Source organism: Arthrobacter sp. B3I9, from assembly GCF_030816935.1.
In the GTDB taxonomy this organism is placed as follows: Bacteria; Actinomycetota; Actinomycetes; order Actinomycetales; family Micrococcaceae; genus Arthrobacter.
Window position 1 is genome coordinate 392,571 of the sequence record NZ_JAUSYO010000001.1, and the last position, 115,040, is coordinate 507,610.

At 65.9% G+C, this 115,040-nt stretch carries 95 protein-coding genes, 6 rRNA genes and 3 pseudogenes (2 of these 104 cut by a window edge); 65 read left to right on the forward strand and 39 right to left on the reverse strand.

Annotation, left to right across the window (positions count from 1 at the left end; all coding sequences use genetic code 11):
• The 3 genes in view from QFZ65_RS01980 to QFZ65_RS01990 are tightly spaced (at most 50 nt apart) and all read left to right on the forward strand, a layout consistent with a single transcriptional unit that may run on beyond the window.
• On the forward strand, positions 1–35 hold the final stretch of the coding sequence (locus QFZ65_RS01980) for a 3-oxoacid CoA-transferase subunit A (protein ID WP_306907868.1). It extends 643 nt beyond the left edge of the window; only the last 35 of its 678 coding nucleotides appear in the window; its start codon lies beyond the left edge, outside the window; it ends in the stop codon at positions 33–35.
• A 1-nt stretch (position 36) separates the two neighbouring features.
• Positions 37–735 carry a 3-oxoacid CoA-transferase subunit B gene (locus QFZ65_RS01985; RefSeq protein WP_306907870.1) on the forward strand — a complete coding sequence of 233 codons (699 nt, stop codon included), beginning with the start codon at positions 37–39 and terminating at the stop codon, positions 733–735.
• A gap of 50 nt (positions 736–785) precedes the next feature.
• On the forward strand, positions 786–1,601 hold the full coding sequence (locus QFZ65_RS01990; protein WP_306907872.1) for an IclR family transcriptional regulator C-terminal domain-containing protein: 816 nt from the start codon (positions 786–788) through the stop codon (positions 1,599–1,601).
• 3 nt (positions 1,602–1,604) lie between these two features.
• On the opposite strand, the gene QFZ65_RS01995 is transcribed toward QFZ65_RS01990, so the two are convergent.
• A complete protein-coding gene (locus QFZ65_RS01995; protein ID WP_306907874.1) occupies positions 1,605–1,844 on the reverse strand; it encodes a hypothetical protein in 240 nt (79 codons plus the stop codon).
• Positions 1,845–2,072: 228 nt separating this feature from the next.
• Here QFZ65_RS01995 and QFZ65_RS02000 point away from each other — a divergent pair, with 228 nt between their 5' ends.
• On the forward strand, positions 2,073–3,014 hold the full coding sequence (locus tag QFZ65_RS02000; protein ID WP_306907875.1) for a diacylglycerol kinase family protein: 942 nt from the start codon (positions 2,073–2,075) through the stop codon (positions 3,012–3,014).
• A 6-nt stretch (positions 3,015–3,020) separates the two neighbouring features.
• On the opposite strand, the gene QFZ65_RS02005 is transcribed toward QFZ65_RS02000, so the two are convergent.
• Together QFZ65_RS02005 and mscL are read right to left on the reverse strand one after the other, a co-directional pair.
• On the reverse strand, positions 3,021–3,908 hold the full coding sequence (locus QFZ65_RS02005; RefSeq protein ID WP_306907876.1) for an amino acid-binding protein: 888 nt from the start codon (positions 3,906–3,908) through the stop codon (positions 3,021–3,023).
• Positions 3,909–4,012: 104 nt separating this feature from the next.
• Complete coding sequence (gene mscL, locus QFZ65_RS02010) at positions 4,013–4,507, reverse strand: large conductance mechanosensitive channel protein MscL (RefSeq protein ID WP_306907878.1); 495 nt, start codon at positions 4,505–4,507, stop codon at positions 4,013–4,015.
• Positions 4,508–4,726: 219 nt separating this feature from the next.
• On the opposite strand from mscL, the gene QFZ65_RS02015 reads away from it, so the two are divergent.
• On the forward strand, positions 4,727–5,803 hold the full coding sequence (locus QFZ65_RS02015; protein WP_306907880.1) for an FUSC family protein: 1,077 nt from the start codon (positions 4,727–4,729) through the stop codon (positions 5,801–5,803).
• A 4-nt stretch (positions 5,804–5,807) separates the two neighbouring features.
• Here QFZ65_RS02015 and QFZ65_RS02020 read toward each other — a convergent pair whose 3' ends face one another.
• Positions 5,808–7,049, reverse strand: coding sequence for an aromatic acid/H+ symport family MFS transporter (locus tag QFZ65_RS02020; RefSeq protein WP_306907882.1), 1,242 nt, complete (start codon positions 7,047–7,049; stop codon positions 5,808–5,810).
• 203 nt (positions 7,050–7,252) lie between these two features.
• Here QFZ65_RS02020 and QFZ65_RS02025 point away from each other — a divergent pair, with 203 nt between their 5' ends.
• On the forward strand, positions 7,253–8,050 hold the full coding sequence (locus QFZ65_RS02025) for an IclR family transcriptional regulator (protein ID WP_306907884.1): 798 nt from the start codon (positions 7,253–7,255) through the stop codon (positions 8,048–8,050).
• 70 nt (positions 8,051–8,120) lie between these two features.
• Positions 8,121–9,311, forward strand: a complete 1,191-nt coding sequence (locus QFZ65_RS02030) for a 4-hydroxybenzoate 3-monooxygenase (RefSeq protein ID WP_306907886.1) — start codon at positions 8,121–8,123, stop codon at positions 9,309–9,311.
• Here QFZ65_RS02030 and QFZ65_RS02035 read toward each other — a convergent pair.
• The 3 genes from QFZ65_RS02035 to QFZ65_RS02045 form a co-directional block, all read right to left on the reverse strand.
• Entirely contained in the window at positions 9,308–11,080 is a 1,773-nt protein-coding gene (locus QFZ65_RS02035; protein WP_306907887.1) for an iron ABC transporter permease, read from the reverse strand. The two genes, QFZ65_RS02030 and QFZ65_RS02035, sit on opposite strands and share 4 nt — an antisense overlap.
• Before the next feature lie 35 nt (positions 11,081–11,115).
• On the reverse strand, positions 11,116–12,183 hold the full coding sequence (locus QFZ65_RS02040; RefSeq protein ID WP_306907888.1) for an ABC transporter ATP-binding protein: 1,068 nt from the start codon (positions 12,181–12,183) through the stop codon (positions 11,116–11,118).
• 98 nt (positions 12,184–12,281) lie between these two features.
• Entirely contained in the window at positions 12,282–13,382 is a 1,101-nt protein-coding gene (locus QFZ65_RS02045; RefSeq protein WP_306907890.1) for an extracellular solute-binding protein, read from the reverse strand.
• Between the two features lie 254 nt (positions 13,383–13,636).
• On the opposite strand from QFZ65_RS02045, the gene QFZ65_RS02050 reads away from it, so the two are divergent.
• Positions 13,637–14,659 carry an FAD-dependent monooxygenase gene (locus QFZ65_RS02050; protein ID WP_306907892.1) on the forward strand — a complete coding sequence of 341 codons (1,023 nt, stop codon included), beginning with the start codon at positions 13,637–13,639 and terminating at the stop codon, positions 14,657–14,659.
• Here the strand turns inward: QFZ65_RS02050 and QFZ65_RS02055 are convergent.
• From QFZ65_RS02055 to purB, 3 genes are all read right to left on the reverse strand, one after another.
• Complete coding sequence (locus QFZ65_RS02055) at positions 14,656–15,159, reverse strand: GNAT family N-acetyltransferase (protein WP_306907894.1); 504 nt, start codon at positions 15,157–15,159, stop codon at positions 14,656–14,658. The two genes, QFZ65_RS02050 and QFZ65_RS02055, sit on opposite strands and share 4 nt — an antisense overlap.
• Before the next feature lie 94 nt (positions 15,160–15,253).
• Positions 15,254–15,925: a histidine phosphatase family protein gene (locus tag QFZ65_RS02060; RefSeq protein ID WP_306907896.1), complete on the reverse strand. Its 672-nt coding sequence runs from the start codon at positions 15,923–15,925 to the stop codon at positions 15,254–15,256.
• On the reverse strand, positions 15,922–17,364 hold the full coding sequence (purB, locus tag QFZ65_RS02065) for an adenylosuccinate lyase (protein ID WP_306907898.1): 1,443 nt from the start codon (positions 17,362–17,364) through the stop codon (positions 15,922–15,924). Before purB ends, QFZ65_RS02060 begins: the two co-directional genes overlap by 4 nt.
• Before the next feature lie 146 nt (positions 17,365–17,510).
• Here purB and QFZ65_RS02070 point away from each other — a divergent pair, with 146 nt between their 5' ends.
• A complete protein-coding gene (locus tag QFZ65_RS02070; RefSeq protein WP_306907899.1) occupies positions 17,511–17,864 on the forward strand; it encodes a hypothetical protein in 354 nt (117 codons plus the stop codon).
• The gene (locus tag QFZ65_RS02075) at positions 17,864–19,345 is read left to right on the forward strand and encodes a hypothetical protein (protein WP_306907901.1); all 1,482 of its coding nucleotides are present in this window, start codon (positions 17,864–17,866) and stop codon (positions 19,343–19,345) included. Before QFZ65_RS02070 ends, QFZ65_RS02075 begins: the two co-directional genes overlap by 1 nt.
• A gap of 11 nt (positions 19,346–19,356) precedes the next feature.
• On the opposite strand, the gene QFZ65_RS02080 is transcribed toward QFZ65_RS02075, so the two are convergent.
• Positions 19,357–19,782: a phage holin family protein gene (locus tag QFZ65_RS02080; RefSeq protein ID WP_306907902.1), complete on the reverse strand. Its 426-nt coding sequence runs from the start codon at positions 19,780–19,782 to the stop codon at positions 19,357–19,359.
• A 60-nt stretch (positions 19,783–19,842) separates the two neighbouring features.
• Here QFZ65_RS02080 and QFZ65_RS02085 point away from each other — a divergent pair, with 60 nt between their 5' ends.
• The 4 genes from QFZ65_RS02085 (at position 19,843) to QFZ65_RS02100 (ending at position 24,919) form a co-directional block, all read left to right on the forward strand.
• Complete coding sequence (locus QFZ65_RS02085) at positions 19,843–20,961, forward strand: histidinol-phosphate transaminase (RefSeq protein ID WP_306907903.1); 1,119 nt, start codon at positions 19,843–19,845, stop codon at positions 20,959–20,961.
• Positions 20,962–21,108: 147 nt separating this feature from the next.
• The gene (locus QFZ65_RS02090; protein WP_306907906.1) at positions 21,109–22,362 is read left to right on the forward strand and encodes a thiamine pyrophosphate-dependent dehydrogenase E1 component subunit alpha; all 1,254 of its coding nucleotides are present in this window, start codon (positions 21,109–21,111) and stop codon (positions 22,360–22,362) included.
• Entirely contained in the window at positions 22,362–23,342 is a 981-nt protein-coding gene (locus QFZ65_RS02095) for an alpha-ketoacid dehydrogenase subunit beta (RefSeq protein ID WP_306907908.1), read from the forward strand. The genes QFZ65_RS02090 and QFZ65_RS02095 overlap by 1 nt, the downstream gene beginning before the upstream one ends.
• Positions 23,343–23,413: 71 nt before the next feature.
• Positions 23,414–24,919 (forward strand): dihydrolipoamide acetyltransferase family protein, encoded by a 1,506-nt coding sequence (locus QFZ65_RS02100; protein ID WP_306907909.1) that lies wholly within the window; start codon positions 23,414–23,416, stop codon positions 24,917–24,919.
• 107 nt (positions 24,920–25,026) lie between these two features.
• Here QFZ65_RS02100 and QFZ65_RS02105 read toward each other — a convergent pair whose 3' ends face one another.
• Positions 25,027–25,362 (reverse strand): hypothetical protein, encoded by a 336-nt coding sequence (locus QFZ65_RS02105; protein ID WP_306907911.1) that lies wholly within the window; start codon positions 25,360–25,362, stop codon positions 25,027–25,029.
• Positions 25,363–25,584: 222 nt separating this feature from the next.
• Between QFZ65_RS02105 and QFZ65_RS02110 the strand changes: the two genes are divergently transcribed.
• Positions 25,585–27,192, forward strand: coding sequence for an AMP-binding protein (locus QFZ65_RS02110; RefSeq protein WP_306907913.1), 1,608 nt, complete (start codon positions 25,585–25,587; stop codon positions 27,190–27,192).
• Positions 27,193–27,203: 11 nt separating this feature from the next.
• On the opposite strand, the gene QFZ65_RS02115 is transcribed toward QFZ65_RS02110, so the two are convergent.
• From QFZ65_RS02115 to QFZ65_RS02125, 3 genes are all read right to left on the reverse strand, one after another.
• Positions 27,204–27,635 (reverse strand): universal stress protein, encoded by a 432-nt coding sequence (locus tag QFZ65_RS02115; protein WP_306907915.1) that lies wholly within the window; start codon positions 27,633–27,635, stop codon positions 27,204–27,206.
• A gap of 56 nt (positions 27,636–27,691) precedes the next feature.
• Positions 27,692–28,984 (reverse strand): PLP-dependent aminotransferase family protein, encoded by a 1,293-nt coding sequence (locus QFZ65_RS02120; RefSeq protein ID WP_306907917.1) that lies wholly within the window; start codon positions 28,982–28,984, stop codon positions 27,692–27,694.
• Between the two features lie 155 nt (positions 28,985–29,139).
• Positions 29,140–29,703 carry an NAD(P)H-dependent oxidoreductase gene (locus QFZ65_RS02125; protein WP_306907919.1) on the reverse strand — a complete coding sequence of 188 codons (564 nt, stop codon included), beginning with the start codon at positions 29,701–29,703 and terminating at the stop codon, positions 29,140–29,142.
• Positions 29,704–29,826: 123 nt separating this feature from the next.
• Here QFZ65_RS02125 and QFZ65_RS02130 point away from each other — a divergent pair, with 123 nt between their 5' ends.
• The 6 genes and pseudogenes from QFZ65_RS02130 (at position 29,827) to QFZ65_RS02155 (ending at position 38,070) form a co-directional block, all read left to right on the forward strand.
• Complete coding sequence (locus QFZ65_RS02130) at positions 29,827–30,444, forward strand: TetR/AcrR family transcriptional regulator (RefSeq protein WP_306907920.1); 618 nt, start codon at positions 29,827–29,829, stop codon at positions 30,442–30,444.
• A 360-nt stretch (positions 30,445–30,804) separates the two neighbouring features.
• Positions 30,805–31,792 (forward strand): annotated as a pseudogene (locus QFZ65_RS02135) (ABC transporter permease).
• Positions 31,793–31,794: 2 nt separating this feature from the next.
• Positions 31,795–32,769 carry an ABC transporter permease gene (locus tag QFZ65_RS02140; RefSeq protein WP_306907924.1) on the forward strand — a complete coding sequence of 325 codons (975 nt, stop codon included), beginning with the start codon at positions 31,795–31,797 and terminating at the stop codon, positions 32,767–32,769.
• Positions 32,766–35,072 carry an ABC transporter ATP-binding protein gene (locus QFZ65_RS02145; RefSeq protein ID WP_306907926.1) on the forward strand — a complete coding sequence of 769 codons (2,307 nt, stop codon included), beginning with the start codon at positions 32,766–32,768 and terminating at the stop codon, positions 35,070–35,072. Before QFZ65_RS02140 ends, QFZ65_RS02145 begins: the two co-directional genes overlap by 4 nt.
• A gap of 51 nt (positions 35,073–35,123) precedes the next feature.
• On the forward strand, positions 35,124–36,851 hold the full coding sequence (locus QFZ65_RS02150; protein WP_306907928.1) for an ABC transporter family substrate-binding protein: 1,728 nt from the start codon (positions 35,124–35,126) through the stop codon (positions 36,849–36,851).
• Positions 36,852–36,996: 145 nt separating this feature from the next.
• The gene (locus QFZ65_RS02155) at positions 36,997–38,070 is read left to right on the forward strand and encodes a Gfo/Idh/MocA family oxidoreductase (RefSeq protein WP_306907930.1); all 1,074 of its coding nucleotides are present in this window, start codon (positions 36,997–36,999) and stop codon (positions 38,068–38,070) included.
• 107 nt (positions 38,071–38,177) lie between these two features.
• Here QFZ65_RS02155 and ald read toward each other — a convergent pair whose 3' ends face one another.
• Positions 38,178–39,296 (reverse strand): alanine dehydrogenase, encoded by a 1,119-nt coding sequence (gene ald, locus QFZ65_RS02160; protein WP_306907931.1) that lies wholly within the window; start codon positions 39,294–39,296, stop codon positions 38,178–38,180.
• A 216-nt stretch (positions 39,297–39,512) separates the two neighbouring features.
• On the opposite strand from ald, the gene QFZ65_RS02165 reads away from it, so the two are divergent.
• Positions 39,513–40,733 (forward strand): CdaR family transcriptional regulator, encoded by a 1,221-nt coding sequence (locus QFZ65_RS02165; protein ID WP_306907933.1) that lies wholly within the window; start codon positions 39,513–39,515, stop codon positions 40,731–40,733.
• An 11-nt stretch (positions 40,734–40,744) separates the two neighbouring features.
• On the opposite strand, the gene QFZ65_RS02170 is transcribed toward QFZ65_RS02165, so the two are convergent.
• The 3 genes from QFZ65_RS02170 to ptsP form a co-directional block, all read right to left on the reverse strand.
• Positions 40,745–41,059: a hypothetical protein gene (locus QFZ65_RS02170; RefSeq protein WP_306907934.1), complete on the reverse strand. Its 315-nt coding sequence runs from the start codon at positions 41,057–41,059 to the stop codon at positions 40,745–40,747.
• 74 nt (positions 41,060–41,133) lie between these two features.
• Entirely contained in the window at positions 41,134–41,571 is a 438-nt protein-coding gene (locus QFZ65_RS02175; protein WP_306907935.1) for a helix-turn-helix domain-containing protein, read from the reverse strand.
• Positions 41,572–41,630: 59 nt separating this feature from the next.
• Entirely contained in the window at positions 41,631–43,316 is a 1,686-nt protein-coding gene (gene ptsP, locus QFZ65_RS02180; protein WP_306907937.1) for a phosphoenolpyruvate--protein phosphotransferase, read from the reverse strand.
• A gap of 173 nt (positions 43,317–43,489) precedes the next feature.
• On the opposite strand from ptsP, the gene QFZ65_RS02185 reads away from it, so the two are divergent.
• The 3 genes from QFZ65_RS02185 to QFZ65_RS02195 are packed head-to-tail and all read left to right on the forward strand — an operon-like array spanning position 43,490 to position 47,464.
• Positions 43,490–44,218, forward strand: a complete 729-nt coding sequence (locus QFZ65_RS02185) for a TetR/AcrR family transcriptional regulator (protein WP_306907938.1) — start codon at positions 43,490–43,492, stop codon at positions 44,216–44,218.
• A gap of 58 nt (positions 44,219–44,276) precedes the next feature.
• The gene (locus tag QFZ65_RS02190; RefSeq protein ID WP_306907940.1) at positions 44,277–46,316 is read left to right on the forward strand and encodes a PTS mannitol transporter subunit IICBA; all 2,040 of its coding nucleotides are present in this window, start codon (positions 44,277–44,279) and stop codon (positions 46,314–46,316) included.
• Positions 46,316–47,464 (forward strand): mannitol-1-phosphate 5-dehydrogenase, encoded by a 1,149-nt coding sequence (locus QFZ65_RS02195; RefSeq protein ID WP_306907942.1) that lies wholly within the window; start codon positions 46,316–46,318, stop codon positions 47,462–47,464. Before QFZ65_RS02190 ends, QFZ65_RS02195 begins: the two co-directional genes overlap by 1 nt.
• A gap of 88 nt (positions 47,465–47,552) precedes the next feature.
• Here QFZ65_RS02195 and QFZ65_RS02200 read toward each other — a convergent pair whose 3' ends face one another.
• Positions 47,553–49,022 carry an amino acid permease gene (locus QFZ65_RS02200; protein ID WP_306907943.1) on the reverse strand — a complete coding sequence of 490 codons (1,470 nt, stop codon included), beginning with the start codon at positions 49,020–49,022 and terminating at the stop codon, positions 47,553–47,555.
• 174 nt (positions 49,023–49,196) lie between these two features.
• Between QFZ65_RS02200 and QFZ65_RS02205 the strand changes: the two genes are divergently transcribed.
• Together QFZ65_RS02205 and QFZ65_RS02210 are read left to right on the forward strand one after the other, a co-directional pair.
• Positions 49,197–49,646 (forward strand): MarR family winged helix-turn-helix transcriptional regulator, encoded by a 450-nt coding sequence (locus QFZ65_RS02205; RefSeq protein WP_306907945.1) that lies wholly within the window; start codon positions 49,197–49,199, stop codon positions 49,644–49,646.
• Between the two features lie 27 nt (positions 49,647–49,673).
• Positions 49,674–50,900 (forward strand): MFS transporter, encoded by a 1,227-nt coding sequence (locus tag QFZ65_RS02210; protein ID WP_306912477.1) that lies wholly within the window; start codon positions 49,674–49,676, stop codon positions 50,898–50,900.
• A 118-nt stretch (positions 50,901–51,018) separates the two neighbouring features.
• On the opposite strand, the gene QFZ65_RS02215 is transcribed toward QFZ65_RS02210, so the two are convergent.
• Positions 51,019–52,458: a sugar porter family MFS transporter gene (locus QFZ65_RS02215; protein ID WP_306907947.1), complete on the reverse strand. Its 1,440-nt coding sequence runs from the start codon at positions 52,456–52,458 to the stop codon at positions 51,019–51,021.
• 168 nt (positions 52,459–52,626) lie between these two features.
• Entirely contained in the window at positions 52,627–53,103 is a 477-nt protein-coding gene (rraA, locus tag QFZ65_RS02220) for a ribonuclease E activity regulator RraA (RefSeq protein WP_306907949.1), read from the reverse strand.
• 116 nt (positions 53,104–53,219) lie between these two features.
• On the opposite strand from rraA, the gene QFZ65_RS02225 reads away from it, so the two are divergent.
• From QFZ65_RS02225 to QFZ65_RS02245, 5 genes are all read left to right on the forward strand, one after another.
• Positions 53,220–54,530 carry an MFS transporter gene (locus QFZ65_RS02225; RefSeq protein ID WP_306907950.1) on the forward strand — a complete coding sequence of 437 codons (1,311 nt, stop codon included), beginning with the start codon at positions 53,220–53,222 and terminating at the stop codon, positions 54,528–54,530.
• Positions 54,531–54,999: 469 nt separating this feature from the next.
• On the forward strand, positions 55,000–56,211 hold the full coding sequence (locus QFZ65_RS02230) for an NADP-dependent malic enzyme (RefSeq protein WP_306907951.1): 1,212 nt from the start codon (positions 55,000–55,002) through the stop codon (positions 56,209–56,211).
• A gap of 63 nt (positions 56,212–56,274) precedes the next feature.
• Positions 56,275–56,775 (forward strand): DUF456 domain-containing protein, encoded by a 501-nt coding sequence (locus tag QFZ65_RS02235; RefSeq protein ID WP_306907952.1) that lies wholly within the window; start codon positions 56,275–56,277, stop codon positions 56,773–56,775.
• A 37-nt stretch (positions 56,776–56,812) separates the two neighbouring features.
• A complete protein-coding gene (locus QFZ65_RS02240) occupies positions 56,813–57,814 on the forward strand; it encodes a hypothetical protein (RefSeq protein ID WP_306907954.1) in 1,002 nt (333 codons plus the stop codon).
• A gap of 94 nt (positions 57,815–57,908) precedes the next feature.
• Positions 57,909–58,265: a nuclear transport factor 2 family protein gene (locus QFZ65_RS02245; RefSeq protein WP_306907955.1), complete on the forward strand. Its 357-nt coding sequence runs from the start codon at positions 57,909–57,911 to the stop codon at positions 58,263–58,265.
• A gap of 22 nt (positions 58,266–58,287) precedes the next feature.
• Here the strand turns inward: QFZ65_RS02245 and QFZ65_RS02250 are convergent, their stop codons facing one another.
• Positions 58,288–58,944: a LysE family translocator gene (locus QFZ65_RS02250; protein WP_306907956.1), complete on the reverse strand. Its 657-nt coding sequence runs from the start codon at positions 58,942–58,944 to the stop codon at positions 58,288–58,290.
• Between the two features lie 103 nt (positions 58,945–59,047).
• Here QFZ65_RS02250 and QFZ65_RS02255 point away from each other — a divergent pair, with 103 nt between their 5' ends.
• Positions 59,048–59,503, forward strand: a complete 456-nt coding sequence (locus tag QFZ65_RS02255) for an Lrp/AsnC family transcriptional regulator (protein ID WP_306907957.1) — start codon at positions 59,048–59,050, stop codon at positions 59,501–59,503.
• Between the two features lie 14 nt (positions 59,504–59,517).
• Here QFZ65_RS02255 and QFZ65_RS02260 read toward each other — a convergent pair whose 3' ends face one another.
• On the reverse strand, positions 59,518–59,976 hold the full coding sequence (locus QFZ65_RS02260) for an Lrp/AsnC family transcriptional regulator (RefSeq protein WP_306912478.1): 459 nt from the start codon (positions 59,974–59,976) through the stop codon (positions 59,518–59,520).
• A gap of 363 nt (positions 59,977–60,339) precedes the next feature.
• On the opposite strand from QFZ65_RS02260, the gene gluQRS reads away from it, so the two are divergent.
• Positions 60,340–61,236, forward strand: a complete 897-nt coding sequence (gluQRS, locus tag QFZ65_RS02265; protein ID WP_306907958.1) for a tRNA glutamyl-Q(34) synthetase GluQRS — start codon at positions 60,340–60,342, stop codon at positions 61,234–61,236.
• A gap of 29 nt (positions 61,237–61,265) precedes the next feature.
• Positions 61,266–61,859 (forward strand): HD domain-containing protein, encoded by a 594-nt coding sequence (locus QFZ65_RS02270; protein WP_306907959.1) that lies wholly within the window; start codon positions 61,266–61,268, stop codon positions 61,857–61,859.
• Here the strand turns inward: QFZ65_RS02270 and QFZ65_RS02275 are convergent.
• From QFZ65_RS02275 to QFZ65_RS02285, 3 genes and pseudogenes are all read right to left on the reverse strand, one after another.
• Positions 61,838–62,497, reverse strand: a complete 660-nt coding sequence (locus QFZ65_RS02275) for a hypothetical protein (RefSeq protein ID WP_306907960.1) — start codon at positions 62,495–62,497, stop codon at positions 61,838–61,840. The two genes, QFZ65_RS02270 and QFZ65_RS02275, sit on opposite strands and share 22 nt — an antisense overlap.
• Positions 62,498–62,554: 57 nt before the next feature.
• Positions 62,555–63,872: pseudogene (locus QFZ65_RS02280) on the reverse strand (ATP-binding protein).
• A 154-nt stretch (positions 63,873–64,026) separates the two neighbouring features.
• Complete coding sequence (locus QFZ65_RS02285) at positions 64,027–64,644, reverse strand: uracil-DNA glycosylase (protein WP_306907961.1); 618 nt, start codon at positions 64,642–64,644, stop codon at positions 64,027–64,029.
• A 303-nt stretch (positions 64,645–64,947) separates the two neighbouring features.
• On the opposite strand from QFZ65_RS02285, the gene QFZ65_RS02290 reads away from it, so the two are divergent.
• The 5 genes from QFZ65_RS02290 to QFZ65_RS02310 all read left to right on the forward strand — a co-directional run bounded on the left by QFZ65_RS02290 (position 64,948) and on the right by QFZ65_RS02310 (position 70,650).
• Positions 64,948–66,624 carry a serine hydrolase gene (locus QFZ65_RS02290; RefSeq protein WP_306907962.1) on the forward strand — a complete coding sequence of 559 codons (1,677 nt, stop codon included), beginning with the start codon at positions 64,948–64,950 and terminating at the stop codon, positions 66,622–66,624.
• A gap of 58 nt (positions 66,625–66,682) precedes the next feature.
• Positions 66,683–67,192: a hypothetical protein gene (locus tag QFZ65_RS02295; protein ID WP_306907963.1), complete on the forward strand. Its 510-nt coding sequence runs from the start codon at positions 66,683–66,685 to the stop codon at positions 67,190–67,192.
• Positions 67,193–67,565: 373 nt separating this feature from the next.
• Complete coding sequence (locus QFZ65_RS02300; protein ID WP_306907964.1) at positions 67,566–67,856, forward strand: hypothetical protein; 291 nt, start codon at positions 67,566–67,568, stop codon at positions 67,854–67,856.
• Between the two features lie 73 nt (positions 67,857–67,929).
• A complete protein-coding gene (locus tag QFZ65_RS02305) occupies positions 67,930–69,774 on the forward strand; it encodes a DUF4389 domain-containing protein (RefSeq protein WP_306907965.1) in 1,845 nt (614 codons plus the stop codon).
• 96 nt (positions 69,775–69,870) lie between these two features.
• The gene (locus tag QFZ65_RS02310) at positions 69,871–70,650 is read left to right on the forward strand and encodes an SDR family NAD(P)-dependent oxidoreductase (RefSeq protein ID WP_306907966.1); all 780 of its coding nucleotides are present in this window, start codon (positions 69,871–69,873) and stop codon (positions 70,648–70,650) included.
• 41 nt (positions 70,651–70,691) lie between these two features.
• Here QFZ65_RS02310 and QFZ65_RS02315 read toward each other — a convergent pair whose 3' ends face one another.
• From QFZ65_RS02315 to QFZ65_RS02330, 4 genes are all read right to left on the reverse strand, one after another.
• Positions 70,692–71,825: a sulfite oxidase gene (locus QFZ65_RS02315; protein ID WP_373427555.1), complete on the reverse strand. Its 1,134-nt coding sequence runs from the start codon at positions 71,823–71,825 to the stop codon at positions 70,692–70,694.
• Between the two features lie 185 nt (positions 71,826–72,010).
• Positions 72,011–72,865: an SDR family oxidoreductase gene (locus QFZ65_RS02320; protein WP_306907968.1), complete on the reverse strand. Its 855-nt coding sequence runs from the start codon at positions 72,863–72,865 to the stop codon at positions 72,011–72,013.
• Positions 72,866–72,869: 4 nt separating this feature from the next.
• On the reverse strand, positions 72,870–73,037 hold the full coding sequence (locus QFZ65_RS02325; RefSeq protein WP_306907969.1) for a hypothetical protein: 168 nt from the start codon (positions 73,035–73,037) through the stop codon (positions 72,870–72,872).
• A gap of 40 nt (positions 73,038–73,077) precedes the next feature.
• A complete protein-coding gene (locus QFZ65_RS02330; RefSeq protein ID WP_306907971.1) occupies positions 73,078–73,368 on the reverse strand; it encodes a hypothetical protein in 291 nt (96 codons plus the stop codon).
• 227 nt (positions 73,369–73,595) lie between these two features.
• Here QFZ65_RS02330 and QFZ65_RS02335 point away from each other — a divergent pair, with 227 nt between their 5' ends.
• Positions 73,596–74,036, forward strand: a complete 441-nt coding sequence (locus tag QFZ65_RS02335; RefSeq protein WP_306907973.1) for a YchJ family protein — start codon at positions 73,596–73,598, stop codon at positions 74,034–74,036.
• A gap of 15 nt (positions 74,037–74,051) precedes the next feature.
• Here QFZ65_RS02335 and QFZ65_RS02340 read toward each other — a convergent pair whose 3' ends face one another.
• The 4 genes from QFZ65_RS02340 to QFZ65_RS02355 all read right to left on the reverse strand — a co-directional run bounded on the left by QFZ65_RS02340 (position 74,052) and on the right by QFZ65_RS02355 (position 78,171).
• Positions 74,052–74,849, reverse strand: a complete 798-nt coding sequence (locus QFZ65_RS02340; protein ID WP_306907974.1) for a hypothetical protein — start codon at positions 74,847–74,849, stop codon at positions 74,052–74,054.
• A gap of 165 nt (positions 74,850–75,014) precedes the next feature.
• Complete coding sequence (locus tag QFZ65_RS02345) at positions 75,015–76,967, reverse strand: acyl-CoA dehydrogenase family protein (RefSeq protein WP_306912480.1); 1,953 nt, start codon at positions 76,965–76,967, stop codon at positions 75,015–75,017.
• 154 nt (positions 76,968–77,121) lie between these two features.
• On the reverse strand, positions 77,122–77,448 hold the full coding sequence (locus QFZ65_RS02350; protein ID WP_306907976.1) for a hypothetical protein: 327 nt from the start codon (positions 77,446–77,448) through the stop codon (positions 77,122–77,124).
• Positions 77,449–77,652: 204 nt separating this feature from the next.
• Positions 77,653–78,171 carry a PepSY domain-containing protein gene (locus QFZ65_RS02355; RefSeq protein ID WP_306907977.1) on the reverse strand — a complete coding sequence of 173 codons (519 nt, stop codon included), beginning with the start codon at positions 78,169–78,171 and terminating at the stop codon, positions 77,653–77,655.
• A 155-nt stretch (positions 78,172–78,326) separates the two neighbouring features.
• Here QFZ65_RS02355 and QFZ65_RS02360 point away from each other — a divergent pair, with 155 nt between their 5' ends.
• From QFZ65_RS02360 to QFZ65_RS02400, 9 genes and pseudogenes are all read left to right on the forward strand, one after another.
• Positions 78,327–79,799 carry a DUF3375 family protein gene (locus QFZ65_RS02360; RefSeq protein ID WP_306907978.1) on the forward strand — a complete coding sequence of 491 codons (1,473 nt, stop codon included), beginning with the start codon at positions 78,327–78,329 and terminating at the stop codon, positions 79,797–79,799.
• Positions 79,800–79,801: 2 nt separating this feature from the next.
• Positions 79,802–80,608, forward strand: a pseudogene (locus tag QFZ65_RS02365) (DUF4194 domain-containing protein); the annotation flags it as partial.
• 182 nt (positions 80,609–80,790) lie between these two features.
• Positions 80,791–84,243, forward strand: coding sequence for an ATP-binding protein (locus QFZ65_RS02370; protein WP_306907980.1), 3,453 nt, complete (start codon positions 80,791–80,793; stop codon positions 84,241–84,243).
• 169 nt (positions 84,244–84,412) lie between these two features.
• Positions 84,413–85,177, forward strand: coding sequence for a hypothetical protein (locus QFZ65_RS02375; RefSeq protein WP_306907982.1), 765 nt, complete (start codon positions 84,413–84,415; stop codon positions 85,175–85,177).
• A 190-nt stretch (positions 85,178–85,367) separates the two neighbouring features.
• Positions 85,368–86,483: an iron-siderophore ABC transporter substrate-binding protein gene (locus tag QFZ65_RS02380; protein WP_306907984.1), complete on the forward strand. Its 1,116-nt coding sequence runs from the start codon at positions 85,368–85,370 to the stop codon at positions 86,481–86,483.
• A gap of 72 nt (positions 86,484–86,555) precedes the next feature.
• Complete coding sequence (locus tag QFZ65_RS02385; protein WP_373427624.1) at positions 86,556–87,623, forward strand: FecCD family ABC transporter permease; 1,068 nt, start codon at positions 86,556–86,558, stop codon at positions 87,621–87,623.
• A gap of 83 nt (positions 87,624–87,706) precedes the next feature.
• Positions 87,707–88,798, forward strand: a complete 1,092-nt coding sequence (locus QFZ65_RS02390) for a FecCD family ABC transporter permease (protein WP_373427625.1) — start codon at positions 87,707–87,709, stop codon at positions 88,796–88,798.
• Between the two features lies 1 nt (position 88,799).
• Positions 88,800–89,630 carry an ABC transporter ATP-binding protein gene (locus tag QFZ65_RS02395; RefSeq protein ID WP_306907989.1) on the forward strand — a complete coding sequence of 277 codons (831 nt, stop codon included), beginning with the start codon at positions 88,800–88,802 and terminating at the stop codon, positions 89,628–89,630.
• On the forward strand, positions 89,627–90,694 hold the full coding sequence (locus QFZ65_RS02400) for a siderophore-interacting protein (RefSeq protein ID WP_306907990.1): 1,068 nt from the start codon (positions 89,627–89,629) through the stop codon (positions 90,692–90,694). Before QFZ65_RS02395 ends, QFZ65_RS02400 begins: the two co-directional genes overlap by 4 nt.
• A gap of 77 nt (positions 90,695–90,771) precedes the next feature.
• On the opposite strand, the gene QFZ65_RS02405 is transcribed toward QFZ65_RS02400, so the two are convergent.
• Positions 90,772–91,059, reverse strand: coding sequence for a YciI family protein (locus QFZ65_RS02405; RefSeq protein ID WP_306907991.1), 288 nt, complete (start codon positions 91,057–91,059; stop codon positions 90,772–90,774).
• 100 nt (positions 91,060–91,159) lie between these two features.
• On the opposite strand from QFZ65_RS02405, the gene QFZ65_RS02410 reads away from it, so the two are divergent.
• The 3 genes from QFZ65_RS02410 (at position 91,160) to QFZ65_RS02420 (ending at position 94,103) form a co-directional block, all read left to right on the forward strand.
• Positions 91,160–91,642 carry a MarR family winged helix-turn-helix transcriptional regulator gene (locus QFZ65_RS02410; RefSeq protein ID WP_306907992.1) on the forward strand — a complete coding sequence of 161 codons (483 nt, stop codon included), beginning with the start codon at positions 91,160–91,162 and terminating at the stop codon, positions 91,640–91,642.
• A gap of 114 nt (positions 91,643–91,756) precedes the next feature.
• Complete coding sequence (locus tag QFZ65_RS02415) at positions 91,757–92,518, forward strand: SGNH/GDSL hydrolase family protein (protein WP_306907993.1); 762 nt, start codon at positions 91,757–91,759, stop codon at positions 92,516–92,518.
• Positions 92,519–92,690: 172 nt separating this feature from the next.
• Positions 92,691–94,103: a GH1 family beta-glucosidase gene (locus QFZ65_RS02420; RefSeq protein ID WP_306907994.1), complete on the forward strand. Its 1,413-nt coding sequence runs from the start codon at positions 92,691–92,693 to the stop codon at positions 94,101–94,103.
• Here the strand turns inward: QFZ65_RS02420 and QFZ65_RS02425 are convergent.
• The 3 genes from QFZ65_RS02425 to QFZ65_RS02435 are packed head-to-tail and all read right to left on the reverse strand — an operon-like array spanning position 94,100 to position 96,874.
• The gene (locus QFZ65_RS02425; RefSeq protein WP_306907996.1) at positions 94,100–94,867 is read right to left on the reverse strand and encodes an FAD:protein FMN transferase; all 768 of its coding nucleotides are present in this window, start codon (positions 94,865–94,867) and stop codon (positions 94,100–94,102) included. The two genes, QFZ65_RS02420 and QFZ65_RS02425, sit on opposite strands and share 4 nt — an antisense overlap.
• A gap of 55 nt (positions 94,868–94,922) precedes the next feature.
• Complete coding sequence (locus QFZ65_RS02430) at positions 94,923–95,414, reverse strand: FMN-binding protein (protein ID WP_306907997.1); 492 nt, start codon at positions 95,412–95,414, stop codon at positions 94,923–94,925.
• Positions 95,411–96,874 carry a ferredoxin reductase family protein gene (locus QFZ65_RS02435; RefSeq protein WP_306907998.1) on the reverse strand — a complete coding sequence of 488 codons (1,464 nt, stop codon included), beginning with the start codon at positions 96,872–96,874 and terminating at the stop codon, positions 95,411–95,413. The genes QFZ65_RS02430 and QFZ65_RS02435 overlap by 4 nt, the downstream gene beginning before the upstream one ends.
• A gap of 477 nt (positions 96,875–97,351) precedes the next feature.
• On the opposite strand from QFZ65_RS02435, the gene rpmB reads away from it, so the two are divergent.
• The 12 genes from rpmB to QFZ65_RS02495 form a co-directional block, all read left to right on the forward strand.
• The gene (gene rpmB, locus QFZ65_RS02440) at positions 97,352–97,588 is read left to right on the forward strand and encodes a 50S ribosomal protein L28 (protein WP_050687447.1); all 237 of its coding nucleotides are present in this window, start codon (positions 97,352–97,354) and stop codon (positions 97,586–97,588) included.
• The gene (gene rpmG, locus QFZ65_RS02445; RefSeq protein ID WP_003798558.1) at positions 97,588–97,755 is read left to right on the forward strand and encodes a 50S ribosomal protein L33; all 168 of its coding nucleotides are present in this window, start codon (positions 97,588–97,590) and stop codon (positions 97,753–97,755) included. Before rpmB ends, rpmG begins: the two co-directional genes overlap by 1 nt.
• Positions 97,756–97,759: 4 nt before the next feature.
• Positions 97,760–98,065 carry a 30S ribosomal protein S14 gene (gene rpsN, locus QFZ65_RS02450; protein ID WP_306907999.1) on the forward strand — a complete coding sequence of 102 codons (306 nt, stop codon included), beginning with the start codon at positions 97,760–97,762 and terminating at the stop codon, positions 98,063–98,065.
• 618 nt (positions 98,066–98,683) lie between these two features.
• Positions 98,684–100,206 (forward strand): 16S ribosomal RNA (locus tag QFZ65_RS02455).
• A 515-nt stretch (positions 100,207–100,721) separates the two neighbouring features.
• Positions 100,722–103,848 (forward strand): 23S ribosomal RNA (locus tag QFZ65_RS02460).
• A 225-nt stretch (positions 103,849–104,073) separates the two neighbouring features.
• Positions 104,074–104,190, forward strand: a 5S ribosomal RNA gene (rrf, locus tag QFZ65_RS02465).
• Together the 16S, 23S and 5S rRNA genes form the textbook arrangement of a ribosomal RNA operon.
• Positions 104,191–104,728: 538 nt before the next feature.
• Complete coding sequence (locus QFZ65_RS02470) at positions 104,729–105,718, forward strand: patatin-like phospholipase family protein (RefSeq protein ID WP_306908000.1); 990 nt, start codon at positions 104,729–104,731, stop codon at positions 105,716–105,718.
• A 727-nt stretch (positions 105,719–106,445) separates the two neighbouring features.
• A 16S ribosomal RNA gene (locus QFZ65_RS02475) occupies positions 106,446–107,968 on the forward strand.
• Between the two features lie 515 nt (positions 107,969–108,483).
• Positions 108,484–111,620: ribosomal RNA gene (locus tag QFZ65_RS02480) — 23S ribosomal RNA — on the forward strand.
• A 225-nt stretch (positions 111,621–111,845) separates the two neighbouring features.
• Positions 111,846–111,962 (forward strand): 5S ribosomal RNA (rrf, locus tag QFZ65_RS02485).
• Positions 111,963–112,462: 500 nt separating this feature from the next.
• Complete coding sequence (locus QFZ65_RS02490; protein WP_306908001.1) at positions 112,463–112,750, forward strand: HU family DNA-binding protein; 288 nt, start codon at positions 112,463–112,465, stop codon at positions 112,748–112,750.
• A 166-nt stretch (positions 112,751–112,916) separates the two neighbouring features.
• A protein-coding gene (locus QFZ65_RS02495) for a cytochrome c oxidase assembly protein (RefSeq protein ID WP_373427556.1) crosses the window boundary here: on the forward strand, positions 112,917–115,040 show its 5' portion. The gene runs 36 nt beyond the window's last position; the window shows 2,124 of its 2,160 coding nt (coding positions 1–2,124); its start codon is at positions 112,917–112,919; the stop codon falls past the right edge of the window.

Genomic DNA, 115,040 nt, shown 5'->3' on the forward strand with positions numbered 1-115,040 from the left:
TTGTCCGCGTACATGACACAGTGAAGGTGGCCTGAAATGGGTGTGCAGTCGAATAACCAGCTCTCCGCCCCGGTCCAAGGCAGCGACAAGCCGCTGGGCCGCGACGATCTCGCCCGGCTCGTGGCCCGGGACATCAAGCCCGGCTCGTTCGTGAACCTAGGGATCGGCCAGCCCACCCTCGTCTCGAACTACCTCGGGCCGGAGCAGAACATCACGCTCCACACCGAGAACGGCATGCTCGGCATGGGCCCGGCAGCCGGAGGCGACGAGATCGACGGCGACCTCATCAACGCCGGCAAGATCCCTGTCACCGAACTGCCCGGGGCGTCCTACTTCCACCACGCCGATTCCTTCGCGATCATGCGCGGCGGACACCTGGACATCTGCGTCCTGGGCGCCTTCCAGGTTTCCGCCACCGGCGACCTGGCCAACTGGCACACCGGCGCGCCCGATGCCATCCCGGCTGTCGGCGGCGCCATGGACCTCGCCACCGGGGCCAAGGACGTCTTCGTGATGATGACCCTGCTGACCCGGGAAGGCGCCTCCAAGCTCGTAGAGACCTGCACCTACCCGCTGACCGGGATCGGTTGTGTCACCCGCGTGTACACGGACAAGGCGGTCTTCCTCACCGGGCCCGACGGCGTCGAGGTCCGCGAAACCTTCGGCTGCACCATGGATGAACTGCAGGAGATGGTGCCCGTGCCGCTCAAGGCGGCAGGCGCCGCGGAAAACTGAGCACACGGCTGTCCCGCGTATACAGTGTTGCGAGACCATGAGGGGCAGAAATGATTGAGGCAGCAAACGGCGCGCGGGCCGGCAGTCCGCCCGCAGCCAGCGACCAGTATGTGCAGTCGCTGGCGCGTGGGCTGGCAGTGATCCGCGCCTTCGACACGGACCACCCGAAGATGACGCTGTCCGAGGTGGCAGCCCGGACAAGCCTCACCCGGGCCACCGCGCGGCGATTCCTCTACACGCTCGTGGAACTAGGGTACGTCCGCACCGACGGGAAGATCTTCGCGCTGACCGCCAAGGTGTTGCAGCTGGGCTACGCCTACCTGTCCGGCTTATCCCTGCCCCAGCTCGCGCAGCCGCACCTCGAGGAACTCTCGCTGCAGCTTGGCGAGTCAACGTCCGCAGCAGTGCTGGAGGGGACGGACATCGCCTATATCGCCCGCGTTGCCACCCGCCGGATCATGACTGTCGGCATCACGGTCGGAACCCGCTTCCCGGCCTACGCAACGTCGATGGGGCGCGTCCTCCTCGCGGGGCTCCCGGCCCCCGAACTTAAGCAGTACCTCGCCGTCGCCGATATCCGCCCCCTGACCCCGAGGGCGATCGGGAGCAGGGAGGAACTGCTGGTCGAGCTGGCAGCGGTCCGCACCCAGGGCTGGTGTTTGCTGGACCAGGAACTCGAGCTGGGCCTGATGTCCGTCGCGGCTCCTGTCCACGACGGACCCAAGGTGGTGGCCGCCATCAACGTCTCATTGCAGGCCCAGTCTGTGGCAGTCCAAGCCGATCCGGACGCCTACCTGGAGGCGGTGCGGAAGGCCGTCGTGGCGACAGCGGATGTCATCTCTGCGGACCTTTCCGCCGGGCGCTGAACGTCACTCGTCCAGGTCTTCCACGGGCGCGGTGGACACGGTGATGGTGACTCCGGCGGCACCATCCCGGATTTTGAGGCGCAGGTCCTTGCCCACGAGCGAGGTGTGGATGTCCTCGCTGCCCTCGGGCGCCAGCTGCTCGGCGAGCCGTGTGACCGCTAGCGCCATTGCCCGTCCCCAGTCGTGCGGATCCGTGCTGGACGCCTCGGCATCGGCTGAGTAGTTTTCCTGTGGTTCCGTCATGTGCCCCCTCTTCCCGTGTCCGGAGTCCGCCTGTCCGGCTGGTCCGGGCACGCTGCGGCGGGTCCATCGGAAAGGCCCCGGCCCGCTCCAGTACATAAGCATGGCCAGTTTAGTGACGCGCGCGCGTGAACGTCCACGTTCAGCGGCCCCGCTGCCTAAGTTACGCGGGCATCTCCCGCTAGGCTTTCCCTGGGGATAGTTTCCGCCCCCTTGCCCGTGAAGGACACCATGACAGAGATTAACGCCGCGCCTGAGAGCGGAACACCCACCAGGCGAGCCGCCGTGATCGTCAACCCTGCCAAGTCTGTCGGACCGGCACTGCAGGGCGCCATCTTCCGCCTCTGCGAGACCCAGGGCTGGGCCGAGCCGCTATGGCTTGAGACCACGGTGGAGGACCCCGGGACCGGGCAGGCCCGCCAGGCGCTGGAACAGGGAGTCGACGTCGTCATAGCCGCAGGCGGCGACGGCACCGTGCGTTGCGTGGCTGAGGTTCTTGCAGGCACCGGAACCCCGATGGGCCTGGTGCCGCTGGGCACCGGGAACCTGCTGGCGCGGAACCTCGGCGTTGACATCAGCGACCCGGTATCGGCCTGCTTCGACGTCCTGAACGGCAGCGACAGGTCCGTGGACGTCGTCAAGGCAACCTTTGACCGGTCGGACGACGAGCAGCTCTTTTTGGTGATGGCCGGACTGGGGTATGACGCCGCCATCATGGCCGACACCGTCGACGTCCTGAAGGACCGGATGGGCTGGCTCGCCTACGTCGAAGCAGGCATCCGTAAACTTCCCGGCAAGCCGGTGCGGGCGCGGATCAGCATCGACGGCGCGGAGCCCGTCCGCCGCCGTATCCGCAGCGTCATGATCGGCAACTGCGGCCGGATCATGGGCGGCATTGAGATCTTCCCCGAGGCGAAGGTGGACGACGGCGTGCTGGACCTGCTGATCCTGTCCCCCCGCGGACGGCTCGGCTGGCTCGGTGTCATTGCCGGAATTTTCGGCAAGAACAAGAAAGAGACCGAGTCCGTGGAGTACTTCCAGGGGAAAACGGCGGAAATCACTCTGGAACACGAGCAGGAGTTCCAACTCGACGGCGACCATCTCGGCAGCGGCAGGCACCTGGCTGTAACCATGGAGCCGGACGCGCTCAAGATCAGGATGGCTGCCCTCTAGGCGGGTTCAGCCAGCCAGGGAGGGTTTTCCGGCGGAAGGCGGCGCGGCCGACTGGTGCGCGAGGATTTCTGCGAGTTCGGCCAGGCGGTGGGCCCGCGCGGACTCCGCCGGCGTGAACGGTTCCCCGGGCCGGGAGAAGGTGATCGGGCCGTGCCACGCGGTCGGGATCCGCAGGAGGGTGCCTTCCCGTGCGGGGCCGCCTTCCGCGGGACCGGTGTCCGCATCCGGCGTCGGTTCGATGCGCGCGTGCAGCAGCTCTGCCACTGCCAGCGGCAGCTCCTCGGGGTTTCCCGCAATCCGCGCTGCCAGGCTCAGCGCACCGGTCTGCCCGTCCGCCATCGCCAGTGCGGTGGTGGGCCATGCCTGTGGTTCAGCCCCTCCGCCCTCGCGGAGCGCCCGCACCACTTCACCTTCGCTGAGCGAACCGGGCGCGGAGAGCACAAACTCGTCAAGTACCCCGTCCGCAACCGGGTGGACGTGGAGACTGAGGATATTGGCGTCCAGCCGGTCGAGCGACCGCGTCACTTTCAGCAACGAACCGGGCGTGTCGGCCAATACTGTCCGGGCCCGCCACAGTGCCGGCGCCGCGGCCAGCTTCCGGCGGTGGCGCAGCGCAGGTGCGTGCAGCCAGCTGCGCAACATCCGGGCCGCGGATGGCTCCGCCACCCAGATCACCAGGATCGTGGCGGTCAGGGTCAGCACCAGCACCTTGGCCAGGTAGGGCAGATGGGTTTCCACCACCGCGGCATGCACCAGCAGCTCGATGGGCAGCATCACCGCGATGTTGGCCAGCGTCAGACGGGCCTTGGTGGGCTCGGGCATCAGGCCGCACACTTCACAGCTCAGCTCGGACGCGGCAGGGACCGCGGAACTTCCGTTGGCTTTGGGCTTCATGGCTTCCATGATGTCCCGCGGCTGTTTCCGGACGGTTGCGGTTGAGTGAAGTCGGTGCGAAGAATCATTGAGCGGGCCGGCCGCGAAGCTGCGGCCGGGAGCCCTTAGCGGACGTGCTGCGCCGCGGCTCCGGCCCTTTCCGTGGACCCGGCGGCGTCCTCGGCGGCGTGCTGCCCCTGGCGCTGCACGTCCCGGGTGGGGTCGGCGAGCTGGGCCAGGATGTCGCGGATTTCGGCGAGCAGCGCGGTGTCGGCGGGCACCGACTCCTCAGGTTCGGGCGTTGCCACCCGCTTCTTGACCATCCTGTTGATGCGGTTCATGGGGGCAACGAAAATGAAGTACACCACGGCCGCGGTGATCATAAAGGTGACGAAAGCGGTGACCACCGCACCAAAGTTCACGAAGGTCTTGTCATTGCCCGGCCAGATGTGGAACCCGAGTCCGTCCGTCTCGACGCCCCCGGCCGCTGCGATGATGGGGTTGACGATGTTGGACGTGAACGCGCTCACCAGGGCGGTGAACGCGGTGCCCATCACGACGGCGATGGACAGTTCGATCACGTTGCCGCGCAGGATGAAGTCTTTGAATCCTTTGAGCATGGGTCCTCCGTGTGCCTTTGCTGCGCCTCTGACGTCGCCGACTCCCCGGCGGGAATCAACCGCTAGACGCTACCACTTCCCGTGAAGGTTTCCTGCATAGGCACGGATTCCATCCAACGGAGCAGGATGCGGTCCCGGCGCGGGCCGGGCGTAAAATTTTCACTGGATGCCAGTGCCGCCGTCGTAACCATCCGACCGCACGAAAGACGCATACGTAACGTGAAACTGCTCGCAGAGATGTTTACTCTGGCGCCCGGCAAGAAGGACCACCAGGTCGCGATCCGCTGCGCCGTCGGTGTTTTTGTCCCGCTGATCACCCTGCTGCTGCTGGGACGCCTGGACCTTGCGATCTTCGCTTCCTTCGGCGCCTTCGCCGGGATCTACGGCAGGAATGAACCGCACGGCCGACGCTTTGAGCTTCAGCTCCGGGCGGGCCTGCTGATGCTGCTGGTGATTTTCCTCGCAGCTCTGACAGGGCGCGCAGGCGCCGCCCTCGCGCTCCCCGCCTCGGACGCCGTGTGGATGCAGGTCCTGGCCACCACCCTGGTGGCGGGGGGCTGCTCGCTGCTCGTCGCTTGGTGGCGGCTCCGCCCGGCCGGATCGCTTTTCCATATCTTTGCCTTCGCGGCCATCGCGTCCCTGCCCAGCCAGCCGCCGCTGGGGCAGGGCATGCTCGTGGCGGCGCTCACGGTCGTATTCTGCCTTCTTGTCGGCATGTCCTCACGGGTGGCCCGGAGCCGGAGAATCCCCTGGGTCCGGCCCCGGCCCGTGCGCCTTACTGCGCCGGAGCGGCGTGCAGCCCGGCTGGAAAGCCTGGGCTACCTGGTGGCGGCCGGGCTCGCCGGTACCCTCGGGACACTGGCGGGTGGAGAGCTCGGATTCGGCCACAATTACTGGGCGATGGTGGCCGCCGTCGTACCGCTGGTCGGCCACAGCACCCGGCACCGGGTGAGCCGCGGCGTGCAGAGGATCGTCGGAACCGCCCTGGGCCTGGTCCTGCTGGCCGGGATCCTCTTGCTGCAGCCCGCGCCCTGGCAGACCGTGCTGGTGATCGCCGCATGCCAGTTCGGCGCCGAGATGTTCATCGCCCGGCAGTATTTGGTGGCGCAGGTTTTCGTCACTCCGCTGGCTCTGACCTCCACCCTGCTGGTTGCACCGTCGGCCCCCGGACTGCTCCTCCGGGACCGGATACTGGAGACGGTCATCGGCGCCGCCGTCGGCATCGCCGTCGTGCTGGCCCCGGCGCTCTGGCGGCGGCTGCGGCTCCGCCGGGACTCGCTCCGCGCCGCGGCCTGACGGGCTAGATTTCGGCGGGCTTCCCTGTCGCTTCAGCGGAAGCCGGCGGCCCGGTGTGCGGGATCCGCGGCGGAACTATGGCCAGCGCCGCCACGGCAATCGCCGCTGCTGCGGCGAAAACGTAGAAGCCCCACGGGTACGCAATGCCCGCGGCCACGAGGGCGCCGGTCACGGCAGGGCCCAGGATGGCGCCCAGCCGCCCGACGCCGGCCGAGAAGCCCAGGGCAGTGGCCCGCAAACGGCTGGGGAAGAGCTGGCTGACCCAGGCGTACACGAGGACCTGGGAGCTGAAAACGAAGACGCCGGTGACGAAGACAGCCGCGTTGAGCAGCAGTTCGTTCTGCAGCTTGATACTCAGCACGGCAAGGAAAACGGCCGACAGGCCGAACCACAGCAGGACCACCTTTTTCGCGCCGTGTTTGTCGGCGAGAATACCGGCGATGACGAGGCCGACGACCGCGCCGACGTTCAGCACAAGGAGCTGGCCGATGCCTGCGGCGATGGAGTAACCGGCGGACGCCATCAGCTGCGGAAGCCAGGTGTTCAAGCCGTACACGAGCAGCAGTCCCATGAAGGAGGCGATTCCGACGCCGACGGCGACCACCGGGTAGGGCCTCCTGGTGAGGTCCCGGAAGCTGGCTGCCTGCACCGGCTCGGCGCCGTGGCGGACCGGCGGCAGGGACTCGGGCAGCTTGAACCACAGGAACGGCAGCAGGGCCAGCCCTGCCAGGCCGCCGGCAACGAACATTGCCCGCCAGTTCGGCACCAGCAGGAGTGCCAGCAGGGCGGTAATGACGGCACCGACGTGGTAGCCGGTCATGGTCCTTGTGGTGGACCGCCCGGCCGCCCCATCCTTGGTGGCGTAGTCGTTCATGTATGCCAGCGCAGCCGGCAGGCAGGCGCCGAGGCCCAGGCCGGCCAGCAGCCTGAAGATACTGAACACCAGGACGTTGGGGGCAATCACGACGGCGAGTGTGAACAGGGAGAACCATGCGACGCAGGCCATCAGCAGGCGCCGGCGGCCCAGCCGGTCCGAGAGGGGGGCGATGAACAGGGCGCCCAGGCCAACGCCGACGAGTGAGATGGTGGCGGCCAGGGTGGCACCCACGGCATCGAACCCGAGTTCATGGGTCTTGATCAGGGTCGGGATCACGGTACCGAGCACCACCAGGTCGAACCCGTCGAGCACCATGGCCAGCCAACAAAGCCAGACGGGCCAGCGGGAGGAGCGGTCAGCGGACGTCATTGGCATGGCAACCTCGAAAAATTAGGGCTCGGCGTCGAGCGGGCGTGAAGTTGGGGTGTCGGTGCGGGAAAGCGCGGTGCGTCGCCTGGCGCCTCCGGCCCTCCGACCTGAGATTTGTATCACTAATAAGTGTAAGATCGGACACCCCGGACCATTCAATGGAACGACCGGGCCCGTGCTCGGAAATCTGGAAAGAAGGCTAAGTGGCCAACTCCGCCTCTGGGGATTCCGTTGTGGACCGTGTGGTGCGTGTGATTGCCGCCTTCCCCGAGGGTGTTCTTGACCTGCCGCTCTCCGAACTCGCGGCCAGGGCGCAGCTGCCGCTGACCACGGCCCACCGCCTGGTCCGGCAGCTCGCGGCACATGGGCTCCTGGAACTCGGCGCCGGCGGCTCGGTCCGGTTCGGCCTGAGACTGTGGGAGCTGGTGAACCGCAATTCCCCGACTCTCGCGCTGCGTGAGGCGGCCGTGCCGTTCATGGAGGACATCAACCAGGTTTTGAACCAGAACGTGAACCTGGCGGTGCTGGACGGCTGGGACGCGCTCTTTGTTGAACGGCTTTCGCGGCGCGGGTCCGCCGTGAACCGGGCGCAGATCGCAGGCCGCATGCCGGTCCACGTGTCCTCGGCCGGGATCGCGTTGATGGCCGGCCAGCCGCCCGAAGTTCAGGCGGAGTACCTGCGCCAGTTCCATGATCCGGCTCTAAAGCTGGCTCCGGAGGAGCTGCGGACCCTGCTCAGGGAGTCAGCCGGGAACGGTTTCGCACAGCTCGCCGGGGTGGTGGATCCGGACACGTGGGGGATTGCCGTGCCCGTCCGGGACCCCAGGAACCGAACGGTGGCGGCGCTCGGCGTGGTCGTGCCGCTTATGGATGTGCGCCTCCAGGCGCTGGTTCCTGCCCTGCAGACCGCCGCCCGGGGCATCGGCCGCCAGCTGAACACTGGAAGGGAACCAAACGCGGGAACAAGTGGTACGTCCTTCCGTTCAGCGGAATTCGTGTAACGCCCGCCACGTTCCGGCCCGCACACTTGAGCCGAGATCCCCACCCACCCGCAATGAAGCGAGGAACCCCTTGTCACACCGCAGACTGGTCACCACGCAGGTGGCCATCATGGGAGCCGGCCCGGCCGGGCTCATGCTGTCACACCTGCTGGCCAAGGCCGGCATTGACTCGACTGTCCTGGAACTCCGCAGCCACCAGGAGATCGGAGAAACTGTTCGGGCCGGGATCCTTGAACACGGCTCCGTGAAACTCCTGGTGGACAGCGGCGTCTCGGACCGGGTGTTGCGCGACGGGGACCGGCACGACGGGATCGAGCTGCGCTTCAACGGGGAAAGCCACCGCATCGACTTCCAGGACCTCGTAGGGGAATCCGTCTGGCTCTACCCGCAGACCGACGTCTTCCTCGACCTCGCCGCCCGCCGCAACACCGACGGCGGCGACGTCCGGTACAGCGTTACGGACACATCCATCCGGGACATCGAGGGCAGGCCCAGAGTCTGGTTCACGGATGCCGAGGGCGTCGATTACGAGCTCCAGGCCGACTTCATCGCCGGTGCGGACGGTTCGCGCAGCCAGTCCCGCACCGCGATCCCGGAGGCCAGGCGCACGCGCTACCAGCACGAATACCCCTTCGCCTGGTTCGGCATCCTTACCGAGGCGCCGCGCAGTTCCGATGAGTTGATCTACGCCAACTCCGCGAACGGCTTCGCCCTGATCAGCCAGCGCACCGAGACCGTCCAGCGGATGTACTTCCAGTGCGATCCAAACGAAGACGTCCGGAACTGGAGCGATGACCGGATCTGGGAGACCTTCCGCAGCCGGGTGAACGGCAACGGCTTCGAGCTTCAGGAAGGGCCGGTCATCGACAAGACGGTCCTGAAGTTCCGCAGTTCCGTCCTTGCCCCGATGCGGCACGGAAATCTCTTCCTCGCTGGCGACGCCGCACACACCGTTCCGCCCACGGGCGCGAAAGGGCTAAACCTGGCACTGCACGATGTCAAGGTGCTGTTCGAAGGATTCGACAGCTTCTACCGCACCGGCAACACCATGCTTCTGGACGCCTACAGCGACACCGCCCTGGACCGCGTCTGGAAGGCGCAACAGTTCTCGTACTGGATGACATCCATGATGCATACCTCTGCCGAGGCGGACGACTTTTCGCGGGCACGCCAGCTCGGCGAGCTGAACTCGGTCGTGGCATCCCGCCACGGCCGCGCCTTCCTGGCCGAGGCCTACACCGGCTGGCCGGGTTCCCGCTAGGGGACCCGGACCGGCGCTTCAGGCAGGGGGTCCGGCAGGGCCGCCGTCGTGCTGTCCTTGCTGCCCTTCGAGGTCTTGGCGCGTCCCTTTGTGTTCCGTGCGGACCGGCCGTAGACGAGGTACATGGTCACGCCGGTGATGATCATGAGCAGCACGGTGTACACGAAGGTGTTGGACACTCCGTCCACGCCTTCGGCACCGTCCGTGTTGGCCTTGATGACCAGGCCGAGCGGCTGGAACAGGGGGTGGGCCAGAAAGATCGCGGTGTCATAGTCATCCAGCATGCTGTTGAAATTCAGTGCCGCCACAGCCGCGGCGGACGGCAGCACGATCGGCAGCAGGATGCGGCGGAACACGTACAGGGTCCGCGCCCCCATGATTCCGGCCGCCTCCTCCAGGGAGGAGTTGATCGAGGCGAACGACGCCTTCAGCATGCGCAACGTGAACGGGATTTTCACCGTGACGAACGCGATCAGCAGGATGACGGTGGTGCCTGTCAGCACTGCTCCGCCCACCAGCGGATTGGGGTGGTCGTAGCTGAGGATGAGGCCCAGGGCCAGGAGTGCCGAGGGAAGGATCCAGGGGATGTGGAGCAGATACTCCACCACGCTCGAGACCCAGTTCCGGTACTTCTGCAGCAGGCGGGCCACGAACAGGAGCCCGCCGACGGCAATGGCAGCGGCAAGGGCGCTGTAGGCGATGCTGATGAGGAAAGGCCGCAGCCCCGCCGGTTCGGTGAGCACCCGGATGTAGTTCCCGAGAGTCAGGCTGCCCGGGGAAAGCTGTCCGGTCTGGATCGCTGCCCCGTCAGCGAACGAGTACAGCACGATCAGGACCACGGGCAGCGTGTAGATGGCAAACAAAAGGTACGCCACGGCGTGGACCACGGCGTTCGCTACGGGGTTGCTGATCTGCTGCTTCTGCAGGCCGGCGGACACTTTCGACACCGAAAAGTAGGTGCCGCCCTTCTCCAGCCGGGTCATGACCGCCAGCATCAGCATGGTGGCCAGGCCCAGGATGACCGCCAGGAGCGCCGCCAGGTCGCGGGAGGTCGGGCTGTTCGTGAAGGTGAGGATCATCGGGGTGATGGTCTGGAAGTCCCGGCCACCAAGCACCTGCGGCGCGGACAGGGCGCCCAGGCCCGTCAGGAAGGAAAGGACGGTCACGGCAAACAGCGTCGGCTTCAGCATGGGCAGGACGATCCGCCGCAGGATGGTCCAGTCCGAGGCGCCCATGTTTTTGGCCGCCTCGATGGTCTGGAAGTCCACGCCTTTGAGGGCATTGGTGACAAACAGCATGTGGTTCGTGGTGGTCGCGAACGTCATGACCGCCAGGACGGCAAAGAACCCCGAGAACCAGCCCGGGTCCATTCCGGGAAACAGGGTCAGCAGAAACCCCGTGACGATGCCCTTGTCGCCGTAAATGAACTTGTAGCCGGCCGCCAGCACGATGCCGCCGTAGATGAACGTGGTGGCATAGCCGAGGAACAGGATCATTGCTCCGCGGATCTTGAAGTACTGGGTGACCAGCACAATGAAGATCCCCACCACATTGACCGTGATGGACAGGGCAACGGCCAGCAAAAAGCTGTTGCCCAGTGACTTCATGGCCCGTTGGGAAGAGAAGAGCCGTTCCGCGGCCCGGCCGGAAAAGCTGCCGTCCGGAAAGAACGTCTGGATCAGCACGTTGGCGTTGGGCCAGACCAGGAAGGCCGCGATGAACCAGGTGAGGACCACCCCGCAGACCAGGATGGCGGGGGAGCGGAGCATGCCCCGGACGCTGCTGTTTGGGCGGCCCGGGCTGCTCACGGGCGTGCTGCTTCCTGAAGCCTGCTGCGGAGCGACGCTCCGGTTGCGGGGTCGTACTGGAGGACGTGCGCCGGCTGGACGTAGACCGTCGCCTGGCTGCCCGTGTCGGGGTGGATGCCGCCGTCTTCCTTGACCAGCAGCCGGACGTCGGCGCCGTGGGAGCGCACGACATAGCGGCTGTGCAGCCCGTGGTACGTCTTCGAGACCACGGTGCCCTCCACCGGAACGGCCGTGCCGTTCCTGCCGGAAGGTTCCAGGGACGCTTTTTCCACCCGCAGGTATGAGTTCGCCGCCGTGTCCAGGGCGGAACCCGACAGCCGGTTCAGTTCGGCGATGAACGACGGGGTGAGCCGGGAGCTGTCCCCGATGAAGTTGCAGACGAATTCCGTAGCGGAATGGTCATAGATGCTCTGCGGCGTCCCGACCTGCTCCACCACACCCTTGTTGAAGACCGCGACCCGGTCGCTCATAGCCAGCGCCTCGTCCTGGTCGTGGGTGACGTACACCGTGGTGATGCCGAACTCGGCCTGGAGATCCTTGAGCTGCTGCCGCAGCTGGTGCCTGAGCTTCGCGTCCAGGTTGGACAGGGGTTCGTCGAGCAGCAGGATCTTGGGCTGGAGCACCAGCGCCCGGGCGACGGCGACGCGCTGCTGCTGCCCGCCGGAGAGCTCCGCGACGTTCTTGCGCAACTGGTCCTCGGAGAGGTCCACCCGCTCGGCGATGTCACGGACCAGCCGGTCGGTTTCCGCGGATTTTTCCTTGCGTACCCGCAGGCCGAAGGCAATGTTCTCCGCCACGCTCATGCTGGGGAACAGGGCATAGTTCTGGAACACCATGCCCACCTGCCTCTTGTCGCTTGGAAGCCGGGTGACGGCCTTGCCGTCGACATAAACCTCACCGCTGGTCGGCTCGATGAAGCCGGCCAGGGTGCGCAGCGCCGTCGTCTTCCCGCAGCCGGAGGGGCCCAGGAGCGTGAAGAACTCCCCGGGTTCCACCTCCAGGTTGAGCTCGGGGATGGCGGTGAAATCACCGAAGGTGACCTCGATATTCTCGAAACGGATCATGGCAATGTGTCCTTCTGGCAGCGGTACCGGCGTTGGCAGCGGCGGCGGAAACGGTCGGTTGCAGCCGGCATCGCTGCCGGCTGCAACCAGGGCCGTGCTCAGCTCATGTACTCCAGTTCGATCTTTTCAACCCACTTGCCCATGTTCGCCTGGACGAAGTTCCAGTCGATGTCCTGCTGCTTGAGCGAGTTGAAGAACCCGACAACCTCGGGCTTCGCCTTGGCGGCCGCGGCCTTGTTGACCGGCATGGAGTTGAACTGTTGCGCCCACTCGCCCTGGGTCTGCGCGCTGCCGAACCAGTCGATGAACTTAAGGGCCTCGTCCTTCTTGTCCGTTCCCTTGACCAGGGCCACCTGCTCAATGGCCATGGGGACGCCCACGGAAGGCATCACGGTGTCGACGTCGACCTTGAAGGATTTCTCGCGTTCGGTGATGATCGAGGACGGCATCTGGCCCATGTCGGTGTCGCCGGCGGCGATGCGGGCGAAGAGGTCGGTCTTGGCCACGGCGGGGGTGCCGTTCTTGAAGTACCCCTCGATCTGCTTCCAGCCTTCATCGGAGATGCCAAGATCACCGGCGTCGTCCTTGTAGCGGGTCAGGATGCCGGCGAAGACCAGCTGCGCCGTGGCGGTGCCCAGCCCGGTGACGCGCTCGTAGCGGGACTTGAATTTGTCCTGGGTCCAAAGGTCGGTCCAGTCCTTCGGTGCCTCGTCCTTGGAGAACTTAGCGGTGTTGTAGCCCAGGAGGATCGCCTGCTGCACCAGCGGCCAGTAAGCCTTGCTGTCGCCCTTGTCCCCCTTGGCGGTGTCCACGTCCGCGGACCAGGAGGGGGTGAACGGCTCGATCGCTCCGGCTGCCTTGATCTGCTCGAAGTACATGTTGTTCAAGCCGAACGCGACGTCCGCAATGGGGTTGTTCTTCTCGGCGATCAGCTTGTTGGTGGCGTCGGCGCCGCCGGCGCCGACGATCTCGATCTTGAAACCGGCCTCGGCGGCTTTCTGCGTCAGCCACTCGCCGCGGCCTTCACCGTTGGAGTTCGTGTAGATGATCAGGGTCTCGCCCGAAGGCGGGCCGGAGGGGGCGACGGCGGCGGGGCCTGCCGCCGCGCTGGTGGCGGCGGGAGCGGCGTTGCCCCCTCCACAACCGGCGAGAAGGGTGACGGCGACGACGGCGGCAGCCAGGGTTTTCAGTGTTCGCACAGGTGAGGCTCATTTCTGCAGAGGACCGGCGGGCATTGTCCGCACAGCCTATAGGCGTCGGCGTCGGAACGGGCCGTTTATTGCTATCGATTTGATGAAATTGCCGGCCCACGGCACTTCAGTGTGGTGGAGGCCCGGGAACGGAGGGCGCCCCGGGCTTTAACGCCGGGTGAACATTGCGGTCACGGGTACGGCCGCGACAGGGTCCGCAGGTCCCAGCGTGCGGGCGTGGCCACGGGCCCTAGAATCTGTAGATGGACGCTGTGGCAGTCATAGGCGGCGGGCTCGCGGGGCTGGCACTTGCCGCGGGTCTTGATCCCCGGCGTTTCCGGGTGACGGTCCATGAGCGCCGCGAGGAACTGCCTCCGGTGGAGACGTCGCTTGCCATGTGGCCGGAAGCCCAGCAGGCACTGGACGCGCTGGGCATCCTCCCGGCCGTCCGTGCGGCCGGCTCGCGCTTCGGGGGCATGGCACTCATGGACGGCGCGGGGACGCCCTTCTTTCGCACCCAGGCGCCGGGCGTGATCGGCGTTTCCCGGGCGGACCTCCTCAGCCTCCTGGCCGCCGCGGTGCCCGACTCCGTTGCCAGGGCGTACGGGCAGGTGCGCACACTGCCGGATGCGGGCCTGGTTGTCGGCGCCGACGGCGTGCACAGCAGAGTGCGCCGCGCAGTCTGGGGCAACCGATGCCGCGCGCGCCTGAGCCCCTATGTTGCCTTGCGCGGCGTCATCGCCGAACCGGTGACCCCGGGTACTGGCGGCGAATACTGGGGCAGGGGGCAGCTGTTCGGTATCACACCCGCATCCCAGGGCCGGACCTATTGGTATGCCTCCTACCGTTCGGACCAGGGGCCGGACGGCATCGCGGTGGACGAGGCCCTGGCCATCACGCGGGCCCGGTTCGCCGGTTCCTCCGCCGTTATCGGAAGTGTGCTGGCCGCGGCGACATCCGCGCAGACGCTTGCCCAGCGGATCTGGACCGCGCCGCCACTGCGGCGCTACGCACGGGAGGGTGCAGTGCTGGTGGGGGATGCGGCGCACGCCATGATGCCCAATCTGGGGCGGGGCGCCTGCGAGGCGCTCATCGATGCTGTCACGCTCGCGGAGTTGCTGAACTCCCGGCCGCTCCCTGACGCCCTGCAGGCGTACAGCAGGCGGAGGTGGCTGCGCAGCCAAGGGTTGCGCGTGGCCTCGTCCGCCATGGCCCGGCTGGCGCTCGCGGAGCGGGCCCAACCGCTGCGCGATGGGTTGCTCAGGCTGGCCGGATGGGGCCGTTAGGCCATCGCGGTGTGTGCAGCGCTGTGCGAATCAATGGCCTTGGCGTAACAGAACGAGTGCTCCGCTCCGACGTAGGGTCCGAAGTTGGGCACCGGCTGGAAACCGGAATTCTCGTAAAAATGGCGGCCGTCGAGCTGGGCCGAGCCGGCCTCCGCGGTGATCGACGTGATCCCGAGGGCATGCGCGTGCGCTTCAAGCGCCGCCAGGATGGAACTGGCCACCCCGGAACCGCGCGTGTAAGGGAGCACGTACAGCCGCTTGATCTCCGCGGTCTGCTTGTCGAGGATCCGAAGGCCGCCGCAGCCGACCGGCTGGCCGGATGCTTTGTCGTGCGCGACGAGGAAGACTGCCGTATCGGCTTCCGACGGCGGTGGCCCGGGCTCGTGGTCACTTGTCCCGAACCTGGCGTCCAGCTCCGCCTGCTGGGCCGCGCGCAGGTCCGCGCCCACGGGGTTGGCCCAGGTGACCTGCCTGATGTTGAGCCGCGGGTTGGTCTGCATCGTTGCCTCGATTCGCCGAAGTATTATGCAGACCAAGCCTAGGCAGCACCCGTTTCGGCTGTGTTTCCTGCGCGTAAGGCTTCGGAGAACTCGGCTAGAGGGTGCGGCCCGTGGGGTCCTCCGCAGTCGGGTCCGCAAGGGCAAGGCCGCCCACCGGGCTGCCGTCCCAGTGGACAAGCTGCCAGCCGGCGTCCGGATCCCCTTCGACAGCCACGATTCCGGTGTTGGCCAACACGTGCCGGGCCGCGAAGTCGGCCTCCACATTGGCGGCGCGCAGCCCGGTCCAGACCCGGATGGCTGCGCCGTGGCTGACCACGGCCGCCGTCGCGGAATTCCCCGATCCCTCCGCGTCAGCGGCGATCCGGGCGATTGAGGCGTCGAAGCGCTCGAAGAAGTCGTGGCCGCTGGGTCCCGCTGGCATCCGCCGGTCCAGTTCGCCGGCCGACCACGAAAACACCGTGGTGAGGTAGCGCAGGTGCGATTCCCGGTCGGTGAGCTTTTCCAGCGACCCCGCCTCAATCTCCCGCAGCCCTTCGAGCACCTCGACGTCGAGACCCCGAGCGGCCGCCAGCGGCGCGGCGGTGACCTGTGTGCGGGTCAGGGTGGAGGCATAGAGAAGGTCGATTTCCTCATTCGCCAGGGACCGCGCCAGGGCGGCGGCCTGCCGCTCTCCGAGTTCAGTCAGTCCGGGACCGGGATGAGCGGTATCCAGCTGGCCCAGGACGTTACCCGGGGTCTCTCCGTGGCGGATGAACAGCAGCCTCATTTGAGGTGGTCCACCAGCTTGTCCGCGATGCCGGTGTACTTTCCGGGTGTGAGCGCCAGCAGCCGCGCTTCGGCGTCGGGGGAGAGGCCGAGGCTCTGGACGAACTCCTGCATCCGGGCGGCGTCGACGCGCTGGCCGCGGGTGAGGTCCTTGAGCCGCTCGTAGGGGTTCTCCATGCCTTCGACTCCGGCGATCGCCTCGGCGCGCATCACCATCTGGATTGCCTCGCCAAGGACTTCCCAGTTGGTGTCCAGGTCTCCGGCCAGCACGTCCTCGGCGACATCGAGGCGGTCCAGGCCCTTTGCAACGTTGGAAATGGCCAGCAGCGAGTGCCCGAAGGCCACGCCGATGTTGCGCTGCGAGGAGGAGTCGGTGAGGTCCCGCTGCCAGCGGGAGGTGACCAGGGTGGAGCCCAGGACATCGAGCAGCCCGGAGGAGATCTCCAGGTTCGCTTCTGCGTTCTCAAAACGGATCGGGTTGACCTTGTGCGGCATGGTCGAGGATCCGGTGGCGCCCGCCACCGGGATCTGCGCGAAATAACCGATCGAGATGTAGCTCCAGATGTCGGTGCAGATGTTGTGCAGGATCCGGTTGAAGCGTGCAACGTCGGCGTACAGTTCCGCCTGCCAGTCGTGGCTTTCGATCTGCGTGGTCAGCGGATTCCACGTCAGGCCCAGCCCTTCGACAAAGGACTTGGACACTTGCTGCCAGTCGGCGCCGGGGGCGGACGCGACATGGGCCGCGTACGTACCCGTGGCACCGTTGATCTTACCGAGGTACTCGGTCCTGGCGATGCGGTCCAGTTGGCGCGTCAGCCGGTGCGCGAACACGGCCAGTTCCTTGCCGAGGGTGGTGGGGGTGGCGGGCTGGCCGTGGGTGCGCGAAAGCATCGGCACCGCCCGGTTGTCCTCGGCCATGGCGCTGATCTGCGCGACGAGGTTCCGGGCGGCGGGCAGCCAGGCGTCCTCGACGGCGCCCTTGACGCCGAGGGCGTAGGAGAGGTTGTTGATGTCCTCGGAGGTGCAGCCGAAGTGCACCAAGGCGGTCAGGTGTTCGATCCCGATGCCGGCGAGGCGGCGGCCGATGTAGTACTCGACGGCCTTCACGTCGTGCACCGTGACGGCTTCGATGTCGGCAAGTTCGCGGACGGAGTCGGCGTCGAACTCTGTGACGATGGCGCGCAGCTGCCCCTGCTGCTCGGCGGTCAGCGGTCCGGCGCCGGGCAGGACATTGTTGCTGGTCAGGTGGATAAGCCATTCCACTTCCACGGCCACCCGGTCACGGTTGAGGGCCGCCTCAGACAGGTAATCGACCAGCGGCCCGACGGCCGACTGGTACCGGCCGTCCAGCGGGCCGAGCGCGATCTGGGGTGAAGACGCGGCGAGGGCCAGGCGTCCGGACGGCGTGCGGATATCAGCTGTGGCGGCAGTTTCAGGCATGAGCCGATTCTTTCATGAAGTGGCACCATGCCTTAAGTGCGGAGATCCGTATGACTTAGCCGGGTCGGTCAACGGTCAGGCCGGGGTTGTCCACATAGGCGCTGAGGCAGCTTCAGCGCTTCGTCCGAAACCCATAACGTCGGGTCATGACCATGGGAATGGCTGGTGCGGTTACGGGCAAAATTGCGGGCACACCTACCGGTACAGGAGCCGGCACTCTGACGGCTGCCGATGCGGAGGCGTGTGCCTCGCGCAGCTACGAGGTCCAGCTGCTCGCCGGCCGGCTGACTGCCTGCGCCGACCAGGCGGATGCCCTGTTGTCCCAGCTGGCCCGGCTGGAGCTGCAGGGCTGGCAGTCGCCCGCCGGGCGCGCCTACCGGACGGCGCTGTCGCTGCAGGCGGCTTCGCTGCGCCGCAGCCGGGATGCCCTGCAGGACGCTGCCGCGACTGTGCTCGGGCACGCCCGGAACGTGGCGCTTTCCGGTCCCTGGGGCCCCTGATGGCCGAGGCAGCCCCGGCCGGTTCCGGCGGCGTGCCGCGGCCCTCCCCTCCCGCGGACGACGGAATGCTCCGGATCCGCGGCGGCCTGGGCGGACTCAGCTTCCAGTTCGAGGAGCTGCTGGCCGGAGCCGCGGCACTTGACGGGCTTGCGCGGGAGCTCGCCTCCCTTGAGATCGAGGCCGACGCCGTGCGGCGGGCCTTGTTCCCCTACCAGGCCGACTGCTACTCCAGCGGCACGAACGCCATCATCGCTGCCGGCGAGGGTTCCCGCGCCGTGGGGCGGGTCCGGGGCGAGCTTGAGGGGCTCTGCCGGAATGTCAGGGCAAGCCACCGGGAATACGAGTTCACCGAGGCCCGGAACAGCCTCCTCCTGCAGATTGGCCGGTGGGGCCCAACTTACGGGCCGCTGTGGGGCCTGTTCGGCATGCCATCGCTCGCAGCCCGCGACGTTGTGGAGGATGAGGTCTCCCGGCTGTCGGGCAATCTGGCGCTCTTGCTCGGTGTGCCGGCAGCCGCCGCTGCGGGGCCGGGGGAACCCGGCGGTCCTCCGGGCGTCCGGGAGGTCATTCGGGGGCTGGGTGTGGCGACGGGACACGAGGTGCTGCGGCCGAGGCCGGTCCGGATCGTCAGCTCGGAAACGAGGGAGGAACACGTGGACACCTCCCCAGCGGGGCTGCTTTCCCGGGCCGGCGCCACAGGCACCACAGCAGGACAGATTGAGGTCCTGCGGCTCGACGGAGGCAGCCGGCCGGCCTGGGTGGTGGTCATTCCCGGGACTCAACTGGACGGCGCGGCCGCCGGCACCAACCCCTTTGACGCCGGCGGCATCGCGGAGGGGCTGGGGTACGGCTCGGAGGAGACGACGGCGGCCATCCGGCAGGCCCTGCACAGGGCCGGAGCGGAAGCGGGGCAGCCCCTCGCTGCCGTCGGCTACAGCCAGGGCGGGATCCACGCCATGAACCTGAGCCAGGACAAGGCCTTTCTGGCGGAATTCGATCTGCAGTTCGTCTTGACGGCAGGTTCACCCGTGGGCGGCATCACGCCGGAGCCGGGGATCAGCAGCCTGCACCTGGAGCACGAGCAGGACTGGGTGCCAGGGGCCGACGGCGTGGCCAGCCCGGACACGAGGGACCGGGTGACGGTGACGCTGACCAACGCGCTGGAGGTCCCGCCGTTGGCTGACTTCGGTCTGGGTCCCGGGCACCGGCTCGGCAACTACACCGCGGGAGCGGAAGCCGTCGCCGGCAGCCAGGATCTGTCCCTGCGGACCTCCACCGCGGCCCTTGCAGCGCTCGTGGGCGCCGGCGGCGCCGCTACGGTTACCCGCTTTACGCTCCGCCGTGACGTGCCGGCCCCGCACTCCGCCAACCGCAGGCCGGACGCTCCGGGTTCCCCGTCGGACCGGAACCCGGACACAAAGCCAAGCGGGAAACGAAGCGGGAAGCCGGCCGGGAATCAGCCCCGCAGGGCCGAGGTCTGACCGTGGCCCGTTCAGCGCCTGCTGGCGCCGGTCAGCCGGCCTGCCACGAGGGAGATCACCGTGATGATGATGGCCGCCAGCACGGCTGTCCAGAAGGAATCGATGGTGAAGTGCACGGGCGTGTGGCCGCTTAGCCACGACGTCAGGTAGAGCATCGCCGCATTGATGACAACAGTGAACAGGCCCAGCGTCACAATGGTCAGCGGCAGCGACAGAAGGCTGACGACAGGCTTGACGAGCGCGTTGACCACGCCGAAGATCAAACCGATGAACAGATACGCCAGGACAACGCCGATGACGTCTGTCCCCTGCGTGACCCCGCTGTTCCCCACCGCGGCAGTGGTGGCCGCCGTGGAAACATCCAGGCCGGGGAGGAGCCAGCTCGCGATTCCCAGGGCCAGCCCGTTGATGATGACCCGAACAAGAAATGAGCGCATGGGCCCATGCTGTCATAAGTATCACCGGCGGCAGCAGGGGCGCGAAGTAGGCTAGTGGCCATGAGTTCATCAGAAAATCCGGCCGGGGGCGTCCGGCCCCGCCCGGCAGTAGACCTTCTGCCCCGCTATGCGGCCGGAAAACCGCCGGTCCCCGTCGAGGGCCTGGTCAGCTACAAGCTTTCCTCCAACGAAAACCCCCTGCCTCCGATTCCTGCGGTGCAGCAGGCCATCGCGGCCCAGACCGACTTCAACCGCTACCCGGACCCGCTGAGCAGCAAGCTGCGCGGCGCGCTCGCCGGGTTCCTCGACGTGCCGGCCGAGGACATCGTCACCGGCGCCGGAAGCCTCGGTGCGCTGAACCAGCTGCTGGCCACCTTCGCCGGACAGAACGACGACGGCAAGCCGGATGAGGTCATCTACGCCTGGCGCTCCTTCGAGGCATACCCGATCTGCGTCGGGCTCGCCGGAGCGGAAAGCGTCCAGATCCCGCTCACCCCGGACGGGCGCCACGATCTGGAGGCCATGGCGGCCGCGGTGACGGCCCGGACCAGGATGATCCTGCTCTGCACGCCCAATAACCCCACAGGGCCCGTCCTGACGTCGGCGGAAACAGAGCGCTTCATCCAGACCGTACCCTCGGACATCGTCGTGGTTATCGATGAGGCCTACCAGGAATTCGTCCGGGCGGAAGACGCCGTGGATGGTATCGACATGTACCGCAAGTACCCGAACGTCGTCGTGCTCCGGACTTTTTCCAAGGCCCACGGCCTGGCCGGGCTGCGGGTCGGGTACAGCGTTTCCAATCCCGACCTCACCCAGCACCTGCGGGTCACCGCCACGCCCTTTGCGGTTTCGCAGATAGCCGAAGTCGCCGCCGTCACCTCGCTGCAGCATCTCGACGAGGTTGTAGAAAGGGTACAAAGCCTGGTGGATGAACGCGACCGCGTCACCGCCGGACTCCGGGAGCTGGGCTGGTTCGTCCCGGAAGCGCAGGGCAACTTTGTGTGGCTCAACCTCGGCGCTGACAGTGCGGAGTTCGCCGCTCTTGCGGGGGAGCGGGCACTCTCGGTACGAGCCTTCGGGAACGAGGGCGTCCGGGTCAGTATCGGAGAGGCCGAGGCCAATACCCGTTTTCTGGAACTCTGTGCGATCTATACAAAGCCGCCACAGCGTTCCTAGCGCTTAACATGACGGCCGCAGGCACGTGCCTACGGATAAAGTAAGGACGAGTAAGCCATATATATGCCGAGCCCAGAATGTATTCCGGATGATGCATATATCCCAGCGATTGCGGCGCCTTGCGAGGCGGCAAGCAAAGGAGACGGTATGGGCGCCACACATCTGCCTGCTACCGAGTTCGACGGAACCGGCGTGGATGACCAGCGCGAGGCGGAGGCCGAAGCCCTGCTGGGCGGCCCGGCCGAACCCATGGTGCAGCTGTTGGCGCCCGACGGGACCCTTGGCACGGACCCGGTGTTTTCGGAGTACGCGCAGCGCCTGGACGCGGAAAAGCTGCGCGGTTTCTATGCGGACATGGCAAAGATCCGGCGCTTTGATGTGGAAGCCACCGCTCTTCAGCGCCAGGGCCAGCTTGCGTTATGGGTTCCTCTGACCGGCCAGGAAGCGGCTCAGATCGGGTCCGGGCGGGCAAGCCAGCCGCAGGATTACATCTTCCCCACCTACCGGGAGCATGGCGTCGCCCTGACGCGCAACGTCGACCTGGCGGAGCTCCTGCGCCAGTTCCGCGGCGTCTCCAACGGCGGCTGGAACCCGAAGGACACGAACTTCCACCTCTACACGCTGGTCCTTGCCGCGCAGACCCCGCATGCCGTCGGCTACGCGATGGGCATCCAGCGGGACCAGAAGCTTGCGGCGCGGGCCGCGGAGGCTGACGGAGCCGCGGGCGTGCCCGCCGAGCCGAAGGCCGCCGTCGTGGTCTATTTCGGTGACGGCGCCAGTTCTGAGGGCGATGTCCACGAGTCCATGGTGTTCGCCTCGTCCTACAACGCGCCGGTGGTGTTCTTCTGCCAGAACAACCACTGGGCCATCTCGGTGCCGAGCTCGGTGCAGACGCGTATTCCGCTGTCCAACCGCGCCAAGGGTTACGGTTTCCCGGGAATCCGGGTCGACGGCAATGACGTGATTGCCGTGCATGCCGTGACGGAGTGGGCGCTTGAACGGGCCCGCGAGGGCAAGGGCCCGGTGCTGATCGAAGCGTTCACCTACCGCGTAGGGGCGCACACCACTGCGGATGACCCCACCAAGTACCGGGAGTCCGCCGAGGAAGGCCTGTGGCGGGCCAAGGACCCGCTCGAGCGCCTGGAGAAGTACCTCCGGACCGAAGGGCTGGCGGATGACGCCTTCTTCGACCGGGTCAGGGCCGACGGTGATGAACTGGCCGCCTACGTCCGCAAGACCACCCATGACCTCGAGACCCCGGACATCCGGACCGCCTTCGCCAATACGTATGTGGAGGCGCACCCGCTGGTGGCTGAGGAGCTGGCCTGGTTCGAGGAGTACAGTGCCGGATTCGCTGAGGAAGCGGGCCCCGCCGACGCGGAGACAGGGGATGCACGCTGATGACCACCATGACCATAGCCAAGGCCATCAACGAGGGCCTGCGCGCCACCTTGGGCGGCAATCCGCGGTCGCTGCTCATGGGCGAGGACATCGGCGCCCTCGGCGGTGTCTACCGGGTCAGCGACGGCCTCCTTGCCGAGTTCGGCGCCGACCGTGTGGTGGACACGCCGCTCGCCGAGTCCGGCATCATCGGAACGGCGATCGGGCTGTCCCTGCGCGGCTACCTTCCCGTCTGCGAGATCCAGTTCGACGGTTTCGTCTTTCCCGGCTTCAACCAGATCACCACGCAGCTGGCCAAGATGCATTCGCGCAGCAATGGCAACCTGACCGTGCCGGTCGTCATCCGGATCCCCTACGGCGGCGGCATCGGGTCCATCGAGCACCACTCCGAGTCACCGGAGGCGCTGTTCGCCCACACCGCCGGCCTGCGCATCATCACGCCGTCCAACCCGCACGACGCATACTGGATGATCCAGCAGGCCGTCGACTGCCAGGACCCCGTGATCGTCTTCGAACCGAAGCGCCGCTACTGGCTCAAGGGTGAGGTGGACATGGAATCCCCCGGGGCGTCCGCCGACCCGTTCAAGGCGCACGTGCTGCGGGAGGGAACGGATGCCACCGTTGTGGTCTACGGGCCGCTGGTTCCCGTGGCCCTCGCCGCCGCCAACGCCGCCGCCGAGGACGGTCACAGCGTCGAGGTCATTGACCTGCGCTCCATTTCTCCGATCGACTTCGATACCGTCACGGCGTCGGTGCAGAAGACGGGCCGGCTGATCGTCGCCCACGAAGCACCGACCTTCGGCGGCATCGGCGGGGAAATCGCGGCCCGGATCAGCGAGCGGGCCTTCCACTCGCTGGAGGCGCCGGTCATCAGGGTGGGCGGCTTTCACATGCCCTACCCCGTGGCCAAGGTTGAGGAAGACTACCTGCCGGATATCGACCGCATCCTCGAGGCTCTCGAGCGCGCCCTTTCCTACTGAAAACGTATTCCTGATCCGCGTCCCGTGCTGATCCGCACATGTACGGGACGCCATCTCCAACCAAGGACACCATGACTGTTCACAAGTTCAACCTCCCCGACGTGGGCGAAGGGCTGACCGAGGCCGAAATCGTCTCCTGGAAGGTCCGGGCCGGAGACACGGTGGCTGTCAACGACGTCATCTGCGAGATTGAGACCGCCAAGTCGCTGGTGGAGCTTCCCTCCCCGTTTGCCGGGACGGTCACCGAACTGTTGGTCCCCGAGGGCGTGACTGTCGACGTCGGAACGCCGATCATCAGCGTCAACGACGCGTCGTCCGCCGACGCAGCTGCCCCGGCGGCTGCCCCTGTCCCTGCCGCCGCCCCTGCGGGGGCGCCGGTTCTGGAACAGCCCCTGTACGGAAAGTTGGAGGCCGACAGCACCGACGCCGGCGAGCCGGCCGGCCGGCCAGCCGGCGGACCGCTGGTAGGGTCCGGGCCGAAGGCCGACGCCGCGAAGCGCCGCCGCCGGCTGTCCGCCGCCGCTCCGGCGGCCAAGCCGGCACCTCCGACACCCCCGGCACCCCCGGCAGCCATGCAGGGCCCCGTGGTCGCGTCCGCCACCCCGGCGGAGTGCGACGTTCCGGCCGAAGGGGCCGACCTGCGGCCCACCCTGGGCGGCGCCATCACGGGACTCGTCAACCGGGTCCTCGCCAAGCCGCCCGTCCGCAAGATAGCGCGCGATCTGGGCATCGACCTGGCCGACGTCGTGCCGACCGGGGCCCGCGGCGAAGTGACCCGCGAGGACCTGGTGAGTTACCAGGCCCAGCGGGACGCCGAGCTGGACCAGGCCGACAGCTTCTGGGGCAAGACCGGCCGCCCGCAGGACCAGCGCATCGAACGGATCCCGGTCAAGGGCGTCCGCAAGGCCACCGCCAAGGCCATGGTCGAGTCGGCCTTCGCGGCCCCGCACGTGAGCATCTTCGTCGACGTCGACGCGAGCCGCACCATGGAATTCGTGAAGCGGCTCAAGGCCTCCCGCGACTTCGAAGGCATCAAGGTCTCGCCGCTGCTGATTCTCGCCAAAGCCGTCATCTGGGCGGCTGCCCGCAACCCGAGCGTCAACGCCACCTGGGTGGACAATCCGGACGGCAGCGATTCGGCTGAAATCCACGTCAAGCACTTCCTGAACCTCGGCATCGCGGCCGCGACGCCCCGCGGCCTCATGGTGCCCAACATCAAGAACGCCCAGGACCTCTCGCTCAAGCAGCTGGCTCTGGCCCTGAACGAGCTCGCCACCACAGCACGGGCCGGCAAGACCCAGCCGGCCCAGATGCAAGGAGGCACCCTCACCATCACCAACATCGGAGCCCTGGGCATCGATACCGGCACGCCGATCATCAACCCGGGCGAGGTCGCCATCGTGGCCTTCGGCACCATCAAGCAGAAGCCCTGGGTCCTGGACGGTGAAGTGATCCCGCGCTGGATCACCACCCTGGGCGGCTCGTTCGACCACCGGGTAGTGGACGGGGACCTCTCGGCCCGCTTCATGGCCGACGTCGCTTCCATTCTGGAAGAACCGGCGCTGCTGCTGGACTGACGCGATACACAAAACCCCGCCGCGGAGCAATTCAATGCTCCGCGACGGGGTTTTCGGGACCTGGTGTTTGGGACCGGGATTTTCGGATCGGGTTTATGGGCGCGGGCTCAACTGGCGGCGTAGGTCAGCATCTGGATCATGGCCGGGTCGCCGGCGAGCTCCGCGAGGCCGATGGCGGCAGCGAACAGAACGCCCGCGAACGCTGTCGTGCAGGCGGTGGCCACGGTAAGGAACTTCCAGTCCTCCCGCAGGACGCTGCGCAAGGTATCGGGCATTGAGCGCCCCGGCGCGATCAGGTTGGGGGCGCTGTCGGTGGAACCGTCATCCAGGAGCGCGACGACGCGGCCCGCGCTGCGGTCGACGCGCATGGTGCAGATGTGGTTGCCGTGCCGGGCCAGGAGGATGTCGTGGCCGACGAGCTGGCGTCGCTGAAGGGTGCGCAAGGGGTTCTCCCGGATTGGTGCTGTTCGGATGTCCGCACCATTGGGGGCTTCCTCAATTTTACCGGCCGCTGCCCGGCGGACCCGGCGTTTTTCCCGTGAGGCTGGGCACCACGGGGGGTGATGCCGGTCAAAAAGGTGCCTTGCTGTCCCGACCGTGCCGGTGGCATTAGAGTGGCACCAGCCGCCGCCCGCCGGGCGGACGCGGATCAAAGGAGATGTTGCGTGTTCTCGAGCCCGTTCCCCGATGTGGACATTCCGAACGTCAGCATCTACGAGTACCTCTTCGGTGGCCTCCAGGACGACGACCTGGACCGGATCGCCGTCGTCGACGGTTCCAGCGGCGCGGAAACCACCTACCGGGCCCTTCTCGGGCAGATCGATGCCCTGGCCGGTGGCGTCGCGGCCCAGGGACTCGGAGTGGGCACGGTGGCGGCCATCCTCTGCCCCAACATCCCGGTCTTCGCCGTCGCCTTCCATGGCCTGCTGCGCGCCGGCGCCACGGTGACCACCGTGAACTCGCTCTACACGGCGGACGAGATTGCGTTGCAGCTGGACGACGCCGGCGCCGAGTGGCTGTTTACCGTGTCGGCCCTGCTGCCCTGCGCCCGGGAGGCGGCGTTGAGGGCAGGAATCCCGGCCGCACGGCTGGTGGTGCTCGACGGCGCCGAGGGCCACCCCTCGCTGCAGGACCTGCTTGCAGCGGCGGCCCCGGCCCCGGCGATCACTTTTAATCCCGCGGAGCACGTGGCCGTGCTGCCCTATTCCTCCGGCACCACCGGCCGCCCGAAAGGCGTCCGCCTCAGCCACCGGAACCTCGTCGCGAACGTTGAGCAGTCCCGCGGCCTGCTGAACGTGGCCGCGGACGACCGGCTCCTGGCCCTGCTGCCTTTCTTCCACATCTACGGGCTGACGGTGCTGCTCAACCTGGCGCTGCGGCAGCGCGCCCGGCTGGTCACCATGCCCAGGTTCGAGCTGTCGGAGTTCCTCCGGATGATCCAGCAGCACCGGTGCAGCTACCTCTTCATCGCCCCACCCGTCGCCGTCGCGCTGTCAAAGCATCCGCTCGTGGCTGACTACGACCTCAGTTCCGTGCACACCACCCTCTCCGGCGCCGCGCCGCTCGACGGTGAACTCGGTGCCAGCCTCGCCAGGCGCCTCGGCTGCCGGGTGCTGCAGGGTTACGGCATGACGGAGATGAGCCCTGTCTCGCACCTGATCCCGGTGGACGCCACGGACGTTCCGGTCAGCTCGGTGGGCTTCACCGTGCCCAACATGGAGTGCCGGCTCGTGGACCCGGCAACGGGGGAGGAAATCGAGCTTCCCGCCGCGGGCACCAGCGAGCCGGGACACCTGCTCTGCCGCGGGCCGAACGTCATGCTCGGCTACCTGAACCGGCCCGACGAAACGGCGGCCACGCTCGACTCCGACGGCTTCCTGCGGACCGGGGACATCGCGACGGTGCGGGCCGACGGCGTCGTCACCATTGTGGACCGGCTCAAGGAGCTCATCAAGTACAAGGGTTACCAGATAGCACCTGCGGAACTGGAGGCGCTGCTGCTCACGCACCCCGGCATCGCCGACGCCGCCGTGATCGGAACCCTCGACGCCGACGGCCAGGAGGTGCCCATGGCGTTTGTGGTCCGACAGCCCGGAGAGGCCGGCGAGGGACTCGACGAGGGCGCCGTGATCGACTTTGTGGCAGCCAGGGTGGCGCCGTTCAAGAAGGTCCGCCGCGTCGAGTTCATCGCCGCCGTGCCGAAGTCCTCCTCGGGCAAGATCCTGCGACGGATGCTGAAGACGGCCGAACCGGCCGGCAGCGGGAAGGCCTGAGGCCCGGTCCCCTAGTCCTCGACGTCGGTCTTCGCGATGTAGACGTCGCAGGGGGCGTTGTGCGCCACGCTGTTCGCAACGCTCCCCAGCACCCTTCCGAGGCCGCGCATCCGCCGGTTGCCGACCACGATCATGCGGGCACCGGAACGCTCGGCCTCGTTGATCAGGGCTTCGGCAGGCTTGCCGCGGGCCGCCGTGTGGGTGATCTTGAGGTCCGGTGTGCGGAGGGCATCCGCGACATTCCTGGCCACCTGCTCCGCCGCTCCGGCGTCGGAGATGATCCACTGGTCACTGCCGCTGCCGAAGACCTCGGTCCTGTCGCTGTCAAAGGCGCTGACCACGTGGAGGGTCGCGCCGAGTGTCGCAGCAAGGTCCTTCGCGGTGCGCGCAGCCCGGAGGGCCGTTTCGCTGCCATCCACGCCGACAACAATAATTCCGCTCATAAAACTACTCCTTGGGTCAACGATCGTCTTCGGTCTTGGACCAGTGATGCTTCAGGCTACAACGCCCCGACCGCTTCCTGCAGGATTGGTGCCAGCCGGCGCACGCCCTCACGGATGGCTTCCGGCGGTACCGCACTGAACGCCAGGCGGATCTTGTTGGACGGTTCGTCGGAGTGGGAAAAGGCCGCTCCGGGAATGAAGACCACGCCGGCGTCGATCGCCTTCTGCAGCAACGGGTAAGTGTCAACACCCTCGGGCAGCGTGACCCAGACGAAGAAGCCGCCCTCCGGGTGAGTCCAGCCCAGGCCCTCCGGCATGAACTCCTCGAGGGCCGCGAGCATCGCATCCCTTCGTTCCTTGTAGAGCCCGCGGTAAATGTCGATCTGGCCCCGCCAGTCGTAGTCGCGCAGGTAGGCGGAGACGAGCATCTGGTTCAGCGTCGGAGGGCAGAGAGTCACGGCCTCGGAGGCCAGGTAGTAGCGGCGCTGCAGATGGGCCGGGACCAGGGCCCAGCCGATCCGGAGGCCCGGGGCGAAGATCTTGGAGAAGGATCCCATGTAAATCACGTCGTCGGGGTTGGCGGCCCGCAGCGGCGCCAACGGCTTGCCGTCGAAGCGGAGCAGGCCGTACGGGTTGTCCTCCAGGACCAGGATGTTGGCTTTGCGGCAGAGATCAACAACCTCTTGCCGGCGGTGTTGCGCCAGGGTGATTCCCGAGGGGTTGTTGAAGTTGGGAATCGTATAGAGGAACTTGATGTTCTTGCCCGCCGTCTGCAGCGCGGCGATCTTCGCCTCGAGCAGATCCGGGATGATGCCGTCCTCGTCCATCGGGACGGTGGCGACCTCCACCTGGTACGCCTCGAAAGTGTTCAGGGCGCCGACGTAGGTGGGATCCTCGACCAGAACCACATCCCCCGGGTTGCAGAACACCTTGGTCGCGACGTCCTGGGCGGACTGGGAACCGGCCGTGATGACGACGTTTTCCGGCCTGGCGTCCAGGATCCCCTCGGCCTCCATGACCTCGCAGATCTGGGCCCGGAGTTCCGGGGTGCCCTGCCCTCCGCCGTACTGCAGGGCGGTCATTCCCTCCTCGGCGATGATCTTGGCGGCGGTCTGCCCCAGCCGTTCCAGCGGGAGGGACTGCAGGTACGGACTTCCGCCCGCCAGGGACACGAGTCCGGGCCGCAGGGAGAGGTCAAAGACATCCCGGACTGCGGACTGCTTGATGTTTGCTGCGCGCTCCGAGAAAAGCTCCTCGTGGCGGTGGGCGGACGTCGCCGCTCGTTCGATTGCGTCAATAGCCTCGGCCGGAAGTACTGCTGCGGCGGCATCAAGTGTTTCGTTGGTCACGCTGCCCAGAATACAACCGCTGTTGCTGGTAAGTAAACGTTTGTTCACTGCGCAAATGGTCGGCGGAGCAGGACGCCGGGGACAGTTGAGTGGATGCGCAAACGCCCCCGGCAGCCTGTAGCTGCGCGGGGGCGCTTGGGTGCTTTGGGGCCGGGTTAGGCTGCGGAAGCCGTGCTCGAGACTTCCAGCGCCTCGAAGACGCCCTTGATCTGCTCCACGATTTCGGCGTCCTCCTTCGGATGGACCTCGGCGAAGCGCACCATGGAGCCCGGAACGGCGAGCTTTACGTCCTCCAGGACGTGGGCGCCGGCAATGCCGGCGGCCTTGCGGGCCTCGTCCTGTGCCCACACGCCGCCGAACTGTCCGAAGGCGGTGCCGACGACGGCGGTCGGCTTGCCGCTGAGGGCACCGGCGCCGAACGGGCGGGACAGCCAGTCGATCGCGTTCTTCAGTGTGGCGGGCATGGTGCCGTTGTACTCCGGGGTGACGAGCAGCAGGGTGTCGGCGTCGTTCGCGGCAGCACGCAGTGCGGCTGCAGCGGCCGGGACCTGGCCCTCGACGTCAATGTCCTCGTTGTAGAAGGGGATGTTGCCGAGGCCTTCGTGGATGACAACCTCCACCTGCTCCGGGGCGTTCAGCTGGATGGCCTCGGCAAGCTTCTGGTTCGTGGAATCGGCGCGGAGGCTGCCGACCAGGGTGAGGACGGTGTTCTTGGACATGTGAACTCCTGGGATTCGCGCCGCAGTCTTCCTGCGGCTGACTGGTCATGGAGGCTGTTCGGCCTTCAAGGTTATAAACGGACTGGGGTCCGCTTATTATTCCCCGGGGCTACACTGGGCGCTGTGAGCTTAATCCCAATGCGTGGTGCCCAGCACGGCGGGCTCCCTGTCGCGGCATCCGAACGAAGGGATGCCGCCCGGAACCGCGGGCTGCTGCTGCAGGCGGCACGGGAACTGATTGACGAACACGGCGTTGACGCGCTCACCATGGCTGTGCTCGCCGAGCGTGCCGGGGTCGGTAAGGGCACCGTGTTCCGGCGCTTCGGAAGCCGTGCAGGTCTCATGGTCGCTCTGCTGAGCGACGCTGAGGCGGACTTTCAAGGGCAGTTCATGTTCGGGCCGCCGCCCCTGGGCCCCGGGGCCCCGCCGCTGGAGCGGCTGGTGGCCTTCGGCGTCGAACGGATCTCCTGGGTGCTGGAGTACGGGGACCTGGCGCGGGCCGCCGGGGTCTCGGCCTACAACCGCTTTGACGTTCCGGCCGCCGTCCTTTGCCACCGGCACGTCGATATGCTGCTGCGCCAAGCCGGGGTCACGGCCGATCCGTGGCTCATGGCCGGCTCGCTGGGCGCCACCCTTGAACCCGAACGCCTGCTGTACGCCGTGCGGGTACACGGGATCGCCGCGGAGCGCCTTGCCCTGTCCTGGAGCGAGCTTGTTTCGCGCGTGGTCCGGGCGGCGTAGAATAGCTCAAATTTCCCGGCATGGCCAGCTGACCGAGCAGGGCGCATTCTCCATAACAATCTGGTGGTGGACCTGCGGTTCTGCCCCAAATGGGCCCGAGGCGGCGCTTTGCATGTGGTAGTTTGCTCTGGAATGTGACCCGCAGCATAGTCCCACCAGGACGTGCCGAAAGGTGTGCAGACAGGCCAAACACCATGGCCTTGATCCGGATCAGCAGCAGAAACCCGCTGCTGGAAGGGGACTACGGAAGGATCAACGTTGTGAACCTCGCTACGACTCCGGCGCTCAGGCCGGCCGTCGCCCGCCGCCTTGCATCGTCCGGTCCTGCACAGACAACGGCGACTCGGAACTAGCGGCACAATGCTCCGGTACTTGGCAAAACGTGCCGTCATCTACGTTTTCATGATTTTCCTGACCACATCGGCAGGGTACTTCCTGGCGGTCAGCACCCTGCAGCCGGCACTGCTGGAACAGGGAGCGCATCCCCCGCCCGACGCCCGAGCAGGTGGTCAATTCCTTCCGGCTTAAGGGCCTTGATCCGACCCTGAGCCCGTGGGAGCGGTACGTGGACTGGCTGACCGGGATTGTCACCCGTTGGGACTGGGGACGGAGCCCCAATGGCGCCTTCATCAATGCCGAGTTCGGTGACCGGGTCTGGATCTCAACCCGGCTTTTCCTGGCCTCCATCATCCTGACGCTCATTATCGGCGTCGCCCTCGGGGTGTACACAGCGGCGAGGCAGTACAAGGCCTCGGACCGCGTCATCACCTCCTACAGCTACCTCGTGTACATCGTGCCGGCGCCGATCGCGTACTTCTTGGTCCAATTGGGCGCCATCAACATCAACGAGACCGTGGGCGAGCGGATATTCTTTGTCACCGGCATCTCCACCCCGGGCCTGGCCGGAGACGGTTGGGTCCAGTTCGTCGACATGCTCGCCCACTATGCTGTGCCCACGTTCGCGATCACGATCGTGGGCTGGGGGACTTACCAGATCGCCCAGCGCCAGTACCTGCTGGACAATGTCAACGCCGACTTTGTCCGCACGGCCCGGGCGAAGGGACTGACCCGCAACCAGGCCATCACGCGCCACGCCCTGCGGGTTTCCTTCATTCCGGTGGCACAGAGCATCGCGTTCACCGTTCCGGCCATTTTCGCCGGCGGCTTCTTCGCGGAGAAAATCTTCGCCTGGCACGGCGTCGGCTCGTGGTCCATCGATTCCATTGCATTGCAGGACGTCAACGCCGCCACGGCGACCCTGGCCTACGGCTCGGTGATCTTCGCGATCGGCGCCATCCTCGCGGACTTCGCCACCACGCTTGTCGACCCCAGAGTGCGGGTGCAGTAACCATGACGAACCTGAACGCCATCGATCCCGCCGCCGTCGCCACCGAAGCGAAAATCGAGAACAGCGACGTGGTGATCGGCAAGTCCACCATCATCCTGCGCCGCTTCCTGCGCAACAAGACGGCCGTCGCGGGCCTCGGGATCTTCCTTGGCCTGACGCTCTTCTCCTTCATCGGCGGTGCGTTCTCCAGCTGGACCAAGGAGACCATCGACCCGTTCAATATCGGCATGCCGCCGTCGGCAGAGCATCTGCTGGGCACCTCCCAGGCCGGAATCGACCTCTATGCCCTGACGGTGGAAGGGACTCGGATCTCGATCCTGATCGGCCTCGTCGTCGGGCTCGTCTCCGTTCTGATCGCGGCCGTCTACGGCTGCACCATGGCCTACTTCGGCGGAAAAATCGACAAGGTCATGCTGTTCATCCTCGAAGCGCTCATCATGATGCCCGCCCTGCTGGTGGTCGCCGTGGCGACGAGCGGCGGCGGCAAGGGACTGCAGCAGAACCTTCCCAGCTGGCTGCTGCTGATCATCGTCCTGCTGGTCTTCAGCTGGATGGGCACGGCCCGCCTGATCCGCTCCCTCTCGATGTCCCTCATGCAGCGCGACTTCATCAGGGCTGCCCAGTACATGGGCATCCCGGCGCGGCGCATCGTCTGGCGCCACCTCGTCCCCAACATCGGCTCGCTGCTGGTCCTGGACATCACCCGCGGCGTAACCGGCGCCATTCTGGCGGAGGTGGCGTTCTCCTTCATCGGCATCGGCATCAAGGTTCCGGACGTAAGCCTGGGCGTCCTGATCGGCCAGGCCACCTCGCAGGTCTCCACCTTCCCGTGGATGTTCTGGGTGCCCCTGGTTGTGATGTTCCTGCTGACCGGGTCACTGGCCATGATGAATGACGGCCTCCGGGACGCATTCGACCCCACCTCCAGTTCCGTTGGCCGCGCCAACAGGGGCAGTGCGAAGAAGAAGAACAAATGAGCTTCGAAGTCACCGCGAATACCGCGTCCACCGGCACGAACGCTGCCGAGCGGCTGCATGTGGCCGGGCTGCATTCGCCTGGTGATGCCCCGGCGGATGCCGTCCTGTCCGTCCGGGACCTGAACGTCCGCTTCAACACGGAGAACGGCGTGGTGCACGCGGTCCGCGGCGTTGATTTCGACCTGCTCCCCGGAAAGACGCTCGGGATCGTGGGCGAATCCGGCTCCGGTAAATCGGTCGCGTCCTTGGCCATCATGGGCCTGCTGCCCCCGACGGCGCAGGTAACCGGCTCGGTCCGGCTCAAGGGGAAGGAACTGCTGGGCCTCAGCGACAAGGCGATGTGCGCCTTCCGCGGCAATGACATCGCCATGGTCTTCCAGGACCCCCTGTCGTCCCTGACCCCGGTCTATACGGTCGGAACGCAGATCGTCGAGGCGCTCACGGTGCACAATCCCGCCATGAGCAAGCAGGCCAAAGAAGCCCGCGCCGTCGAGCTGCTTGCCATGGTCGGCATTCCCAGCCCGAAGGACCGGCTGAGGGCCTTCCCGCACGAGTTTTCCGGCGGCATGCGCCAGCGCGTCATGATCGCCATCGCGATCGCCAACAATCCGCGGGTGCTCATCGCCGATGAACCCACGACGGCGCTCGACGTCACCATCCAGGCGCAGGTGCTGGAGGTGCTGCACACCGCGCAGGAGGAAACCGGCGCCGCCGTCGTGATGATCACCCACGACCTTGGTGTGGTCGCCGGCATGGCGGACGACATCATGGTCATGTATGCGGGCAAGCCGGTGGAGACCGGCACTGTGGATGAGATCTACTACAACCCGCGGATGCCATACACCATGGGTCTGCTGGGCGCCGTGCCGCGCGTGGATAAGGCGGAAAAATCCTCACTGGTGCCGATCGAGGGCATTCCACCGAACCTGATCCACACCCCTACCGGGTGCTCGTTCGCCCCGCGGTGCCCGCTTGCCAGCGACGCCTGCCTGAAAGGCGAGCCGGAGCTTTTGCCCGTCGGCGGCACGGGCGGCGGCACCGGCGACGGCACGCGCGGCAGCATGGGCGGGAGCGGCGGCATGGATCACAGGGCCGCGTGCATCAAGTCCGGATTGCTCGGCGGCGAGGCGGACGTCCACGAAATCTTCCGGGCCCCTGCCGTTCCGGTCTCACCCTTTGACGCGATTCCCCGTACCGAGCGCAAGGCGGTCCTCGAGCTGAGGGACGTGAAGAAGCATTTCCCGCTGATGAAGGGCGCCCTGATCAAACGGCGGATCGGCACGGTGAAGGCCGTGGACGGCGTGAGCTTCGATATCCGCGAGGGGGAGTGCTTCTCGATCGTCGGCGAATCCGGCTGCGGAAAGACCACCACGCTGCTCGAAATCATGGAATTCCGCAAGGACCAGGACGGCGAGGTGAGGATCGGCGGGCTCAGCAACAAGGAAGCCTCCGATGCCCGTGCCCGCAGCGCCATGCGCAAGCAGCTCCAGATGGTGTTCCAGGACCCCACCGGAGCCCTCGACCCGCGGTTCACCGTGTACGAGGTGCTGGCCGAACCGCTGGAGAACGCCGGGATGGCCAAGGCTGACATCCGGAACCGGATCCTGGAGCTGATGGCGCTCGTGGGGCTGCAGCCGGACCACGTGAACCGTTTCCCCAACCAGTTCTCCGGCGGGCAGCGCCAGCGCATCGGCATTGCCCGGGCCCTGGCCGTAAACCCCCGGCTGGTGGTGCTGGACGAGCCGGTGTCCGCCCTTGATGTGTCCGTGCAGGCCGGCGTCATCAACCTCCTGGACCAGCTCCGCGCCGAGCTCGGGCTGAGCTACCTGATGGTGGCGCACGACCTGTCCGTGGTGCGGCACATCTCCAACCGCGTCGCGGTGATGTATCTGGGCAAGATCGTGGAGATCGGGGACGTGGACAGGGTCTTCGACAACCCGCGCCACCCCTACACGCGCGCACTGCTCTCCGCAATCCCTGTCCCGGATCCGCACCTGGAGCGCACCCGGCAGCGCATCATCCTGCAGGGGGACCTGCCGTCGCCGCTCGACGCGCCCAAGGGCTGCAACTTCGCCTCCCGGTGCCCCGTCTTCGCCGCGCTGCCGCCGGCGAAGCAGGAAAAGTGCCTGACGGTCGAGCCGCCACTGGAACCGGCTGCCCCGAAGGGGGACGGGACGGCGGGCGTGCCGGCGGCACCCGGCTCCCCGGAACCCGGGCCCGGATCCCCGGACCAGCAATTCGCCTGCTTCTATCCCGACGGCGAGCTGGACGAAGACATGCTTGTCGTCCATGAATCCGCCTGACTCACCGGTCCACAGACACATCACACCTCGCAGAAAAATGAAGGGAACACCATGAAGAATCTGACCAAGATCGGCGGAGTTGCCGCCGTCGCGGCGGCGCTCGCGCTGACCGCTTGCGGCGGTGGTGGCGGCGGAGCCAAAGGGCCCGAGGCCGGCAAAGGCCAGAACGCCGGCAGCGATCTGACCAAGCTCGTCAGCATCAATGCCAAGGACGTCAAGGACCTCCAGCCGGGCGGCACCGTCACTCTGCCGCTGGGCAACATCGGGCCGGACTTCAACGGGTTCTCCAACAACGGCAACAGCGCGGACAACACCGCGATGATGGTTCCGATCAATCCGGTTGGCGTGAGCGGCGGCGGCACCGGCGGCTGCTGGAAGTACGACTTCGTGGGCAAGGCCACCCCGAACAAAGACTTCTGCGAGTCGGTGGACAGCAAGATCACGGACGGCAAGCAGACCATCACCATCAAGATCAACGACAAAGCCACCTACAATGACGGCACCCCGATCGACGTGAAGACCTTCCAGAACACCTGGAACATCCTCAAGGGTGACAACAAGGACTACGACATCGTGAGCTCCGGAGCCTACGAGTTCGTTGAGTCCGTCGAGGCCGGCAGCAGCGACAAGGAAGTCATAGTCAAGACCACCAAGCCGGTCTACCCGCTGGAATCGCTGTTCTTCGGTCTCATCAACCCGGCCGTGAACACTCCCGAGATCTTCAACACCGGCTTCACGGGCGAGATGCACCCGGAGTGGATGGCCGGTCCTTTCAAGGTGGACCAGTATGACAGCGCCGCCAAGACCGTGACCCTGGTCAAGAACGACAAGTGGTGGGGCACCAAGCCCGTTTTGGACAAAGTTGTGTTCCGCCAGCTGGAGAGCAGCGCCGCGATCGCCGCGTTCAAGAACGGCGAGATCGACGGCGTTTCCGCCAACACCATCACACCGTACAAGCAGCTCGACGGAACCAAGGATTCGGAAGTCCGCCGCGGCCAGCGCCTCTTTGCCGGCGGCCTGAACATCAATGCGCAGAAGGCGCCGATGAACGACGTCGCGATCCGCAAGGCCATCTTCACGGCAGTGGACCGGGAGGCCCTGCGCAAGGTCCGCTTCAACGGCCTGAACTGGGAGGAGCCCAGCTCCGGATCGATGATGCTGCTGCCGTTCTCGGAGTACTACCAGGACAACTACCCCGTGACCGAGACCGGTCCCGACGCCGCCAAGAAGGTGCTGACCGACGCCGGCTACACGCCCAACGCCGCAGGTGTCATGGAGAAGGGCGGCGTTCCGGCCGCGTTCAAGATCAGCAACTTCGGTGACGACCCCACCACGCTGGCCTTTGCCCAGACGCTGCAGAACCAGCTCAAGGCCGGCGGCATGGACGTGGGGATCGATCAGCGCGCCTCTGCCGACTTCGGCAAGGTCCTGGGCAGCCGCGACTTCGACCTGAGCATCTCCGGCTATACGGTCGGCTCGGACGCGACGGATGCGGTGAAGCAGTTCTACGATTCCAAGACCAACGAAAACCAGCTGGGCGACGCCGAACTGGACGCAGAAATCGCCCGGCTTGCCTCGATCGAGGACAACGCCGAGCGGAACAAGGCGGCCATGGAGGTTGAGAAGAAGCACATGGCGAAGTACTTCTCCATGGGCGTGGTGATGAACGGCCCGCAGATCTCCTTTGCCCGCACCGGTCTGGCCAACTTCGGCCCCTCCCTGTTCCAGAGCCTGTCCCAGGTTCCGGACTGGACCACCCTCGGCTGGGTCAAGAAGTAACCTCCCCTTCCGACGCTCCCTCACCTGTAGCAGCTCTCCGGGCGACGCTCCCTCACCTTGTGGGGGAGCGTCGCCTGTTTTGGTGCCGGATCTGAGGGAGCATCTGGTGGTCCGGGGTAGCGTGGTCCGGGGTAGCGTAAGACCCATGACAACAGGTTCGTCCCGGCCCATCCGCGTCGCTATCGCCGGCTTCGGTCTCTCCGGCAGCGTTTTCCACGCGCCGCTCATCGCGGCCAACCCGGCCTTTTTCGTTGACGTCATCTCCACGTCCGACGCCGGCCGGAAGGCAGCAGCGTCCGCGACCTATCCCGGAGCCAGGATTGTGGACAGCCCGTCCGACATCATCGACCTCGCGGGGGAACTGGACCTGCTGGTGCTCGGCACGCCGCCGGCCACCCACTACCCGCTCGCGAAGGCCGCGCTGGAAGCCGGGCTCGACGTCGTCGTCGACAAACCTTTCACGGTGCGCAGCGCGGAGGGCGAGGAGCTGATTGCCCTGGCAGCGCGGCTGGGCAGGGTCCTGACCGTTTTCCAGAACCGGCGCTGGGACGGAGACTTCCTCACCGTCCACTCCCTCGTGGGTGGCGGCAGCCTCGGCTCCGTGTCGCGGTTCGAGTCACGCTTCGAGCGCTGGTCGCCCGCGGTCACCAAGGCGTGGAAGGCCTCCGCCACGGCGGACGACGGCGGCGGCGTGCTGTTCGACCTCGGCACCCACCTGCTGGACCAGGCCCTGGAACTCTTCGGGCCCGCCACGGTGGTCCACGCCGAACTCGAGGTGCGGCGCCCTGGGGAGAAGGCCGATGACGACGTGTTCCTTGCCCTGCGGCACGATTCCGGGGTCACCAGCCACCTGTGGATGAACATGCTCTGCGCCCAGCAGGGCCCGCGCTTCCGGCTGCTGGGCAGCGAGGGCGCATATACCAAGCACGGCATAGACCCGCAGGAGCCCTTCATCGTTGCCGGCGGCAGTCCGCTCGACCCCGACTATGGGGTGGAGGACCGCGACTGGGCCGGAATGCTGGGCCGGGACGGGCACCTGGACCGGCTGCCCACCGAGCGCGGTGCCTATCCCGAGTTCTACCGGATCCTGGCCGAGAAGATCAACGACGGCGGCGCGGACTCGGCGCTGCCGCTCCCGGTCGATCCCGCCGGCCCGGTTGCAGTGCTGAAGCTGATCGAACAGGCCCGCGCGCTTAAACAACAATCGACTGCTCCGTAACTGCCGTTCTGGAGGTCCAAAAGGGCGGTTGGGCCCACGCCGGCAGGGTTCCCTGGCCGAGCTTGCGAGGCGAGGGGGCCGGTGGGGAGCAGCCGATGAGGTGTTGGTTACGCGGAGACGAGCTCGTGCCAGTCGGCCACGAGCGGCAGGTTGTGCGCCTCCGACACGGAGCGGTGCGCGACCTTGCCGCCTGCGATGTTCAGGCCGGCGGCCAGGGCGGCGTCGCGCTCGAACGCGGCCTTGACGCCCAGGTTGGCCAGCGCGACGGCGTAGCGCAGGGTGACGTTGGTGAGCGCGTACGTGGACGTGTTCGGCACGGCCCCGGGCATGTTGGCAACGCAGTAGAAGATCGTGTTGTGGACCTTGTACGTCGGTTCCTGGTGCGTGGTGGGGTGCGTGTCCTCGAAGCAGCCGCCCTGGTCCACGGCGATGTCCACCAGCACGGAGCCGGGCTTCATCCGGGAGACGAGCTCGTTGGTGACGAGCTTCGGGGCCTTGGCGCCGGGGATCAGCACGGAGCCGATGACGAGGTCGGCGTCGACCACGGACTTCTCGATCTCGTAGGAGTTGGAAGCGACGGTCTTCAGGCGGCCCTGGTACTGGGCATCCAGTTCGCGCAGGCGGTTGATGTTGATGTCCAGGATGGTCACGTCGGCGCCGAGGCCCAGTGCCATCGCGGCGGCGTTGGTTCCGGCAACCCCGGCGCCCAGGACAACGACCTTCGCCGGCCGGACACCGGGTACGCCGCCGAGGAGCACGCCCTTGCCGCCGGCGGGTGCCATCAGGGAGGTCGCACCGACCTGGACGGACAGGCGGCCGGCAACCTCGGACATCGGGGCGAGCAGCGGCAGCGTGCGGCCCTCCTGGACGGTCTCGTAGGCGATGGCGGTCACGCCGGTGTTGATGAGCTCCTGCGTGAGTTCCGGCTCGGCGGCCAGGTGCAGGTAGGTGAAGAGGATCAGGCCCTTGCGGAAGCGGTGGTACTCGGCCTTGACCGGCTCCTTGACCTTCATGACCATGTCGGCGCGGGCCCAGACGTCATCGGCGTCGGCGACCATTTCGGCGCCCGCGATGGCGTATTCCTCGTCCGTGATGCCCGAGCCCAGGCCCGCGCCGCGCTCCACCAGGACGGCGTGGCCTTGGGTGCGGAACTCGTGGACGCCGGCCGCCGTGATGGCGACGCGGAATTCGTTGTTCTTGATCTCTTTGGGGACACCGATGATCATGTGTTGGCTCCAGTGCTGTGGCCGCGCGGGCCGGGATGTGCGGAAATTCGTACTTCCAGACTAAATCCCGCTGTGAGGCAGGTGACAGCAACGGACGGCCACGGAAGGCGCTGGCCCGCGGATTTCCGCGGTTTTCGGAAACGCTGGTTAGACATCTGTCGAAGTCGGGGGCGTCAGGTGTCGCCTACTGTCCGTCGGGCAAAGTAGGGTGGCAGGATGCAGCAGCAGGACGTGGAGCAGCTCGTGGAGCAGGTGGCGCTGAAGCTGGGCCGGGGCCTCTCACTCGAAGACCTGGACGGGCTCCTACTGGCCTACAGCTCCAACCAGTCGCACGCGGACCGGGTCCGCGTGAACTTCCTGCTCAGCAAGCGCGTGCCGGTGGACGTCGGCGCGTGGCAGCTCTCGCACGGGATCGCGACGGCGGTGCGCCCCGTCGTCGTACCGGCAAACGAGGAGCTGGGGATGCTCGGCCGGGTCTGCGTGCCCCTGCTGGTGCGGGGCTTCCGGGTTGGATACCTGTGGGTACAGCTCGATGCTGAAGACCCCAGTGCCACCTCAGTGCTGGCCCGCCTGCCCGAAGTGGCCGCCGACGTCGAGCAGCTGTCCGCCTTGCTGCTCGATTCCAATACCGCCGAATCGGAGTTCCGCCGCCGCCGCGAACAGGAGTTCCTTGCCGCCTGCCGGGGCGAGTCCAACGCCGTCGCGGCCGTGGGCGGGTGGAAGGAAGTGCAGGGCCGCGGGCCCTGGCAGCTGGTGACGGTGCTCGACGCGGACGGCTGGGCCGAGGGGTCGGACCCCATCGCCTCTACGTTGATCCACCGCTCTGCCGCGTTGCAGGCCACCATCGGCGTGGACGCGGCCCTGTTCAGCGCCGGCACCGAAACCCACGCTGTGGTGCTCTTCAAGGAATCCACGGGCCGGGCGAACCACGCCCAGGTCCTGGTCCACTACCAGCTGGAGCTGGCCAAACGCTCCGGCCGTCCCGTCCGCCGGATCATCCTCGGCATTTCCGAGGGCTTTGCCAGGCCGCGGGAACTGGCCGAGGCGTACCGGCAGTCCCGGCAGGCGGCGCAGGCGGCGGCCGTGGACGCCCGGCTGGGCGAACTTGTTGATTGCCGCTCCACCGGGCTCTACCAGCTGCTCGCCTCGGCCGGCGGCGGTGCCGGGGCCTGGGCCGACGCGGGGTCGGTCTATTTCCGTCTTCTGGAGGACCAGGACCGGAACGCTGAACTCCTGCCAGTCCTTGAGTTGTTCTATGACAACGACGGCTCGGTCCAGCAGGTGGCGGACAAGCTGCATCTGCACCGGAGCAGCATCTACAACCGGTTGGGCAGGATCCGGCAGCTCCTGGGCGTTGACCCGCTCAAGGGGATGGTGCGGCTGGAGCTCCACGCGGCGATCAAGGCCCGTCGCTGGGCCGACCGGCCCAGGATCTAGCGGGGCAGGACCTAGCCGTGCCCGTCAGGTTTGGGGCGGTCCGCGTCCAGGGAAAGGTCCGCACCGGACCGCCGGGCGGTCCCGCCCGCTTCCTCACTGCCAGGTTTCCGCGCTGTCTCTCCCGCTGCCGTCGGCGCCGTTTCCCGAGCCGCCTCCCGCCTGCGGCGTGAGATCTGGCTGTCCGCCCACATGGCGACCGCCACGAAGGCGACGCAGCTGGACATGAAAGTGCCCGTATTGTTCAGGCCCATCGCGGTTCCGAGGATGCCCGTGAGCACCATGGCGGCTATGCCGGCCACGATGTGCCACCCTCTGAATTTACCCACGATTCAAGCGTAACCCCGGCCTTCTCCGCGTTCCCGCGCCGGACCGGGATCGTTGCTTGATCCTTATCACCGCTTCACGAAGCTTCCCCGGCGGCGTCATGACCGGGGCCGCCGTGGCCTGCGCCCGTCACGCCCTCGCCGGGACTGTTCTTCTTCTGCCTTTCGAGCCACGCCATGATGTCCGCGAGCCGGATGCGGCGGTGCGTGCCACGGTATTCCACCGGGATCTCGCCGCGGTCGGTCATGTTTCGCAGATAGGTGTGCGAGATGCCGGCGAGCTCCGCGGCCTTCGAGGTGGTGAGCATTTCCTCGACGCTGCTGACCGTGACCGCCTCGCCCCGGCTGAACCGGCTGAGCAGATCGACGACGGCGTCCCGCGCCTTAGGCGGCAGCCGGTGCACGGTGCCGTCGACGAACACGGTGATGTCGTGGCTGCCGTTCAGGGCGTACTTGAGTTTCTGCGCGTCCTCAGCCGGAAGGCCGGCCGTCACCCGGGGAGCTATGAGTGCCATGGACTGCATCCTAGCGCCCCGGGCGGGGCTCACACGGCGCACCTGGCCGCGGATCCCCGTTAGAGCCCCAGCTCCTCAAGCACCGGAAGCTTCGCCCGTACCCAGGCGCGGGCCTCCGCTGCGCTCGGCGCCGAGAGGGCCAGCTTGGCAAGCTCCTGCGCCTCGGCGAGGGTGACGGTCTTGAGGACCGCAGCTACGGCAGCGATCGACCGCGCCGTCATGGACAGCGTGGTGACACCCAGCCCGGTGAGGACGACGGCGAGGGCAGGGTCCGCCGCTGCCTCGCCGCAGACGCCCACCGGTTTGTTGTGGCCCTCCGCGGTGGAGCCTTCGACGGTCAGGCCGACCAGCCGGAGCACGGCGGGCTGCCACGGGGTGTTCAGTCCTGCCAGCGGCCCGAGCTGCCGGTCCGCCGCCATGGCGTACTGCGTGAGGTCGTTGGTGCCCAGGCTGGCGAAACCGACCTCGCGGAGGATGGCCTCGGCGGTCAGGGCTGCCGAGGGGACCTCCACCATGACGCCGGGTGTCTTGATTCCGGCCTCGCCGCACATACCGGCGAACCGGGCCGCTTCCTCGGCCGTGGAGATCATCGGCGCCATGACCCACACGTCCGCCTCGGATTCCTGCTCCGCCCGGGCGATTGCCTGCAGCTGGCGTTCCAGCACGCCCGGCGTGGTGAAGTCGGTCCGGTAGCCGCGGACGCCGAGAGCCGGGTTCGGTTCCGTGGCGTCGGTCAGGAAGGGCAGCGGCTTGTCCGCGCCGGCGTCCAGGGTCCGGAGGACCACCTTCTTCCCGGGGAAGGCATCGAAGACGCCCTTGTAGGCCGCAGCCTGCTCGTCCACGGTGGGCTCGGTGTCGCGTTCCAGGAAGCAGAACTCGGTCCGGAAGAGTCCCACGCCCTGCGCGTTGAGGGCTGCGGCGGCCACGGCGTCCTTGGCTCCGCCGACGTTGGCCAGCAGCGGCACCAGGTGACCGTCCGCCGTCGAGCCCGTACCGTCAAAGTCGGCCAGCAGCGAGGCGGTGGCCGCCCAGTGGGCCGCGGCGGCACGCTCGGCTTCGCCCGGGTCCACGGTGATGATCCCGGCGGCACCGTCCACGTACACCTCGGTGCCGTCAGGCAGTTCGTCGACGCCCGCGGCGGCCACGACGGCGGGCAGGCCCAGGGAGCGGGCGATGATGGCGGTGTGCGACTGCGGTCCGCCGCCGGCCGTAAGCAGGGCCAGGACCTTCTCGGGGTCCAGGGTCGCGGTGTCGGCGGGGGCGAGGTCCTCGGCGATCAGGATGAAGGGAGTGGGGGAGGTAGGGATGCCGGGGGCGGGCACGCCCCGCAGTTCCGCCACGATCCGGGCGCGGACATCGAGGACGTCCGTGGCGCGTTCAGCCATATAGCCGCCCAGGTTGTGCAGCATCTCCGAGACGGACGCGCCGGCTTCCCAGATGGCCCGCTGGTTGGAGGCGCCGCGGCCGATCAGCTTGGCGGCACTCTTCAGGAGCATGGTGTCCGTCGCCATGAGGGCCGTGGCCTCCAAAACCGCTTTTCCGTCACCGCTGACGGTCTCGGACCGGGCCTTGAGCTCGTCGTGGACCGCCTTGGCGGCCGCTTTCAGTGCCGCCGTGGCTTCCTCCGCGGTGCTGCCTGCCGGGAGTTGCTCACCAGCGGGGGGTTCGCTGATGGGTTTGGGCATCTGGCGGATGCTGCCGATGATGCGGCCGGGGCTGACGCCTACGCCTGGGAAGTTCTGCACTGAAGGTCCTCATTCTCTGCCGTGGCCGGGGGGCCGGTTCGGGCGCCGCCGCTGATCCCGTGACTCCTGCGTACCAAGCGGCTGACTGCTACGTCAACCGGGATCGCGGCACCTGAAAAAATTGTATGTGATGCACTTCATATAGCGTTGCTATAGGTGCTAGGGTAGCGGTTATGAGTTTCGATGGCCAGCTCCCGCCCAAAACGCGGCTGCTCCGTGCGGCCGCCGAGCTGCTGGCCAATTCAGCCGGAGCGGCGGTCTCCACCCGCCAGATCACCAAGCTGGCGGGAGTGACAGCCCCCACCCTTTACCACCACTTCGGCGACAAGGAGGGCCTGTTCGACGCCGTCGTCGCGGCCGGTTTTGAGGACTTCGTGGCGGACGAACGCGACTTCGCGCCATCCGGCCAGCCGCTGCAGGACATCCGGCGGATGTGGGACAAGCACGTGCAGTTCGGCCTCAAGCAGCCGGAACTGTATCTGGTCATGTTCGGCAACATCCGGCCGGAGAGCCGTCCCGTCATCGTCGCCGATGCCGAGGCGCTGATGGAGGAGCTGCTGAACAAGGCCGCCGTCGCGGGCCAACTCAATGTCCCGCCGCGGGAAGCGGCCAGGAGCATCCTGGCCGCCAACGTGGGCGTGACGCTCATGCTGATCGCGGAAAAGGCGCCAGAGCGGAACCTCGAACTGTCCGCCATGACCCGCGACGCCATGATCTTCGCCGTTTCCACCGAGCAGGCCCGGAGCAGCGGCGCGGAAGATTCCGGCAGATCCTCGGTGGTTGTGGCGGCCATCGCATTGAATGCGGCTCTTCAGGCGTCGCACTCGGACCAACTCTCCAGCTCAGAACTCAAGCTGTTCCTTGAATGGCTGCACCGAATCTCCACCAGCTCAACCAGCTAGCTCGTCGAAATCATCGGATCATCCTGCGGAGCAGCAGGCATCACGGTTAGGAAATCACATGGCAACAGAGACAGTTGCGAAACCCCGCACCAGTGCGCGGGTGCACGTCCAGAAGTTCGGGACGTTCCTGTCCGGCATGATCATGCCCAACATCGGAGCGTTCATCGCCTGGGGCCTGATCACCGCCCTCTTCATCGAGAAGGGGTGGATACCCGTTCCGGCCCTTGGCGGCTTCGGCACCAATGCCGCGGGCGCACCGAATGTGGGCCTCGTCGGTCCCATGATCACCTACCTGCTGCCGCTCCTGATCGGTTACACCGGCGGCAAGATGGTCTATGACGTCAGGGGCGGCGTGGTCGGCGCCATAGGCACCATGGGCGTCATCGTGGGCGCCGGCATCCCGATGTTCATCGGAGCCATGATCATGGGCCCCCTCGGCGGCTGGACCATCAAGAAGATCGACTCGATCTGGGACGGCAAGATCCGGCCCGGTTTCGAGATGCTCGTGAACAACTTCTCCGCCGGCATCTGGGGTGCCCTGCTGGCCATGCTTGGCTTCTTCGGGATTGCCCCGCTGGTGCAGGGTTTCAGTGCGGGAGCAGGGAACGTCGTCCAGTTCCTGGTAAACAACGGCCTGCTGCCGCTGACCAGCATCTTCATTGAACCCGCCAAGGTCCTGTTCCTGAACAACGCCATCAACCACGGCGTGCTGACCCCGCTGGGCATCCAGCAGTCCCTCGACCAGGGCAAGTCCATCCTGTTCCTCCTGGAAGCCAACCCTGGTCCCGGTCTGGGAATCCTGCTCGCCTACATGTTCTTCGGCCGCGGTGCGGCGAAGGCCTCCGCCCCCGGCGCGGCCCTCATCCACTTCTTCGGTGGCATCCACGAGATCTACTTCCCCTACGTCCTCATGCGGCCGCTGCTGATCCTGGCTGCGATTGCTGGCGGCATGACGGGCATCGCCACGCTGGCCGTCACCAACTCCGGCCTCGTGGCACCGGCGGCCCCTGGTTCCATATTCGCGGTGATCGCGCAGACCTCCCGTGACAGCTATGTCGGTGTCATCCTCGCGGTCCTGCTGGCGGCAACCGCGTCCTTCCTCGTGGCCTCCGTCATCCTGCGCACAACGCGTCACAGTGACGAGGGTGACCTCAGTGACGCCACCTCCAGGATGGAAGCCATGAAGGGCAAGAAGAGCTCCGTCTCCTCAACCCTCACGGGCGCCGGTGCCGGTACTGCCGGTGCCGCGGGAAGTGTTGCGGTCCTGGCCGGTCCGGTCAAGAACATCGTCTTCGCCTGCGACGCCGGCATGGGTTCCAGCGCGATGGGCGCCTCGGTGCTCCGGAACAAGATCAAGGCGGCCGGCTACCCGGACGTCAAGGTCACCAACGCAGCCATCGCCAACCTCAACGACAGCTACGACGTCGTGGTCACGCACCAGGACCTGACGGAGCGGGCCAAGCCCGTGACCGCCAGCGCCGTCCATGTGTCCGTGGACAACTTCATGAACAGTCCCCGCTATGACGAGATTGTGGAGCTGGTCCGGAGCAGCAACACCGATTCACAGGCAGCAGGCGGCGGTGCGCACGTTGCCGAAACGCACGGTGCCGACACCCGCGGGGCGGGCACCACAACGGTCACGGAGGAGGAAGCAGGGGCAGGCCCCGCCGGCATCCTTGTTGCCGACAGCGTTGTCCTGAACGGCGCGGCCACCACCCGTGACGCCGCCATCGACGAGGCGGGCCGCCTGCTGCTGGACCGCGGCGCGGTCGACTCCGGCTACATCGACGCCATGCACGAGCGGGAGGAATCGGTGTCCACCTACATGGGCAGCTTCCTCGCCATTCCGCACGGCACCAACGCGGCCAAGGACCACATCAGGAAGTCCGCGGTTTCAGTGGTCCGCTACCCGGACGGCATCGACTGGAACGGCAAGCAAGTGAAGTTCGTCGTCGGCGTCGCCGGCATCAACAATGAACACCTGCACATTCTCTCCTCGATCGCCAAGGTCTTCACCAACAAGGCACAGGTGGCGCAGCTTGAGGCTGCCACCACGGTCGACGAAGTGCTGGATCTGTTCGGAAAGGTCAACTCATAGTGAAGGCTGTTCATTTCGGCGCCGGAAACATCGGGCGCGGGTTCGTGGGTCTGCTGCTGCACGAGGCGGGGTACGAGGTGGTGTTCGCGGACGTCGCGGATGCCCTGATCACCCAGCTGGCCGCCGCGGACAGCTACCAGGTCCACGAGGTGGGGGAGGCCCCCACCGTCCGCACCGTGACGAACTTCCGGGCGCTGAACTCCAGCAGCCAGGAGGCGGACGTCATCGCGGAGATTGCGACGGCGGATGCGGTCACCACCGCCGTGGGCCCGCACATCCTGAAGTTCGTGGCCCCCGTGATTGCTCGGGGAATCGCCGCACGGGCGCCGGGACTCGGACCGCTGCAGGTGATGGCGTGTGAGAACGCCATCAACGCCACGGACATCCTCAGGGACGAGGTGGCGGCCCAGTGGGACCCGGCTGCCGGCTCCCTGGCGGACGCCGCAGTGTTCGCGAACACTGCCGTGGACCGGATCGTACCCAACCAGGAGGCCGGACAGGGCCTGGATGTCACGGTGGAGACGTTCTACGAATGGGTCATCGACCGCACCCCGTTTGCGGGCAAGGAGCCGGTGATCCCTGGCGCTACGTTCGTGGACAACCTCGCGCCGTACATCGAGCGGAAGCTGTTCACGGTGAACACCGGACACGCAGCGGCCGCCTACTTCGGCTTCGAGGCCGGCCTGGAGAAGATCTCTGATGCCATGGCCGACCAGGACGTCGCGGCGGACGTGGGGGCGGTCCTCGAGGAGACCAAGGAACTGCTGGTGGCCAAGCACGGCTTCAACCGTGACGAACAGGAGGCCTATGTGCAGAAGATCCTGGGCCGCTTCTCCAACCCGCACCTGCCGGACACGGTGAACCGGGTCGGCAGGGCGCCGCTGCGCAAGCTCAGCCGGCACGAACGCTTCATCGGCCCGGCGGCGGAACTGGCCGAACGCGGGATCGTCCCGGAAGCTCTGCTTGGGGCCATCGCCGCGGCGCTGCGCTTCAACGATCCGGCCGACACCGAGGCGGTGGAGCTCGCAAAGATCCTGGCCGCGTCCACGCCGGAGGACGCAACGGAGAAGATCACAGGCCTGGAGCGGAGCCATCCGCTGTTCCCGGCCGTGTCCGCCCTCGTTGAAGAGGCCAAGGCGGTGGTCTAGCCGTACCTGCCGCACCGCAAACGACTGGCCCTCCCTCACATCACGTGAGGGAGGGCCCGTCATTTAAGCTGCGGGAGCTGCGGGAGCGTCAGGCGCGGGTGGCCGCATCCCTGGTTTCGGCGTCGGACATGGCCTTCCATTCCGCGACCCGTGCCTGGTGCAGCGGGGAGCGGCGGACGACGGCGTACGCGACACCGAGGACCGCAAACCAGGCCGGCGTGACCAGCAGGGCCGTGAACGTGTCCGGTTGCGTGGTCAGCGCCCAGACCAGGAACGCGAAGAACGCGAAAACAACCCACACCATCGGGATGCCGCCGGGCATCTTGAACGGCGATGCCGCGTGCAGCTCGGGGCGGCGCTTGCGGAACACCAGGTAGCTGGCGAGGATGATGCTCCAGACGAACATGAAGCAGACAGCCGAGACGGTGGTGACCATGTCGAACGCGACGCCCACGTCCTTGCCGGCGTAAAGCAGGGCGACGCCGGCAAGCAGCAGCACGCAGGAAAGAAAGAGCGCGTTCTGCGGAACCTTGCGGCGGGAGAGGCGGCCGAACATCCGGGGCGCGTCGCCGTCGTTCGCCAGGCCGAACACCATCCGCGAGGTGGAGTAGATGCCCGAGTTCGCGGAGGACATCGCCGAGGTCAGCACGACGAGGTTCACGACCGTGGCCGCGATCCCCAGCCCGGCAAGTGAGAACATCGCGATGAACGGGCTCTGGCCGGCCTTGAACTCCGTCCAGGGCGTCACTGACATCAGGATGATCAGGGCGCCGACGTAGAACAGCATGACCCGCACGGGGATGGCGTTGATGGCGCGCGGCAGGTTGTGTTCCGGGTTCTTGGTTTCGGCGGCGGCCGTTCCCACAAGCTCAATGCCCACGAACGCGAAGACGGCGATCTGGAAGCCGGCCACGAAGCCCATGAATTCCTTGGGGAAGAAGCCGCCGTGGTTCCACAGGTTCGTGAACCCGGCCGTGCCCGCGTTGGAGCGGAAGCCGGTGAAGATCATTACCAGGCCCACCACGATCAGCGCCACGATGGCCACGATCTTGATGAGAGCGAACCAGAACTCGGTCTCACCGAAGGCCTTGACGGTGGGGAGGTTCAGGAGGAGCAGGATGACGATGGTCGCGAGGCCCGGTATCCACAGCTGGATGCCCGGCCAGAGCTGCTCCGCGTAGCCCGCGATCGCAATGACGTCCGCCACGCCGGTAACCACCCAGCAGAACCAGTACGTCCAGCCGGTGAAGAAGCCAGCCCACGGGCCCAGGAGATCGCCCGCGAAGTCACTGAAGGACTTGTATGCCAGGTTGGAGAGCAGCAGCTGGCCCATCGCGCGCATGACGAAGAACAGCATGAAGCCGATGATCATGTACACGAAGATGACGGAGGGGCCGGCGACCGAAATGGTTTTGCCCGATCCCATGAAAAGTCCGGTGCCAATCGCGCCGCCGATGGCCAGGAGCTGGATGTGCCGGTTGCTCAGCGAGCGTGCAAGGTGGGGCTCGGTGTCCCGGCCCGGGGCAGTTCTCTGCCCCGAAATTGTCTGTTCGGGCATATCGTTAATCCTTCGTCTGGTCCGCCGAGGGTGACGGCGGATACAAAATCAGCCCTTCCAAAGTACAGGCCCGGAAATCGATCCGCGGTGTCGGCCGCCCTGGTGCCCCGTTCATGACAAAAACCGGCACCCGATCTTGACCGTTAGGCAGCCTAACTGTTAGGCTACCTAACTATGAACAGCAGTGAAAAACCCAGTCCCGCGCTCCATGCCTTGGCCCAGGACTTTCGTAATGCGCTGCGCCACAGCGTGTATCTCGTCCGCCGCCTCGACGCCGACGGCGACCTCAGTGCCGCCCAGCTCAGCACCCTCAAGATGCTCCTCGACGACGGCATCCGCGTCGGGGAAATCGCCCGGAACCTCGGGGTCAAGGTGCCCAGCGCCACCGAACAAATCATCAAGCTCGAAAAGGCGGGCCTGGCCCGCCGCGAAGCCGACCCGGATGACTCCCGGGCCGTCCGGGTGGTGCTGACGGCGGAGGGCCGTAGCGCCGTCGAGTCCGCGGACGAACGGCGCAACGCCGTCATGGCCGGAATCCTTGCGGCCCTCAGCGAGCCGGAGCGCCGGGCCCTCGCCGCCGCCATTCCGGTGGTCGAGAAGATCAACACCACCCTTCAGCACTGAACCACCAACACTTTAGGAGTGCCCTTCATGCAAGGCCAGCTCGCCGACACCGCGCCGGCAGTGGAAGAAACCCTCGAGGCTGAAAAGGCCTCGCTACTCAAACAGCCGAAGGCGGTGTGGGCCACGGCCCTGGCCGCGGTGTTCGCGTTTATGGGCATCGGCCTGGTGGATCCCATCCTCCCGGCTATCGCCAAGAACCTGGAGGCCAGCCCCAGCCAGGTTTCCCTGCTGTTCACGAGCTACTTCGTGGTGACCGCCGTGGCGATGCTGGTTACCGGGTACGTCTCCTCGCGGATCGGTGGCAAAAAGACCCTGCTGATCGGCCTCGCCGTCATTGTCGTTTTCGCCTCCCTGTCCGGCATGTCCGGAAGCGTCGGTGAGCTGGTTGGATTCCGTGCCGGATGGGGTCTGGGCAATGCGCTGTTCGTAGCCACCGCCCTTGCCGTCATTGTGGGTGTGGCCAGCGGCGGTGCCGGCACCGCGATCATCCTCTACGAGGCGGCCCTGGGGCTGGGCATCTCCCTCGGCCCGCTGCTCGGGGCGCTCCTGGGCGGCTGGCAGTGGCGCGCGCCGTTCTTCGGCACCGCCGTGCTGATGGCCGCTGCCTTCTTCGCCCTCGTCGCACTCCTGCCCAGGACCCCGCTGCCCGAGCGAAAGGTCCGGCTCCGCGACCCGTTGCTGGCACTGGGCCATAAGGGACTGCGCACGACGGCGGCCAGCGGACTGTTCTACAACTACGGCTTTTTCACCATCCTGGCCTTCACGCCCTTCATCCTGGGCATGGACGCCTACGGCATCGGCGGCGTGTTCTTCGGCTGGGGCGTGGCCGTTGCCGTGTTCTCAGTGTTCGTGGCGCCCGTGCTGCAGAACCGCTTCGGCGCCACCAAAGTGCTCACCGGCACCCTGGCCCTCCTGATGCTGGACCTCGCCGGACTCGGACTGGCAGCAGGTCACTCGGTGCCCGCCGTCGTCGTCCTCGTAGTGGCGTCCGGAGCGCTGCTGGGCATCAACAACACCATCTACACCGAGCTGGCCATGGGAGTCTCGGACTCTCCGCGGCCCGTGGCGTCGGCCGGTTACAACTTTGTGCGCTGGATGGGCGGGGCACTGGCACCGTTTGCCGCGGCGCAGCTGGCCGAGCACTTCGGCCCGCAGGTACCGTTCTTCGCCGGCGCCGTGGCCGCCATCATCGCCATGGCGATTGCCGTCGGCGGGCGCCACTACCTCGCTGCCCACGAACCGCACGTCGTCTAGGCTTCCCGCCCGCCGGTTCCCCCTCGTATAAGCGACGAGATGACAGAAAACGCCAATGTTCCACGTGAACATTGGCGTTTTCTGTCATCTCGGCGGAGTGCGGGCAGGGTGCAGGGGGTCAGGACTTGGCTGAGCCCTTCGGGACGAAGAGGGTATCCGCCTGTTCCAGGGACATGCCGTTGGTCTCGGGCACCTTGAACATCACGAAGAAGAACGACGCGGCCGCGAACAGCGCGTACATGGCGTAGGTCAGCGGCAGGGAGGCGCCGGCCATCACCGGGAAGCTCAGGGTGATGCCGAAATTGGCGATCCACTGGGCGGCTGCGGCCAGGCCCAGTGCCCGTGCCCGGATGCGCGACGGGAAGATTTCACCCAGCAGAACCCAGACCAGCGGGCCCCAGGAAGCACCGAAGCTGATGACGAAGACGTTCGCGGCAACGAGGGCTGCGGGGCCCCAGGCGCCGGGCAGGGAAATTGAGTCACCGGTGCCTGTGGCCGAACTGAAGGCGAGGGCCATGGTGCCGAGGGAGAGGGCCATGCCGATGGAGCCCGCCAGCAGAATGGGACGGCGGCCGACCCGGTCCACCAGCGCGATTGCCACCAGGGTTACCAGGATGTTCGTGATGGAGGTGGCCACGGAGATGGTGAGCGAGTCCTTCTCCTGGAAACCCACGGCCTTCCACAGCGTGGTGGAGTAGTAGAAGATCACGTTGATGCCGACGAACTGCTGCAGCACGGACAGGATGATCCCGATCCAGACCACCGGCTGCAGTCCCAGGGTCTTGCCGCCCAGGGAGCCCTTCTGGCCCGCAAGCTTGTCCTCGTCGATGGCGGTCTTGATGTCCCGCAGGTGGCGGTCCGGGTCCTCGGTCGGGGCGATTGACGTGAAAACCTCCAGCGCCTCCGCATCCTTGCCCTGGAACACCAGGAAACGCGGCGACTCGGGCAGGGTATAGGCGATCCAGCCGTATACAACCGCCGGGACGGCCGCGGCCAGGAACATCCAGCGCCATGCCTCCAGGCCGAACCACAGGTCCTGGTCCGCTCCGCCCGCCGAGGTGGCCACCAGGGCGTCGGAGAGGAGGGCCGCGAAAATGCCCGAGGTGATTGCCAGCTGCTGGAGCGAGGCCAGACGTCCCCGGACGTGGCGGGGTGAGATCTCGGAAATGTACGCCGGTGCGATCACCGAGGCCAAGCCGATGCCGAGCCCGCCTACCAGGCGCCAGAGGATCAGGTCCCAGACGCCGAAAGCGAAGCAGGTGCCCACGGCGCTGACGAGGAACAGCAGGGACCCGATCTTCATCGCGGGGATGCGCCCGTAGCGGTCGGCAACCTTGCCGGCCAGGTACGCACCCGCAGCGCAGCCGAGCAGGGCCACGGCGACGGCGAAGCCGGTCACGGCCTCGCTCAGCGCGAACTCGTCCTTGATCGCGTCGACAGCACCGTTAACCACCGAGGAGTCGAAGCCGAAGAGGAAGCCGCCGACGGCGCCTGCCACGGCCAGCCATATGACCCGCTTGGGAATCTTGGCGGCGGTCTGGTCCTGGGTTGTGGTCATGCGGCTCCTCGGCAAGTCGGTCCGCGGCTTCCGCCGCGACTACCAAGTCTTACACCGCACCCGGCGTGCCCCCTGTCACACGGGCCAAATAGTGAGAGGAAACATACACTTCCTGCCGCGCGGACGACGGCGCCGCCCCTTTGCCGCTCCGCCGCGTTCCGGCTTCCCTCAGCGCTCGATGAGGATCCCGTCCGGGTCACACCAGATCATCGCGTTGGGCCGCACGGTCACGCCGTCGATCACCAGTTCCACGTCGACCTCGCCGGTGCCTGCCTTCGCGCTCTTGCGCGGGTTGCTGCCGAGGGCCTTGACCCCCAGCGGGAGCTCCGCGATGGCGGCCCGGTCGCGGACGGCGCCGTGGATTACGACGCCGGCCCACCCGTTGCTGACGGCACTCGCCGCGATCAGGTCCCCCATCAGCGCCGTGCGGAGCGAACCGCCGCCGTCGACCACCAGGACGGCACCGCGGCCGGGGGTCGCCAAGGTTGCCTTGACGAGGGCGTTGTCCTCGAAGCAGCGGACGGTCCGGACCGGCCCGCTGAAGTGCGTACGGCCCCCGACCGATTGGAACTGTAGGGCCACGGAGTCGAGCTCCTCGCCCCGTTCGTCGTAGAGGTCAGCGGTGTTCACGTTCAATGCGGTCATTGGTGCTCCTTAAGGTAGAGACAGGACGAGAAACAGAAGGGCGGATCCCGAGACCCACGATAGTCTGGCCACGGATCGGGTATCGGCCTGTGTCACGAGTCCTGGGGGAGCAAAGCATGAGTCTGTCCGAAACGCCCGGAGCAGCTCCGGATCCTGCCGTGGCGGGCCCCGGCAGGGTGCCAGCGGCCGCGCTCGCGGAACCGGAGCGGCGGGTCCGCCCGGTCTGGACCGCGGGCGTGGTGCTGGTGAACGTCGGGATCAATGCGGCGTTTTTCGGCCCGCTCCAGGTTTTGCTGGGCCAGCAGGCGGCGGCGTTCAGTGAAGAGGACAAGGAAGCCATCCTTGCCCTCGTGACCGGTGCCGGCGCTGCTGTATCGCTCGTGGCCAATCCACTGTTCGGAGCTTTCAGTGACCGGACCACGTCGCGGTATGGCCGCCGCGTGCCGTGGGTGGTTTTCGGGGCGGTCCTCGGCGCGGCCGCGCTGATTGCGCTGGCAGGGGCCCCGGACGTCGCTGCCATGACGCTCCTGTGGTGCCTCGTCCAGACAGGGTGCAACGGCGCCTATGCCGCGATCACGGCCGCCATCCCGGACCGGGTGCCGGTCCCTCAGCGCGCCACCGTGGGCGGCATGGCCGCCATGGGCCAGACTGTGGGGATCCTGATCGGCGCGGTGATTGCTGCCGCCGTGGCGGGAAACTTTGCCGCCGGTTACTTCGTCTGCGCAGCGGCGCTGCTGGCCGGCGTCGTGCTCTATTTCTTCAAGAACGACGACGTTCAGCTGCCCGCGCAGGCCCGGCCGCCATTCAGCGTGGCCGGTTTCGCCAGGGGCTTCTGGGTATCGCCGCGCCGCTACCCGGACTTCGCCTGGGCGTGGCTGACCCGGTTGCTGGTCAACGTCGGCAACCACATGGTCACGCTGTATCTGCTGTTCTTCCTCAAGGACGCCGTTCATGTGAAGGAAGCGCAGGGGATCGAACCGGAATTCGGTGTGCTGGTCCTCACCGGACTGTATGCGGTGATGGTCATCATCACGAGTGTGGTGGGCGGGCGGTTGAGCGACCGGATGGGCAAGCGGAAGCCGCTCGTCATCATCTCCTCGGGGGTCATTGCCGCAGCCTCACTGATCCTGGCGATCGCGCCGACCTGGCCGGGCGCGCTGATCGGCGCCTCCGTGCTCGGCATCGGCTTCGGCTGTTACCTGGCCGTGGACTTTGCGCTGATTACCCAGGTGCTGCCCGCGGCGCTGAGCCGCGGCAAGGACCTGGGCGTGCTGAACATCGCCAACTCGCTGCCCCAGGTGCTCGCGCCGCTCATCGCCTTTCCCTTCGTGGTGCTGTGGGGCGGGTATGTTTCGCTCTACGTGGCGGCGGCGGTGATCGGCCTCCTCGGGGCTGTTTTTGTCGTCAAGATCAAGGGCGTGGACTGACCCGGGAGTCCTTGCGGGCGGTGTGCCGGGGACTGGCCGCTGGTTCGTATGTGCCGTGCGGCTGCGCCGTATAGGGGTTGGGAGTTGCCGCGGCAACGGTGCGGAGGAACCCTTCGTTCCTGCCGAGAAGGATCTGAAGAAAGCTTGCGCGCTGCTGGCCAGCAAGGCCGAAGCCGCGTAACCGGTCTAGGCCAGTGACGTTAAAAAGCGCCACATTGCTGTGAGGTGGAGCACGCGATCTGGCGAAAAACGCGGTGCCGCCGGTACCGTGCCTGCCGGCCCGGCCTGAACGCGTACGCACCTTGGTTACCATTGCAGAACCGGAGCGGCACCGCCGCCAGCACTGCCCGGAGCTTCACTGCCGGCCCGCCATCCTTGGGCCGCCGACGTTCCCCAGCCCATCTCGAGCACCCTGTGCTCATCTTTTCTCGTCCCGTGCGTCCACGGTGAGCCCCCAGGAGACAACGACGTGTCCATTGAAACCATCCTTCCCGCCGATGCCGCTTCCCCGGAAGAGCCGGCAGCCCCACTGACCGACGCGGAGATTTTCGCAGCCCACCAGGGCGGCAAGCTGGCCATTTCCAGCACTGCCCCGCTGGCAACCAAGCGGGACCTCTCCATTGCCTACACGCCCGGCGTGGCACAGGTCAGCCGCGCCATTGCCGCCGATCCGGACCTGGCCAAGACCCTGACCTGGGCCCAGCGCCTCGTCGTGGTGGTCAGTGACGGCACCGCCGTCCTGGGCCTGGGCAACATCGGTGCCAGCGCCTCACTTCCCGTGATGGAAGGCAAGTCCGCCCTGTTCAAGACCTTCGGCGAGCTCGATTCCATCCCGCTGGTGCTGAACACCACCGACGTGGACGAGATCGTCGAGACGCTCGTCCGGCTGCGCCCGAGCTTCGGCGCCGTGAACCTTGAGGACGTCTCGGCGCCCCGGTGCTTCGAGCTCGAGGAAAAGCTCATCGAGGCCCTCGACTGCCCCGTCATGCACGATGACCAGCACGGTACCGCCGTCGTCGTTCTTGCAGCCCTGACCGGCGCCGCCAAGGTGACGGGACGCGAACTGGCGGGCCTGCGTGTGGTCATCTCCGGCGCCGGCGCTGCCGGAATCGCTGTCGCCGAAATCCTGCTGGCCGCCGGCATCGGCGACGTCGTCCTGCTGGACTCACGCGGCGTGATCCACCGGAATCGCGCCGACATCGCCGCCGACCCCGGCAGCAAGAAGGCCAGGCTCGCGGCGCGCAGCAACCCCCGCGGTGTCGACGGCGGACCCGGCGAGGCGCTGCTCGGGGCGGACGTCTTCATCGGAGTCTCCTCCTCCAAGCTGGATGAGGAGCACCTGAAGCTCATGAACCACAGCTCCATCGTCTTCGCCCTGTCCAACCCGGACCCCGAAGTCCTGCCGGAGGTCGCACGGCAGTACGCCGCTGTGGTTGCCACCGGACGCAGCGACTTCCCCAACCAGATCAACAACGTCCTGGCGTTCCCCGGCATCTTCCGCGGCGCCCTCGACGCCGGCGCCCGCCGGATCACCCCGGCGATGAAGCTGGCCGCCGCCCGCGCCATCGCCGCGCTTGCCGAGGACGGACTCTCCGCGGACTACATCGTGCCGAGCCCGCTGGACCCGCGCGTGGCACCGGCGGTTTCGGCAGCGGTCGCCGCGGCGGCCGAGGCGGAGTAACCGCGGCAGGTCCTCCTCTGGCCGGGACCGAGGCGGCAGCCGCGGGGACCATAGACTGGGGCGATGAACCCCGAGACAGTCGTGACCATCCTCTGCGGCCTGGCCATCCTGGTGGGAGTGGCGGGCACCATCATTCCCGTGCTCCCCGGCAGCTTCCTGATCGGCCTCAGCCTGCTGGCCTGGGCGCTGTGGGGTGGCGCCGGAACTACCGGCTGGGTGGTATTCGCCATTGGCATGGTGTTCGTCGTTGCGGGCATGGCTGCCAGCGCGGTCCTGACCGGCCGGAAGCTCAAGCAGCACAGCATTCCCGGCCGGTCGGTTGTGGCGGGCCTGGTCCTGGGCGTCGTCGGCATGTTCATCATTCCGGTGGTGGGCCTGTTCGTGGGCTTCGCCGCCGGGCTCCTGCTCAGCGAACTGCACCGCACCCGGGTGTTCCGTACCGCCGTCGCCTCCAGTTGGGCAGCGCTGAAGGCCACCGGCCTCGGCATGATTGCCGAATTCGGCCTGGCCTGCCTGGCCGCGAGCACGTGGGTGATCGGCCTCTGGGTGGCCGCGGCAGCCTAGGATGCCTGCTGCTGCGGCCTGCCACTAGCATGGGTGCATGAGCGCCGGACCCGGAGAATCCGTTCCCCAGCAGCCGCCCCTGTTCCGCGATACCCGGGACCTGACGCCCTTCCGGAAGGCGCTGATCCGTACCCCGGTGCGCGGCCTCGCCGGGGGTGTGGCCGGGCTGGTCTCCGCAGTCCTGGCCGGTACGACCCGGGGCACTCTGAGTGCCGAGGGCGGTTTTCCACGGCTCGGGAAAGTCGCCGGCCGGAGCCCCGGGAAGGCGGCGAAAGCCGTGCATCCCGCTGTTTTCGGCAGCACGGACCCGGACCGGCTGATCGACCTGGCCCGGCAGTTCCCGGACTGGGCCGGACTCTGCTACCTCATGGCCGGGTTGCTGGCGTACACGCACGGCGGGTACCTGCGTGCCTCCGAGCTGCTCCAGCGTGGCCTTTCGGTCCGGAACGGCGACGCCGCGAACGGCTACGCCTCCCAATACCTCGCCGGAGTGCTGACCCGGGTGGAGGTTGCCGAGCGGATCGAAGTACCGGTCCTGTTCAGCGAAGAAGCGGTCTTCCTCGCGCTGTCCCACGCGCTCCGCGAGACCGGCCAGACCGAGGCAGCGCTGGCCGCCCTTGCCGGACTGCCGCCCTCGCTCCCGCTGGCGCTTGCCCGCCGCTCGCTCGCGGCTGGCCTGGGCCGGGACGCGGACGTGGCGGCGGACACCGAGGGCCTGCTCAACGGCGATGACCTGTCGGCGGCGCTGCTGCTGGTGCGGGCCCGCTCGCTGCGGAAACTCGGCGACTATGGTGCCGCCCGCGAGGCGCTCCAGGAAGTCCTGCGCCGGCGGAAGACGGACTTCACGCTGCGCAGCGACGCCCTGACCGACCGTGCCCTGCTGCTCTTGGACAACGGCCGGAAATCGCTCAGCCCGCGGGAATGGCAACGCCGGAAGCCTGCTGAGCTGGAGGCCGTGAGGGCGATCCGTAAGGATGCGGAGATGCACGAGCTCTGGGACCGGGAATACGGCCGGGCAGGCGAGGGCGACGGCGGCTGATCCGGGAGCACCCGGCTTCCGCCCCAGCTCAGGGGCGTATGTCCACGTAGCTGCTACGCTTGCGGGCCCCCGCGGCAGGTAGTACAAACGAGGCATGAGAGACGCCGCCGCCCGCTGGATGCAGCACTACATCACGGCCTGGGGCTCAAATGATCCCGACGACATCCGGGCCCTGTTCACGGAGGACGCCGTCTACTACACGAGCCCGCACGAGGCGGAGCCGTGGGAGGGGCGGGAGCAGATCGTTGAGGGCTGGCTTGCGGCCCGGGATGATCCCGGGGACTGGTCTTTCGAGTGGAATCTGTTGGGGGTCGACGGCGGACGGGCCTTCGTCCAGGGCCTCACGACCTACCAGACGGACCACCGCAGCTACGACAACCTGTGGGTCATCCAGCTCACCGCCGACGGCCGGGCCTCATCCTTCACCGAGTGGTACATGCCCCGCAAGTAATGGTTCACCCGGCAGGGGCAGCTCAGCCGTGCAGCACCGCGGGGGCCAGGACCGGCACGAGCCGCTCAGCGAGCAGCGCGACGCCCAGCCCCACCATGATGATTCCGCTGGCCAGGGTCACGCGCCGCGCCGCCGCGGGACGCGCATGCAGGATTTTCCGCGCGAGCAGCGCCACGCAGCTGTAGACAACCGCCACCAAGAGGACGAAGGTCAAACCCAAGAGCCCTGACTGCACCGGAACCGGCAGGGACGCCTCGGGGTTGACGAACTGCGGCACGAGGGCCACGTAGAACAGCAGCCCCTTTGGATTGATGCCGCTGGTGCCCATGCCCTGGACGAACGTCCGGAACTGGTTCGCCGGGGCAGACAGGTCGGCGGCGCCGCCCCCGAAGCTCGCCCCCCGCCAGGACCGGATGGTGGTGGCGCCAAGCCAGAGCAGATACGCGGCGCCGGCTACGGTCAGCCAGCCAAGCACGCCGGGGATGCCGGCGAGCAGGGCGGCCAGGCCGGCCACGAGGAGGGCGGTGTGCAGCACGTAGCCGCCGCAGAGCCCGGCCACTGCCGGCACGAAGCTGCGCTGCCTCAGCCCCGCGGTGATGGAGTAGGCCCAGTCCGCCCCGGGGGTGCAGGCCAGGGCGCCTGCGACGACCAGAAAGGAAAGAAACAGCTGCGAATTCATGGGAGCTCCTGGGGCGTGGTTACAGGAAAAACTCTAGGGAAGTTTCCGCCGGAAGTGCTCGCTGTTTTCGCCCCGAATTGCCGCTGGCCGGTAAGATTATTGCGTGCTGGACCATATCGATAGAAATATTTTGCGCCACCTCAAAGAGGACGGCCGCATGACCGCCACAGCGCTCGCCGGAGAGGTGGGTCTGACGGTGGCGCCGTGCCACCGGAGGCTCCGCGATCTCGAGGCGTCCGGAGTGATCCGCGGCTATCGGGCGGACATCGACCCTGCCGCCGTCGGGCTGGGTTTCGAGGCAATCGTTTTCGTGACGCTGCGGCAGGTGGACAGAGCCACCATGGAGATCTTCGAAAACCGTGTGGCGGCCAACCCCAACATCGTGGAGGCCCAGCGGCTGTTCGGCTCGCCCGACTACCTGCTCAAGGTGATCGCTGAGGACCTCCCGGCCTACCAGCGTTTCTACGACGCCGAACTGACGTCGTTGCCCGGCGTCGAACGCCTGACGTCCACGCTGGTGATGAAGAACCTCAAGACGAACATCGGGCCCCCCGTCTGACCCGACCTGTCCGATCAGGCGCCGAGGAGGCCCGTGGTCCGGTACGGGATGACCTCGCGCAGGAACATGCTGGTGGATGTCCTCACGATCCCCGGGCAGAGCCGGATTTCCTCAGAAACGCGGTACAGATCGTCCGGGCTGCGCGCCACCACCCGGATCAAGAGGTCCGTATCGCCGGCCGGGGCGTGGCATTCCAGCACCTCGGGGATGTTCCGCAGAGCTGCGATCGCCTCGTTCAAGTGGCTCTGGTCCAGCTCCGCGCTCACCGCCGCCGCGACACCCCTGCCCAGGGCGGCCGGCAGCACGCGGCTGCTGTTCGGACGGAGGGACCCCGACGCCGTCATCCGTTCCAGGCGCGACTGTACTGTTCCGCGAGCCAAACCGAGGTTCTGGGCCAGCACCATGATCGGCACCCGTGGGTCCGCGTCGAGCGCCGCAAGAATCCGCTTGTCGGTGGCGTCAAGTTCCTGCAATGTGACCACTTTCTGCTCGGCTTCAACGTCCTGATTGATCACATTGACCACTCCGCCTGAAGTCCGTTGCACCAACTGTAGGGCTTCTGCTGAAATGGTGGCAACAAAGGGACGAGGCCATCGCCGGATCCCGAAGGCTACGGGTACCCCGGCACACCACCCGGACCCCCGATGAGGCTTCCCGCAAGGAACCCGCCGCTGATTGACTCTTGTTCACGCATCGTCTTTCCGCACCCGCAGTGCCATGGCCCGGAGCAACGCCCCGGGCCGGGCCCGGCAAGAGCCCCTGAGTTACCGACGTCGGATTTTTCGGAGTCTTCGGTAGCTGAGGGGCTCTTGTGTTGCGCCGCATAGGCTTGTCCCATGACGTCAGCCGGCCGTTTTGCCCCCAGCCCCTCCGGTGAACTGCACGTAGGCAACCTCCGGACCGCCATTCTGGCCTGGCTGTTCGCCCGGTCCACCGGCCGGCCGTTCCTGATGCGCGTGGAGGATCTGGATCGGGCACGCGCCGGCGCCGAGGCCGAACAGCTCCGTGACCTGGCCGCCATCGGCGTCGACTGGGACGGCGACATCGTCCGCCAGACCGGCCGCGGCCCCCTTTATGCTGCGGCCATCGACCGGCTCAGCGCGTCCGGCATGACGTATGAGTGCTTCTGCACCCGGCGGGAAATCCAAGAGGCGCCGTCCGCACCGCACGCCCCGCAGGGGGCCTACCCGGGGACGTGCCGGAACTTGACCGAGGCGGAACGCGAACAGAAGCGGGCGGCCCGGCCTGCCGCGCTCCGGCTCCGGTCCAACGTCAGGGAAGCGACAGTCCAGGACGTGCTGCATGGCAGCTACACGGGAGTGGTGGACGACTTCGTACTCCGCCGCAACGACGGCGTCACCGCCTACAACCTTGCAGTCGTGGTGGACGACGCGGAGCAGGGCGTCGGTCAGGTGGTCCGCGGCGACGACCTCCTGCCCTCCACGCCCCGGCAGGCTTATCTGGCCTCACTGCTGAATATGCCTGCTCCGGAATACGCGCACGTGCCGCTTGTGGTCAATGCCACCGGCGCCCGGCTGGCGAAGCGTGACGGCGCCGTTACGCTGGCGGACCTGGCCCGCGCCGGAGTAGGTGTCGATGAGGTCCGGGATGCGCTGTTGGCCTCCCTCGGTCTTCCGGCCGGGCCCTTATACGGCGTGCTGGCCCATTTCGATCCCCTGACGCTGCCCCGCGAGCCCTGGGTGTGGCCGGGACCAGGGCCGCGCGGCGCGTAGGCCCTCCGTCCGGCGCGTAGGCTGAAACCATGCCAGAACCTGTTGCTCCCCGATTCACTGTTGAGACGGCGAAAGTGCTTGCCGAAGTCGCGCACAACCGCCAGAAGGACAAGCTCAAGCGTCCCTACCGCGAGCATGTGCTGGCCGTTGGCGACGCACTGGCGGACTTCGACGATGACATCCGGATTGCCGGTTACCTGCACGACATCGCTGAAGATACTCCGATGACCCGGCAGGCACTGCTGGAGATGGGCGTCTCGGAACGTGCCGCGGACATCATCGAGCGCGTCACAAAGCGCCTGCAGGAGAACCCCGACGACTACCAGGCCGGCATCCGGTACATCGCCCAGGACCACGACGCCACCTTGGTGAAGATCGCGGACAACGCCCACAACTCCCTGCCGGAGCGGGTCAGGGCGCTGGCCGAAAAGTGGCCGGACAAGCCGCCGGTCACGCGCTACGACGAGGCCCGCCCGGTGCTCTACGCCGCCGTCCCGGTCGAGGAAACCCGGAAGATCCTGGCCCGCATCAACCCGTGGCTGCTGGCGGAACTCGACGACATGCTGGACGAGGCGGACGACACCGACTACGAGAACCTTTCCTACGACGTCCCCGAGACGTAGCCGGTAGGGAGCCCGGCGGCCGGTGCATGCCGACGAGGCCGGGACCGCCACAGCAAACCGAGGTAAGCCAGGTCGAAGACGCTGCAGAGCAAGCCGACGCCCAGGATGAGGGGCGAGTTGCCGTACCAGCCGAAGACGAAGGTAGGCGCCAGGGTGCCGATCCACTTGGCCGCGGCGATCAGCAGCGTCTGCCCTCGGGATCCGCCGCGCGCCACGAACATGGCGATGAAGAGCCCTGACATCAGCAGGTTCTGCAGGAAAGCGGTGTAACGGGAGGCGGCGTCCCAGCCGAACTGGGCAACAAACAGCAGCTGCACGGCGAAGGACGCCGTGGCCAGCAGGATCGCCCAGCCGATGAAGAGCCGCCGCGTCACCCAGGCCGGCAGTTCGGCGCGGCCGAACTTAAGGAACGTGTAGACGATCGCGACGTCGGCGAGTCCCCAGGCAACGTTGAAAAAACCCTGCACGGTGATGCCGGTGGCGAGGGACCGGACGCCGTAGATGGCTTCCCAGGCGAAATTGAGGCCCAGCGCGGCGGCCGGGATGGCGTAGCTCCGGTCCCTGAACCCGACGCGGATGGCGTCGATGTAGACCACGGTCCAGGCCACGCCGCTCACGATTGTCAGAAACAGGATCATCGGTTCCTTCTACACCTTGCTGCCGCCCGGCCGCTTCGACGGTTCCCTTTCCAGGCGCTACACGCGGCCGAGGGCGCTGATGTCCTCCAGGAACTGCTGGTGGACTTCTTCGCTGACCGTGGTCCGGGTGTCGGCGATCGCGTCGAGGTAATCCTGGGTGGCCGGGCCCTTCCGGACCGCCTCGCGGACCGCCACGTTGCCCCCGGAGGCCGCGCCGCCGTCGTCGTACACGGCCTTCTCCAGCGCCCGCTGGGAGGCGCTCCGCGCGGCGTATTCAATATCGGCGGGGGAGAAGCCTTCGGTCCGGTCCACCAGCAGCTCCACGTCCACGTCGTCCACCACCGTCGCGGGAATGAAGCGCTGCCACATGGCCTCGCGGGCCTGGCGGTCCGGCAGGCCGATCGGAATGACATAGTCGAAGCGGCCGTGGCGCAGGAACGCTGAGTCCAGGGCCCGGATGAAGTTGGTCGCGCACACCAGCAGGCGGCCCGGCTGTTCGCGGAACGCCGGAATGATCTTGAGCAGCTCGTTGGTGACGCCCTGCAACGGCGACGGCGGCTCGCCGGACCGCTGGGCCGCGATCTCCTCCACCTCGTCAATGAACACGACGGCGTGCTCCAGTTCGGCGATCTCCAGGAACGTCTCGCGCAGCGCGCCGGCCAGCCCCTGCGGATCGGAGGCCAGCCGCGAGGGGAACACCTCCACGAACGGCCATTCCAGCCTGGAGGCGATCGCCTTCGCGAAGGTGGTCTTTCCGGTGCCGGGCGGACCGAAGAGGACGACGGCGCGCGGCGGCACCACGCCGTACTCGTCGGCGAGGTCGGCCTCGGCCAGCGGCAGGACCAGGCGGCGTTCCAGCAGTTCCTTCTCGTTCCGCATGCCGGCCACGTTTTCCCAGAGATCGCGGGCCAGGATCCGGCCGGCCCAGCAGGCTGAGGGGCTCAAGCTCCTGGCGCTGGACGGGGATTTTCCGTTCGAAGTAGCGCAGGTTCTGCTTCAGCGCGAACCCCCGGCCCAGGAACGCCTCCACCCGGGTCTCGGCCTCCGGCATGAGCGCGGAAAGCTTGTTCAGCCCGTGCGGGGCCATCCGGTTCTCGACGGCGGCGAGCAGCGAAGTGCCGATCCCGCGGCCACGGTACTCCGGCAGCGTGGCCAGGAACACGATCCAGCCCTGGTCGTGCGCGGCGCGCCCGACGGCCGCACCCACCACCTGCTCGCCCTGCACCGCGACGACGGCATGGTCCTTTTCGCACGAGGCCAGGACCTCGGAGAGCGCGTAGACCGGCTCGACATCGGTGGCCTTGAGGGATTCCCAGAGGTGCAGGATGCCGTCCAGGTCGGCCGAATGAAAATCCCTGATCCGCCAGTTGGTCATGAGGTGTCTCCCGGGTGGTTCGTCGCTGAGCCAAGTTGAGCCTGTCCGCTGAGCATATGCGAAGCAGGCCTGAGCAGTGCGACGACGGCGTTTGGTTACGCCGGTGCGTGGAGCCCCGGACAGGAGAGGCGGCGGCCGTGGCCGCGGCGAGAGCCTAGAGGTGCTGGATGCCTGCCCGCTGCATGGCGTCCTTGTAGACCGCGACGTTCTTGCTCAGGAGCTCCTCCTGCTTCGCTGCAGAGACGGCGAAGGCGCGGCCCCCGAGGGCAGTGGCCTTGTAGATCTTGACGCCCCGGTTCTTCAGCGAGGAGTGGTAGGTCTTCTCAAAGAGGGTGAGGAAGGCATGGGCGTCGGCACCGTGGGCGATGACGGCCGAGACGCGCTTGTTGATCTTCAGGAACTGGCGGAAGGGCCGGAGGCCGTCCGTTTTCTCCTGGACGTTCAGCGCCGAGGGAAGCTCGGGGTCACGGACCCACGGGTAGACGTTCCACGGCATCACGTATCGGGGATCGAGTTCGGCCGCCTCGTAGATTGACGTGGCGCGCCGCGCCGCTTCGTCATCGTTGAAGTGCGAGACGAATCCGGACTCGGTGCCCTTGCCGGGGGCAATGTGGAGGCTGACGATGCGGCATTCGTCCTCATCATGGACAGGATCGATATAGGGGACAACCGACCCCGGCTTCTTTTCCATCAGTTCGTCGCAAAGCTGCGTTACCGCCGCGATGTTCGGTTCCTGCAGCAGGGTCTTCTTTTCGTCCCAGTCAATCGTCACGATTTCTCCCTCAGCGCTCGGCGTCCAGAAACAGGCCTCTTCTCCCACTCTACGCTTTCAGTGGAGACGGCGGTTGGAGGCGAATCCGGGACCTCCGGCCCCTAGTGCCCTTCCGGTGCCGGGCGTACTCTTAAATCGCCTGCAGGTAGCCATCACATTCAGCCGGGTCGTTCGGGACATTCAAGTGTCCGGGCCATCTCATAGCGAGATCGCGAAGGTACCTGCGGGCCTTTCGTTTAACGTACGCGGCAACTGGTTTGCAGTTCTTGCGCGCTGGCGCAGGCCCGTCCCGAGGAGATTGCCGTGACCAGGACCGTGACGAAAATCAGTTCCGCTGCCCCGGACCGCCGATCCCTTTTGCAGGCGATGGGGCTGGGTGCAGCTGGAATCGCCGCCGCACCGTTGCTCGCCGGCTGCACTTCCCAGGCCGGGGCCGGGGGCGACGCCGGAAAGTCCAGCCCGGCGGCGTTGCTCCCGGCTCCGGAACCCCAAATCAAGCCGTTGCTCGACCAGCAAAAAGTCGACGCCGCCCTGGCCAAGCTGGACGGGATGATCCAGGGCGCCATGGAGAGCACCGGAGTTCCCGGCATTGCGGCGGCGGTGGTCTACCAGGACCGGGCGGTGTACACGAAAGGCTTCGGCGTGCGGGAGTCCGGCAAACCGGAGACCATCGACGCCGACACGGTCTTCCAGCTGGCGTCCGTGTCGAAACCCCTTGCCTCCACGGTGGCGGCGGGGGCGGTCGGCCGGAAAACCGTCGAATGGAAGGATCCGGTGATCCGCCACAGCCCGGACTTCGCCCTGAGCGACCCGTTTGTTACACGGAACGCGACCATTGCGGACCTTCTGTCGCACCAGGGCGGCCTGCGGACCGGCTCGGGAGATCTGCTCGAGGACCTTGGTTTCGACGAGGCGTACATCCTCAGCCACCTCAACCAGCAGCCACTGGATTCCTTCCGGGCCAGCTACAACTACAGCAACTTCGGCTACACCGCGGGCGCCAAGGCGGTGGCGGATGCGATGAAGATGCCCTGGGCGGACCTGGCGGACGAGATCCTGTTCAGGCCGCTGGAAATGACCGACACCAGCTACCGCCACGCGGACTACCAAAAGGCAGCGAACAAGGCACTGATCCATGTGCCCGTCGGGAACAGGACCTGGGTCGCCAAATTCAGCCGCGACGCCGATGCGGAGGCCCCTGCCGGCGGCGCCAGTTCCTCGGTCCGGGACCTTGCCCGCTGGCTCCGTCTGCAGCTCGCCAACGGCAGCTACGACGGCCGGCAGATCATCGACGCGGAGGCTCTCGGAGTCACGCATGTCCCCCACGTTGTTTCGGTGCCGCCGGCCACCGCGGGAGCGCGCACCCGGTTCTACGGGCTGGGATGGAATGTTTCCTATGACGACCAGGCCCGGCTGATGCTCGGGCACTCGGGAGCCTTCAACCTCGGTGCCGCGACAGCCGTCTCCATGCTCCCGGGAGAGCAGCTCGGCATTGTGGTCCTGACGAACGGGCGGCCCCAGGGCATCCCGGAGGCCATCTGTGCAGGGTTCCTGGACGTTGCCCAGAACGGGGCACCCACCGTCGACTGGTTAAGCTTCACCGCCGGGGCCTTCCGGAAGATCGATGAGTCGGAGAAACCCAAGGTGGATTACAGCAAGGCGCCCGAGCGGACACAACCCGCGAGGGCCAATTCCTTCTATACCGGCAACTACACGAATTCCTACTATGGGCCGCTGACGGTCGCCCAGGAGGGTGGTGCACTGGTCCTCGCGGTGGGTCCGGCGGGCAAGACCACGACGTTCAGTTTGGCCCACTACGACGGCGACACCTTCAGCTTCAGCTCGATCGGGGAAAATGCCAACGGCCTGGCCGGGGCCATCTTTGCGGCAGGTGATGGAGCAGGCGCAGCCGGAACGGCTTCCAGCGTTAGACTCGACTTCTACGATGAGACCGGGCTGGGCACCTTCACCCGCAGTTGAGGCCCTGGGTCTTCCGTATGCTTCAAAGGGACCGCTACTGCCCGACCCGAGGAACCCATTGCCGATCAACCGACGCACCCTCAAAGCCGATGGATTCACCGGGTTCAGGACACTTGCGGGCCTGGAAATCAACCGTATCCCGCAGAAACCGGGGATCTTCGCAGTACTGCAGCCCGAAGGGTTCCGTCCGCAGTACCTGGCCAGGAGTACGGCCGGCGTCTTTAAGAAAAAGGACCCCACGCTGCAGGCAGCTGCGCTCTCCGCCGAATGGGTCGACGGTGCTGACGTCCTCTACTTCGGAAAAGCAGGCCCCGGCAGCAAAGGCAACCGCGGGCTTCGGCGGCAGATCCAGGAGTTTGTTGACTTCGGCAGGGGAAGGCCACCGGGCCACTGGGACGGCCGCCTGGTCTGGCAGCTTGCCGGTACGGAATCCCTTGTGGTCGCCTGGAAGGAGCTGCCCGCCGAGCAGCTGGCCGCCGCGGAAGCCGGATACCACGCCGTGTTCCGCGAGGAGTACGGCCGGCTGCCCTTCGCCAACCTCGTGCAGGCCAGGGTCAGGGGCAGCTAGTCCCGACCAGCGTCCGGGTATGCCCGGCGTTACATGGTACGGGACCTTTGCCCCTTACTGGGAAGCCGGGTCCCAAGAATGCTGGGATGTGGGGCGGTTCCTGCAGAAATCCGGGGGGATGAACCACTTCGCACCACCGGTCTCGCTTGAACCTTGGGGAAATGGCAATTTTGCACTTTCCGGTTGCACAGGAAAGGCAGGAGACCATGTCCAAAATGACCGTTTGGTCCGGATCCGGGGAGACTCACGGGATTCTCATGCGGCGGGGGAGCTCTGAGGCTCTGTGAGTTCTGTTCATCGTCATTCCAGTTCGTATCACGCCCACCCCTCCCACGGTGATCCGCGCATAAGGGTGCTCGTCCGCATTGACGCCGTGGAAGAGTCGGCAAAGGTGGAAGTCCGGGGCCTCGTCACGAACGCCAACATCCGGGCCCTCTATGTAGTTTGCCGCCGTGTCGTCTCGAAATTGCCCGGGCACGAACTTGTTGTTGACCTCGCCCATGCCAGGGTGACAGCCGCCGCTTTCGATGAACTGCAAGAGCTCGCCCGTCAGTCCATTGTTTCCTCCGGCATCGACTCCTCAGTGACCCCTTGCCGGCTGCGGATCGTGGAGCCCCCGGTCATTCTCCGGGCAGAGGCGCCCGCAAGAGGTTCCCGTTCCTGAGGATCCGCGGAACTGAAAGCCGAACCGGGTATGACTACCTCCCGAAAAGGAATGTTGTGAAAGGACGGCGGTTATGAGACCAGGCAGGATTGTCATGCTCGTGCTGGGCACGCTCAGCGCGCTCCTCGGACTGGGACTGCTGGTCGGCGCCGCCGCAGCGGGATGGGCCAACTACCAGCAGCGGGACAACGGGTACTTCACCACGCCGTCGGGGCGCTTCTCCGCGGATGCCTATGCCCTTACTTCCCCGCGCCTCGGCATCATGACCCAGGGCCGTTCCGATATGGGTCCGGTGACCGTGCCGGGCAGCATCGTCATCCGGGGCTCCGCAGCGGATCCGGCCAGGCAGGTCTTCATCGGGATCGCCCCGCAGGCCTCGGTGGCGGCCTATCTGGCCGGCGTCCAGTACTCCGAGATCACCGAGGTCCGCTTCTCCCCCTTCCGGGCACAGTACCTGCCCGTCCCCGGTTCCAGAGTTCCTCCCCGGCCGGCCGAGCAAAGTTTCTGGACGGCCACCGCCACAGGCCCCGGGGCCCAGGAACTCAAGTGGGACCTGAGGTCCGGTGATTGGGCGGTGGTGATCATGAATGCCGACGCCAGCACGCCCGTGGGAGTTGATCTCCAGGCAGGGGCCCGCTCGGACCTGCTGTGGCCGATCTTTGTTGGCCTGCTCATCGGCGGTCTGCTGCTGCTGGCTGCCGGTGTGCCCCTGATCATCATTGGTGCTGCGGGGCTAGGGAGGGGTCTGCCGCGCCGACCCGGGCCGCCGCCGATGTCCGGCCCGCAGCCGCCCGGGCCAGCTTACGGAACGCAGGGCTTCGGGGGCGCCGGATACGGGGACGCGGACCGCCCGCAACCCTATGCAGGGCAGGGTTTCGGGGTCCAGCAACCCGCCGGCCCGCGCCACGCGGGGCCGCCACTCGCCGGACCGCCAGTTGCGGATGCTTCGGCCCCGCCATACCCGGCCCCGTCATACCCGGCGTCGTCATATCCGGCGTCGATGTATCCTGCCGCGCCGTACGCTGCCCCGCCGTACACTTTCCCGCCGGGCGGGGGCGAGGCGGTGTACCCCGCGAAGCTCACCGGCTATCCGGATCCCAACTTGTCCCGCTGGCTGTGGCTGGTGAAGTGGCTGCTGGCGATCCCGCACTTCATCATTTTGTTCTTCCTCTGGTTCGCCCTCATCGTGGTCACGATCGTCGCCTGGTTCGCGATCCTGTTCACGGGCCGCTACCCGCGCTCGCTGTTCAATTTCAGCGTCGGCGTCATCCGCTGGAACTGGCGGGTGTCCTTCTACGCCTACGGGGCGCTGGGCACGGACAGGTACCCGCCATTCACTCTCGCCCGCACCGATTACCCGGCGGACTTCGACGTCGACTATCCGGCGCAGCTCTCCCGGGGGCTGGTGCTGGTCAAGTCCTGGCTGCTGGCTATTCCGCACCTGCTCATCGTCGCGGTTCTCACCGGCACTGTGCGGACGTGGGTAATGCGCGACGGCGTTTGGGTGCAGGACAGCGTCGGCATCTCCCTTCTGGGACTGCTGGTGTTGATCGCCGGGATCATCCTCCTCTTCACGGGGCAATACTGGCGCGGCCTGTTTGACCTGGTGCTGGGGCTGAACCGCTGGATCTACCGGGTGATCACCTACGTGACGCTCATGCGGGACGAGTACCCGCCCTTCCGCCTGGACATGGGAGCGGCTGATCCGGGCGACGCCCCAAGGCTTACCGCTGCCGGACCTTCCGGCGCACCCGGTTCTGCCCTGGACGCGGCAGCTCAGGACGATAACCCCGCAGCTCAGAACACCGCAGCTCAGAACACCGCGGCCCAGAAACCCGCAGACAGTGCAGTGACGCGCGGTCAGGGTGAACCGGGCGCTTCCTCCCAACCTGAGCCCGACGCGCCGTCCCGCCCCTAACGGGTTCCGCGCTCTTGCCACCGTGCTCTTGCTTCCCCCCAAGGGCGGGAACATAGTGGAGGAAATTCACCACTCAGCGGCAGGGGGCAGGCGACGATGCTGAGCAACGGTGCGCAAGGCAAGGGTTTGCTTCAGGGCAAGATCGCCGTCATCTACGGCGCCGGCGGCGCCATCGGCGGGTCGGTGGCCCGCGCCTTCGCCGCGGAGGGCGCCTTCGTCCACCTCGCCGGGCGGACCGAGTCACGCCTGGAAAAAGTAGCCCAGCGGATCCTCGAAGATGGCGGCCAGGCCGAAACCGCCGTCGTCGATGCCCTCGACGAGGAGCAGGTGGAGGAGTTCGTAGCCCGGGTGGCCAAGATAAGCAGACGGATCGACATCTCGTTCAACGTCATCTCCTTCGGCGATATCCAGCAGCCGCTGCTGGAGATCGACGTCGATGACTTCACCCGGCCGGTGACCCTTGCCACGCGGACCCACTTCCTCACCACCCGAGCCGCAGCGACGCACATGATCAAGCAGCGCTCCGGCGTCGTGCTGATGTTCGGCGGGTCCGGTCCGCAGACCCTTCCCGGACTGGGCGGCTTCAAAATCGCCCTCGACGCGATGGAGGGCCTGCGCCGGCAGTGGGCGGTCGAACTGGGACCCTACGGAGTCCGGGTGGTGACCATGGTGACCGGCGGCATCATCGAGACGATCCCGTGGCAGACCGAAGGGCGCGAGGAAATACTTGCAGGTATCGAGAAGTCCGCCCACCTGAACCGGACCGCTACCCTCGCCGATGTCGGGAACGTGGCCTGTTTCATTGCCTCCGACAAGGCCGGGGCCATTACCGATGCCACGGTCAATATCTCTGCCGGTGCAATCGTCGACTACTAGGCCCCGCAGGAAGGCCCCGGCGGGGCTGGACAGCGAAGCCGCTACTCCACCGTGACCTTGATCCGCTGCACAGCGTTGTTGCCCATCCCCTGGTAGTTCCACACCTGCTCCAGCGGCTGCGACGCCCCGCTGGCGTCGGTGGCGCGGCAGGACAGCTCATGTTCGCCCTGGTCGGCCACCCAGGGCATCGACCACGCGCACCAGGCAAACGGTGCCGCCGGGCGCTCCAGCTGCGCGGGTGCCCACTTGCCGTCGATGCCGACTTCAACCCGCTGCACGGGGCCGTGCCCGGACCACGCCCTGCCTCTCAACATGACGGGTCCGGCCGGGAGGACCCTTCCCCGGGTGAAGAAGTCCGGTATGCCGGGCGGGACCATCAGCGACCGGACCCTGATCCATGAGACCGGAGTGCCGGCGTCGTCCGCGTCCTGCTGATAGCGGTAGGCAACCTGCTGCTGGAACCCGTCGAACGGCTTGGTGAGCACCTTGATCGAGGACAGCCACTTGACGCTGGCCATCCCGTACCAGCCGGGGACCACCAGCCGGAGCGGATAGCCGTGCTGCGGGGGCAGCTCCATGCCGTTCATCCGGTAGGCCAGGACGACGTCGGGCCGGAGCGCCTCGCTGATCGGCAGGCTCCGCGCGTACTGCTGGCGTACGCCCCCCTGGATCCCGGTATCCGCGCCGGTAAACAAGACCTCCACGGCGTCATCCTGCACACCGGCCTCGGTCAGCAGATAAGCCAGCGGAACGCCGGCCCAGAGGGCCGTGCCGACACCCTCCAGCCGCCAGGGCTGGCTCAGCGGGCGGGGCCGTAGGAGGGAACGCCCGTTCCCCGCACATTCCAGCGTCACATGGACGGCGATGCTCGGCGCGCGGTGGAGCGCTCGCAGGCTTAACTCGACAGCCCGTTCCACAGCACCGCCGATCCGCAGGTGCCAGTGGTCCGGGTCGATGAACGGGATGTCGAAGTGGTTCAACAGATAGTGGAGGCCGGCCGGTGTGGTGTCGCTCTGCAGCGCCTCCAGAGGCATCGAGTGATTCCGGACCGCGAGCTGGAGCTCCTCGGCCGTCAGTGGTCCGTGGCTCGGTTCACCGGGATGCGGCGTGAGCCTCTCAGCCGGCCGGCGTGGAGTCTTCGAGATCGAGGAGTGTCTGGACATCTGCTTTGGCATGGCGTGCTGCGATTCTGCTCCGGACCGGCCCGGGTTTGGCCGGTGCCACCTGCAGTCAGGTCTACGCCGCGGCCCGGAGGGCGTCAATACTGGGCTGGCCCGTCACGCTCCGCCGACCCGTCCCGGCTGGTCCCCCGCGCCGGCCCGCCCGCCGGCCCGGCTGGCGGAGCCCGTGGTTGGCGAACCTAAAGCGTGTGCGAAGCGGCCAGGAACTGTGCCAGGTTCAAGGGTTCACGACCGGTGAGTTCGTGCACCGCAGACGTCGGGCCGGCCAGTTCCCCGGCGGCAATGGCGGTGTAAGTGCTCACCCAGGCGTCCACCTGCCACGGAGGCGCGCCGTACGGCACCCGCGACGCGTAGGCCTCCTCAAGTGTTTCGTTATGAAAGGTAACGGTCCGGCCGGTTCCTGCTGACAGGAGCTTCGCTGCTTGCTCCAAGGAAATGTCCTCCGGTCCGGTCAGCCCGTAGGTGCGGCCGATGTGCAGGGCCGGGTCCCGGAGCACCGTGACGGCGCAGCGGGCCACGTCGGCACGCGCGACGGCGGCCATGACACCGTTCCCGGCGGGTCCCCGGATCACGCCATTCTGGTCGGCCAGCAGCGGCAGGAAATCCAGGTAAAAGTTATCCCGCAGAAACGTGTACTCCATGCCCGAGGCCTTGATGCGTTCTTCCGTGGCGTAGTGGTCACGGCCAAGGGTGAAGATCGAATCGGGCGCCGCGCCGAAGAAGGAGGTGTACACAATGTGCTGCACTCCGGCCTCGGCGGCCGCGTCGACGAACATATAGTGCTGTTGCAGCCGGTCTTCCGCCTCGGCGGCCGAGACCATGAAGAGGGTCTTGGCCCCCTGCAGGGCGGCTCGTGCCCGCACCGGATCGGCATAGCTGAAGGCCAGCGGCACCGCTCCCTCCAGCTCCGGTGCCCGGCCGAGGTCACGCACCAGCAGCCGCTGCCGGTTGCCGGCGGCGGCCAGTTCGCGGGCCACCATCCCGCCGAGGTACCCGGTGGATCCAGTGACGGCGAGTTCAGGGCCGGACGCCATGGTTCTAGGCCTCCTTGGCGGCGGGCGGCTTGTTCTGCGCCCGGTCCTGCGCGGACAGCGGACCGATGACGGTGGCGGGGCCGTTCCCTGCCTGTAAAGGGTGCCTGAGCCGGTTCCCGAAGGTGGTTTCCAGGTTGTCGACGCCACTGTTCCCGAGGTATCTGCACTTCATGGACCTCACCGTAGCGGACTTGCCCCGCCGCGGGTAAGGCTCAGCCTGCCTTGCGGCCCGGGGCGGCTTCGGTTTTTGCGGGGGCGGTGGCGGGGGCGGCGGCGCGCGCCGCTGGGGCCGGGGGAGTGGGGCGGACGACGGCCGCAGCAGCCCCGGCGGCGCGGCTCAGGCCCTGGGCGACGGCGAAGGCGATGGTTGCCACCAGCCGGCCGACGCCGGCAATGACCAATGTCAGGACGAAAACGGCGAAGAGGCCAATGAACATGGCAAACGCCACGCCAAGGGTGCCGAAGAAGGTCAGGTTCAACGCAATGGTCGTCGGATCTTGCACTTAACCTCTCCAATCGGTCCTGCAGCGTCGTGCACCCAGGCAAAGGTCGCGGGGAGCAACAGCACCTCTAACCATACGGAATTTTTACGACGTACACGGGAGGAACAGGGGGTGTCCGGCAAGACGTGTCATAGCTGTTATGGACCCCGCCAAAAGCGGCTCCACGGCTTGCGTCTATAGTCGGAATAAACCCCGCCGGCGTCGTCCGGCCTGCCTTAAGGACACTCTTGACGAACCCCGTTCCGCCCCCACCCGGGCCGGACCTCCCTCCTGACCGCGCCCCCTTCGAAGGCAACTGCCCGTGCCTCTCCGGGGAGCGGTACGGCGATTGCTGCGGCCGGTTCCACCGAGGGGAAGCCGACGCGCCGACGGCGGTACAGCTCATGCGTTCCCGGTACAGCGCCTTCGTCGTCCTGGATGCCGCCTACCTGCTGCGGACCTGGCACCCGGACAGCCGCCCCGCCGAGCTCACACTCGACGAGGGGATGCAGTGGCGCCGGCTCGACATCCTCTCCACCACCCGCGGAGGGCCGTTGGACCGGGAGGGAACCGTGGAGTTCAAAGCCCACTTCCGTCACGGCAGCGAACGCGGTGTCCACCACGAGGCCAGCCGTTTTCTGCGGATGGACCGCCGCTGGTACTACGTGGACGCGCTCTGGATGGCCTGACTGGGCCGGCGTGGCTCAGCGGTCTTCGGCCGTCTCGGCCGGAGTGAAGCCTGCGCGGTCCACCTTGCGGTGGAAGTGCATGCCGGCAAGCCCGCCCAGCACGGCCCCGATCAGGGCCACAAGCGCAATGACGACGGCGGCGATGATGCTCATGGTGTTCAGCTGTCCCTCGTTGACCGGGATCCTCGGGAAGCTGTTCAAATTGGCCAGGATGTTGAATTGCTGGCCCGCGATCAGGCCGAGAATCGCTACCACAACGGCAGCGATGATGGCCCAGATCCAGACCATGAAGCCCTGCTTCGCGCCGTTGAAGCGGGCCATGCGGCCGGCAACGTAGCCGCCGCAGTAGTAGGCCACGAACAGGATGACCAGCAGGGCGATGACGCCGACAAGCCCAACGGTCTGGTTGGCGCCGCTGACGGCTTCGTTGACATCGGTGTTGGTGGCGAGTCCCACGGCGGTCCCGGCGGCGGCGACGAATGCTGTCAGCAGCACGGCCATGCCGGTGGCGGCCAGCCATCCGAAGAACGCGGAGCCGATCTTGATGCCGCCGAACTGCTCCTTTTCGCGGGCCACCACGGTCTCCCGGGTGACGGTGTCCGGCACTGCGGCGTCGCGGCGGACGGCGTCGTGCCGGACTGTGTCCTCACGCGCTGTGTCGTGACGGACGGTGTCCTCACGCGCTGTGTCGTGACGGACGGTGTCTTGACGGGTGGTGTCCTGACGTGCGTCGTGGATCCGGGCGTCGCGCGAACCCGTGCCGTCCTCGCCGTGACGGGGGGTTCCTTCTTCGGGGCCTACTGCACTGCTCATGACGACTGCTCGCTTTCACTGACTGACCCGGGCTCGTGGTCTGAACCGGCACCGCTCGGCGGAGACCGGTCGGGGTCTCACCTCCACCTAACCACGCCGTAAAGCCAATTAGCAAGGGTGCTTACCATTTTGTCGGCCGGGAGCGCAGCGCCTGCCGGTCCAGCGTCAGCGGTAGTTCCGGTGTAGGTTCTCCTTCTCCGAGGGGCGCGGCCGGGCGTCGGCAATCCAGGGACCGGTCCCCTCGGACTGGTCCAGAACGCCAGCCTCAAGCCAGAGGTACCCGCCGTCGAGAACCTTGCGGGAGAGAACGCGGTCGGTGTCGTCCGTGTTCCGCCACAGCTGGTCAAAGTATTCCTCCACGCGTACCTTTGCCTGTTCGCAATATGCTTCCGCGAGCTCGAAGGCTGAAGCGGCCCGTTCCGGCGCGGTACGCAACAGCATCTCCGCACGCGAGCAGCAGGCGGCCATCGCAAACAGCTCCGCCCCGATGTCCACGATCCGGCCCAGGAATGCCTGCTTGTGCTCGAGCCCGGCCTGCCAGCGGCCCATCCCGTAGAACGTCTGCCGTGCCAGCCGCCGGGAGGACCGCTCCACAAAGCGCAGTTGTTTCGCCAGCCGGCCGAAGTCCCCGTAGGAGCGCGGGTCCATGCCGGCCCCGGCCACCAGCTTGGGCAACCACCGCGCGTAGAACCCGGAGGCACCGACGGCAGCCTTGGCCTTGTCCGAGAGAGTGGCGTCGGCCGACGCAAGGTCGCCGGCGGCCGTCAGGTGCGCGTCGACGGCTTCGCGGGCAATCAGCAACCTCATGATTTCCGAGGAACCCTCAAAGATCCGGTTGATCCGCAGGTCCCGGACCTGCTGTTCTGCCGGTACAGCGCGCTCGCCACGGGCCTGGAGTGAATCGGCTGTCTCGAAGCCGCGGCCGCCCCGGATTTGCACCAGCTCGTCCGCGATCCGGCAGCTGATTTCGGTGCACCACAGCTTGGCGAGGGCGGCCTCGATCCGGACATCCTTCTGGCCGGCGTCGGCCATCTCGGCGCACAGCTCGAACACGGCATCCAGGGCGAAGGCGCTGGCGGCGATGAAGGCGATTTTCTTGCCCACCGCCTCGTGCTGGCCCACCGGCCGGCCCCACTGGGTGCGGGCGTTGGACCATTCGCGGGCGATCTTCAGGCTCCACCGTCCGGAACCAACGCACAGGCCGGGAATGGAGAGCCGGCCGGTATTCAAGGTGGTGAGGGCGATCTTCAGCCCCTGTCCCTCACGCCCCAGCCGGTTGGCCGCTGGTACCCGGACCTGGTGGAAGCGGGTCACGCCGTTTTCGATGCCACGCAGCCCCATGAACGCGTTGCGGTTTTCCACGGTGATGCCCGGTGAATCCATCTCCACCACAAAGGCGCTGATGCCGCCCTTGTGGGCCGTTCCGTCCGGACCGGTGTGGGCGGGGACGAGCGCCATGACGACGACCAGTTCTGCGATCACCCCGTTGGTGGTCCACAGTTTGACACCGTCCAGCAGGTACGACTCGCCGTCTTCCGAGGGGACGGCGGTGCTGCCCATCCGTGCCGGGTCGCTGCCGACGTCGGGTTCGGTCAGGAGAAACGCCGTGATGGCCCCGGCGGCGCAGCGCGGCAGGTATTTCTGCTTCTGCTCGGGCGTGCCGAACACTTTCACCGGCTCCGGGACACCGATGGACTGGTGCGCGGAGAGGAGGGCGCCGAGACTGGGGTGCACCGAGCCCAGCAGCGCCAGCGCACGCCCGTAATAGACAAGGGAGAGGCCGAGGCCGCCGTAGTCGCGCGGGATTTTCATGCCGAAGACGCCCAGCTCCGCGAGGCCCTTGAGGTAACCGTCGGGAATCTGGGCGTCCCGCTCAATGGTGCGGCCGGACATCGTCCGGCAGTAGGCGGCCAGGCGGGCCAGGAACTCTTCGCCGCGTTCGACGTCGTCCGCCGGGGCTTCAGGCCAGGGGTGGATCAGACTTAAATCGAAGTGGCCGAGGTACAGGCCCTTGGCGAAACTGGGCCTGTCCCACGTGGCCTCGCGGGCGGCTTCCGTGATGGCCCGCGCATCGGCCGCGGTGGCCTCCGGCCCGATCGCTTCCGCGGGGACCGGCATGTCGGTATCGCCGCCGCCGTTCGCCGGCCAATCGCGGGGGACTTCAGTTGGGGTATTCTCAGCGGCTGGATTTTCGACGGCGGAGCTCATCGGGCATCTCCTCTAACCGGGGTGGCCGGCTCGAGCCCTGGATCCGCCGTGGGTGGAGGACCCTTCAGCTGTCCCGCAATACTACCCGCGGGTAAGTCCCCGTACTAGGGGCTGCCTGCCCCATAAAGTCCGCCGTGAAGTCGCCGGCCAACTCTCCCGGCAGCTCGACCGTGGACGCGTGGTGGACCAGCCGGTCCCACAGGTGGTTGAGGCCGCGGACGAGTCCCAGCAGGAGGGTTGCCGAGATAGCCCAGGCGAGCCGTCCGGCGCCGGTAAGAACCAGGGCGGCGAAGGCCGCTGTCATCATGAAAAGTGCGATTACCAAGGCAAACACGAGTGTTCCGACGAACACCATGGTTGCCGTTTCCACTGCACTTAAATCGAACTGCATTCTTCCTCCTGCACCGTTGCTGCGGCTGAATCAGTAGCCTGAGCGTAGGGTGCAGAAGCCCGGGTCAGCCAGACCGCCAGGGGGATGTCGCGGTTCTCGATATGGGATTGGAATGCTACTCACGCGTAGGTCACGGAGCGGTCGCGAAAGTCACGGAGCGGTTGCGAAGGCTCGCCGCTCTGTGGTGGTGCCGGGCGGGGCCGGTCAGTCGTCGTCGAACTCGGGGCCGTCCTGGCCAAGGACCTGGAAGTCCGCGCCTACCTGTACCTCGACCTGGGAACCGTCCGCGAGCCGGACCTCCACTTCATAGGCGGCGCCGCCGTCGTTCTCCCGTTCCACTTCGCTCACGGTGCCCTGCCCAACCCTGGCGAGGGCGGCGCTCGCGGCCCGGTCCCGGTCAGCTCCGCTCAGGGCGGCCTGGTTGAAGTCGTCGTCGTCCGGAGCATCCACCGTTGCCTGGAACGAACGGTCAACTTCGACTTCCACTTTGGCACCACCCGGAGCCAGGACGTCAACCTCGTAGGCGCCGTCATCGGCCTCTGCCTTGAGCACGGTCCCGCCGCCGGTCTTCCCGAGGGCCGCCTCGCTGGCCTGCTGCAGTTCGGTCCCGCTTAAGGGCCGGTCGTCCGCGCCCAGCGTGTTGGCGGCCACTGCCACCGTCGCGCCGCCTAGAACCACGGCCGCCGCGGCCACCCCGGTGATGAGCATCGCTTTCTTACGCATGACATCTCTCCCCTCACGTGGTGTACATAGTGTGCTCCTGTACGGAAGAGCAGACAATGATCAATCCAAAGTCCGGGCCTGCGTTAACCTTGTAGCTGGCAGTTTTTCGAATCCCCTGCCGCTCCCAAACCCCCGAGGCAGCCGAAGGAGAGTGCGTGTCCCGCTCCGCATTGTCGTCGGCTGACGCCATCGGCGCCCGTCTGCGTGACCTCGAACTCCTCACCAAGGGGCCGGCCTGGGCGCTGACGCGCTCCGCACCGTGGGTGATTGCCGTCCTTCAGGCCTCCTTCTCGCGCGCCCGCCCCCAACTCCCGCTGGAGCAGTTCCACGCGGACGTCGATGCCTTCCTCGAACAGCTCCGGCGCCAGACGCCCGGCGGCGGAGAGCAGCATGGCGGAACCGCCCCGGGACCGCTCTCCGGAAAGAAATATGCGGACGAATGGACCCGAAAGAACTTCCTGACCCGGCGCAACCAGTCCGGGCAGATCGTCTATGAAGTCACGGAGCCCGCGGCCCGCGTCCTCGCTTTCCTGGACAGCCTCTCGAGTGAACGCTCCACCCTCAACGGGTCCCGGCTCGGGACGTTGCTGGGAGACGTGGAGAAGCTTGCCAATGAGACGAACCCGGACCAGAGCGCCCGGCTGGAGTCCCTGGAGGAGGAGATCGGCGAACGGCGCCAGCTCATCGAGGACATCAGCTCCGGGGACTTCGACGGCCTGCTCGACGACGACGAGGCCGTGGAAGCCGCCGGCAACATCCTGGACCTGGCGGCCAGCCTGCCGGCGGACTACAAGAAGATGCGCGACCGGATCGAGGAGCTCGTTGGTGAGCTCCGCAACCAGATCATCGAGGAGTCGCTGAGCAAGGGTGCCACCATGGCTCAGGTCCTGGAGGCCGACAAGCGGCTCCGGCAAAGTCCCGAGGGGCGGACGTTCCGCTCCTTCACCGCATTCCTGGAGGACCCCCAGCAGCAGCTCCGTTTCCGCTCCGCGATCGGCGAGGTGCTCAGCCGGCAGTTCGCAGACGAGCTGAGCCAGGACGAACGCGAAACCCTGAAAAACCTCGTCGCGGAGCTCCGCACGCAGCACAGCCAGATCCAGCGCATCTACGGCAAGCTAAGCGAAAGCCTCAACACCTACGTCCAGAGCGACGACTTCCGCCAGTCGGTCCGGCTCCGGAAGGTCCTGCGCGAAGCGGAGCAGGCCATCCGTACCCTCCCCTACGAACGCGAACGTCCCGGGCTGGTCCGCGGCCCGGTGCTGTTCAACGCTGGATTCGAGTCCCTCTCGATGGTCAAGCTCTTCGACCCGGACGAATTTGCGGCCCCGCCGAAGCTTGCGGATCCCATCGCGTTCAGCGACTCGGACCGGGTGCGGTCACCCCGCACCGTAAAGGCCAGCCCGGCGGCCATCCGCGCCGCTTACGCGGGCGCCTCCTCCCTGCCCGAGGCCTGGGCACAGCTGCCCGACGAGGAACGGCACATCAACTCCATCCGTGCGCTGCTCGCGCACGCGCTGCACGAGGGCGCGGGCTTCGACCGCGAAATCTGGGACACCCTCGACTTTGAACAGATCGACGGCTCCACGCGTACCGCGTACCTGCCCGCGGTCACCCCCAAGAAAGACTGAAGATGACTGACGACATCACGCCGGCGCCCGTAGCGTTCGGTGCCGCCCCTGGCGACCACGGACCCGCCGACCACGGCCACGGCGACCCCTTTTCCATTGCTCCGCGGGACACCTTCGTGGACGGCGCCGCGTTGTTTCCCGGTGACACCGGCGTCCTGCCGATGAAGGTCCGCCAGGCCCTCGTGAAACTCCTCAAGGGCCCGTATGTCGACGGCGGCCGCGACGAGAAGCTCTGGACTACTCTGCTCGATAACCAGCTGATCCTCCGCAGCCGCTTGTCGGAACTGTTCCTCACCTTGCAGCTGGACCACGAACGCAAGGTGGCCGTGCTGCGCCCGGTAGACCCCGAAGCGATCGGCGGCAGCACCCGCTCCAGCATCCTGCGCCAGCAGCGCGCCCTGAGCCGGGTCGAAACCATCGTGCTGCTCCGCCTCCGCCTGCTCCTGGACCGCCACGTCACCGCGCAGACGGACCCCACCATCACCCGGGAAGAAATTGCCGAACTCGTCGCGCACTACCAGCCAGCCGGCCAGCAGGACGCCCTGCGCGATGCCGACGTCGTCAGCCGCGCCATCACCAAGCTCCTGGCCCGCCAGCTCCTCCTCCCCACGGGCCTGGACGACGTCTACACAATCTCCAACGCCCTCCCCCTGGCCCTGCCGTTCGAAAACATCGGCGACATCCCGGCCCAGATCGAAGCCCTCGTAGCAGCAAGCACCGACCCCTCCGGCACAGAACCCCTGCTCGAGCTGGACGGCGACACCGCAGGTCTGGCTGATGACACCGAGGCTGACGACGACGCCGATGCCGTTGGCACAGACGCCCGAGGCGAGTTGACGAGCGAAGACGACGACGGCGATGCCGCTCCGGGGGTGGCATCGGGCCTGTCGGAGCCGGACGGCCTGCTGCTTGCAGCAGAGCCGTCCGGCGAAGGGGCGGGGGCGGCATCGCCGTCGGCGTCCCCGAACGCAACCGAAGCGGAGGAAGCCAAATGAGCATCGCAACCATGCTGCCCATGGGCGAGCTGACGAACCCCGGCCAGATGCGGCTCGCCCTCGTGCAGGTGGTCAACTGGGGAACATTCCATGGCGCGCATACGATGCATGTGGACCGCAACGGCACCCTGCTGACCGGCAATTCCGGCGTCGGAAAGTCCACGCTGTTCGACGCGATGCTGCGGGTCTTTGATGCCCGGCCGCGTTCCAACGAGGCCGCGGCCCAGCGTGCCGGCGGCGCCGTGGAGGACAAGCGCACCACCTTCACCTACATGCGCGGCAAGGTCGGGGACAAGGCCGTGGGCGAGGGCTCGGCCAGTGCCTTCCAGCGGCCGGGGGCTACCTGGTCCGCCGTCGCGCTGACCTTCGACAACGCCGTGGGCACGCGCGTGACCATTTCCGCGCTGTTCGACCTGCCGAAGAACGGCACCGAGTCCAGCGTCGGGCGGTATTACCTGATCGACCACAAGCCGCTGGACCTGGCAGCGCTGGAAGGCATCGCGGAGAAACGGTTCACCAAGGGGGCGCTGGACGCCATCTTCCCGGAGGCCCAGGTCTTCGACGTCCACAAGGCCTTCGCGGAGCGTTTCCGGCGGCTGCTGGGGATCAATTCGGACCAGGCCCTCCCGCTGTTGCGCGTCATCCAGGCCGGCAAGGGCCTCGGCGGCAGCGTCAACACGTTCTTCCGCGACCAGGTCCTGGATGCGCCTGCCACGTTGGCCGCCGCGGACGACGTCGTCGAGGAATTCAGCAACCTGATGTCCATCCGGCAGCGGCTCGAGGATGTCCGGCAGCAACGTGACCAGCTCGCACCGGTCCCCGGGCTCAACAAGGAGTACGCCCAGTCCCTGCTCGACGCGAACCGGCTGCGGGACCTCGCCGGGGAGGAGTTCGAGGCCTACAAGCAGCAGCTGGCCGTCTCCGTGCATGAGAAGACGCTGGCCAGGCTCAGGGGCCTGGCGCAGGCCAAGGCCAAGGAGCTGGGTGCCGAGCGGGGCGTCCGGGACGGACTGGCCAAGGAACTGCGCCAGCTCGAGGCGGACTATAACAACCAGGGCGGCAACGCGATCTCCGCGATTGAGCAGTCCCTGGAGAACGCCCGGGTGGGGCTCAGGCTCCGCCAGCAGGTGGAGGAATCGGCGCGGAAGGCCTTGTCCGATGCGGGCCTTAAACTGGAATGGACGGCGGCCGGCTGGGAGCAGGCGCACGCGCACGCGGCCGCCCGTTCGGCTGAGCTGGCCGACGACTCGGAAGCGCTCAAGGAACTGCGCTTCGAGGCCTTCGACGGTCACGCCACCAAGAAGCGCGAGCTTGCGGCCGCCGAGCAGGAATTCGTCTCGCTGAAGACGCGCAAGTCGCTGCTGCCGCCGTCGAGCATTGAGAACCGGAGTGCCATCGCTGCCGCCACGGGTATTCCGGAAGAGAACATGCCCTTCGGCGGCGAGCTGGTCGATCTCGCTGAGGGCCAGGAGCAGTGGCGGCCCGCGGCCGAGCGTGCGCTGCGCAGCCTCGCCACCACGCTGCTGGTCCCGGGGGAACACTTCGCCGCAGTCACCCGGTACCTCAACGATCACTCCGTCCGCGGTGCGGTGCGCGCGGTGGACGTCTCCAAGCCCCTCGCCGGGGGCGCGCTGACCGTGGAGGATGCGGGGGACACCGACCTGCTGCGGAAGCTGGACATTCTCACCGACGGCCCTGGGGCGGGTGCCGGCGAGTGGATCCGCGAACGGATCGCCCTGGATTTTGCGTACCCGTGCGTCGAGGACCCGGATGAGCTCGCGCGGCTGGATAAGGGCCTCAGCCTGGGCGGCGTGGTCAAGCGCAACCGACACACCGTGGAAAAGGACGACCGGTTCACGTCCCGGCAGGACTATGTCCTCGGCTTCGACAACGCGTCCAAGCTTGAACTGGTCGCGGCGCAGGTCGAGGACCTGCGGCAGGAGCTTGCCAAGGCTGCCGAACTGGCACAGAGCCGGGAAGAATCGCACCAGGGGATGACCCGGCAGCTTGAGGCCCTGCGGCGTGTCGCCGAGGACGACCGCGCGTGGGAGCAGGTTTCGGCCACCGTGGCCGCGGAGGAGCTCGGCCGGATCGAGCAACGGTTGAAGGATGCCCTCGCGGCGCAGGCCGACCTGGAGCCCTTGCGCGGCAAGATCGAAGTTGCCCGGCAGAAGCACCAGTCCAGCACCGAGGCCGCTGCCGTGTTGCAGAGCGAGTACAAGGCCCTCGATTCGCGGTTGACGGCTGCCGATTCGCTGCTGGACGCCGCGCGCAACCGGCTGGCGCAGTCGCCGCCGTCGGAGGCCACCGTGACCGCGCTGGAACCGTACTTCGCCGGTTTCGGCGACGTCCTGGAAATGCACGAACTCGACAACCTCGCCAACCAGGTGCGGACCCGGCTCCTGGCGGAGCTGCACGCCGCTGAGTCCCGCGGTCAGGCGACGTCGGAGCGGCTCACCCGGATCTTCGAGGGCTTCGTCCGCGAATGGGGCACGGCGATCTCCGCGGACCACGGCACCTCGATCGGGGCGGCGGGGGAGTTCGAGTCCCGCTACCACGCCATTGTCAGCGACGGTCTGCCCGCCCAGGAGGCCGAATTCAGGCAGTTTTTCAACCAGCGCACGCACGAGTCCTTCAGCACGCTGCTGCATCTGCTGGACGAGGAACGCCGGTCCATCACCAGCCGCATCCTCCCGCTCAACGGAATCCTGTCAGAGGTGAACTTCCACGAGGGCAGCTTCCTGGAGCTGGACATCAAGCAGACGCTTCCCGCTACCGCGAAGCAGTTCAAGGACGCCATCCAGAACGCGCTGAAGGTCCGGCACGCGCGGCCGGGTAAGGCCGGCGCAGCGGAGACTGACGACGACGCCGAGCTCACCGGCCGCTACAAGTCCCTCGAAACGCTGGTCAAGCGGCTCGGCTCGCAGTCGCCGGAGGACCGCAGGTGGCGTGCCGAGGTGCTGGATGTCCGCGGGCACCTGTTCATCCAGTGCAAGGAGCACCGCGAGGTCCCGGGCGCTGGTGCAAAGGGCGGGGCCAAGCAGACCGAGGTCTTCATGCACGCGGACACCGGATCCATGTCCGGCGGCGAGCGGCAGCGCTTCACCGCGTTCATCATGGCCGCGGCGCTGAGCTACCAGCTGGGCATTGCCGAGCAGGGCTTCACCACCTACGGCACCGTGATGATGGATGAGGCCTTTGTCCTCGCGTCGGAAGAATTCGCGGGTGCCGGCATCAAGGCGCTGCACGAGTTCGGCTTCCAGCTGCTGCTGGCCGCCCCGGAGAACGTCATCGACCTGTCGCGGCACCTCGGCTCCGTCACGGAAATCCTGCGGGACAAACGCACCAACCGGTCCGGGGTGCTGACCGCACCAGTGATCGGTCCGCGGCCCGGAGCTGCAGGAGCCTGGCGCTCGGAGGCAAACCCGGTGGACATCGTCCTCCGCTGACGCGGGCGCGAGCAGAACCTGAGAAGTCTGCTTTAAAGGCGAGCTATATAACAAATCGATGGAATTATTGCACGGGTTCTGGTGCTGCCCCTTCGGCGGTGCCACCCTTTGGGGCATCACCTCTTCGCCCGCGCTCCACCGGGGTCATCGCGGAAGTCTCCGGTCCGGGATGTACACATGCTCCAGCCCCGCCGAGCTTGAGGGCGTCCTCGAGAAAGGCACCACCATGCGCTCCTCGCATCGCGCACCCCTCGCGGCAACCATCGCCGCAAGCATCGCCGCTGCCGCCACCCTCGCCATGACCGGCTGCGGCCCTGCAGTTCCGGGTGGAGGTGGGTCACCCGCCTCCTCCTCCGTCGTCGCAGCAAGCCCTGCTTCGGCGAGTCCGACGCCGCCGGCGAGCGCTGCGCCGCCGTCGTCCGCTCCCGCTGCGGCCGGCCCGGTGACGTACACCTTCCCCGACGGCCACGTGTCCTTTCAGCATCCCGCCGATTGGCGGGTGGAGCTCTTTGATGCGGGAGGCTCGCCGTTCGTGGGAACGGCCACGGTATACGACGCTCCCGGCACCAAGCAGGCGACCGTCTATTCCGGGCAAATCGCCGACGGGGTGACGAGCCCTGTGACCAAGACGGTCTTCGAAGCCGCTCCCGTGCCAGGACTGAAGGGCCAGCCCGCACCTGCGGCCCAGTATTCGTTCTATGTCGATCGGGTCAATGAGCTCGCCACCTACCGCATGCACCTGACTGCCGGAGCTCCCATTGCCGGTGCGGAGATGGCACTAGATGGGATCATCCGCACCGCCCAGGGCGTCCTGCTGGCCGACGTCAACTTCATCGACAAGCCGTTTGCAAGCGACGATGCTGCCAAGTCCTGGTTGTCGGGCGCTGAAGGGCAGGCACTCAAGGCGCTGCTGCTGAGCGTGTCCTACCGCTGACCGCAGCTGGCCGGACCCGCCGCGGGCTCCGCGGCAGCCCGGGCCCGCGCTCGGGGGCATGACAGCGGGAGCGTGCCATTGAAGAGGGCCACTTCAGCGGTCGAAACAATTACGTTACGCAAACCTTCCTTAATTCACTGAAGGATAGGCTAGCCTTACTTAGGTTCGCTCCGTTGACCTAAGGATTTTCATGACCGCCCCCGTTTCCACAGACCTGCCGCCCTCTTCCTCCCGCGCCGGGCGGCTCCGCAAGGCCCGGAAGAGTGCCGCCGCCAAGTCCGCGGCGGTGCTGGCCGCCACCGTTTTGTCGCTGACCGCCTGCACCACCGGTGCCGCATCCTCCGCGCCGGCCGATTCTGCCGCCCCGAGTGCCAGTTCGGCCTTCCCGGTCACCATCAAGCACGTCTTCGGCGAAACCACCATTCCGGAACAGCCGAAGCGAGTCGTAACCGTCTCGTGGGTCAACGACGACGTCTCGATCGCCCTCGGAGTAGTCCCGGTGGGGGTGCCCAAGAACGAGTGGGGCGGCAATGACCTCGGATCCACGCCGTGGAAGGATGCCGCCCTCGAAAAGCTCGGCGCGGGCTTCGGCTCCGAGAAGGCCCCGGCCCAGTTCTCCGAGGCGGACGGGGTCAACTTCACCGAAATCGCCAAGCTCAACCCCGACGTGATCCTCGGCGCGTACTCCGGCCTGAAAGAAGAGGATTACAAAAAGCTCAGCGAAATCGCGCCGGTGGTCGCGTATCCGGACATCGCCTACGGCACGCCGTGGCAGGAAACCACCACCATGATCGGCACCGCGCTGGGCAAGAAAGCGGAGGCCACGAAGCTGGTCGCGGACACCGAAGCCACCATCACGGACAAAGTTTCGAAGTACCCGCAGCTGGCGGGCAAGACCTACATCTACGGCAACCTCGAGCCCGCCAAGAGCAACGGCGTCAATGTCTACACGGCCAACGACAACCGGCCCCGTTTCCTTGACTCCCTCGGCATGAAGCTGGCACCGGTGGTCGAAGAGAAGTCGAAGGGCTCCTCCGACTTCTTCATCCCGTGGTCCGCGGAGAAGGCCAACGAACTTGAGTCCGACATCTTTGTCACCTGGGTTCCGGACTCCGCCACCACCGCCTCCATCAAGGCCGACCCGCTGCTGGGCCAGATCCCCGCTATCAAGACCGGCGCCCTGGTGGCCGACTCGGACAACACACTGACCCTGTCCATCTCGGCCTCCTCTCCGCTGAGCCTGCCGTGGTCCCTCGACACTTTCCTGCCGCAGCTTGCTGCTGCCGCAGACAAAGCAGCGAAGTAGCCACCCTCAGCCATGAATCCACGAACGACGGCGGTCCGGCCCGCCATTGGCGCGCCCCCGGTGCCAGCCGCGATGGCGCCGGCAGCGCGCACCACCGAGGCGACCGCAAAGCCTGGCGCCGACGGTCCGGGCCATCCGGACAGCGGCGGCAACGGCCGCAGCACCTGGTTACTGGCCGCCGTCGTCGTCCTGGCGCTGGTGACTGCGGCATCCCTGGCGGTCGGAGCGCGCGGCCTGGCACCGGAGACCGTCTGGCAGGCGCTGACGCAATTCGATCCGGCCAACGGCGACCATGCCGTGGTGCACGCCCGGATCCCGCGCACCGTCCTCGGCCTGCTTGCCGGGGCCGCCCTCGGGCTCGCCGGAGCCGCCATGCAGGGGCTCGCGCGGAACCCGCTGGCGGATCCGGGCATTCTGGGCGTCAACGCCGGCGCCGCGTTGGCCGTGGTCACCGGGATCTACGTCTTCGGGATTTCGTCGCTGGGCGGCTACATCTGGTTCGCCTTCATCGGCGCCGCCGCGGCGGCCGCCGTCGTCTACGTCATTGCCTCGCTGGGCAGGGACGGTGCGACGCCGGTAAAGCTCGCCCTTGCCGGCGCCGCCCTGAGCGCGGGACTGTTCTCGCTGATGAACGTCATCCTGGTGTCCAGCCAGGACACGCTGGACCGCTTCCGGTTCTGGCAGGTGGGGGGTATCGCCGGCCGTGACTGGTCCGCGGTGCTCCCCGGTGTGCCGTTCCTGGTACTGGGTGCCGCGATCGTGCTCGGCGCCGGACGGACCCTGAATAGCCTGGCCCTGGGGGACGATATAGCCCGCGGGCTGGGCCAGCGGGTCGGCCTGGTCCGCGGAATCACCGCGGCGGGCATCGTCCTCCTGTGCGGCTCGGCTACCGCGCTGGCGGGTCCCATCGGCTTCGTGGGCCTTGTCATTCCCCACGCGGTGCGCTTCCTGAGCGGCCCGGATTACCGCTGGATCCTGCCCATCTCCACGATCCTGGCCCCGGCTCTGCTGCTGGCCGCCGATGTGGCCGGCCGCGTGGTCTTGCTGCCGGGCGAAGTCCCCGCCGGGATCATGACGGCCCTCGTGGGCGCGCCCGTGTTCGTGTGGCTGGTCCGGCGCGGAAAGGGGGCCTCGTTGTGAGGACCGCACCCATCGCCGAGCCCGTCAAGCCCGGCGAGCCCGTCGACCCCGCCGAGCCCGTCGACCCCGCCGAGCCCGTCGAGATGACAGTTCGCAGCAGTGTTGGGCGCGGACATTGGTGTTATCTGCCGACTCGAGGGGCCTTCCGCAGCCGCACCGCGGTGTTGGCGTCCGCCGTCGTGGTTCTCTTCGCAGCGGGCGTCCTGCTGGGGAGTTACACCGTCACCATCCCGGACTTCTTCCGGATCCTGGCAGCCCACTTCACTGGTGGTCCGAAGATCCCCGGGGCAAGCTTCATCGTGATGGAGAACAAGCTGCCGCGGGCCGTGACCGGGGCGCTGATCGGTGCTGCATTCGGGCTCTCCGGCGGGCTGTTCCAGACGATGCTGCGCAATCCGCTGGCCAGCCCCGACGTGATCGGCATCAGCTACGGGGCAAGCGCCGCCGCGGTCACAGCCATCGTGGTCTTCGGGGCCTCCGGCACGGTCGTCTCCGGCGCTGCCCTGGCCGGAGCGCTCGGCGTTGCCGCACTTATATATGCCGTTTCCCGGAGCCGCGGCCTGGGCTCCGGTCCGGCATCGGGAGGGCGTAGCGATGCTGCCGGCAACCGGCTGATTCTGGCTGGAGTCGGGATCGCCGCCGCGCTTCAGGCCGTGGTCAGCTTCCTGATGACCCGGGCGGATATCCGCACTGCCGCTGACGCCCTCGTCTGGCTCAACGGCTCGTTGAACGCCGCAAGCTGGGACCGGGCCGGGATCCTCGGCCTGGCCTTGCTCGTCCTGATTCCGGCCGTCCTGTTCCTGGCCGGACGGCTGCGCATCCTCGAACTCGGTGACGATGCCGCCGCCGGCCTCGGCGTCAGGGTCGGAAGCACACGCCTGGCGGTAGTCGTCACCGCCGTCGCCCTCGCTGCTGCCGGCACGGCGGCGGCCGGTCCGGTTGCCTTCGTTGCGTTCCTCGCAGGCCCCATCGCCCGGCGCTTTGTGCGCAAAGCCAGCCTCCCGGCCTCGGCCCTCACCGGCGCGCTGATCGTCCTCTCGGCGGACTACGTGGCCGCGAACATCGCCCCGCTGCTTCTGCACGGCACCGTCCTGCCGGTGGGAGTGGTGACCGGCGCGCTGGGTGCCCCCTTCCTGCTTTGGCTGCTGGTCAGCTCCAACCGAAAGGATGCCTGAAATGGCAGCTTTGCACACCTCCGGCCTGACCCTCACGTACGGTCAGCGCGCCGTCGTCGAGGGCCTGACCGCCGACATCCCGCCGGGGAAAATCACCATGATCGTCGGCGCCAACGCCTGCGGGAAGTCCACGCTGCTGCGGGGCCTGTCCCGGCTGCTCAAGCCCGCCGCCGGCACGGTGACGCTGGACGGCATAGACATCCGTGCCCGCCCCGCCCGCCAGCTCGCGCGCAGCCTGGGGCTCCTCCCGCAGCAACCCGTTGCCCCGGACGGCATCACGGTCCGCGACCTCGTGGGCCGGGGCCGCTACCCGCACCAGGGCTTTTTCCGGTCCTGGTCCCCGGAGGACGAACGCGCTGTGCAACGCGCCCTGTCCGCGACAGACACCCTGGTGCTCGCCGAACGCAGCGTGGACGAACTCTCCGGCGGGCAGCGCCAGCGTGCCTGGATCGCCATGGCGCTTGCCCAGGAAACGGACGTGCTGCTTTTGGACGAGCCGACCATCTACCTCGATCTCGCCCACCAGGTGGAAGTCCTCGACCTCATCACCGATCTGAACCGGGAGCGCGGCACCACCGTGGTGATCGTGCTGCACGATCTCAACCTTGCCGCCCGGTACGCGGACCACGTCATCGCCATGAAGAGCGGACGGATCGTCGCCGAAGGCGCGTCCCGCGACGTGGTCACCGAAAACCTGGTGGAAGAGGTGTTCGGCCTGGCCTGCCGCGTGGCTCCGGACCCGGTTTCCGGAGCACCGCTGATCATTCCGCTGGGCCGACACCACGCCGAGCCCGTCCACGCCGCAACAACCAGCCTGGAGTTGATCCCATGACCGCAACCAACAGCCCCCTCCGCACGATCCACGCGCGGGCGTCGGCGGCCGAACCGATGACGATGGCATTTGAAGTCCAGGTCACGGCGGTTCAGCAGCTCACACCGACCTTCCGCCGGATCACCTTCGGTGGCTACTCGCTCCGGGACTTCGGCGTGCATGGCAACACCCTGGACCTGCGGATCAAACTCATGATCCCGTCTCTGGCCAAAGATGGCCACCCCCTCCCGCTGCCCGAATTCCGGACGGAACAGGCGGGCTGGTACCAGGACTGGCTGGGCCAGGACCCGTCCGTCCGGGGTTCCATGCGCACCTATACGGTCCGCCGGGAGCGCCTTGACGCCGTCTACCCGGAAATAGACGTCGATTTCGCACTGCACGGTGACCATACCGGCCACGGCGGCCCGGCGGCGGACTGGGCCCTGCGGGCCAGCCCGGGGGATACCCTCAAGCTGATCGGGCCCAACAACAGGGCGGCGCACTGTGTGACCGCGGAACAGTACTCAGGCATCGAATGGCGGCCCGGCCTGGCCCAGCGCGTACTGCTGGCCGGCGATGAGACGGCCGTCCCGGCCATCAGCGCAATCCTGGAAAGCCTTCCGCCCTACATGAGCGGGCAGGCCATCCTCGAGGTCCCGGAAAGCGGTGACTTCCAGGACGTGATGACAGCGGCCGACGTCGAGATCAGCTGGCTTGCACGTTCCACCGCGGCCGGTGGCCCGGTTCCCCACGGCCGGCTGCTGCAGGAAGCGGTCCGCGCCGCGGTGCCGCTCCCCGGCTGGGTAGGCAGGAAGACGACGGAGCGGGTGGCCGGACCGGAGCCCGAGGACGTCGACGTGGACCAGCACGTCCTCTGGGAGACGCCGGCCCGGATGGACACCGCGGCCATCGCGGCCGGCAGAAACCCGGACACACCTGCCGGCGTTGCGCCGTTCTATGCCTGGATAGCGGGCGAAGCAGGCGTCATCAAGGAGATGCGCCGCTACCTGGTCCGGGATGTGGGAATCGACCGGAAACAGGTGGCGTTCATGGGGTACTGGCGCCAGGGCAAGGCCGAGCTGTGACGCCGCAGCTCCCGTATATATGGTCGCGGGAAGCTGGTGCGGGCGGGCTGGAGAGCCGGCAACGGCCCGCGGGCAGGCTAGCTGTCCAGCAGGTTCTCGAAGCCCGGCGCCACCCTGTTGGCGTGGAACTCCATGACCTCGAAGTCGGCCACTCCGTTGACGTAGAAGGGGTCCTTGGCAAGCGAGGCGTCCAGGACCGCCCGGTCCGCATTGGAAAGCAGCAGCCCTCCGGTGCGCGGGATCTTCCGCCCCGCCACCATAAAGACGCCCTCATCGAAGGCCGCCTGCAACCACGTGACGTGGGCGGGAAGATGGAATTCAACGATCTCTTCGGGGACTTTATAGCTCAGGGAGACGACGTACATACGGCCAGCCTACCGCCTGGTCCGCGGCACGCTTCGGGCCGTCTACGTCGTCGGGGAACGGGTTGAACGGTCAAGCAACAGTGCCTTCTAGAATGGACTCATGACCGAACCGCGCTGGCTGAACGCCGACGAACGCCGTGCCTGGCTGGCCCAGCTCAGCATCAATACGCTGCTGCCCGCAGCCCTGGACACGCAGCTGCACGGTGCAGGCAAGCTTTCCCTGTTTGATTACAACGTGCTGGCGATGCTGTCCGAGGCCGACGACCGGTTCCTGCCGATGAGTGAGCTGGCAGCGCGCACCAGTGCCTCCCTGTCTCGGCTCTCGCATGTGGTGACGAAGCTGCAAAACCGCGGCTGGGTGGAACGGCGCCCGCACCCCGGGGACGCCCGGGTCACTACGGCACATCTCACGGAGACCGGCATGGCCACCATCGAGCACCTCGCGCCCGGGCATGTGGAGGCGGTCCGTTCGCTGTTCCTTGATGCGCTCAGCGAGGACGACGTCGCGGATCTGGCCCGGATCGGTGAGAAAATCGTGGCCCGCCTCGACGACGACCATTGGATCCTGCGCGAAAGCATTTAGCAGGACGCTGCACAGAGCTACCGGACACGGCGCTACCGGACACGGCGGCGCCGCGGCCCGCGGCCTTCCGGCCCTTCTTTGTTTGCTTGGGGCAACTGCTGGCAGACTAGCTCCATGGATTTCACGTCCCGCTACGTAGCCCTCGGAGACTCCTTTACGGAAGGCGTCGGCGACGACGACTCTATGCGGCCCAACGGCGTCCGGGGATGGGCGGACCGGGTGGCAGAGCAGCTCGGCGCCGCAGACCCCGGTTTCGGCTACGCAAACCTCGCTATCCGGGGCCGCAAGCTCCGCCAGATCATGGCTGAACAGGTGGACGCCGCCGTCGCTCTCAAACCCACCCTGGTGAGCATCTATGCCGGCGCGAACGACATACTCCGGCCCAAGGTGGACATCGATGACCTTCTGGCGGACTACGACGCCGGCATCGGCAAGCTCACGGCCACCGGTGCCACGGTTGTCATGTTCACCGGCTTCGACGCGCGCGGCTCCAAGGTATTCGGCACAATGCGCGGCCGCACTGCCATCTACAACGAGTTGGTCCGCGGCATTGCCGGCGACCACGGTGCCCTGCTGGTGGACTACTGGCGCTTCAACGAGTACTACGACTGGGGCATGTGGGCTACCGACCGGATGCACATGTCGCCGGCGGGCCACGCGAACATGGCCAAACGTGTCCTGACCGTCCTGGAACACGACCACTCGATCGACGTCCCGCCGATGACGCCGGTGCCGGAATTGAGCCGGGCCGAAGCGATCCGCGCCAACGCCCGCTGGGTCCGGGAATTCGCCGCGCCGTGGGTGGTCCGCCGCGTCACGGGCAAATCCTCCGGCGACGGACTGGCGCCGCGCTACGCCAAGCTCTCCCGCCTGTAGCACCGCGCAGTCCGGCACCGCGCAGTCCGGCACTGCGCAGTCCGGCACTGCGCAGCCCGGTCGCGGCGCAGCCCGGTCGCGGCACAGCGCGTTCCGGGTGGCAGCCCCGGATGGCAGACTGTATGGATCACTACTCGCTGGTTTCCGGAATTTCCCAAGGAGCAGTTCGACGATGAGCGCTACGTCACTCGAATTTCCCGAAAACTTTCTGTGGGGCGCGGCGACGGCCGCGTATCAAATCGAGGGCGCCGCCCGGGAAGATGGCCGCCAGGACTCCATCTGGGATGTCTTCGCACGCAAGCCCGGCGCCGTGGCCGATGCCCACAACGGTGACGTGGCCTGTGACCATTACCACCGCTATAAGCAGGACGTTGCCCTGATGCGGGAACTGAACCTCAAGGCCTACCGCTTCTCCACGTCCTGGGCGCGGTGCATGCCCGACGGCGTCACGCCCAACCCGGACGGCATCCGGTTCTACTCCAGCCTGGTCGACGAGCTGCTCGCCGCCGGCATCACTCCGTGGCTGACCCTGTACCACTGGGACCTCCCGCAGGCCCTGGAGGACCAGGGCGGCTGGGCCAACCGCGAAACAGCGGAACGTTTCGCTGACTTTGCGGAGGTGATGCACGAGGCGCTGGGCAGCAGGGTCCGGATCTGGACCACGCTGAACGAGCCCTGGTGCTCCGCGTTCCTGGGGTACGCAGCCGGGGTCCATGCACCAGGACGTACGGAACCGGCCGCCGCGCTCGCCGCCGCCCACCACCTGTTGCTCGGTCACGGCCTCGCGGCGCAGCGGTTGCGCGCCAGGGACCCGGAAGCGGACATCGGCATCACCCTCAACCTCAACGTGGTCGACCCCGTTGATCCCGCCAATGCCGGGGACCTCGACGCCGCGCGCCGGCTGGACGGCCAGTTCAACCGGATCTTCCTCGACCCGCTGTTCCGGGGCGGGTACCCCGCCGACGTGCTGGCGGACGTGGCGCACCTCGGTTTTGCCGGCATCATCCGCGAGGGCGACCTGGACGTCATCGCGGAGCCGATCGACCTGCTGGGAGTGAACTACTACCATGGCGAGGCCGTCACCAAGACGCCGCCCGCGCCGGAGGCCGCGCCGCCGTCGCCTTTCGTCGCCGCCGACGGCGCACATGCCGTGCCACGGGGGCTGCCGGTCACCGGAATGGGCTGGGAAGTCCAGCCCGACGGACTCCGCCGGCTGCTGAACCGGGTGCAGCAGGAGTACACCGGACCGGCCGGAATTCCGATCTACATCACGGAGAACGGGGCTTCCTACGAGGACGTCCCCGATGCCGCCGGCTTCGTCGACGACCAGAACCGGCTCGCCTTCTTAGACGCCCACCTTCGAGCCCTCCACGCGGCACTGGCCGATGGCGTGGATGTGCGCGGCTACCTGGCGTGGTCCCTGATGGACAACTTCGAATGGGCCTACGGCTACTACCAGCGGTTCGGCTTGGTGCGGGTGGACTACGGATCCCAGCAGCGCATCCCCAAGGCCAGCGGACTCTGGTACGCCGGGGTCGTCCGCCAGAACGCGTTGACGGCCGCGCCGGGACTGCAGCCCGCTTAGCTCGTCGCCCGGAATCCCGGCGTGGCAAGCAGGCCGCCGTCGGCCGAGATGGCAAGGACTTCGACGTCCCAGTTGTCCGTGGCTCGATCGAGCATCGGGCGTCCGCCAGCCATAATTGCTGTCGCCAGCACGTCGGCGGTGACGATGTCCGCGGCGGCCACCGACACCTGGACGAAATCGGCCCGGCCGGTTCCGGCAGTCCAGATATGGTCCCCCCGCTCCGCCGAGCCGGAGGTTGCCAGCGAGCAGAAGCGGCTGGTGCCGCCCAATGGAAAGGCCGCGGCAAGTCCCATGCGGTCGGCCGGGTCCACGATCCCGGTGTGCCATGATGCCCCCGAGCCCGGGGCGGGGGAGCCGCTGACCAGTACGTCACCGCCGGCGTTCAGGCACCAGGCCTCCAGGCCCAGGGCACGAAGGGCGGCGCCCGCGCGCAGGATGGCGTAACCCTTGATGATTCCGGACAGGTCCAGGACACCGTCGGGCCGCTCCGGGGTGAAGGCGCCCCCGGTCAGCAGCCGCCAGCCGGCGGCGTCCGCGTACCGGTCCAGCAGCTCGGCCGAGGCTTTCCGGAGTGTGATTTCCCCGCGCGCCAGTTTGCTGGCCTCCGAGTCGGGCCGGTACAGGCTGAACCGTGCGTCCAGCCCGGCAAAGACGCGTTCGACGGCGGCCGCTGCCGTGCCGCGCGCACCGGCGGTCTCGTTCCTCCCGGTGGCCGATTCCGCTGAGACAGCCGCTGGCGTCGCGACGCTGACGACGGTCCCCATGCAGGTGAACGTGCTGGCTTTCAGGGCAGGCGGCGTTCCTCCCTGCCCCCCGGGCTCAGAGGTTCGCTGCATCGAGGGCTGCCTGGAGCGAACTCAGATAGGCATCACTTGTGACCGTGGCGCCGCTGATCGTCTGCACGTCAGCAGACTGGGCAGCAAGGACCTCGGTCCGGAGCAGGGGTGCCGCCCGGTTGCTGATCTGGATGGACTTCCGCTCTGCGTCCGTCAACTGGAGCGCAGTGACATCGGTGATCTTGCCGGACTGCACTGTGATCTGCACCTGGACGGCGCCGAAGCGGGTCTGGACGACGGCGCCGGGAAACGTTCCGGCCGCCTTGGCCGCCGCGCCGGTGCTGCCGGACGCTGCGCTGCCGGTCCCGGCGCTACCGGACGAGGTGCCGGTACTGCCGGCTGCGCCGGTGGAGGTGCTGGCGGACGTGCCCGTCGCTGAGCTTGCCGTCTCGGCAGGCTGGCCGCCCGACTGCCAGCCCACCAGAAGAATTCCGGCCGATGCCAGTGCTGCTGAAACCGCTCCCCGTATTCTCACCAGTCAAACCTTTCGTAGTGGAGTTGTTCTTCCTTGGCGCCGGCGGCGCGGGCATCGTCGAGGACGACGCGGGCCCAGTTCGCGGGTCCGCAAATGTAGATGTCGGAATCGGCCAGGTCCTGAACGTAGCTCTCCAGCCGGTGCCCCGCACACGCAGCTTCCTCCGGAAGCCAGGCGGGGCCGCCCGCGGCGCGCGGGCCCACAAGGTGGAACAGCGTGGCGCCGCGTCCCTGGCAGAGTTCCAGGATCTCGTCGCCGAGGTAAAGCTCCGACCCGCTGTGGCCGCGGAGCAGGACGGTAGCGTCGCCAGGTTCAAACGGGGTGTGCTCCAGCAGGGCGCGGAGCGGGGTGATCCCGATGCCGGCTCCGATCATGACGACACGCTTCCGGCTGCGGGCTGCGGTGCTGAAGAGCCCGTAGGGTCCCTCCACGGCCACTTTGGTGCCTGGCTTCACTGCTGCCAGCTGCTTGGAGCCACGGCCCAGGTTCCGGACGGTGATCCGCAACATGCCATTGCCTGCCGGGTCGAACCGGATGGGCTCGGCCGAGAGGCTGAACGGGTGCGGGTGCCACCACAGCCCGGGAGCGAGAAACCTCCAGATGAAGAACCGTCCGCCGCTGCCCGCGAGATCGGCCAGGTGCAGCCCCGTCATCTCGATGCTGACGACCCCCGGCGCCACCGGCACCACCCGGCTGACCGTCAGCTGGTGCCGGAACGTGGCCACGACTGGCTCCAGGACCCGGTAGTGCACGAGGGCGGTGCCCGTGGCGATGCAGATGGCGAGCCAGTACCAGCGCTGCCAGGTGCCCTCGGCAAAGAGTCCGCCCACGCTGAACTGGTGCGGGATCGACGTCAGGACGGCAGCGTAGGTAAGCAGATGGACCGCGTACCAGAACTCGTAGGGGAACCGACGGCGGACGGCCACCAGGGACGTGACCACGACGGCGATGAACAGTGCGATTGATACGAAGGCCAGCCACATGTCGGGGACGAGCGCCCACAAGGCAACCGCCTCGCTGACCGGGTCCAGGCCCTCGGCCATCCCGTAGCCCACCGCGATGAGAACCCCGTGGGCCAGCAGGAGGTACAGCGCCGGCTTCCCGAGCTTCCGGTGGAACTCGAGAGCCCGGTCGTGGCCGACGGCGGCGTCGATGAGCGGGATACGGGCCGCCAGGAGCAGCATCAACAGGACGAGGTCCATGCCCGCGAGGCCGGCTACGATTCCAACGGCCGTGAATGATCCGGCGAGCGTGGAGAACCCTGACGCGCCGCCGTCGGCGAGCCACAACGCCACGGCGCCGGCCACCGATGACCACGCGAGGACGGTCAACAGGTCGGTCCGCAACAGCCGCCGACGCGACTGCGCCCGGAACGGGTCCTGGCCGTAGCGAGGACTGTCCGGGCGCCCAGGTGGGCGGCGGGTTCCTGCTGGAACAGCGGACTGGAGTAGTGGTGTCATGAGACAAGCGTCCACTCAGTCCCTATCATTCAGCTGTGAAACCGCTACGGTGCGCTTATGTCCCGGGCGGCTCGTATGGCGCGGCCATATACACCACCTCCCCCGTGGATTGGTCTTTAATTCGTCAAGCTCGTAGACTTGGTAGGCGCTAGGTGGCGCGGAGCGTGTGCAATTGCTCCGGTTGGCGGGATTTGTCTGCAGAAACGACAGTCCCGATGGCCGGTAGTTAGGGGCTCAAGTTGCGTGCACTCCTGTATTCGCCCAGTATCCCGGCAGTTCGCAGCGGCTTTCCGAAAGGTTCCGCCGCCGTAGGCCGTGGCCCACATTCTTCGCCGCAGTGAGGACAGCAGCCGGTTTGCGCCGTCTGCCTGAACACCGCGGGGACGAAGCACGTGGGATCTGGAAGCGGACGCTGCCTGTCGCACGGTCGCGCGGGAACTCCGCCTACCGTTTCAATTATTTTTGAGGAGAGTCGTCATGGCAGCACACTGCCAGGTGACCGGAGCCGAGCCGGGCTTTGGACACAGCATTTCGCACTCGCACCGTCGCAACAAGCGCCGGTTCGATCCGAACATCCAGAAGAAGCGCTACTGGGTTCCGTCCCTGCGCCGTAATGTCACTTTGCAGGTCTCTGCAAAGGGCATCAAGACCATCGACGTACGTGGCATCGACGTAGTCGTAGCCGCCATCCTGGCACGAGGAGTGAAGCTCTAGTGGCAAAGGACAAGGACGTACGTCCGATCATCAAGCTCAAGTCGACCGCGGGCACGGGTTACACCTACGTGACGCGCAAGAACCGTCGTAACGATCCGGACCGCCTGGTTCTGAAGAAGTACGACCCCAAAATCCGCCAGCACGTCGAATTCCGAGAGGAGCGCTAAACACATGGCTAAGAAGTCAATGATCGCTAAGAACGAACAGCGTAAAGTCATCGTCGAGCGTTACGCTGCCAAGCGCCTCGAACTGAAGAAGGCCCTGGTTGACCCCAACTCAACCGACGAAGCTCGCGAAGCTGCACGCCTCGGCCTGCAGAAGCTCCCGCGCAACGCCTCCCCGGTGCGCGTTCGTAACCGCGACATCATCGATGGCCGTCCCCGCGGCACCTTCCAGAAGTTCGGTATCTCCCGTGTCCGCTTGCGCGACATGGCCCACCGCGGTGAGCTCCCGGGCATCACGAAGTCTTCCTGGTAATTCAGCACCCCTGAAGCCAGTGGCTTGAGAAGGGCCGGCGACCGAAAGGTTGCCGGCCCTTTTTGCGTTGGAGACGAGCGGCCGCCGGGGTCCTCCGGGAAGTTCGGGCTCAACGTGAGCCCCAGAGCGGCGAAGAAGGGCAGTGACCGTGCCCACGCGCAGTGGAGTTGCGGTGGGGGTGGGGTGGGTGTATTGTTTTCTAAGTCGCCGAGAGGGAGACCAGCGGGAATGCTGGGAACCGGAGGCGGCCAATCCCCTAAAATTTTCAAGGCCAGGATCTGGTTGGCGTTTTGTGCGCTGCGGGTTCGGGTGGGGCTGGTTGGGTTGCTGGTGTGGGTCCTGGAAGCGGGATTTGCATTGGGGGCCGGGACCGGGTAAGTTTGAAAAGTTGCTCCGGAGCGATCCGCGACTGTGATGGTTGTGGTGGTGCCGGGTGTGTCTGTTGTTTGAGAACTCAATAGTGTGCCAAGTTTGTTGATACCAATTTATTGTAATGGATTGGTTGTTTTGCCGGATTATGCCACCCCGTGGTGTGGTCTGGTTTTTACAGCTGGTTTCAAATTTTGTGCAGTCGATGCTCCCGTTTTCCCGGGGGTTGTTGGTTGTGTCTGTTTTTCTTCAACGGAGAGTTTGATCCTGGCTCAGGATGAACGCTGGCGGCGTGCTTAACACATGCAAGTCGAACGATGATCCCAGCTTGCTGGGGGATTAGTGGCGAACGGGTGAGTAACACGTGAGTAACCTGCCCTTAACTCTGGGATAAGCCTGGGAAACTGGGTCTAATACCGGATATGACTCCTCATCGCATGGTGGGGGGTGGAAAGCTTTTTGTGGTTTTGGATGGACTCGCGGCCTATCAGCTTGTTGGTGAGGTAATGGCTCACCAAGGCGACGACGGGTAGCCGGCCTGAGAGGGTGACCGGCCACACTGGGACTGAGACACGGCCCAGACTCCTACGGGAGGCAGCAGTGGGGAATATTGCACAATGGGCGCAAGCCTGATGCAGCGACGCCGCGTGAGGGATGACGGCCTTCGGGTTGTAAACCTCTTTCAGTAGGGAAGAAGCGAAAGTGACGGTACCTGCAGAAGAAGCGCCGGCTAACTACGTGCCAGCAGCCGCGGTAATACGTAGGGCGCAAGCGTTATCCGGAATTATTGGGCGTAAAGAGCTCGTAGGCGGTTTGTCGCGTCTGCCGTGAAAGTCCGGGGCTCAACTCCGGATCTGCGGTGGGTACGGGCAGACTAGAGTGATGTAGGGGAGACTGGAATTCCTGGTGTAGCGGTGAAATGCGCAGATATCAGGAGGAACACCGATGGCGAAGGCAGGTCTCTGGGCATTAACTGACGCTGAGGAGCGAAAGCATGGGGAGCGAACAGGATTAGATACCCTGGTAGTCCATGCCGTAAACGTTGGGCACTAGGTGTGGGGGACATTCCACGTTTTCCGCGCCGTAGCTAACGCATTAAGTGCCCCGCCTGGGGAGTACGGCCGCAAGGCTAAAACTCAAAGGAATTGACGGGGGCCCGCACAAGCGGCGGAGCATGCGGATTAATTCGATGCAACGCGAAGAACCTTACCAAGGCTTGACATGAACCGGAAACGCCTGGAAACAGGTGCCCCGCTTGCGGTCGGTTTACAGGTGGTGCATGGTTGTCGTCAGCTCGTGTCGTGAGATGTTGGGTTAAGTCCCGCAACGAGCGCAACCCTCGTTCTATGTTGCCAGCGCGTGATGGCGGGGACTCATAGGAGACTGCCGGGGTCAACTCGGAGGAAGGTGGGGACGACGTCAAATCATCATGCCCCTTATGTCTTGGGCTTCACGCATGCTACAATGGCCGGTACAAAGGGTTGCGATACTGTGAGGTGGAGCTAATCCCAAAAAGCCGGTCTCAGTTCGGATTGGGGTCTGCAACTCGACCCCATGAAGTCGGAGTCGCTAGTAATCGCAGATCAGCAACGCTGCGGTGAATACGTTCCCGGGCCTTGTACACACCGCCCGTCAAGTCACGAAAGTTGGTAACACCCGAAGCCGGTGGCCTAACCCCTTGTGGGAGGGAGCTGTCGAAGGTGGGACTGGCGATTGGGACTAAGTCGTAACAAGGTAGCCGTACCGGAAGGTGCGGCTGGATCACCTCCTTTCTAAGGAGCACCTACAAATTATCCGGCCCGTGTATGCGGGTGTGGGGGTTTGTCAGGAGTACGCCCGTTGCGCAGACGTTTGTTCTGCGGCGGGTGCTCACGGGTGGAATATCAGCAAATAGCGGCCGCTTGTTTTCCTGTCCTGACCCAGTACGGATCCTCTCTTTTGGAGGGTGGTCCTGGAACGGTCCCGGGGTGGGGGGAGGCGGTTTAGTGTTTGGCACACTGTTGGGTCCTGAGACAACAGGACCGGGGGGTAACTTCCGGTACTTGTGTGTTTCTGGTTTCCTGGCTGCACCGATCACACGGTTTGCCCTTTTGGGGGTTGTGTGTGGGGTGTGTGGTACGGGGTTGTTGTTTGAGAACTACATAGTGGACGCGAGCATCTTTTATAAGAAGCAATTTCCAAGAATATGAACCTGGATCTGTTCCGTGATGTGGCTGCTGCTTTTGGGTGGTGGCTGGTTGCGGTCTGGTTCCATGGTTCTCTCGTGAATTACTCCTTGATCTTTTGTGGTCAAGTTTTTAAGAGCACACGGTGGATGCCTTGGCATTAGGAGCCGAAGAAGGACGTAGGAATCTGCGATAAGCCTGGGGGAGTCGATAACCGGACTGTGATCCCAGGGTGTCCGAATGGGGAAACCCCGCCAGACGCTTCGTGTGATCTGGTGACCCGTATCTGAACACATAGGGTGCGTGGAGGGAACGCGGGGAAGTGAAACATCTCAGTACCCGCAGGAAGAGAAAACAATAGTGATTCCGTCAGTAGTGGCGAGCGAACGCGGATCAGGCTAAACCGTTCCATGTGTGATAGCCGGCGGGCGTTGCATGGTCGGGGTTGTGGGACTTTCCATACCATCTCTGCCGGGGTGGTGGGGTGTGATGTGCAGGCATAGGTGAACGGTCTTGAAAGGCCGGCCAGAGAGGGTGTGAGCCCCGTAACCGAAATGTTGTGTACCGCCCGGATGAGTATCCCAAGTAGCACGGGGCCCGAGAAATCCCGTGTGAATCTGTCAGGACCACCTGATAAGCCTAAATACTCCCTAATGACCGATAGCGGACCAGTACCGTGAGGGAAAGGTGAAAAGTACCCCGGGAGGGGAGTGAAACAGTACCTGAAACCGTGTGCTTACAATCCGTCGGAGCAGCCTTGTAGCTGTGACGGCGTGCCTTTTGAAGAATGAGCCTGCGAGTTAGTGTTACGTCGCGAGGTTAACCCGTGTGGGGAAGCCGTAGCGAAAGCGAGTCTGAACAGGGCGTTGCAGTGGCGTGATCTAGACCCGAAGCGAAGTGATCTACCCATGGCCAGGTTGAAGCGACGGTAAGACGTCGTGGAGGACCGAACCCACTTCAGTTGAAAATGGAGGGGATGAGCTGTGGGTAGGGGTGAAAGGCCAATCAAACTTCGTGATAGCTGGTTCTCCCCGAAATGCATTTAGGTGCAGCGTTGCGTGTTTCTTACCGGAGGTAGAGCTACTGGATGGCTAATGGGCCCTACAAGGTTACTGACGTCAGCCAAACTCCGAATGCCGGTAAGTGAGAGCGCAGCAGTGAGACTGTGGGGGATAAGCTTCATAGTCGAGAGGGAAACAGCCCAGACCACCAACTAAGGCCCCTAAGCGTGTGCTAAGTGGGAAAGGATGTGGAGTTGCGAAGACAACCAGGAGGTTGGCTTAGAAGCAGCCATCCTTAAAAGAGTGCGTAATAGCTCACTGGTCAAGTGATTCCGCGCCGACAATGTAGCGGGGCTCAAGTACACCGCCGAAGTTGTGGATTTCAGATATTAGCCAAGCCCTCGTGGTTCAGGCGTCTGGAGTGGTAGGGGAGCGTCGTGTGGGCGGTGAAGTCGCGGTGGAAACCAGCGGTGGAGCCTACACGAGTGAGAATGCAGGCATGAGTAGCGAAAGACGGGTGAGAAACCCGTCCGCCGAATGATCAAGGGTTCCAGGGTCAAGCTAATCTGCCCTGGGTAAGTCGGGACCTAAGGCGAGGCCGACAGGCGTAGTCGATGGACAACGGGTTGATATTCCCGTACCGGCGAAAAACCGCCCATGCTGAACAGGGGATACTAACCGCCCGAGACCTGCCCGATCACCCTTGTGGTGTGAGGGTTTTGGTGGAGCGCGGGACCTGATCCTGGGAGGCAAGCGTATTAACAGGTGTGACGCAGGAAGGTAGCCGAGCCGGGCGATGGTTGTCCCGGTCTAAGGATGTAGGGCGAACGGTAGGCAAATCCGCCGTTCATGATGCCTGAGACCCGATGGGACCCCCGTATGGGGGGATTCGGTGATCCTATGCTGCCGAGAAAAGCATCGACGCGAGGTTTTAGCCGCCCGTACCCCAAACCGACACAGGTGATCAGGTAGAGAATACTAAGGCGATCGAGAGAATTATGGTTAAGGAACTCGGCAAAATGCCCCCGTAACTTCGGGAGAAGGGGGGCCCCCATCGTGATCCGCACTTGCTGCGGGGAGCGTGCAGGGGCCGCAGAGACCAGGGGGAAGCGACTGTTTACTAAAAACACAGGTCCGTGCGAAGTCGCAAGACGATGTATACGGACTGACTCCTGCCCGGTGCTGGAAGGTTAAGAGGACCGGTTAGCCGCAAGGCGAAGCTGAGAATTTAAGCCCCAGTAAACGGCGGTGGTAACTATAACCATCCTAAGGTAGCGAAATTCCTTGTCGGGTAAGTTCCGACCTGCACGAATGGAGTAACGACTTCCCCGCTGTCTCAACCATAAACTCGGCGAAATTGCAGTACGAGTAAAGATGCTCGTTACGCGCAGCAGGACGGAAAGACCCCGAGACCTTTACTATAGTTTGGTATTGGTGTTCGGAGTGGCTTGTGTAGGATAGGTGGGAGACGTTGAAGCCCTCACGCCAGTGGGGGTGGAGTCATCGTTGAAATACCACTCTGGTCACTTTGGACATCTAACTTCGGCCCGTAATCCGGGTCAGGGACAGTGCCTGATGGGTAGTTTAACTGGGGCGGTTGCCTCCTAAAAAGTAACGGAGGCGCCCAAAGGTTCCCTCAGCCTGGTTGGCAATCAGGTGTCGAGTGTAAGTGCACAAGGGAGCTTGACTGTGAGAGAGACATCTCGAGCAGGGACGAAAGTCGGGACTAGTGATCCGGCGGTACATTGTGGAATGGCCGTCGCTCAACGGATAAAAGGTACCTCGGGGATAACAGGCTGATCTTGCCCAAGAGTCCATATCGACGGCATGGTTTGGCACCTCGATGTCGGCTCGTCGCATCCTGGGGCTGGAGTAGGTCCCAAGGGTTGGGCTGTTCGCCCATTAAAGCGGTACGCGAGCTGGGTTTAGAACGTCGTGAGACAGTTCGGTCCCTATCCGCTGCGCGCGCAGGAAATTTGAGAAGGGCTGTCCTTAGTACGAGAGGACCGGGACGGACGAACCTCTGGTGTGTCAGTTGTACTGCCAAGTGCACCGCTGATTAGCTACGTTCGGATGGGATAACCGCTGAAAGCATCTAAGCGGGAAGCTCGCTTCGAGATGAGATTTCCATACACCTTGTGTGTGAGAGGCCCCCAGCCAGACCACTGGGTTGATAGGCCGGATGTGGAAGCGAGGACTAACGACTCGTGAAGCTGACCGGTACTAATAGGCCGATAACTTACACCACACACCACCCCCGCAAACGGCACTTCAAAAGACGTTTGCACCACGGGGTGGTAAAAAGAAACAAGACTGCTTGCGTCCACTATGTGGTTCCCAACCAACAAACCCGTTGCTTGAGAACCGAACAACTGAATAACAACACCACCCCTGCCCTCACCGGCAGGAGCACAAGTTGTAACCACACAGACTTCCCACCCTCGGCCCAGGCCTGGGGGGCGGGTAACAGGGTTACGGCGGTCATAGCGTGGGGGAAACGCCCGGTCCCATCCCGAACCCGGAAGCTAAGACCCACAGCGCCGATGGTACTGCACCCGGGAGGGTGTGGGAGAGTAGGTCACCGCCGGACATAAATTAACACGGTCGAGAGCCTCCAACCACCAGGTCGGAGGCTCTCCCGCATTTAACGCCCCGCCGCGTCGTCCCGTCTGCCCGGCGTCCCTGGGTGCACCTGCGCGCTGCCGGCGCCGTCCGGCAGCTGCGTCCCGCAGCTACCGGCACCCGCCTTGCCGGGGGGCCACCGGGCACCCGCCGACACCGACGGACTCCCCTGACGCCAGCCGGCAGCGGCGGTTGTCGGTCGACGCCTGGCCCCAATATGGGCCGCGGCCGCTTTTCGCATGCGTAGACGGGTTCTACTTTCTGTCCTATCCAGATGAGGGTGTTGCGGTCGGCGGCGCGCACGACAGTGGCATGGCAATCGGCATGACCCTCTAGCGCAATTTCGCTACGTCGTGCTAGTTTTTTGGACATCGTGACCCGTCGGCAGGAGGTGAGACCCATGTACGCAGTATCCGCACCGGGCGCTCCCCTGCAGTCCACGATCGCGCGATTGAGCTAATCGCTACCGGGAGCGCCTAACAGGCAATTCGCGAAAGGCGACTCCCATGAACACAACACCTTCTTGGACTCTGCATCTCCCCTCAACGACGGCCTCGGACCAGCCGAGGTCAGACCAGGATCAGCCGCAGCTCGACGCCACAAAGCGGATACGCGCAGCGGGTGAGCGCGCGTTGATCCTCGGCGGCGGCGGATCGACAGGCAATGCGTGGCTGATCGGCGTCGTCGCCGGGCTGTTTGAGGCCGGGTTGGACGTGACCCAGGCCGATCTGGTCATCGGGACGTCCGCCGGATCGACCGCCGCGGCTCAGATGGCTGGCGCGACCCCTGCCGGACTGCTGGCCGACATCCTCGCTCCTGCATCCCTGCCACCGAACGGGCTGGCTGGATCCGGCCGTGGACCTGTCCCGATCGCGCCGGCGTCGAATCACATGGAGAGGACGAGCGCAATCATCGCCGCCGCCGGGGATGCGGCTGACATGCGCCGCAGGATGGGTGCGGCGGCTCTCGAGATGGACGGGGTGTCGGACGGCGCTAGGCAAAGACGGTGGCGCTCTACCGTCGCCGCTCGGCTGCCCAATCAACTCTGGCCCCAACGGCAAATGCTCATCACGGCTGTTAATGCGCAGACAGGTGAACCGGTTGTGTTCGACCGCCACAGCGGGGTCGACTTGGTGGACGCCATCGCCGCCAGCTGCGCCAGTGGCTTCCCCTACCGTATCGGCGGCAGCCGATACATCGACGGCGGCTACCGATCCAACGCTGAGAATGCCGATCTGGCGGCCGGATACGCCAGGGTGCTGGTGCTGTCACCGTTCGGCGGAAGATCAAGGACGCCGGTCGACTGGGGCATGCACCTTGCAACCCAGGTCGAAGAACTACGCGCAAGCGGCAGCAGAGTGGAAACCGTCTTTCCGGATAGCGAGCACATGTTCGGCCCGAATGCCATGGATCTGTCGTTGCGTCCGGCTGCTGCTCGAGCTGGTTATAACCAAGGCAGAGCAGTCGCCGGGCAGCTCACCGCATTCTGGCGCTGACGCCCACGACACCAGTCGATGCGCTATGCGCAACGGCGCCTGGTCACGCTCGACGGCCCGCAGGCATGAACCCGCCGGGGTGGCCGGCGTCCGACCCCTGACCGCGATGCCACAGCGACTCTGCAGACGCTATCGGGCGCTACCGTTGCGTGCCGCTCGGTGACCCAAAGCACAGTGCACCTCTGTTGCGGAACGGGACGTTTTTAAGGCCTGAATAGCCGTACAAGCCTTTGGTGGCGCGGGTTAGTGGCACTGGCGCGGGCGGCCCGACTGGAGTTGCGGTGGGGGTGGGGTGGGTGTATTGTTTTCTAAGTCGCCGAGAGGGAGACCAGCGGGAATGCTGGGAACCGGAGGCGGCCAATCCCCTAAAATTTTCAAGGCCAGGATCTGGTTGGCGTTTTGTGCGCTGCGGGTTCGGGTGGGGCTGGTTGGGTTGCTGGTGTGGGTCCTGGAAGCGGGATTTGCATTGGGGGCCGGGACCGGGTAAGTTTGAAAAGTTGCTCCGGAGCGATCCGCGACTGTGATGGTTGTGGTGGTGCCGGGTGTGTCTGTTGTTTGAGAACTCAATAGTGTGCCAAGTTTGTTGATACCAATTTATTGTAATGGATTGGTTGTTTTGCCGGATTATGCCACCCCGTGGTGTGGTCTGGTTTTTACAGCTGGTTTCAAATTTTGTGCAGTCAATGCTCCCGTTTTCCCGGGGGTTGTTGGTTGTGTCTGTTTTTCTTCAACGGAGAGTTTGATCCTGGCTCAGGATGAACGCTGGCGGCGTGCTTAACACATGCAAGTCGAACGATGATCCCAGCTTGCTGGGGGATTAGTGGCGAACGGGTGAGTAACACGTGAGTAACCTGCCCTTAACTCTGGGATAAGCCTGGGAAACTGGGTCTAATACCGGATATGACTCCTCATCGCATGGTGGGGGGTGGAAAGCTTTTTGTGGTTTTGGATGGACTCGCGGCCTATCAGCTTGTTGGTGAGGTAATGGCTCACCAAGGCGACGACGGGTAGCCGGCCTGAGAGGGTGACCGGCCACACTGGGACTGAGACACGGCCCAGACTCCTACGGGAGGCAGCAGTGGGGAATATTGCACAATGGGCGCAAGCCTGATGCAGCGACGCCGCGTGAGGGATGACGGCCTTCGGGTTGTAAACCTCTTTCAGTAGGGAAGAAGCGAAAGTGACGGTACCTGCAGAAGAAGCGCCGGCTAACTACGTGCCAGCAGCCGCGGTAATACGTAGGGCGCAAGCGTTATCCGGAATTATTGGGCGTAAAGAGCTCGTAGGCGGTTTGTCGCGTCTGCCGTGAAAGTCCGGGGCTCAACTCCGGATCTGCGGTGGGTACGGGCAGACTAGAGTGATGTAGGGGAGACTGGAATTCCTGGTGTAGCGGTGAAATGCGCAGATATCAGGAGGAACACCGATGGCGAAGGCAGGTCTCTGGGCATTAACTGACGCTGAGGAGCGAAAGCATGGGGAGCGAACAGGATTAGATACCCTGGTAGTCCATGCCGTAAACGTTGGGCACTAGGTGTGGGGGACATTCCACGTTTTCCGCGCCGTAGCTAACGCATTAAGTGCCCCGCCTGGGGAGTACGGCCGCAAGGCTAAAACTCAAAGGAATTGACGGGGGCCCGCACAAGCGGCGGAGCATGCGGATTAATTCGATGCAACGCGAAGAACCTTACCAAGGCTTGACATGAACCGGAAACGCCTGGAAACAGGTGCCCCGCTTGCGGTCGGTTTACAGGTGGTGCATGGTTGTCGTCAGCTCGTGTCGTGAGATGTTGGGTTAAGTCCCGCAACGAGCGCAACCCTCGTTCTATGTTGCCAGCGCGTGATGGCGGGGACTCATAGGAGACTGCCGGGGTCAACTCGGAGGAAGGTGGGGACGACGTCAAATCATCATGCCCCTTATGTCTTGGGCTTCACGCATGCTACAATGGCCGGTACAAAGGGTTGCGATACTGTGAGGTGGAGCTAATCCCAAAAAGCCGGTCTCAGTTCGGATTGGGGTCTGCAACTCGACCCCATGAAGTCGGAGTCGCTAGTAATCGCAGATCAGCAACGCTGCGGTGAATACGTTCCCGGGCCTTGTACACACCGCCCGTCAAGTCACGAAAGTTGGTAACACCCGAAGCCGGTGGCCTAACCCCTTGTGGGAGGGAGCTGTCGAAGGTGGGACTGGCGATTGGGACTAAGTCGTAACAAGGTAGCCGTACCGGAAGGTGCGGCTGGATCACCTCCTTTCTAAGGAGCACCTACAAATTATCCGGCCCGTGTATGCGGGTGTGGGGGTTTGTCAGGAGTACGCCCGTTGCGCAGACGTTTGTTCTGCGGCGGGTGCTCACGGGTGGAATATCAGCAAATAGCGGCCGCTTGTTTTCCTGTCCTGACCCAGTACGGATCCTCTCTTTTGGAGGGTGGTCCTGGAACGGTCCCGGGGTGGGGGGAGGCGGTTTAGTGTTTGGCACACTGTTGGGTCCTGAGACAACAGGACCGGGGGGTAACTTCCGGTACTTGTGTGTTTCTGGTTTCCTGGCTGCACCGATCACACGGTTTGCCCTTTTGGGGGTTGTGTGTGGGGTGTGTGGTACGGGGTTGTTGTTTGAGAACTACATAGTGGACGCGAGCATCTTTTATAAGAAGCAATTTCCAAGAATATGAACCTGGATCTGTTCCGTGATGTGGCTGCTGCTTTTGGGTGGTGGCTGGTTGCGGTCTGGTTCCATGGTTCTCTCGTGAATTACTCCTTGATCTTTTGTGGTCAAGTTTTTAAGAGCACACGGTGGATGCCTTGGCATTAGGAGCCGAAGAAGGACGTAGGAATCTGCGATAAGCCTGGGGGAGTCGATAACCGGACTGTGATCCCAGGGTGTCCGAATGGGGAAACCCCGCCAGACGCTTCGTGTGATCTGGTGACCCGCATCTGAACACATAGGGTGCGTGGAGGGAACGCGGGGAAGTGAAACATCTCAGTACCCGCAGGAAGAGAAAACAATAGTGATTCCGTCAGTAGTGGCGAGCGAACGCGGATCAGGCTAAACCGTTCCATGTGTGATAGCCGGCGGGCGTTGCATGGTCGGGGTTGTGGGACTTTCCATACCATCTCTGCCGGGGTGGTGGGGTGTGATGTGCAGGCATAGGTGAACGGTCTTGAAAGGCCGGCCAGAGAGGGTGTGAGCCCCGTAACCGAAATGTTGTGTACCGCCCGGATGAGTATCCCAAGTAGCACGGGGCCCGAGAAATCCCGTGTGAATCTGTCAGGACCACCTGATAAGCCTAAATACTCCCTAATGACCGATAGCGGACCAGTACCGTGAGGGAAAGGTGAAAAGTACCCCGGGAGGGGAGTGAAACAGTACCTGAAACCGTGTGCTTACAATCCGTCGGAGCATCTGCAGCTTGCTGTATGGGTGTGACGGCGTGCCTTTTGAAGAATGAGCCTGCGAGTTAGTGTTACGTCGCGAGGTTAACCCGTGTGGGGAAGCCGTAGCGAAAGCGAGTCTGAACAGGGCGTTGCAGTGGCGTGATCTAGACCCGAAGCGAAGTGATCTACCCATGGCCAGGTTGAAGCGACGGTAAGACGTCGTGGAGGACCGAACCCACTTCAGTTGAAAATGGAGGGGATGAGCTGTGGGTAGGGGTGAAAGGCCAATCAAACTTCGTGATAGCTGGTTCTCCCCGAAATGCATTTAGGTGCAGCGTTGCGTGTTTCTTACCGGAGGTAGAGCTACTGGATGGCTAATGGGCCCTACAAGGTTACTGACGTCAGCCAAACTCCGAATGCCGGTAAGTGAGAGCGCAGCAGTGAGACTGTGGGGGATAAGCTTCATAGTCGAGAGGGAAACAGCCCAGACCACCAACTAAGGCCCCTAAGCGTGTGCTAAGTGGGAAAGGATGTGGAGTTGCGAAGACAACCAGGAGGTTGGCTTAGAAGCAGCCATCCTTAAAAGAGTGCGTAATAGCTCACTGGTCAAGTGATTCCGCGCCGACAATGTAGCGGGGCTCAAGTACACCGCCGAAGTTGTGGATTTCAGATATTAGCCAAGCCCTCGTGGTTCAGGCGTCTGGAGTGGTAGGGGAGCGTCGTGTGGGCGGTGAAGTCGCGGTGGAAACCAGCGGTGGAGCCTACACGAGTGAGAATGCAGGCATGAGTAGCGAAAGACGGGTGAGAAACCCGTCCGCCGAATGATCAAGGGTTCCAGGGTCAAGCTAATCTGCCCTGGGTAAGTCGGGACCTAAGGCGAGGCCGACAGGCGTAGTCGATGGACAACGGGTTGATATTCCCGTACCGGCGAAAAACCGCCCATGCTGAACAGGGGATACTAACCGCCCGAGACCTGCCCGATCACCCTTGTGGTGTGAGGGTTTTGGTGGAGCGCGGGACCTGATCCTGGGAGGCAAGCGTATTAACAGGTGTGACGCAGGAAGGTAGCCGAGCCGGGCGATGGTTGTCCCGGTCTAAGGATGTAGGGCGAACGGTAGGCAAATCCGCCGTTCATGATGCCTGAGACCCGATGGGACCCCCGTATGGGGGGATTCGGTGATCCTATGCTGCCGAGAAAAGCATCGACGCGAGGTTTTAGCCGCCCGTACCCCAAACCGACACAGGTGATCAGGTAGAGAATACTAAGGCGATCGAGAGAATTATGGTTAAGGAACTCGGCAAAATGCCCCCGTAACTTCGGGAGAAGGGGGGCCCCCATCGTGATCCGCACTTGCTGCGGGGAGCGTGCAGGGGCCGCAGAGACCAGGGGGAAGCGACTGTTTACTAAAAACACAGGTCCGTGCGAAGTCGCAAGACGATGTATACGGACTGACTCCTGCCCGGTGCTGGAAGGTTAAGAGGACCGGTTAGCCGCAAGGCGAAGCTGAGAATTTAAGCCCCAGTAAACGGCGGTGGTAACTATAACCATCCTAAGGTAGCGAAATTCCTTGTCGGGTAAGTTCCGACCTGCACGAATGGAGTAACGACTTCCCCGCTGTCTCAACCATAAACTCGGCGAAATTGCAGTACGAGTAAAGATGCTCGTTACGCGCAGCAGGACGGAAAGACCCCGAGACCTTTACTATAGTTTGGTATTGGTGTTCGGAGTGGCTTGTGTAGGATAGGTGGGAGACGTTGAAGCCCTCACGCCAGTGGGGGTGGAGTCATCGTTGAAATACCACTCTGGTCACTTTGGACATCTAACTTCGGCCCGTAATCCGGGTCAGGGACAGTGCCTGATGGGTAGTTTAACTGGGGCGGTTGCCTCCTAAAAAGTAACGGAGGCGCCCAAAGGTTCCCTCAGCCTGGTTGGCAATCAGGTGTCGAGTGTAAGTGCACAAGGGAGCTTGACTGTGAGAGAGACATCTCGAGCAGGGACGAAAGTCGGGACTAGTGATCCGGCGGTACATTGTGGAATGGCCGTCGCTCAACGGATAAAAGGTACCTCGGGGATAACAGGCTGATCTTGCCCAAGAGTCCATATCGACGGCATGGTTTGGCACCTCGATGTCGGCTCGTCGCATCCTGGGGCTGGAGTAGGTCCCAAGGGTTGGGCTGTTCGCCCATTAAAGCGGTACGCGAGCTGGGTTTAGAACGTCGTGAGACAGTTCGGTCCCTATCCGCTGCGCGCGCAGGAAATTTGAGAAGGGCTGTCCTTAGTACGAGAGGACCGGGACGGACGAACCTCTGGTGTGTCAGTTGTACTGCCAAGTGCACCGCTGATTAGCTACGTTCGGATGGGATAACCGCTGAAAGCATCTAAGCGGGAAGCTCGCTTCGAGATGAGATTTCCATACACCTTGTGTGTGAGAGGCCCCCAGCCAGACCACTGGGTTGATAGGCCGGATGTGGAAGCGAGGACTAACGACTCGTGAAGCTGACCGGTACTAATAGGCCGATAACTTACACCACACACCACCCCCGCAAACGGCACTTCAAAAGACGTTTGCACCACGGGGTGGTAAAAAGAAACAAGACTGCTTGCGTCCACTATGTGGTTCCCAACCAACAAACCCGTTGCTTGAGAACCGAACAACTGAATAACAACACCACCCCTGCCCTCACCGGCAGGAGCACAAGTTGTAACCACACAGACTTCCCACCCTCGGCCCAGGCCTGGGGGGCGGGTAACAGGGTTACGGCGGTCATAGCGTGGGGGAAACGCCCGGTCCCATCCCGAACCCGGAAGCTAAGACCCACAGCGCCGATGGTACTGCACCCGGGAGGGTGTGGGAGAGTAGGTCACCGCCGGACATAAATTAACACGGTCGAGAGCCTCCAACCACCAGGTCGGAGGCTCTCCCGCATTTAACGCCCCGCCGCGTCGTCCCGTCTGCCCGGCGTCCCTGGGTGCACCTGCGCGCTGCCGGCGCCGTCCGGCAGCTGCGTCCCGCAGCTACCGGCACCCGCCTTGCCGGGGGGCCACCGGGCACCCGCCGACACCGACGGACTCCCCTGACGCCAGCCGGCAGCGGCCCACGAAGAGGCCCGCAGGGCGCCCGTCGTCGCCAACGCGCCGTGGCAGGGGTAACCGCTGGTTGGATGCGTACTGGGGTACGGGGTTCCGGGCGACTGTCCGCTGCCGGCGGAAATACCCCGCGAAACCCTCTGATTCAGGTGATTTTCCCCGAAAAACGCTGAAAACACGCGGAATTTGCCACCTCCGCCCCGGCAAGCTGGTAAGTTTTCGAACAGTGGCTTGTGCGCACGCCGTGTGCAGGCTCCCGAAATCATGAGCGTCCAGGAGGACATAAATGGCTAAGAACCGTAGTGAACTTGTTGCAGAGGTAGCGGGCAAGGCCGGCACCAGCCAGGCTGCCGTCAACTCCGTGCTCGATGCACTGTTCGAGGTTTTCGAGACCTCTGTCGCCGCGGGCGAAAAGATCACCATCCCGGGCTGGCTGTCCGTTGAGCGCACCGACCGTGCAGCTCGCACCGGCCGCAACCCGCAGACCGGCGAGACCATCCAGATCGCCGCTGGCCACAGCGTCAAGCTGTCCGCTGGCTCCAAGCTCAAGGCTGCAGTCTCCTCGAAGAAGTAGTCTTCGCTAAGCGACTCAAAAGAGCGGCAGCCCCCGGGGTTGCCGCTCTTTTCGTGTCATGGAGGACCGAAGGCGCCGGGCCCCCGCAATAGTGCTAGCTCTGGAGGCCCCCAGTACCGGCCGCCTCCGATTCGGCGACCGGCCGGACGTAGCGGACAATGGATGTGTGCCTTCCGCAGCAAATCCCCGTGCCACCACCGTTCCGCCGAACCCCTCGGGGGGAGCGCGGGGCGCTGCGGCTGCTCGCGGGGGCGTCTCCCGTGGGTGGCTGTTTGTCGGAGTTGTGGCGCTCTTTGCCGGCCTTGCACTCGCCCTGCTCTTCTCCGGGGCTGCTGCCGCCCGTCAGGTCTCGGACCCCGGTGCCCTGGTCCGCTGGGGCCTGCCGGTCAGCAAGGCTATTTCCAACGTCTCATTGGCCACTGTGATCGGCGGCCTCATTTTCGCCGTTGGCATCCTGCCTCGATCCGTCGGAGCCTCGCGGTCCAAGGACTCGGACGGATCCGAACATCCAGCCTTTACCCGCTCCCTGACCGTCGCGGCGGGGGCAGGCGCTGTCTGGACGCTGGCCGCGATCGCAGTGCTGGTGCTGAGCTACTCAGACGTGGCGGGCCAAGGGCTTTCCGCTGACTCGGAGTTCACCCGCTCCCTGGTCTACTTCATGACGGACATCGAAACCGGCCGGGCATGGCTCGCCGTCGTCATCATTGCGGCAGTAGTTACCACGGCGCTTTTTGGCGTCCGTTCCCTCGGCGGCCTGGCGGCAACCCTGGTGCTAGCCTTCGTAGGCCTGGTTCCCGCAGCATTGATCGGCCACTCCTCCAGCTCAAGTGACCATGAAGGCGCCATCAATTCACTCGGGCTGCACGTCGTCGGTGTCTCGGCGTGGGTGGGCGGGATCATCATGCTGGTGCTCCTTTCCGGCGTGCTGAATGCGGGAGCCGGCGCTTCCGGCAAGGCAAGCCGGACGGACATCACCGAGCCGACACTGCGCCGCTTTTCAACCCTGGCCGGTTTCGCCTTCGTCCTGGTGTTCGCCTCGGGCGTGGTCAACGCCACCATCCGCGTGACCAGCTGGTCGGACCTCTTCGGTTCTCCCTACGGGCAGCTAATTGTGGCGAAGGCCGCGGCGACCCTGGTGCTCGGCGGCGTCGGCCTGATGCACCGCAGCTGGGTCATCCCCCAGCTGGGCAGCCTGGGTGGCGGCATGTCCGCACGGCGGGTGCTCTGGCAGCTCGTCGTGGTGGAGCTGATCGTCATGGGGGCAACGTCCGGCATCGCCGTGGCGCTCGGCCGCTCCGCGCCACCGGCACCCACGACCATCGCCCCTGATGTCTCGCCCGCCTTCATTCTCTCCGGGTACGATCTTCCGCCCGAGCTCACACCTTCGCGCTGGCTGACCGAGTGGCGGCCTGACTGGCTCTGGGTCGCCGTCGCGGCCTTCGGCCTGGTGTCCTACTTCCTGGGAGTCTGGAAGGTGACGCGGCGCGGCGACACCTGGTCCGTCTTCCGGTCCGTGAACTGGGTGGTCGGGCTGGTGGTCCTGACGTACATCACCTCCGGTCCGCCGTCGGTCTACGGCCGGATCCTGTTCTCGGCGCACATGGTGGACCACATGGCCCTGACCATGGTGGCTCCTATCTTCCTGGTCCTGGGCGCGCCGGTGACGCTGGCGCTCCGGGCCCTGCCGGCGCGCCGCGACGGCTCGCGGGGGCCGCGTGAGTGGCTGCTGGTCTTCGTGCATTCCAAGTTCTCCCAGCTGGTGACCCACCCATTGTTTGCCGCCGCGAACTTCGCCGGCTCGATCGTCCTGTTCTACTACTCGGACGCGTTCGGTTACGCCATGCGGAACCATATCGGCCACGAGCTGATGATCCTTCATTTTTCCTTGACCGGTTACATCTTCGTGTTGACCATGATCGGCACGGACCCGCTGCCGCGCCGCGCGCCCTATCCCATGCGACTGCTGCTCCTGCTGGCCACGATGGGCTTCCATGCCTTTTTCGGTGTCTCAATCATGGGTGGGACAGGTCTGCTCGCCGCGGACTACTTCGGCAATCTCGGCCGCCCCTGGGGTCCCTCCGCCCTGCTGGACCAGCAGATAGGCGGTGGAGTGGCCTGGGGCATCGGTGAAGTGCCCACGCTGCTGGTGGCGATCGGCGTCGCTGTCATGTGGTCCCGCTCCGACGCCCGGGAGTCCAAGCGGACCGACCGGGCCGCCGACAGGAATAACGACGCCGATCTCACTGCTTATAACGACATGTTTGCCAAGTTGGCCGAACGCGATGCCAAG

Excerpts from the sequence above, each read along its gene's own strand:
- QFZ65_RS02210 (WP_306912477.1), top strand. The coding sequence starts at position 49,674 with ATGCAAGGCCAGCTCGCCGACACCGCGCCGGCAGTGGAAGAAACCCTC.
- QFZ65_RS02405 (WP_306907991.1), bottom strand. The coding sequence starts at position 91,059 with ATGTACGTCGTCTCCCTGAGCTATAAAGTCCCCGAAGAGATCGTTGAA.
- QFZ65_RS02060 (WP_306907896.1), bottom strand. The coding sequence starts at position 15,925 with ATGAGGCTGCTGTTCATCCGCCACGGAGAGACCCCGGGTAACGTCCTG.
- ald (WP_306907931.1), bottom strand. The coding sequence starts at position 39,296 with ATGATCATCGGTGTCCCCAAAGAGATCAAGAACAACGAATTCCGCGTC.
- QFZ65_RS02240 (WP_306907954.1), top strand. The coding sequence starts at position 56,813 with ATGAGCGCCGGACCCGGAGAATCCGTTCCCCAGCAGCCGCCCCTGTTC.
- QFZ65_RS02315 (WP_373427555.1), bottom strand. The coding sequence starts at position 71,825 with ATGCCAAAGCAGATGTCCAGACACTCCTCGATCTCGAAGACTCCACGC.
- rpmB (WP_050687447.1), top strand. The coding sequence starts at position 97,352 with ATGGCAGCACACTGCCAGGTGACCGGAGCCGAGCCGGGCTTTGGACAC.
- QFZ65_RS02395 (WP_306907989.1), top strand. The coding sequence starts at position 88,800 with ATGGCAGCTTTGCACACCTCCGGCCTGACCCTCACGTACGGTCAGCGC.
- QFZ65_RS02320 (WP_306907968.1), bottom strand. The coding sequence starts at position 72,865 with ATGGCGTCCGGCCCTGAACTCGCCGTCACTGGATCCACCGGGTACCTC.
- QFZ65_RS02350 (WP_306907976.1), bottom strand. The coding sequence starts at position 77,448 with ATGCAGTTCGATTTAAGTGCAGTGGAAACGGCAACCATGGTGTTCGTC.
- QFZ65_RS02185 (WP_306907938.1), top strand. The coding sequence starts at position 43,490 with ATGAGTTTCGATGGCCAGCTCCCGCCCAAAACGCGGCTGCTCCGTGCG.
- QFZ65_RS02305 (WP_306907965.1), top strand. The coding sequence starts at position 67,930 with ATGAGACCAGGCAGGATTGTCATGCTCGTGCTGGGCACGCTCAGCGCG.
- QFZ65_RS02400 (WP_306907990.1), top strand. The coding sequence starts at position 89,627 with ATGACCGCAACCAACAGCCCCCTCCGCACGATCCACGCGCGGGCGTCG.
- QFZ65_RS01995 (WP_306907874.1), bottom strand. The coding sequence starts at position 1,844 with ATGACGGAACCACAGGAAAACTACTCAGCCGATGCCGAGGCGTCCAGC.
- QFZ65_RS02420 (WP_306907994.1), top strand. The coding sequence starts at position 92,691 with ATGAGCGCTACGTCACTCGAATTTCCCGAAAACTTTCTGTGGGGCGCG.
- QFZ65_RS02080 (WP_306907902.1), bottom strand. The coding sequence starts at position 19,782 with ATGCGCTCATTTCTTGTTCGGGTCATCATCAACGGGCTGGCCCTGGGA.
- QFZ65_RS01985 (WP_306907870.1), top strand. The coding sequence starts at position 37 with ATGGGTGTGCAGTCGAATAACCAGCTCTCCGCCCCGGTCCAAGGCAGC.
- QFZ65_RS02075 (WP_306907901.1), top strand. The coding sequence starts at position 17,864 with ATGGCCGAGGCAGCCCCGGCCGGTTCCGGCGGCGTGCCGCGGCCCTCC.
- rraA (WP_306907949.1), bottom strand. The coding sequence starts at position 53,103 with ATGACCGCATTGAACGTGAACACCGCTGACCTCTACGACGAACGGGGC.
- QFZ65_RS02490 (WP_306908001.1), top strand. The coding sequence starts at position 112,463 with ATGGCTAAGAACCGTAGTGAACTTGTTGCAGAGGTAGCGGGCAAGGCC.
- QFZ65_RS02270 (WP_306907959.1), top strand. The coding sequence starts at position 61,266 with ATGCCAGAACCTGTTGCTCCCCGATTCACTGTTGAGACGGCGAAAGTG.
- rpsN (WP_306907999.1), top strand. The coding sequence starts at position 97,760 with ATGGCTAAGAAGTCAATGATCGCTAAGAACGAACAGCGTAAAGTCATC.
- QFZ65_RS02155 (WP_306907930.1), top strand. The coding sequence starts at position 36,997 with ATGACAACAGGTTCGTCCCGGCCCATCCGCGTCGCTATCGCCGGCTTC.
- QFZ65_RS02000 (WP_306907875.1), top strand. The coding sequence starts at position 2,073 with ATGACAGAGATTAACGCCGCGCCTGAGAGCGGAACACCCACCAGGCGA.
- QFZ65_RS02100 (WP_306907909.1), top strand. The coding sequence starts at position 23,414 with ATGACTGTTCACAAGTTCAACCTCCCCGACGTGGGCGAAGGGCTGACC.
- QFZ65_RS02225 (WP_306907950.1), top strand. The coding sequence starts at position 53,220 with ATGAGTCTGTCCGAAACGCCCGGAGCAGCTCCGGATCCTGCCGTGGCG.
- QFZ65_RS02165 (WP_306907933.1), top strand. The coding sequence starts at position 39,513 with ATGCAGCAGCAGGACGTGGAGCAGCTCGTGGAGCAGGTGGCGCTGAAG.
- QFZ65_RS02040 (WP_306907888.1), bottom strand. The coding sequence starts at position 12,183 with ATGATCCGTTTCGAGAATATCGAGGTCACCTTCGGTGATTTCACCGCC.
- QFZ65_RS02200 (WP_306907943.1), bottom strand. The coding sequence starts at position 49,022 with ATGCCCGAACAGACAATTTCGGGGCAGAGAACTGCCCCGGGCCGGGAC.
- QFZ65_RS02385 (WP_373427624.1), top strand. The coding sequence starts at position 86,556 with ATGGCGCCGGCAGCGCGCACCACCGAGGCGACCGCAAAGCCTGGCGCC.
- gluQRS (WP_306907958.1), top strand. The coding sequence starts at position 60,340 with ATGACGTCAGCCGGCCGTTTTGCCCCCAGCCCCTCCGGTGAACTGCAC.
- QFZ65_RS02390 (WP_373427625.1), top strand. The coding sequence starts at position 87,707 with ATGACAGTTCGCAGCAGTGTTGGGCGCGGACATTGGTGTTATCTGCCG.
- QFZ65_RS02205 (WP_306907945.1), top strand. The coding sequence starts at position 49,197 with ATGAACAGCAGTGAAAAACCCAGTCCCGCGCTCCATGCCTTGGCCCAG.
- QFZ65_RS02370 (WP_306907980.1), top strand. The coding sequence starts at position 80,791 with ATGAGCATCGCAACCATGCTGCCCATGGGCGAGCTGACGAACCCCGGC.
- QFZ65_RS02425 (WP_306907996.1), bottom strand. The coding sequence starts at position 94,867 with ATGGGGACCGTCGTCAGCGTCGCGACGCCAGCGGCTGTCTCAGCGGAA.
- QFZ65_RS02050 (WP_306907892.1), top strand. The coding sequence starts at position 13,637 with ATGGACGCTGTGGCAGTCATAGGCGGCGGGCTCGCGGGGCTGGCACTT.
- QFZ65_RS02245 (WP_306907955.1), top strand. The coding sequence starts at position 57,909 with ATGAGAGACGCCGCCGCCCGCTGGATGCAGCACTACATCACGGCCTGG.
- QFZ65_RS02415 (WP_306907993.1), top strand. The coding sequence starts at position 91,757 with ATGGATTTCACGTCCCGCTACGTAGCCCTCGGAGACTCCTTTACGGAA.
- QFZ65_RS02275 (WP_306907960.1), bottom strand. The coding sequence starts at position 62,497 with ATGATCCTGTTTCTGACAATCGTGAGCGGCGTGGCCTGGACCGTGGTC.
- QFZ65_RS02375 (WP_306907982.1), top strand. The coding sequence starts at position 84,413 with ATGTACACATGCTCCAGCCCCGCCGAGCTTGAGGGCGTCCTCGAGAAA.
- QFZ65_RS02005 (WP_306907876.1), bottom strand. The coding sequence starts at position 3,908 with ATGAAGCCCAAAGCCAACGGAAGTTCCGCGGTCCCTGCCGCGTCCGAG.
- QFZ65_RS02345 (WP_306912480.1), bottom strand. The coding sequence starts at position 76,967 with ATGCCGGTCCCCGCGGAAGCGATCGGGCCGGAGGCCACCGCGGCCGAT.
- QFZ65_RS02070 (WP_306907899.1), top strand. The coding sequence starts at position 17,511 with ATGACCATGGGAATGGCTGGTGCGGTTACGGGCAAAATTGCGGGCACA.
- QFZ65_RS02250 (WP_306907956.1), bottom strand. The coding sequence starts at position 58,944 with ATGAATTCGCAGCTGTTTCTTTCCTTTCTGGTCGTCGCAGGCGCCCTG.
- QFZ65_RS02145 (WP_306907926.1), top strand. The coding sequence starts at position 32,766 with ATGAGCTTCGAAGTCACCGCGAATACCGCGTCCACCGGCACGAACGCT.
- QFZ65_RS02055 (WP_306907894.1), bottom strand. The coding sequence starts at position 15,159 with ATGCAGACCAACCCGCGGCTCAACATCAGGCAGGTCACCTGGGCCAAC.
- QFZ65_RS02355 (WP_306907977.1), bottom strand. The coding sequence starts at position 78,171 with ATGCGTAAGAAAGCGATGCTCATCACCGGGGTGGCCGCGGCGGCCGTG.
- QFZ65_RS02085 (WP_306907903.1), top strand. The coding sequence starts at position 19,843 with ATGAGTTCATCAGAAAATCCGGCCGGGGGCGTCCGGCCCCGCCCGGCA.
- QFZ65_RS02470 (WP_306908000.1), top strand. The coding sequence starts at position 104,729 with ATGAACACAACACCTTCTTGGACTCTGCATCTCCCCTCAACGACGGCC.
- purB (WP_306907898.1), bottom strand. The coding sequence starts at position 17,364 with ATGCCTGAAACTGCCGCCACAGCTGATATCCGCACGCCGTCCGGACGC.
- QFZ65_RS02215 (WP_306907947.1), bottom strand. The coding sequence starts at position 52,458 with ATGACCACAACCCAGGACCAGACCGCCGCCAAGATTCCCAAGCGGGTC.
- QFZ65_RS02310 (WP_306907966.1), top strand. The coding sequence starts at position 69,871 with ATGCTGAGCAACGGTGCGCAAGGCAAGGGTTTGCTTCAGGGCAAGATC.
- QFZ65_RS02020 (WP_306907882.1), bottom strand. The coding sequence starts at position 7,049 with ATGACGTCCGCTGACCGCTCCTCCCGCTGGCCCGTCTGGCTTTGTTGG.
- QFZ65_RS02035 (WP_306907887.1), bottom strand. The coding sequence starts at position 11,080 with ATGCTCCGCTCCCCCGCCATCCTGGTCTGCGGGGTGGTCCTCACCTGG.
- QFZ65_RS02190 (WP_306907940.1), top strand. The coding sequence starts at position 44,277 with ATGGCAACAGAGACAGTTGCGAAACCCCGCACCAGTGCGCGGGTGCAC.
- QFZ65_RS02175 (WP_306907935.1), bottom strand. The coding sequence starts at position 41,571 with ATGGCACTCATAGCTCCCCGGGTGACGGCCGGCCTTCCGGCTGAGGAC.
- QFZ65_RS02235 (WP_306907952.1), top strand. The coding sequence starts at position 56,275 with ATGAACCCCGAGACAGTCGTGACCATCCTCTGCGGCCTGGCCATCCTG.
- QFZ65_RS02090 (WP_306907906.1), top strand. The coding sequence starts at position 21,109 with ATGGGCGCCACACATCTGCCTGCTACCGAGTTCGACGGAACCGGCGTG.
- QFZ65_RS02150 (WP_306907928.1), top strand. The coding sequence starts at position 35,124 with ATGAAGAATCTGACCAAGATCGGCGGAGTTGCCGCCGTCGCGGCGGCG.
- QFZ65_RS02125 (WP_306907919.1), bottom strand. The coding sequence starts at position 29,703 with ATGTCCAAGAACACCGTCCTCACCCTGGTCGGCAGCCTCCGCGCCGAT.
- QFZ65_RS02115 (WP_306907915.1), bottom strand. The coding sequence starts at position 27,635 with ATGAGCGGAATTATTGTTGTCGGCGTGGATGGCAGCGAAACGGCCCTC.
- QFZ65_RS02340 (WP_306907974.1), bottom strand. The coding sequence starts at position 74,849 with ATGAGCAGTGCAGTAGGCCCCGAAGAAGGAACCCCCCGTCACGGCGAG.
- mscL (WP_306907878.1), bottom strand. The coding sequence starts at position 4,507 with ATGCTCAAAGGATTCAAAGACTTCATCCTGCGCGGCAACGTGATCGAA.
- QFZ65_RS01990 (WP_306907872.1), top strand. The coding sequence starts at position 786 with ATGATTGAGGCAGCAAACGGCGCGCGGGCCGGCAGTCCGCCCGCAGCC.
- QFZ65_RS02410 (WP_306907992.1), top strand. The coding sequence starts at position 91,160 with ATGACCGAACCGCGCTGGCTGAACGCCGACGAACGCCGTGCCTGGCTG.
- QFZ65_RS02380 (WP_306907984.1), top strand. The coding sequence starts at position 85,368 with ATGACCGCCCCCGTTTCCACAGACCTGCCGCCCTCTTCCTCCCGCGCC.
- QFZ65_RS02140 (WP_306907924.1), top strand. The coding sequence starts at position 31,795 with ATGACGAACCTGAACGCCATCGATCCCGCCGCCGTCGCCACCGAAGCG.
- QFZ65_RS02435 (WP_306907998.1), bottom strand. The coding sequence starts at position 96,874 with ATGACACCACTACTCCAGTCCGCTGTTCCAGCAGGAACCCGCCGCCCA.
- QFZ65_RS02095 (WP_306907908.1), top strand. The coding sequence starts at position 22,362 with ATGACCACCATGACCATAGCCAAGGCCATCAACGAGGGCCTGCGCGCC.
- QFZ65_RS02325 (WP_306907969.1), bottom strand. The coding sequence starts at position 73,037 with ATGAAGTGCAGATACCTCGGGAACAGTGGCGTCGACAACCTGGAAACC.